103 protein-coding genes and 1 pseudogene (1 of these 104 running past the window's edge) are annotated in these 115,343 nt (G+C 60.8%); 48 read left to right on the top strand and 56 right to left on the bottom strand.

Going from position 1 to position 115,343, the window contains the following annotated elements; genetic code table 11:
• Positions 1–4 carry the end of a carbohydrate kinase family protein gene (locus tag IE091_RS08585; protein ID WP_189463414.1) on the top strand. 962 nt of this gene lie to the left of the window's left edge, so the window shows 4 of its 966 coding nt (coding positions 963–966); the start codon falls outside the window, past its left edge; it ends in the stop codon at positions 2–4.
• Between the two features lie 21 nt (positions 5–25).
• Here IE091_RS08585 and IE091_RS08580 read toward each other — a convergent pair whose 3' ends face one another.
• Complete coding sequence (locus tag IE091_RS08580) at positions 26–1,507, bottom strand: glycoside hydrolase family 32 protein (protein ID WP_189463413.1); 1,482 nt, start codon at positions 1,505–1,507, stop codon at positions 26–28.
• A 165-nt stretch (positions 1,508–1,672) separates the two neighbouring features.
• On the opposite strand from IE091_RS08580, the gene IE091_RS08575 reads away from it, so the two are divergent.
• From IE091_RS08575 to IE091_RS08555, 5 genes are all read left to right on the top strand, one after another.
• Entirely contained in the window at positions 1,673–2,410 is a 738-nt protein-coding gene (locus IE091_RS08575; protein ID WP_096922770.1) for a FadR/GntR family transcriptional regulator, read from the top strand.
• 32 nt (positions 2,411–2,442) lie between these two features.
• A complete protein-coding gene (gene dgoD / locus IE091_RS08570; protein ID WP_189463412.1) occupies positions 2,443–3,591 on the top strand; it encodes a galactonate dehydratase in 1,149 nt (382 codons plus the stop codon).
• Between the two features lie 106 nt (positions 3,592–3,697).
• On the top strand, positions 3,698–4,669 hold the full coding sequence (locus IE091_RS08565; RefSeq protein WP_096922768.1) for a 2-dehydro-3-deoxygalactonokinase: 972 nt from the start codon (positions 3,698–3,700) through the stop codon (positions 4,667–4,669).
• Positions 4,670–4,711: 42 nt separating this feature from the next.
• Positions 4,712–5,317 carry a 2-dehydro-3-deoxy-6-phosphogalactonate aldolase gene (locus IE091_RS08560; protein ID WP_096922767.1) on the top strand — a complete coding sequence of 202 codons (606 nt, stop codon included), beginning with the start codon at positions 4,712–4,714 and terminating at the stop codon, positions 5,315–5,317.
• A complete protein-coding gene (locus tag IE091_RS08555; protein ID WP_229800788.1) occupies positions 5,314–6,213 on the top strand; it encodes an SMP-30/gluconolactonase/LRE family protein in 900 nt (299 codons plus the stop codon). The genes IE091_RS08560 and IE091_RS08555 overlap by 4 nt, the downstream gene beginning before the upstream one ends.
• A 76-nt stretch (positions 6,214–6,289) precedes the next feature.
• Here IE091_RS08555 and IE091_RS08550 read toward each other — a convergent pair whose 3' ends face one another.
• The 4 genes from IE091_RS08550 to zwf all read right to left on the bottom strand — a co-directional run bounded on the left by IE091_RS08550 (position 6,290) and on the right by zwf (position 10,991).
• Positions 6,290–7,885: a solute:sodium symporter family transporter gene (locus IE091_RS08550; protein ID WP_096922766.1), complete on the bottom strand. Its 1,596-nt coding sequence runs from the start codon at positions 7,883–7,885 to the stop codon at positions 6,290–6,292.
• A gap of 240 nt (positions 7,886–8,125) precedes the next feature.
• Entirely contained in the window at positions 8,126–8,788 is a 663-nt protein-coding gene (locus IE091_RS08545; protein WP_039179577.1) for a bifunctional 4-hydroxy-2-oxoglutarate aldolase/2-dehydro-3-deoxy-phosphogluconate aldolase, read from the bottom strand.
• 42 nt (positions 8,789–8,830) lie between these two features.
• The gene (gene pgl, locus IE091_RS08540; protein WP_096922765.1) at positions 8,831–9,496 is read right to left on the bottom strand and encodes a 6-phosphogluconolactonase; all 666 of its coding nucleotides are present in this window, start codon (positions 9,494–9,496) and stop codon (positions 8,831–8,833) included.
• 1 nt (position 9,497) lies between these two features.
• Positions 9,498–10,991, bottom strand: a complete 1,494-nt coding sequence (zwf, locus tag IE091_RS08535) for a glucose-6-phosphate dehydrogenase (protein ID WP_096922764.1) — start codon at positions 10,989–10,991, stop codon at positions 9,498–9,500.
• A gap of 300 nt (positions 10,992–11,291) precedes the next feature.
• Between zwf and malE the strand changes: the two genes are divergently transcribed.
• The 4 genes from malE to IE091_RS08515 all read left to right on the top strand — a co-directional run bounded on the left by malE (position 11,292) and on the right by IE091_RS08515 (position 16,640).
• Positions 11,292–12,479 (top strand): maltose/maltodextrin ABC transporter substrate-binding protein MalE, encoded by a 1,188-nt coding sequence (gene malE / locus IE091_RS08530; protein WP_422822521.1) that lies wholly within the window; start codon positions 11,292–11,294, stop codon positions 12,477–12,479.
• Between the two features lie 60 nt (positions 12,480–12,539).
• Entirely contained in the window at positions 12,540–14,096 is a 1,557-nt protein-coding gene (gene malF, locus IE091_RS08525) for a maltose ABC transporter permease MalF (protein WP_189463410.1), read from the top strand.
• Between the two features lie 10 nt (positions 14,097–14,106).
• Positions 14,107–14,997: a maltose ABC transporter permease MalG gene (gene malG / locus IE091_RS08520; protein ID WP_189463409.1), complete on the top strand. Its 891-nt coding sequence runs from the start codon at positions 14,107–14,109 to the stop codon at positions 14,995–14,997.
• A gap of 152 nt (positions 14,998–15,149) precedes the next feature.
• Positions 15,150–16,640: a TrkH family potassium uptake protein gene (locus IE091_RS08515; RefSeq protein ID WP_189463408.1), complete on the top strand. Its 1,491-nt coding sequence runs from the start codon at positions 15,150–15,152 to the stop codon at positions 16,638–16,640.
• A gap of 16 nt (positions 16,641–16,656) precedes the next feature.
• On the opposite strand, the gene IE091_RS08510 is transcribed toward IE091_RS08515, so the two are convergent.
• From IE091_RS08510 to kdpF, 6 genes are read right to left on the bottom strand one after another with little or no spacing between them, the layout of a single operon-like run.
• Entirely contained in the window at positions 16,657–17,385 is a 729-nt protein-coding gene (locus tag IE091_RS08510) for a response regulator (protein ID WP_100731537.1), read from the bottom strand.
• On the bottom strand, positions 17,375–20,059 hold the full coding sequence (locus IE091_RS08505) for a sensor histidine kinase (protein ID WP_189463407.1): 2,685 nt from the start codon (positions 20,057–20,059) through the stop codon (positions 17,375–17,377). Before IE091_RS08505 ends, IE091_RS08510 begins: the two co-directional genes overlap by 11 nt.
• Positions 20,060–20,063: 4 nt before the next feature.
• On the bottom strand, positions 20,064–20,729 hold the full coding sequence (kdpC, locus tag IE091_RS08500; RefSeq protein WP_189463406.1) for a potassium-transporting ATPase subunit KdpC: 666 nt from the start codon (positions 20,727–20,729) through the stop codon (positions 20,064–20,066).
• A 10-nt stretch (positions 20,730–20,739) separates the two neighbouring features.
• Positions 20,740–22,776, bottom strand: coding sequence for a potassium-transporting ATPase subunit KdpB (kdpB, locus tag IE091_RS08495; protein WP_189463405.1), 2,037 nt, complete (start codon positions 22,774–22,776; stop codon positions 20,740–20,742).
• 10 nt (positions 22,777–22,786) lie between these two features.
• On the bottom strand, positions 22,787–24,478 hold the full coding sequence (gene kdpA, locus IE091_RS08490; protein ID WP_189463404.1) for a potassium-transporting ATPase subunit KdpA: 1,692 nt from the start codon (positions 24,476–24,478) through the stop codon (positions 22,787–22,789).
• 9 nt (positions 24,479–24,487) lie between these two features.
• Positions 24,488–24,568, bottom strand: a complete 81-nt coding sequence (kdpF, locus tag IE091_RS18650) for a K(+)-transporting ATPase subunit F (RefSeq protein ID WP_100731532.1) — start codon at positions 24,566–24,568, stop codon at positions 24,488–24,490.
• 205 nt (positions 24,569–24,773) lie between these two features.
• Here kdpF and trkA point away from each other — a divergent pair.
• Positions 24,774–26,044: pseudogene (trkA, locus tag IE091_RS08480) on the top strand (Trk system potassium transporter TrkA).
• A gap of 42 nt (positions 26,045–26,086) precedes the next feature.
• Here trkA and IE091_RS08475 read toward each other — a convergent pair.
• The 7 genes from IE091_RS08475 to IE091_RS08445 form a co-directional block, all read right to left on the bottom strand.
• Positions 26,087–26,824: an anti-sigma factor gene (locus IE091_RS08475; protein ID WP_144984396.1), complete on the bottom strand. Its 738-nt coding sequence runs from the start codon at positions 26,822–26,824 to the stop codon at positions 26,087–26,089.
• Positions 26,821–27,399, bottom strand: coding sequence for a sigma-70 family RNA polymerase sigma factor (locus IE091_RS08470; protein WP_096922757.1), 579 nt, complete (start codon positions 27,397–27,399; stop codon positions 26,821–26,823). The genes IE091_RS08475 and IE091_RS08470 overlap by 4 nt, the downstream gene beginning before the upstream one ends.
• Before the next feature lie 115 nt (positions 27,400–27,514).
• Positions 27,515–28,036, bottom strand: a complete 522-nt coding sequence (locus IE091_RS08465; RefSeq protein WP_039179550.1) for a DUF3455 domain-containing protein — start codon at positions 28,034–28,036, stop codon at positions 27,515–27,517.
• Between the two features lie 107 nt (positions 28,037–28,143).
• The gene (gene ugpC, locus IE091_RS08460; RefSeq protein ID WP_039179547.1) at positions 28,144–29,259 is read right to left on the bottom strand and encodes a sn-glycerol-3-phosphate ABC transporter ATP-binding protein UgpC; all 1,116 of its coding nucleotides are present in this window, start codon (positions 29,257–29,259) and stop codon (positions 28,144–28,146) included.
• Positions 29,247–30,926 carry an alpha-glucosidase gene (locus tag IE091_RS08455; RefSeq protein ID WP_039179542.1) on the bottom strand — a complete coding sequence of 560 codons (1,680 nt, stop codon included), beginning with the start codon at positions 30,924–30,926 and terminating at the stop codon, positions 29,247–29,249. The genes ugpC and IE091_RS08455 overlap by 13 nt, the downstream gene beginning before the upstream one ends.
• 140 nt (positions 30,927–31,066) lie before the next feature.
• Positions 31,067–33,769, bottom strand: coding sequence for an HTH-type transcriptional regulator MalT (malT, locus tag IE091_RS08450; RefSeq protein ID WP_189463403.1), 2,703 nt, complete (start codon positions 33,767–33,769; stop codon positions 31,067–31,069).
• A 107-nt stretch (positions 33,770–33,876) separates the two neighbouring features.
• Complete coding sequence (locus IE091_RS08445; protein ID WP_144984405.1) at positions 33,877–35,412, bottom strand: carbohydrate porin; 1,536 nt, start codon at positions 35,410–35,412, stop codon at positions 33,877–33,879.
• A gap of 352 nt (positions 35,413–35,764) precedes the next feature.
• Here IE091_RS08445 and IE091_RS08440 point away from each other — a divergent pair, with 352 nt between their 5' ends.
• From IE091_RS08440 to IE091_RS08415, 6 genes are all read left to right on the top strand, one after another.
• Positions 35,765–37,036, top strand: coding sequence for an ABC transporter substrate-binding protein (locus IE091_RS08440; protein WP_144984408.1), 1,272 nt, complete (start codon positions 35,765–35,767; stop codon positions 37,034–37,036).
• 14 nt (positions 37,037–37,050) lie between these two features.
• A complete protein-coding gene (locus tag IE091_RS08435; RefSeq protein ID WP_096922752.1) occupies positions 37,051–38,034 on the top strand; it encodes a carbohydrate ABC transporter permease in 984 nt (327 codons plus the stop codon).
• Positions 38,034–38,876, top strand: a complete 843-nt coding sequence (locus tag IE091_RS08430; RefSeq protein WP_189463402.1) for a carbohydrate ABC transporter permease — start codon at positions 38,034–38,036, stop codon at positions 38,874–38,876. Before IE091_RS08435 ends, IE091_RS08430 begins: the two co-directional genes overlap by 1 nt.
• Before the next feature lie 64 nt (positions 38,877–38,940).
• Positions 38,941–40,557 (top strand): alpha-glucosidase family protein, encoded by a 1,617-nt coding sequence (locus tag IE091_RS08425; protein WP_189463401.1) that lies wholly within the window; start codon positions 38,941–38,943, stop codon positions 40,555–40,557.
• Positions 40,558–40,623: 66 nt separating this feature from the next.
• Complete coding sequence (locus IE091_RS08420; RefSeq protein ID WP_039179523.1) at positions 40,624–41,730, top strand: ABC transporter ATP-binding protein; 1,107 nt, start codon at positions 40,624–40,626, stop codon at positions 41,728–41,730.
• A 152-nt stretch (positions 41,731–41,882) separates the two neighbouring features.
• Positions 41,883–42,914, top strand: coding sequence for a LacI family DNA-binding transcriptional regulator (locus IE091_RS08415; RefSeq protein WP_039179520.1), 1,032 nt, complete (start codon positions 41,883–41,885; stop codon positions 42,912–42,914).
• A 9-nt stretch (positions 42,915–42,923) separates the two neighbouring features.
• On the opposite strand, the gene gap is transcribed toward IE091_RS08415, so the two are convergent.
• Complete coding sequence (gene gap, locus IE091_RS08410; protein WP_026001738.1) at positions 42,924–43,925, bottom strand: type I glyceraldehyde-3-phosphate dehydrogenase; 1,002 nt, start codon at positions 43,923–43,925, stop codon at positions 42,924–42,926.
• A gap of 260 nt (positions 43,926–44,185) precedes the next feature.
• Between gap and pyk the strand changes: the two genes are divergently transcribed.
• Together pyk and IE091_RS08400 are read left to right on the top strand one after the other, a co-directional pair.
• Positions 44,186–45,652, top strand: coding sequence for a pyruvate kinase (gene pyk, locus IE091_RS08405; protein ID WP_189463400.1), 1,467 nt, complete (start codon positions 44,186–44,188; stop codon positions 45,650–45,652).
• A gap of 22 nt (positions 45,653–45,674) precedes the next feature.
• A complete protein-coding gene (locus IE091_RS08400; RefSeq protein WP_039179513.1) occupies positions 45,675–46,151 on the top strand; it encodes a methylglyoxal synthase in 477 nt (158 codons plus the stop codon).
• Between the two features lie 34 nt (positions 46,152–46,185).
• Here IE091_RS08400 and cra read toward each other — a convergent pair whose 3' ends face one another.
• Positions 46,186–47,160, bottom strand: coding sequence for a catabolite repressor/activator (gene cra / locus IE091_RS08395; protein WP_039179511.1), 975 nt, complete (start codon positions 47,158–47,160; stop codon positions 46,186–46,188).
• A gap of 236 nt (positions 47,161–47,396) precedes the next feature.
• Here cra and ptsP point away from each other — a divergent pair, with 236 nt between their 5' ends.
• The 5 genes from ptsP (at position 47,397) to IE091_RS08370 (ending at position 55,320) form a co-directional block, all read left to right on the top strand.
• The gene (gene ptsP / locus IE091_RS08390; protein WP_189463399.1) at positions 47,397–50,264 is read left to right on the top strand and encodes a phosphoenolpyruvate--protein phosphotransferase; all 2,868 of its coding nucleotides are present in this window, start codon (positions 47,397–47,399) and stop codon (positions 50,262–50,264) included.
• Positions 50,264–51,232, top strand: coding sequence for a 1-phosphofructokinase (pfkB, locus tag IE091_RS08385; RefSeq protein WP_189463398.1), 969 nt, complete (start codon positions 50,264–50,266; stop codon positions 51,230–51,232). The genes ptsP and pfkB overlap by 1 nt, the downstream gene beginning before the upstream one ends.
• A complete protein-coding gene (locus IE091_RS08380; protein ID WP_189463397.1) occupies positions 51,229–52,965 on the top strand; it encodes a PTS fructose-like transporter subunit IIB in 1,737 nt (578 codons plus the stop codon). The genes pfkB and IE091_RS08380 overlap by 4 nt, the downstream gene beginning before the upstream one ends.
• A 227-nt stretch (positions 52,966–53,192) precedes the next feature.
• A complete protein-coding gene (pgi, locus tag IE091_RS08375; RefSeq protein WP_189463396.1) occupies positions 53,193–54,851 on the top strand; it encodes a glucose-6-phosphate isomerase in 1,659 nt (552 codons plus the stop codon).
• Between the two features lie 88 nt (positions 54,852–54,939).
• The gene (locus IE091_RS08370; protein ID WP_189463395.1) at positions 54,940–55,320 is read left to right on the top strand and encodes a gamma-glutamylcyclotransferase family protein; all 381 of its coding nucleotides are present in this window, start codon (positions 54,940–54,942) and stop codon (positions 55,318–55,320) included.
• Here IE091_RS08370 and IE091_RS08365 read toward each other — a convergent pair.
• The gene (locus tag IE091_RS08365; protein ID WP_229800787.1) at positions 55,298–55,462 is read right to left on the bottom strand and encodes an isochorismatase; all 165 of its coding nucleotides are present in this window, start codon (positions 55,460–55,462) and stop codon (positions 55,298–55,300) included. The two genes, IE091_RS08370 and IE091_RS08365, sit on opposite strands and share 23 nt — an antisense overlap.
• A 139-nt stretch (positions 55,463–55,601) precedes the next feature.
• On the opposite strand from IE091_RS08365, the gene IE091_RS08360 reads away from it, so the two are divergent.
• Both IE091_RS08360 and IE091_RS08355 read left to right on the top strand, forming a co-directional pair.
• A complete protein-coding gene (locus tag IE091_RS08360) occupies positions 55,602–56,681 on the top strand; it encodes a PA0069 family radical SAM protein (RefSeq protein ID WP_189463393.1) in 1,080 nt (359 codons plus the stop codon).
• Between the two features lie 38 nt (positions 56,682–56,719).
• Complete coding sequence (locus IE091_RS08355; RefSeq protein ID WP_081135084.1) at positions 56,720–57,016, top strand: winged helix-turn-helix domain-containing protein; 297 nt, start codon at positions 56,720–56,722, stop codon at positions 57,014–57,016.
• Here IE091_RS08355 and IE091_RS08350 read toward each other — a convergent pair.
• The 4 genes from IE091_RS08350 to coxB form a co-directional block, all read right to left on the bottom strand.
• Complete coding sequence (locus tag IE091_RS08350; protein ID WP_229800791.1) at positions 56,934–59,159, bottom strand: heavy metal translocating P-type ATPase; 2,226 nt, start codon at positions 59,157–59,159, stop codon at positions 56,934–56,936. The genes IE091_RS08355 and IE091_RS08350 overlap by 83 nt on opposite strands.
• 79 nt (positions 59,160–59,238) lie before the next feature.
• Positions 59,239–59,595: a hypothetical protein gene (locus IE091_RS08345; protein ID WP_189463391.1), complete on the bottom strand. Its 357-nt coding sequence runs from the start codon at positions 59,593–59,595 to the stop codon at positions 59,239–59,241.
• A 4-nt stretch (positions 59,596–59,599) separates the two neighbouring features.
• Positions 59,600–62,125, bottom strand: coding sequence for a cytochrome c oxidase subunit I (gene ctaD / locus IE091_RS08340; RefSeq protein ID WP_039179483.1), 2,526 nt, complete (start codon positions 62,123–62,125; stop codon positions 59,600–59,602).
• Positions 62,122–63,183 carry a cytochrome c oxidase subunit II gene (gene coxB / locus IE091_RS08335; RefSeq protein WP_189463390.1) on the bottom strand — a complete coding sequence of 354 codons (1,062 nt, stop codon included), beginning with the start codon at positions 63,181–63,183 and terminating at the stop codon, positions 62,122–62,124. Before coxB ends, ctaD begins: the two co-directional genes overlap by 4 nt.
• Before the next feature lie 37 nt (positions 63,184–63,220).
• Between coxB and IE091_RS08330 the strand changes: the two genes are divergently transcribed.
• Positions 63,221–63,679 carry a DUF2231 domain-containing protein gene (locus tag IE091_RS08330; protein ID WP_016914243.1) on the top strand — a complete coding sequence of 153 codons (459 nt, stop codon included), beginning with the start codon at positions 63,221–63,223 and terminating at the stop codon, positions 63,677–63,679.
• Positions 63,680–63,700: 21 nt separating this feature from the next.
• Here IE091_RS08330 and IE091_RS08325 read toward each other — a convergent pair whose 3' ends face one another.
• From IE091_RS08325 to IE091_RS08290, 8 genes are all read right to left on the bottom strand, one after another.
• A complete protein-coding gene (locus tag IE091_RS08325) occupies positions 63,701–64,126 on the bottom strand; it encodes a CopD family protein (RefSeq protein WP_039179477.1) in 426 nt (141 codons plus the stop codon).
• 82 nt (positions 64,127–64,208) lie between these two features.
• The gene (locus IE091_RS08320) at positions 64,209–65,075 is read right to left on the bottom strand and encodes a DUF2797 domain-containing protein (RefSeq protein ID WP_189463389.1); all 867 of its coding nucleotides are present in this window, start codon (positions 65,073–65,075) and stop codon (positions 64,209–64,211) included.
• Positions 65,059–65,343 (bottom strand): YeaC family protein, encoded by a 285-nt coding sequence (locus tag IE091_RS08315; protein ID WP_026001740.1) that lies wholly within the window; start codon positions 65,341–65,343, stop codon positions 65,059–65,061. Before IE091_RS08315 ends, IE091_RS08320 begins: the two co-directional genes overlap by 17 nt.
• 25 nt (positions 65,344–65,368) lie before the next feature.
• Complete coding sequence (locus IE091_RS08310; RefSeq protein ID WP_189463388.1) at positions 65,369–66,220, bottom strand: rhomboid family intramembrane serine protease; 852 nt, start codon at positions 66,218–66,220, stop codon at positions 65,369–65,371.
• Between the two features lie 199 nt (positions 66,221–66,419).
• The gene (locus IE091_RS08305) at positions 66,420–67,406 is read right to left on the bottom strand and encodes a metallophosphoesterase (protein ID WP_189463387.1); all 987 of its coding nucleotides are present in this window, start codon (positions 67,404–67,406) and stop codon (positions 66,420–66,422) included.
• Position 67,407: 1 nt separating this feature from the next.
• Positions 67,408–68,340 carry an NAD(+) kinase gene (locus tag IE091_RS08300; RefSeq protein WP_039179466.1) on the bottom strand — a complete coding sequence of 311 codons (933 nt, stop codon included), beginning with the start codon at positions 68,338–68,340 and terminating at the stop codon, positions 67,408–67,410.
• A gap of 108 nt (positions 68,341–68,448) precedes the next feature.
• A complete protein-coding gene (locus IE091_RS08295) occupies positions 68,449–69,318 on the bottom strand; it encodes a carboxylate/amino acid/amine transporter (protein WP_189463386.1) in 870 nt (289 codons plus the stop codon).
• Between the two features lie 79 nt (positions 69,319–69,397).
• Complete coding sequence (locus tag IE091_RS08290; RefSeq protein WP_189463385.1) at positions 69,398–69,985, bottom strand: YqaE/Pmp3 family membrane protein; 588 nt, start codon at positions 69,983–69,985, stop codon at positions 69,398–69,400.
• A gap of 150 nt (positions 69,986–70,135) precedes the next feature.
• Here IE091_RS08290 and IE091_RS08285 point away from each other — a divergent pair, with 150 nt between their 5' ends.
• The 6 genes from IE091_RS08285 to IE091_RS08260 all read left to right on the top strand — a co-directional run bounded on the left by IE091_RS08285 (position 70,136) and on the right by IE091_RS08260 (position 78,202).
• Positions 70,136–70,543: a CBS domain-containing protein gene (locus IE091_RS08285; protein WP_096922730.1), complete on the top strand. Its 408-nt coding sequence runs from the start codon at positions 70,136–70,138 to the stop codon at positions 70,541–70,543.
• 230 nt (positions 70,544–70,773) lie between these two features.
• Complete coding sequence (locus IE091_RS08280) at positions 70,774–71,133, top strand: hypothetical protein (RefSeq protein WP_189463384.1); 360 nt, start codon at positions 70,774–70,776, stop codon at positions 71,131–71,133.
• Between the two features lie 24 nt (positions 71,134–71,157).
• Positions 71,158–71,988, top strand: a complete 831-nt coding sequence (locus IE091_RS08275) for an AraC family transcriptional regulator (RefSeq protein ID WP_039179452.1) — start codon at positions 71,158–71,160, stop codon at positions 71,986–71,988.
• A gap of 280 nt (positions 71,989–72,268) precedes the next feature.
• A complete protein-coding gene (gene putA / locus IE091_RS08270) occupies positions 72,269–75,460 on the top strand; it encodes a bifunctional proline dehydrogenase/L-glutamate gamma-semialdehyde dehydrogenase PutA (RefSeq protein ID WP_189463383.1) in 3,192 nt (1,063 codons plus the stop codon).
• Positions 75,461–75,814: 354 nt separating this feature from the next.
• Positions 75,815–77,305 carry a sodium/proline symporter PutP gene (gene putP / locus IE091_RS08265; protein WP_039179446.1) on the top strand — a complete coding sequence of 497 codons (1,491 nt, stop codon included), beginning with the start codon at positions 75,815–75,817 and terminating at the stop codon, positions 77,303–77,305.
• A gap of 270 nt (positions 77,306–77,575) precedes the next feature.
• On the top strand, positions 77,576–78,202 hold the full coding sequence (locus tag IE091_RS08260) for an OmpW/AlkL family protein (protein ID WP_189463382.1): 627 nt from the start codon (positions 77,576–77,578) through the stop codon (positions 78,200–78,202).
• A gap of 99 nt (positions 78,203–78,301) precedes the next feature.
• Here the strand turns inward: IE091_RS08260 and IE091_RS08255 are convergent, their stop codons facing one another.
• On the bottom strand, positions 78,302–78,634 hold the full coding sequence (locus IE091_RS08255) for a YqcC family protein (RefSeq protein WP_096922727.1): 333 nt from the start codon (positions 78,632–78,634) through the stop codon (positions 78,302–78,304).
• Positions 78,635–78,918: 284 nt separating this feature from the next.
• On the opposite strand from IE091_RS08255, the gene IE091_RS08250 reads away from it, so the two are divergent.
• The 4 genes from IE091_RS08250 to IE091_RS08235 all read left to right on the top strand — a co-directional run bounded on the left by IE091_RS08250 (position 78,919) and on the right by IE091_RS08235 (position 81,950).
• Positions 78,919–79,965, top strand: coding sequence for a DUF3549 family protein (locus IE091_RS08250; RefSeq protein WP_189463381.1), 1,047 nt, complete (start codon positions 78,919–78,921; stop codon positions 79,963–79,965).
• A 58-nt stretch (positions 79,966–80,023) separates the two neighbouring features.
• Positions 80,024–80,464 carry an ATP-dependent zinc protease family protein gene (locus tag IE091_RS08245; RefSeq protein ID WP_016914260.1) on the top strand — a complete coding sequence of 147 codons (441 nt, stop codon included), beginning with the start codon at positions 80,024–80,026 and terminating at the stop codon, positions 80,462–80,464.
• A gap of 42 nt (positions 80,465–80,506) precedes the next feature.
• Positions 80,507–81,415 carry a 30S ribosomal protein S6--L-glutamate ligase gene (gene rimK / locus IE091_RS08240; protein WP_016914261.1) on the top strand — a complete coding sequence of 303 codons (909 nt, stop codon included), beginning with the start codon at positions 80,507–80,509 and terminating at the stop codon, positions 81,413–81,415.
• Positions 81,416–81,503: 88 nt separating this feature from the next.
• Positions 81,504–81,950, top strand: a complete 447-nt coding sequence (locus tag IE091_RS08235; RefSeq protein ID WP_039179432.1) for a hypothetical protein — start codon at positions 81,504–81,506, stop codon at positions 81,948–81,950.
• A gap of 19 nt (positions 81,951–81,969) precedes the next feature.
• On the opposite strand, the gene IE091_RS08230 is transcribed toward IE091_RS08235, so the two are convergent.
• From IE091_RS08230 to IE091_RS08185, 10 genes are all read right to left on the bottom strand, one after another.
• Positions 81,970–82,770: a SanA/YdcF family protein gene (locus IE091_RS08230; RefSeq protein WP_189463380.1), complete on the bottom strand. Its 801-nt coding sequence runs from the start codon at positions 82,768–82,770 to the stop codon at positions 81,970–81,972.
• An 18-nt stretch (positions 82,771–82,788) separates the two neighbouring features.
• The gene (sufT, locus tag IE091_RS08225; RefSeq protein WP_039179426.1) at positions 82,789–83,358 is read right to left on the bottom strand and encodes a putative Fe-S cluster assembly protein SufT; all 570 of its coding nucleotides are present in this window, start codon (positions 83,356–83,358) and stop codon (positions 82,789–82,791) included.
• Positions 83,359–83,366: 8 nt separating this feature from the next.
• Positions 83,367–84,632, bottom strand: a complete 1,266-nt coding sequence (locus tag IE091_RS08220) for an aminotransferase class V-fold PLP-dependent enzyme (protein WP_189463379.1) — start codon at positions 84,630–84,632, stop codon at positions 83,367–83,369.
• Positions 84,633–84,646: 14 nt separating this feature from the next.
• Positions 84,647–85,987 carry a Fe-S cluster assembly protein SufD gene (sufD, locus tag IE091_RS08215; RefSeq protein WP_016914266.1) on the bottom strand — a complete coding sequence of 447 codons (1,341 nt, stop codon included), beginning with the start codon at positions 85,985–85,987 and terminating at the stop codon, positions 84,647–84,649.
• Entirely contained in the window at positions 85,984–86,733 is a 750-nt protein-coding gene (gene sufC, locus IE091_RS08210) for a Fe-S cluster assembly ATPase SufC (protein WP_016914267.1), read from the bottom strand. Before sufC ends, sufD begins: the two co-directional genes overlap by 4 nt.
• Before the next feature lie 39 nt (positions 86,734–86,772).
• A complete protein-coding gene (sufB, locus tag IE091_RS08205; RefSeq protein WP_016914268.1) occupies positions 86,773–88,215 on the bottom strand; it encodes a Fe-S cluster assembly protein SufB in 1,443 nt (480 codons plus the stop codon).
• Positions 88,216–88,284: 69 nt separating this feature from the next.
• The gene (locus IE091_RS08200) at positions 88,285–88,749 is read right to left on the bottom strand and encodes an SUF system Fe-S cluster assembly regulator (RefSeq protein WP_016914269.1); all 465 of its coding nucleotides are present in this window, start codon (positions 88,747–88,749) and stop codon (positions 88,285–88,287) included.
• Positions 88,750–88,982: 233 nt separating this feature from the next.
• Positions 88,983–89,324: a zinc ribbon domain-containing protein YjdM gene (locus IE091_RS08195; RefSeq protein WP_081135120.1), complete on the bottom strand. Its 342-nt coding sequence runs from the start codon at positions 89,322–89,324 to the stop codon at positions 88,983–88,985.
• A 94-nt stretch (positions 89,325–89,418) separates the two neighbouring features.
• On the bottom strand, positions 89,419–89,895 hold the full coding sequence (locus IE091_RS08190) for a YbhB/YbcL family Raf kinase inhibitor-like protein (protein WP_026001743.1): 477 nt from the start codon (positions 89,893–89,895) through the stop codon (positions 89,419–89,421).
• A gap of 53 nt (positions 89,896–89,948) precedes the next feature.
• Positions 89,949–90,545 (bottom strand): hypothetical protein, encoded by a 597-nt coding sequence (locus IE091_RS08185; protein WP_229800786.1) that lies wholly within the window; start codon positions 90,543–90,545, stop codon positions 89,949–89,951.
• 170 nt (positions 90,546–90,715) lie between these two features.
• Between IE091_RS08185 and IE091_RS08180 the strand changes: the two genes are divergently transcribed.
• Positions 90,716–91,177: a flavodoxin family protein gene (locus tag IE091_RS08180; RefSeq protein ID WP_189463378.1), complete on the top strand. Its 462-nt coding sequence runs from the start codon at positions 90,716–90,718 to the stop codon at positions 91,175–91,177.
• Between the two features lie 78 nt (positions 91,178–91,255).
• On the opposite strand, the gene fadA is transcribed toward IE091_RS08180, so the two are convergent.
• The gene (gene fadA / locus IE091_RS08175; protein ID WP_268246865.1) at positions 91,256–92,434 is read right to left on the bottom strand and encodes an acetyl-CoA C-acyltransferase FadA; all 1,179 of its coding nucleotides are present in this window, start codon (positions 92,432–92,434) and stop codon (positions 91,256–91,258) included.
• 24 nt (positions 92,435–92,458) lie between these two features.
• Entirely contained in the window at positions 92,459–94,645 is a 2,187-nt protein-coding gene (fadB, locus tag IE091_RS08170) for a fatty acid oxidation complex subunit alpha FadB (RefSeq protein ID WP_189463376.1), read from the bottom strand.
• 292 nt (positions 94,646–94,937) lie between these two features.
• Here fadB and IE091_RS08165 point away from each other — a divergent pair, with 292 nt between their 5' ends.
• Both IE091_RS08165 and slyA read left to right on the top strand, forming a co-directional pair.
• Positions 94,938–96,095 (top strand): DUF5924 family protein, encoded by a 1,158-nt coding sequence (locus IE091_RS08165; protein ID WP_189463375.1) that lies wholly within the window; start codon positions 94,938–94,940, stop codon positions 96,093–96,095.
• Between the two features lie 71 nt (positions 96,096–96,166).
• On the top strand, positions 96,167–96,619 hold the full coding sequence (gene slyA / locus IE091_RS08160) for a transcriptional regulator SlyA (RefSeq protein WP_081191923.1): 453 nt from the start codon (positions 96,167–96,169) through the stop codon (positions 96,617–96,619).
• Positions 96,620–96,665: 46 nt separating this feature from the next.
• On the opposite strand, the gene IE091_RS08155 is transcribed toward slyA, so the two are convergent.
• Complete coding sequence (locus tag IE091_RS08155; RefSeq protein WP_081135137.1) at positions 96,666–97,199, bottom strand: preprotein translocase subunit YajC; 534 nt, start codon at positions 97,197–97,199, stop codon at positions 96,666–96,668.
• A 141-nt stretch (positions 97,200–97,340) separates the two neighbouring features.
• On the opposite strand from IE091_RS08155, the gene IE091_RS08150 reads away from it, so the two are divergent.
• Positions 97,341–97,793: a universal stress protein gene (locus IE091_RS08150; RefSeq protein WP_016914281.1), complete on the top strand. Its 453-nt coding sequence runs from the start codon at positions 97,341–97,343 to the stop codon at positions 97,791–97,793.
• Positions 97,794–97,857: 64 nt separating this feature from the next.
• On the opposite strand, the gene IE091_RS08145 is transcribed toward IE091_RS08150, so the two are convergent.
• Positions 97,858–99,777 carry an ATP-binding cassette domain-containing protein gene (locus IE091_RS08145; RefSeq protein ID WP_189463374.1) on the bottom strand — a complete coding sequence of 640 codons (1,920 nt, stop codon included), beginning with the start codon at positions 99,775–99,777 and terminating at the stop codon, positions 97,858–97,860.
• 153 nt (positions 99,778–99,930) lie between these two features.
• Between IE091_RS08145 and IE091_RS08140 the strand changes: the two genes are divergently transcribed.
• Positions 99,931–100,944 carry an AraC family transcriptional regulator gene (locus IE091_RS08140; protein ID WP_189463373.1) on the top strand — a complete coding sequence of 338 codons (1,014 nt, stop codon included), beginning with the start codon at positions 99,931–99,933 and terminating at the stop codon, positions 100,942–100,944.
• A gap of 4 nt (positions 100,945–100,948) precedes the next feature.
• Here IE091_RS08140 and IE091_RS08135 read toward each other — a convergent pair whose 3' ends face one another.
• Genes IE091_RS08135 through IE091_RS08115 form a run of 5 tightly spaced genes read right to left on the bottom strand, consistent with a single transcriptional unit; the run spans position 100,949 to position 107,824 of the window.
• A complete protein-coding gene (locus tag IE091_RS08135) occupies positions 100,949–102,610 on the bottom strand; it encodes a fatty acid--CoA ligase (RefSeq protein ID WP_189463372.1) in 1,662 nt (553 codons plus the stop codon).
• A gap of 39 nt (positions 102,611–102,649) precedes the next feature.
• Positions 102,650–103,834: a beta-ketothiolase BktB gene (gene bktB / locus IE091_RS08130; RefSeq protein WP_100731701.1), complete on the bottom strand. Its 1,185-nt coding sequence runs from the start codon at positions 103,832–103,834 to the stop codon at positions 102,650–102,652.
• 37 nt (positions 103,835–103,871) lie between these two features.
• Positions 103,872–105,014, bottom strand: coding sequence for an acyl-CoA dehydrogenase family protein (locus tag IE091_RS08125; RefSeq protein ID WP_189463445.1), 1,143 nt, complete (start codon positions 105,012–105,014; stop codon positions 103,872–103,874).
• Complete coding sequence (locus tag IE091_RS08120; RefSeq protein WP_189463371.1) at positions 105,014–106,588, bottom strand: fatty acyl-CoA synthetase; 1,575 nt, start codon at positions 106,586–106,588, stop codon at positions 105,014–105,016. The genes IE091_RS08125 and IE091_RS08120 overlap by 1 nt, the downstream gene beginning before the upstream one ends.
• Positions 106,589–106,594: 6 nt before the next feature.
• The gene (locus IE091_RS08115; RefSeq protein ID WP_096922712.1) at positions 106,595–107,824 is read right to left on the bottom strand and encodes an ABC transporter substrate-binding protein; all 1,230 of its coding nucleotides are present in this window, start codon (positions 107,822–107,824) and stop codon (positions 106,595–106,597) included.
• A gap of 255 nt (positions 107,825–108,079) precedes the next feature.
• Here IE091_RS08115 and IE091_RS08110 point away from each other — a divergent pair, with 255 nt between their 5' ends.
• Together IE091_RS08110 and IE091_RS08105 are read left to right on the top strand one after the other, a co-directional pair.
• Complete coding sequence (locus tag IE091_RS08110) at positions 108,080–108,940, top strand: TatD family hydrolase (RefSeq protein WP_189463370.1); 861 nt, start codon at positions 108,080–108,082, stop codon at positions 108,938–108,940.
• A gap of 14 nt (positions 108,941–108,954) precedes the next feature.
• Positions 108,955–109,434 (top strand): hypothetical protein, encoded by a 480-nt coding sequence (locus tag IE091_RS08105; protein WP_016914304.1) that lies wholly within the window; start codon positions 108,955–108,957, stop codon positions 109,432–109,434.
• Here the strand turns inward: IE091_RS08105 and IE091_RS08100 are convergent.
• Positions 109,431–110,012, bottom strand: coding sequence for an elongation factor P hydroxylase (locus IE091_RS08100; RefSeq protein ID WP_189463369.1), 582 nt, complete (start codon positions 110,010–110,012; stop codon positions 109,431–109,433). The two genes, IE091_RS08105 and IE091_RS08100, sit on opposite strands and share 4 nt — an antisense overlap.
• 137 nt (positions 110,013–110,149) lie before the next feature.
• Between IE091_RS08100 and IE091_RS08095 the strand changes: the two genes are divergently transcribed.
• The 3 genes from IE091_RS08095 (at position 110,150) to IE091_RS08085 (ending at position 113,406) form a co-directional block, all read left to right on the top strand.
• Positions 110,150–111,568 (top strand): MATE family efflux transporter, encoded by a 1,419-nt coding sequence (locus tag IE091_RS08095; protein ID WP_189463368.1) that lies wholly within the window; start codon positions 110,150–110,152, stop codon positions 111,566–111,568.
• Between the two features lie 4 nt (positions 111,569–111,572).
• A complete protein-coding gene (locus IE091_RS08090) occupies positions 111,573–112,586 on the top strand; it encodes a DUF3080 family protein (protein ID WP_189463367.1) in 1,014 nt (337 codons plus the stop codon).
• 112 nt (positions 112,587–112,698) lie between these two features.
• Complete coding sequence (locus tag IE091_RS08085) at positions 112,699–113,406, top strand: hypothetical protein (protein ID WP_039179348.1); 708 nt, start codon at positions 112,699–112,701, stop codon at positions 113,404–113,406.
• Between the two features lie 60 nt (positions 113,407–113,466).
• On the opposite strand, the gene tusA is transcribed toward IE091_RS08085, so the two are convergent.
• Positions 113,467–113,718, bottom strand: a complete 252-nt coding sequence (gene tusA / locus IE091_RS08080; protein WP_039179343.1) for a sulfurtransferase TusA — start codon at positions 113,716–113,718, stop codon at positions 113,467–113,469.
• A gap of 28 nt (positions 113,719–113,746) precedes the next feature.
• Here tusA and IE091_RS08075 point away from each other — a divergent pair, with 28 nt between their 5' ends.
• On the top strand, positions 113,747–114,034 hold the full coding sequence (locus tag IE091_RS08075; protein ID WP_016914310.1) for an antibiotic biosynthesis monooxygenase family protein: 288 nt from the start codon (positions 113,747–113,749) through the stop codon (positions 114,032–114,034).
• A 30-nt stretch (positions 114,035–114,064) separates the two neighbouring features.
• Here IE091_RS08075 and rlmM read toward each other — a convergent pair whose 3' ends face one another.
• On the bottom strand, positions 114,065–115,132 hold the full coding sequence (gene rlmM / locus IE091_RS08070) for a 23S rRNA (cytidine(2498)-2'-O)-methyltransferase RlmM (protein WP_189463366.1): 1,068 nt from the start codon (positions 115,130–115,132) through the stop codon (positions 114,065–114,067).
• Between the last annotated feature and the right edge of the window lie 211 nt (positions 115,133–115,343).

Genomic DNA, 115,343 nt, shown 5'->3' with positions numbered 1-115,343 from the left:
CTAGCCCTCAGCGTCGCCGAGCAGTCTACTCGGCGACGCTCTGAGTGAGGCCTTCCATGATCGCCACCCGACCGCTGACCAGATTCAGCGTGGTCGGCTGACGGCGATGATCCACCAGGCTCACCTGGCTGATGCTGCGCTGCTCGGTGGCGCCCTCGATCAACATTTCCAGCGTTCCGTGATCGCACCACCAGAGGATCTTGACGGTCAATCCATCGACGCTGCCCGCCGCATGGTCGCAGGCGAAGTGCTCATCGAAAGCGGCCTGGCCGTTACTGCCCTGGCGCGCATAGTGCAGCGCCGTCTGCGTTTCACCCGCCGATAGCCATAACTGCTGCTGGTAGCCCTGCTGCAGCGAGAGTGCCAGCCGCGTCCCCGGCTGCAGCGTCAGGGTCATCTGCCCCCGCACGGCCGTGCCTTCCGGTAGGGCGATGCAGTGCTCCCCCACCGTTTGCAGCGAGCGAGGCGAGAGGTGACGGGACGCGCCGAGCGCTCGAACCGCCTCACGGGTGAAGCGCTGGTATAAGCGCACGCCGCGATGCGTTGCGCGCAGCGCAAGCTCCCTGGGCAGACTCATGGTGCCCCGCCAGCCCGCTTCAGGGGCATGGTTGGCGTACTGCCAATTGTTCAGCCATGCCAGTGCCAGCTGCCGCCCGGGGGTATTCGACCAGCTCTGTACCGCGTAGAAGTCCCGCCCTTCGTCCATCATCAGCACGGTGTCGGCAGCGTTGTCATTGGTGAAACGCTGGCCGTCGAAATCACCCACGAAGTACTGGGTAAACGAGCCAAACGGGTTATCCGACGTAGCACCAATGCCCACCACCAGCACCCAACGCCATGCGGGCTCATGGGGCTCGGCGCCTTCCACCGGTAGCTCGAACAGGTCCGGGCACTCCCAGGGGTGCTGGGTGTGTGCGCCCTCGCCCGCCCCAAAAGCGCTGGCAAACTGCCACGCCAGCAGGTTGGTCGAGGTATAGAAGTGAATCTCCTGCCCGCAGGCCAACGCCATCACCCAGCGCTGGCTGGGGGCATGCCACACCACCTTGGGGTCGCGGAAATCCTTGAAACCGGGCGGCGGCAGAACGGGATTCCCCGCATAGCGCTGCCAGGTCCGCCCCTTGTCGCGGCTGTACGCCAAGCACTGGGACTGCTGGTAATCCTGCGGGTCATCGGAGAGCACCTTGTGGCAGGTATAGAACGCCAACAGCCCAGGCTTGTCATCGAACAGCCCCGTGACATCGTGCTCATCCACCACGGCGCTGCCGGAAAAGCAGGCCCCTTCTTCATCGGGCGCCAGCGCAATGGGCAAATGCTGCCACCGGCACAGGTCACGGCTGACCGCATGCCCCCAGTGCATCGGCCCCCATTCGGTCCCCAGGGGGTGGAACTGATAAAACAGATGGTACTCGCCTTCGAAAAACACCAGCCCATTGGGGTCGTTCATCCATCCCATCGGAGGGGTGAAATGCACCACAGGCCGCTGGGGCTCAAAATCCGCTAACGTCATGCTTAAAACCTTAACTTAATCGGTCAACTTAATCGTTTAAGTTAGCGTATCACGATGCTTTCTCTTAATCTTTCATCCAATAGCCTTACTGGCTACTATTGGCTGACTTGTTAAAATGTCAGACATTTAATAGACTTTTTCAAACTATTTCAAAGAGAGTTATCCATGTCGCTGAATGCTTTACCGCCTCACTCCGGCGGAGCCATCAATTTAGCGCGCCTGCTAGCCAGAGCGTTGCTGGCGGGAACATGGCAACCAGGCGAGCTGTTCCCCAAAGAGATGGATATCAGCAACCACTTTGGCGTCAGCCGCAATCAAGTACGCAACGCCTTAGCCAGCTTAACGGCTGCCGGGCTTTTAGAGCGCACAGCAGGTAGAGGAACGCAAATCAGACAAATGAGCGATTGGCACTTACTCGACCCGCTGATGAGCGAATGGATGACTGGGCTTACCAACCTAGATCCCGAGCTGATCCGCGCCATTTACGCCTTTCGTTTTTCGGCAGAACCGATCGTGGCCAGTTTAGCGGCCCAAGCCGCTAATGAAGAAGACCTCGACCGTTTGCGAGCCGCTTTTGAAGGCATGAAGCGAACGGCAACGGACCCGGCGGGTCGCCATCAGCACGCGGAATACGACGTGATGTTCCACGATGCCACCTACAGCGCTAGCCACAACCTTGTATGGCGGCAAATGGGGCACTTATTACGCCCCTCTATAATGGCGTTGGTGCACGGCTCCCAACACCAAACCAGCACGCTTGATGACAGCTTAACGAGGCACCAGGCCGTTTTAAAGGGCATCGTCCATCGCGACCCGGAAGCCGCAGCGGCGGCTGCCAAAGAAGTCCTGCGCCGTACGGCAGTCGATTTGGGCATTGTCGACGAGCCCTCCTTCACTCATTAATCACTTATCTCGCTAGCAAAGGTAGAAGATCGATGAAAATCACCCGTTTAAAAACCTGGCAAGTGCCGCCCCGCTGGCTTTTCCTCAAAATCGAAACCGATGAAGGGTGCTACGGCTGGGGCGAACCGGTCATTGAAGGGCGTGCCGCCACGGTAGAAACCGCCGTGCACGAGCTGGCCGACTACTTGATTGGTCAAGACCCTCACCGGATCGAGCACCTATGGAACACCATGTATCGCGCGGGGTTCTACCGAGGCGGCCCGATTCTGATGAGCGCCATTGCAGGGATCGACCAAGCGCTATGGGATTTAAAAGGGCGCGATCTGGGTGTGCCCGTCCATCAACTCTTAGGCGGGGCCGTTCGCGATAAGATGCGGATGTATGCCTGGACTGGCGGCGACCGCCCAAGCGATGTGGGCGCGGGTGCTAAAGCCCTGGTAGAGAAAGGGTTCACCGCTTTCAAAATGAACGGCACGCCCGAGTTGCAGATCGTCGACTCCCATCGCAAAGTGGATGAGGCGGTCGCCCGAGTAGCAGAAGCGCGGGACGCGGTAGGGCCTGACGTGGGTATTGGCATCGACTTTCATGGCCGCGTACATCGGCCAATGGCGAAAGCGCTGCTACGCGAACTGGAGCCGTTTCATCCCATGTTTGTCGAAGAGCCAGTGGCTCCCGAACACCTGGCCTGCTTAAAAAATATCGCTGGAGGCCTTGGCTACCCTCTAGCTACCGGCGAGCGCTTGCACACCCGCTTTCAGTTCCGCGACCTCTTGGCAGACGGCATGATCGATATCGTGCAGCCGGACATTTCCCACTGCGGCGGTATTAGTGAAGGGCTAAAAATTGCGGCGCTCGCCTCTTCCTACGACGTTGCTCTAGCGCCCCACTGCCCGCTGGGCCCTCTTACCCTGGCCGCCTCTCTGCAGTTGGATGCGGTGAGCCATAACGCCTTTATCCAAGAACAAAGCATGGGGATCCACTACAACCAGGGTAACGATGTGCTGGACTACCTAGTGGATAAAACGGCGTTAGCCATTGAAGACGGCTTTTGTGCCATCCCTCGAGGCCCAGGGTTAGGAGTGGAAATCGATGAAGCCTTTGTCAAAGAGCGGGCCAAAACCGGGCACCGCTGGCGCAACCCTTTGTGGACCCATGAAGATGGCTCAATCGCCGAGTGGTAACCTTGAGCTAGCCAATGGAGAGCGGCATGACAGATCCAATCAATAAAGTGGAGTTTAATAATTTAGCTGGTCAAAGCGTATTCATCGCCGTGGATGGAGAGCGCACATGAAGAGCGCCCTTGAACAACACCTAGCATGGGTTGCCGCAGACTGGGGCTCCAGTAATCTTCGCGTCTGGGGACTGGACCAGCACGATCAAGTCATTGCCCAAGCCAGTAGCAGTAAGGGAATGCTCGCGTTAACCCCAGTTCAGTATGAAGCTGAGTTACTGCGCTTGATCGCCGACTGGCTGCCCGCGAACCGCCAGGTGGACGTGGTGGTGTGCGGTATGGCAGGGGCACGCCAAGGCTGGTTGGAAGCCGCCTACCTACCAGTGCCCACGCCCCTTCATCAACTAGGCATGGGAGCAGTGACGCCTCAACTGGCTAACCAGCAGCTGCGAGTTTATTTACTCCCCGGCTTGAGCCAAACCCGCGCTAACGCTACCCATTTCGATGTTATGCGCGGCGAAGAGACCCAACTGGCGGGCTTGCTGGCTGATCACCCCCACTTTTCAGGTCTCGCCTGTCTGCCGGGCACTCACTCTAAATGGGCCCAGCTGGAAGCGGGAACGGTGGGTAGCTTTAGTACCTATTTAACAGGGGAGCTTTACCATTTGCTGGCGCGTCAATCGGTGTTACGGCACTCCATCGGCAGCGACGACCTGGATGACGAGATAGGGCGTGACATCTTCCTGGCAGCGGTGCGTGAAAGCTATGAGGCTCCAGACGCCTTTAGCAGCCGCCTGTTTGGCCTACGCGCACAGGACTTGCTGGACACCAAACCGCCCAGCGATGTCCTACGACACAATCTCCTGGCGGCGAGGCTCTCGGGCTTGGTGATTGGATTAGAACTATCCAGTGCATCCCGCCAGTACGCGTCAAATGAGCCCATTACGCTGATTGGCAATCAAGCCCTTTGCCAGCGCTACACCTTGGCATTAAATACCATCGGCCACCCTACTCAGCATCTGGACGGCAACACCGCCGTACTGGCAGGCCTAAGCCTCGCCCACCATGCACTCAAGGAAACGGCTTAACGCTGCCCTTGCTTGCCGAACCGATATATGGAGAAATCGCCTATGTCACTGCCCTTAATCGGTATTCTACGTGGAGTCACCCCCACCGACGTTGTTGAGATTGCAGGCGCGGTGCTTGCCGCTGGGATTACTCAGATTGAAGTGCCGCTGAACTCACCCGAACCGTTAGACAGCATCCGTCTCCTAGTGGATGCCTTTGGCGAACGCGCCGTGATTGGTGCTGGAACGGTCTTAACCACCGCGCAAGTGCGGGATGTTCACGCCGCTGGGGGCCGTTTGATCGTATCCCCCAACTGCCGCCCGGCTGTCATCGAAGAAACTTATCGGCTTAGCATGGCCAGTTGGCCGGGCATCGTCACCCCCTCTGAAGCGTTCGATGCATTAGACGCCGGCGCTACCGGCTTAAAACTATTTCCAGCGGCCCAGGTGGGTCTAGAAGGCATGACGGCAGTCCGCGCGGTACTGCCCAAAGGGACGCTGCTATATGCCGTGGGCGGCGTAGGAGTAGAGAACTTTGCCGAGTGGCGCACTGCTGGCGTGGACGGAGCGGGCCTTGGCAGCGCGCTGTATAAACCCGGCCAAAGCGCCGCTCAAGTTGGACAACAGGCACAGGCGCTGGTCGACGCTTGGCAGGCAGCTAGGCAATGATGAGTCCAAACGAGCATACCTCAACCTGGCAAGCGGAATTGGCCCTTGATTGCCGTTGCACGCTAGGAGAAGGCCCACAGTGGGACGCAGCGAACGAGCGGCTCTATTGGTGCGACATTCTTGAGCAGCGGCTGCACTGGCTAGCCCCTGCCAGCCAGAATAGCGGTCAATATGCGCTCGATCACAAAATCTCGTTGGCTACTCCGCTCGACACCGGCGGCCTGCTGCTGGTGGGTGAAGACCGCTTGAGCCTCTTCGACCCGCACGTTAGAACCGTCAAGCGATGGGGAAGTTTTGAAACCGATAACCCGCTTACTCGCAGCAATGACGCCCGCGTGGACCGCCACGGCAGTCTGTGGCTTTCCAGTATGGGTAAGGCTGCCGAACCGGGGGCCGGAGCACTGTATCGCTTGCATCGAGGCGAACTCACACGCTTACGCACCGGGCTAACCATTCCCAATGCCCTCTGTTTCTCGGCAGACGGCCACTTGGCTTGGTTTACCGATACGGCCACAAGCGTCGTGATGCGCTGGACGCTAGACAGGGAAGGCTGGCCCCAGGGCAACCCAGAGCCTTGGGCAGACTTCTCCTCTACCGCTGGCAATCCCGATGGCGCAGTCGTCGATAGCGAAGGCTGCCTATGGCTAGCCCTGTGGGGGGCAGGACAGGTCGTGCGCTTAAACCCTGATGGCGACATTATTGGTCGCGTTGAGTTACCAGTGAGCCAACCTTCTTGCCCAGCATTTGCTGGCCCCGGCCTTACGAAGCTCTATATCACCACAGCACAAGAAGGATTTAGCGCTGAGCAGTTAGCTCAGGAGCCGACCGCAGGCTCGCTTTACGTGGTAGAAACCGGTATTGCAGGCCTAGCAGAATTACCTCTGCGACTGACCTGACCAGCCAATAGCCTTAAAGCACAAGGCCTCGATAACCATAGCGGGGCCTTGTTCACTGCGTTATGAATGCCAGGCCTTAAGCCGCAAAGCTGATGTACATCACGATGACCAGCACCACCAATACGATTCCGGCAGGCACAGCGCCTTTCCAAGGCGTCAAATCCACATCACCGCTGTGCTCTTGAACCCAGTCGGTCTCGCGGGGACGCATTTTACCAATCACCAGCATCACCGCCACCAGCAGCACGAACACCAGCGCGACAAAGTGGAACTCGTGCATCACCTGCGGCAATAGCGTGAACGGCGGAACGAAGTAGCCTGCGGCAATCAGCAAACAGCCACCGATCAGCGCCACCTTGGCGGCCATCGGCGGTACTCGCTTGGTCAGCAATCCCACCAGCACGACCGCCAGAATGGGGATGAAGTAGATCGCGTTCATCTTCTGTAAATAGCCGAACAGGCTCTCCTGGCCCGCCAACAGCGGCGCGATGATCATGGTGGTCACAGCCATGATCCAACCAAACACCTTGCCGGACTTCACCACCTGCGCTTCGGTCGCGTCTTTATTCAGCACACCCTTATAAATACCCATGCTGAAAATCGTCGTGGTGCTGTTCAGCGCAGAGTTGAACGACGACAGAATGGCCCCGACCATCACGGCGGCAAAGAAACCGGTGAGGTAAGGGGGCAGCACGTTAAATACCAGATGGCCATAAGCTTCGTCGGCACGTACGCCCTGATCGGCATACAAGTGATAAGCGATGATACCCGGCAGCACCAGATACAGAGGCCCCAGAAGTTTGAAGAGACCGGTCAGCAGTACGCCCTTCTGCCCTTCGGCCAGGTTCTTCGCGGCAAAAGTGCGCTGGATGATCTGCTGGTTGGTGCTCCAATAGAAGAGATTAATCAGGAAGACGCCGGTAAACAGGGTGAAGAACGGCACCTGCTGTTCAGGGCCACCAATCGAATTCAGCTTATCCGGATCGCTCTCTTTGAGAATATTCCAACCTTCCATCACGCCGCTGCCGTCACTGACCGCCTGCAGGCCGAAATAGACGATGACGAAACCGCCAATCAAAAGCCCGACGCCATTCAGCGTATCGGATACAGCAACCGTGCGCAGCCCGCCAAACAGGGCATAGATGGCCCCAATGATGCCAACGATCCATACCGTCAGCCAAAGCAGCGTATTGGTCGACTCAATGCCCGTCAGCCCTTGAAGATCGAGCATTCCCTGCAAACCAATGGCGCCCGAGTAGAGAATGATCGGCAGCAGAATGACCGCGTAGGCAATAAGAAAAATGACGTTGGTGATCAGCTGCGTTGTTTTATCGAAACGAATTTCGAGTAGTTGAGGCAGCGTGGCAATACCACTTTTCAGAAAGCGCGGAAGGAAAAATAACGCCAGAGCGACCAGAGCAATCACTGCCACAACTTCCCAAGCCATGACGCTTAACCCATCAGCAAACGCCGCACCGTTGAGGCCTACCATCTGCTCCGTAGAGAGGTTGGTCATTAACAGCGAGCCTGCGATTAGCGGAAAGGTAAGCGTGCGCCCTGCTAGAAAATAGCCGCTAGTGCTGGAGTGATCGTCGCGCCGAGTGATGCGCCACGTAATGAAGGCGACAAGCCCTGTGAAAAACAGGAACGACGCCAGGGTCAACATATGCATGCTCGCTTTCCTCTTTATATAAAGAACGCGCCATACATCGAGACGCGCGCCAAATGTCTGACATATCGAAGCCTCATCTTAGTTGACGCGAATATATCGACGTTATCCGTCTTTAGTCCTAGTCAAGTCCAACAAAAAAGCCCGAGCATGGCAACATGCTCGGGCAAGCGTCCTGCTCACATGACCCGACATCAGTGAAGCAAGTGACGAGAGTGCTCGGTACGGTATTACGGTGTTACATCAGTGATGGAAGCGCTCGGCGGCCTGACGGGCCAGTTCGCGGATGCCGTCCCAATCTTCGGCGTCGACCATGGCTTTCGGGGTCAGCCAGGAGCCGCCGACGCACATCACGTTGGGCAGCGAGAGGTAGGATTCGGCATTGTCCACGGTGATGCCGCCCGTGGGGCAGAAACGCGCTTCCGGGATCGGCGCGCCGAACGCCTTGATTGCCTTGGCACCGCCGCTGGACTCCGCGGGGAAGAATTTGAAGCGGCGGTAGCCGTACTGCCAGCCGGTCATCAGCTCGGAAATGGTAGAAACGCCCGGCAGCATGGGTACCGGGCTCTCGACGCCGTAGCGGTACAGCGCCTCGGTGGCCCCCGGCGTCACCACGAAATCGGCGCCGACCTGTTCGGCCTGGCGGTACTGGGCAGGCGTGAGCACCGTGCCGACACCAATGCTGGCCCCCGGCAGGGCTTCTTTCATGCGCTTGATGGCTTCCAGCGCGCAGTCGGTGCGCAGCGTCACTTCCAGAACGCTCAGGCCGCCCTCTACCAGCGCACGGCCCAGCGGCACGGCATCCTCGATGCGTTCGATGGTAATGACCGGAATGACTTCGGCCTTCAGGCAAATACTGTCCAGCTCGGCGGTGCGCGTTGAGGGTAACTGTTTATCGATGGTCATCAGTGAATCTCCAAGCAAATTGTTATTGGCGAAGGCCTGCCGTCAGGGCGCCCAGTAGATCGCCAGCGGGCAAGATAAAAAGGCGCGAATCGGCAGTGTCCGAACGTCGTCACCACTCATGGCGTTGGCCAATACGGCACGTTTGTCATCGCCGGTAATGTGCAGAATGTGGCGTTTTGCCTGATGCAGGCGGTCCGCCGAGAAAGTAATACGCGGCTGCGGCTGGCTGGGGGTGCGCACGGCAACCAGCGGCTCGTCGGTGGAGAGCGCCAGCCCCAGCTCCTGGCTATCCGGGAACAGTGAGGCCGTGTGGCCGTCTCCGCCCATGCCCAGAATCACCACGCTGGCGGGCCAGGCAAGGCCTGCCGTGGCCTCGGCCACGGCAGCCACGCCCTCTTCCGGCGTGCCGTGTGCCGAGGTCAACGGTACGAACGTAGCCGCTGCTGCCGGGCCTTGCAGCAGGTTGTCGCGCACCAGTTTGGCATTGCTGTCGCTGCTCTGCTCATCCACCCAGCGTTCATCGGCCAGGGTGATGTCCACCCGCGCCCAGGCCAGCGGCTTTTGCGCCAGCGCTTTGAAAAACGGCACCGGCGTCGAACCGCCCGATACCACCAGCAGGGCACGCTCCTGGTGCGCAAGGTCTGCCGCCAGGGCTTGATAAACGGCTTCGGCCAGCTGCTCGGCCAGCGCTTGTCGTGTAGTGCTCATTTCAATAATCCTCGTACCAGCTGCGGCCATCCTGGGTGATCATGGCAATCGAGGCCACCGGCCCCCAGGAGCCTGCGGGGTAGCGGCGCGGCGGAGTTTCGCGTGATTTCCAGCCATTGATCAGCTGGTCGCACCAGCGCCAGGCGTGCTCCACTTCGTCACGCCGCACGAACAGGTACTGCTGGCCTTTCATGACTTCCAGCAGCAGACGCTCGTAGGCATCCGGAATACGCGATTTCGGGAAGGCGCTGTTGAAATCCAGGTGCAGCGGGCCGGGGCGCAGGCGCATGCCCTTGTCCAGGCCGCTATCCTTGGTGAGCACCTGAAGGGCGATGCCCTCTTCCGGCTGCAGGCGAATGATCAGCTTGTTGGAAGCGATGCCACGCTGGTCCGGGTCGAAGATGTAGTGCGGCTGCTGACGGAAGTGAATGACGATTTGCGACAGCTTTTCCGGCATACGCTTGCCGGTACGCAGATAGAACGGCACGCCTGCCCAGCGCCAGTTGGACACTTCGGTCTTCATGGCCACGAAGGTTTCGGTCTGGCTCTGGGTGTTGGCGCCCTCTTCTTCCAGGTAGCCCGGCACGGCCTGGCCATCGCTGGTACCGGCAATGTACTGGCCACGCACCACGTCGCGGCCCAGCGCTTCGCCGGTAAACGGCTTCAGCGCCTTGAGCACTTTTACCTTCTCATCACGGATGGCATCGGCATCCAGATTGGAAGGCGGGTCCATGGCAATCAGGCAGAGCAGTTGCAGCAGGTGATTCTGCACCATATCGCGCAGCTGGCCCGCGTCGTCGAAGTAGCCCCAGCGCCCTTCGATGCCGACCTTTTCAGCCACGGTGATCTCGACGTGAGAGATGTGGTTCTGGTTCCACTGGGTGCCGAAGAGCGGGTTGGCAAAGCGCAGGGCAATCAGGTTCTGAACCGTCTCTTTACCTAGATAGTGGTCGATACGATAGATGCGGGACTCGGGGAACACGGCACCAATGGCGTCGTTGATCTCTTCCGACGACGCCAGGTCATAGCCAATCGGCTTCTCGACGATCACTCGGGTGTCGTCATCCAGGCTATTGCTGGCCTGGAGGTTGTGGCAGATATCGCCATAGATCCGCGCCGCCACGGAAAGGTAGACCACCATGGGGCGCCGTGCGCCTTCACGCCATTGGCGAAGCGCGTCGTAGCCGTCCACCGTGGTGAAGTCGAGCTTCAGGTACTCCAGCCGTTGCAGGAAGCGCTCCATGCTGGCCTTGTCCTGCTCGTCCTTTTTCAGGCGCTTCTGCAACGCGGCGCTGACCAGCTGACGAAACTCGGCCGTGTCATGCTCCTGACGCGCCAGCCCCATGATCCGCGTGCTTTCAGGCATCAGCCCTTCGCGGTCAAGATGATACAGCGCAGGGAACAGCTTGCGCATGGCAAGATCACCAAGCGCCCCGAACAGCGCGAGATCAATCGCATGATTGGGGTCGCCTAGCGGTGCATGTGACTGGCTCATCTCAGCTCCTGTTTATAATTAGGTGATCCAACTTATGTAGTTAGATTACCTAAAATCTATCTGATAACGGGCATTATACGCAATATTTCGTGTAATTTTACTACAAAAAAATCACCATGGCTGCTTTTCCTGTCAGGCGGTGCCTGCAGCGCTCGGCCCTACGCCCCCGACATACGCCATCCTACTCCCCCGCAGGGAGGAGGCGGCACAACACCAGATTGGCGAGGCTGGCACGACAAGGCACGCGCTGACGGCATCGTGCACGACAATAACAATGGCCTTACACGAGGTATGCACATCATGACAATGAAACGCAGCTTTTTCACGCCGCTATTCGCCACGGCATTGGTCACCGGCATCGCTACCCCCGCCTTGGCCTTCGAGGAGGACCGCCTGACGATCTGGATGGGCGACAACAAGGGGCAGGAAGGCATTCGCGCGGTGGCCGCGCAGTTTCTGGAAGAGACCGGCATCCGGGTAGAGGTGGTGTTTCCGGACAACCTCACCGACCGCTTTCAGCAGGCGGCGGGGAGCGGCCAGGGGCCGGACATCGTCATCTGGGCCCACGACCGCATGGGGGAATGGGCGCAAAGCGGCCTGCTCCGGCAGGTATCCCCCAGCAGCGCGTTCCGTGAAGGGTTTTTCGATTTCACCTGGGAAGCCGCGCTGTGGAACGGCGATACCTATGGCTACCCGATTTCCGTGGAGTCCCTTGGCCTGATTTATAACAAGGCGTTAGTGGATACCCCACCCGACAGCTTCGCGGAACTGATCGAACTGGACGCCACCCTGGCCCCCGAGGGTAAAAAGGCCATCCTGTTCGACTACAGCGAGCCCTATTATGGCTGGACCCTGCTGGCCGCCAACGGCGGTTACCCGTTCAAGCAAACCGATAGCGGCTATGATGTCAGCGACATTGGGGTCAACAATGCCGGTGCCTTGCAGGGGGCCGAGCTGCTGGTGGAGCTGATCGATAGCGGCGTAGTGCCCCGGGGCACCGACTACAACCTGATGGATACTCGCTTCAACCGGGGCGAAGTCGCCACCATGATCAGTGGCCCCTGGGCATGGCCCAACCTGGAGCGCAGCGGCATCGATTATGGCGTGGCGCTGCTGCCCCGGGTAGGCGACGAGCGCGCCCGACCAATGTTTGGCGTGATGACCGCGATGATCAACTCCGCCACGCCCAACGACTTTCTGGCGGTGGAGTTTTTGGAGAACTACCTGCTGAGCGAAGCGGGCATGCGCACCTTCAACAGCGACGGTTCGCTGGGCGCAGTGGCGCATATCGATTACCAGGCAGCGCTGGCGGACAACCCCAACATTGCCGCCACGCTCGACAACGCCGAAGTGGGCATGCCGATGCCCAACATTCCTGAAATGGGAGCCTTCTGGGCGGCCATGGAGCCCGCGCTGCAGAACATCGGCAGCGGGCGCCAATCGCCCCAGGAAGCGCTGGATGCCGCTGCTCGCCGGATGCGCCAGTAGCCACTCTTTTGCCCTTGCTGCCCGGCGGTGTAAGCGCCGGGCAGCCTTCAGGAAGCCATCATGTATATCACCAATGCGTCTCGTGGCCTGCCCCGCCACCGCCCTCGTCATCTTGCCGAACGCTACACCCGCTGGGCCCTGCGCGGCGTGATAGCGGCCCTGGTCATCGCTCTGCTCTGGCTGGTACTGGCCTTTCATTTGAACGGGCAGTGGATGTTCGCACTGCTGTTTCTGCTTCTCGGCGGCTCGCTGGGCGTGGTCTTCACCAAGCGTTCGCTGATGAGCCACCGCTATATTTTCCCAGCCGTGGCAGGGCTGGGGGTGTTCGTCATTTTTCCACTGATCTACACCTTCGGGATCAGCTTCAGCAACTACAGCTCCACCAATCTGCTCTCGGAAGAGCGGGTGCGCAGCCAGTTGATGAGCCAGACCTATCAGGAGGACGATGACGCTTTCGATCTTACGCTTTATGCCGAAGGCGACCTGGTGCGTTTGCGGCTGGAAAACGAGCGCCAGCGCTGGATGTCGACACCGCTGAATCTGACCAATGTGGAGTCTCGCCAGCTAGGCCTGCAGGCGGCCAGTGACGCCCCCACCGCAGACCCGCTGCCCATGCGCGACATCATTCAAGCGCGCGGTGCCCTGCAGGGGCTACGCCTGATCACTCCCGAAGGCACCGAGCTGCGCATGGCCGGTATTCGCCAGTTTGCGCCCATGCTCGACCGCTACGAGGCCCGGGAGGATGGCACGCTATACGACCGCCGAGACGATCGCGTGCTGACACCGGATCACACCCTCGGCTTTTTCGTCGCCGACGATGGCCAGCGCATCACTCCGGGCTGGCCGGTCAACGTGGGCTTCTCGAACTACACGCAAATCTTCACCGATCCGGACATTCGCGGCCCGTTCATGCAAATTTTCGTATGGACCTTCGTGTTTGCCAGCCTCACCGTGGTGTTCACCCTGGCCGTAGGCTTCGTGCTGGCCTCCCTGCTGCAGTGGGATCAGCTGCGCGGCAAAGCGATATACCGCACGCTGCTGATTCTGCCCTACGCCGTCCCGGCGTTCATTTCGATTCTGATTTTCAAAGGCATGTTCAACCAGCACTTCGGTGAAGTGAACATGATTCTGGATGCCCTGTTCGGCGTGCGGCCCGAGTGGTTCACCGACCCGTGGCTGGCCCGCAGCATGCTGCTCATCGTCAATACGTGGCTAGGCTACCCCTACATGCTGCTGCTCTGCATGGGGCTGATTCAGGCGATCCCTCGGGATTTGTACGAAGCCTCGGCGGTGGATGGCGGCGGCCCGATCAGCAACCTGTTCCACATCACCCTGCCGCTGATCATCAAGCCCCTGACGCCGCTGTTGATTGCTGCCTTTGCGTTCAACTTCAACAATTTCGTGCTGATTGCGCTGCTCACGGGTGGCAATCCGGACATTCTGGGGGCCAGTACCCCGGCGGGCACCACGGACCTGCTGGTGAGCTACACCTACCGCATTGCCTTCCAAGATGCCGGACAGAACTTCGGCCTGGCGGCCGCCATTGCCACGCTGATTTTCCTGCTGGTGGCCGGTATGTCGTTGCTCAATTTGCGCCTTTCCAAAGTGAAGGTCTAGGAGGTTACTGATGGCAATGGTTCAACCACGCTCCGTGGGCGTACGCCGCCTGGGAGCACATCTGGCACTGATCTGTTTCGTCTCGCTGATCGTGTTTCCGCTGCTACTGGTGATCTCGATCTCGTTTCGAGAGGGCAACTTTGCCAGCGGCAGCCTGATCCCCGACAACGTCTCGTTGGAGCACTGGTCACTGGCGCTGGGTATCACTTGGGAGCGCGCCGATGGCACCGTCGTGCAGCCGCCCTTCCCGGTACTGCTGTGGCTGTGGAACTCCATCAAGGTGGCGGTGGTGTCGTCGGTGCTGATCCTGATGCTGGCTACCACCAGCGCCTACGCCTTTGCGCGCATGCGCTTCAAGGGCAAGGAGCCGCTGCTCAAAGGCATGCTGATTTTTCAGATGTTCCCGGCGGTGCTCTCGCTGGTGGCGCTGTATGCGCTGTTCGACCGGCTGGGGCAGTTCGTGGGCTGGCTGGGCATCAACACCCACGGCGCACTGATCGTGGCGTCGCTTGGAGCGGTGGCGCTGCATATCTGGACGATCAAGGGCTACTTCGAATCCATCGACGGCTCGCTGGAAGAGGCCGCCATGGTGGATGGCGCCAGCACCTGGCAGGCGTTTCGCTACATCCTGCTGCCGCTCTCGCTGCCGATCCTGATGGTGGTGTTCATTCTGGCGTTCGTGATGAGCATCATGGAGTACCCCATGGCGTCGGTACTGCTGGTGGACGAGCACAAGCTGACCCTGGCCGTGGGCGCCCAGCAGTACCTGGCCGACCACAACCAGCGCTGGGGTAACTTTGCCGCCGCGGCGGTGCTATCTGGCCTGCCGATTACCGTGGCCTTCCTGATCTGCCAGCGCTGGATCATCGGCGGCCTGACCGCTGGGGGTGTGAAAGGTTGATGCGTACTTGACGCGCTGTTTCCTCGCTTGAGCGGCTTGCTCATCCCCGGCGTCTGAGAAATCTGCGCCGGGATTTTATTTTTTACGGACTTTTTATGCAGGTGCATGATGTTATAGGCCATGCTTAAGCAAAATGAACGATGAGCAAGGCAATGCATACGACAAACGCAAGGTTCTATCGCAGCAATGAGCTTTACCGACACTGGGCACCGGTGTTCAAGATTTTATCGGTACTATGGCTTATCCTCGCACTGTTCATGATGGTGCCTTGGGCGGTGCTGCTCATTGAACGCGACCCGGACGCCCGGGCGTTCGGCCTCTCTATCATGCTCGTGCTCGCCTGTGTGGCTACCACACTGCTGCTCACTTATCGTGCGTCGTTAGAACTCAAACCGTGGCAGATGTTTATCCTTACGGCGGGCAGTTGGGTAAGCATTAGCGGCTTTGCCAGCCTGCCGTTGATTCTTGGCGCACCGCAGCTAACGTTTGCCAATGCCGTCTTTGAATCCGTGTCGGCCATCACCACCACGGGCTCTACCGTGCTGGTGGGCATCGAGAATCTCTCAGACGGCTTGAAGCTCTGGCGCGGCTTGATGCAGTGGCTGGGGGGGATCGGCATTATCGTCATGGGCATCGCCATTCTGCCGTTTTTGAAAGTGGGCGGTATGCGCCTGTTTCATACCGAATCTTCGGACTGGTCGGATAAAGTCATGCCCCGCACCGGCGGCATTGCCAAAGCCACGCTGTCGATCTATGTGATGTTGTCGCTAACGGCCATGGTCAGTTACTGGCTAGGCGGTATGCAGCCACTGGATGCCATCGTGCATGGCATGTCTTCGCTCTCCACCGGCGGCTTTGCCAACTCTGATGCCTCGTTTGGCGCCTATGCAGAACAGCCCTGGCTGCTGTGGATGGGCAGCTTCTTCATGCTCTGCGGTGCGCTACCGTTCGTACTGTACATCCGTTTCATCCGCTCTTCGCGCAGCGCCTTATGGCAAGACCAACAGGTGCGTGGGCTGCTCAAACTGCTGTTGGCAGCCATCGTCATCCTGACCGCCTGGCGCGTCTTGCAAGGCGACGACTGGTTTGTCTCCCTGACTCACGTCACCTTCAACGTCATGTCCGTGGTCACCACTACCGGCTATGCGTCGGATGACTATACGCTGTGGGGCACACTGCCGATTGCAGCTTTCTTTTACCTGACGTTCATTGGCGGCTGTAGCGGCTCCACCAGCGGCGGTATGAAGATCTTCCGCTTCCAGATCGCCATGTTGATGCTGCGCAATCAGCTACGCTACCTGATTCATGCCAACGGCATCTTTACCACCCGCTACAACCAGCAGCCAGTCACCAGCGATATCTCGCGCAGCGTCGTGGCCTTCTCGTTCTTTTTCTTTATCACTATTGCCGTATTGGCATTAGGGCTTGCCGCGCTGGGGCTGGACCTGGTCACAGCGCTTTCGGGCGCAGCGACAGCCGTCGCCAACGTCGGCCCTGGCCTGGGCGATACCATTGGCCCGGCAGGCAACTTCGCCACCCTGCCCGATGCGGCCAAGTGGCTTTTATGTGTGGGCATGCTGATGGGCCGCCTGGAGATATTGACGGTCGTGGTACTGATGACCCCCATGTTCTGGCGGCGTTGACCGCGGTTTGGGGGCGTCAGGATGCCTTTGTAGGCCGAGCGCAGGCTTCCACTAGCAATCGATAGCCGACGCCAGCTTCTGTTTGCAGCAGAGTCGGCGTTTGTGGATCGTCGGCTAGTTTTTGTCGCAAGCGGCTCACCACAATACGCAGGTAGTGAGTATCTTCGGTATGTGTCGGGCCCCATACCTCTTTCAGCAGTTGTGTTTGCGTCACCACCCGACCGGCGTAGCGACAAAGCTTCGCCAGGACTGCAAACTCTTTACGGGTTAAACGAACCTCCTGCTGGTGCACCATGACGTGCCTCAGCTCCACATCGATGGTGACATTAGCGCTTGCGAAGTAGCTGGCACTCTCTTCTCCTTTGACTTTTTGAGCAATGCGCAGCACTGCCCGAATACGCGCCAGCAGTTCCTGAATACCGAAAGGTTTGGTGACATAGTCATTGGCACCGTTATCCAACGAACGTACTTTCTCTTCCTCCCTGTCGCGTACCGATACTACAATAATCGGCACGCTACTCTGCTCACGAATACCACGTAGCACGTCATGACCATCTATATCAGGCAGGCCTAAATCGAGCAGTACGACATCTGGCGCTTGGGTATAAGCGGCTGCCAATGCTTGCTCACCGTTTGCTGCCTCAATCACGCCGTAACCCTGGGACGCGAGGCTGATGCGCAAAAAGCGGCGAATCTGCTGTTCATCATCAACGACCAGAATGCGCCCGTTCCCTTCACTCTTCATTCATCCTCCTGATATCTGCACCTAGCAGTGGCAGCTTGATAATGATCGCAGTTCCCTTGCCATTCGTACCCACACCAGCGGTGATCGTGCCACCATGTGCCCCAACCATGCCGCGGCAAATCGCCAATCCCAATCCACTACCATGGGCACTGCGATCACCGTCACCGCCACTGTAGAACATATCGAATACCTGCTCACGTAACGCTGGTGAGATACCCGGGCCTTCGTCTTCAACGCTAACCACCAACGCGCTGGGGTCCTCGTCGCTTACGTATGCGTTAATCAATAGCTCTCCATTAGGAGGCGAAAAGCGCTGGGCATTGTCCAGAACGTTCACCAGCGCTTGCTCTACCAGCGCAGGGTGCACGTAAAGTAGCGGCAAGTTGCCAGACCACTGCTTGCGAACCACCACGTGCCTGAGTGATTGGCCTAGTCGCTTGAGCGCCGCATTAATCAAATCATCAAACGAGACCCAGTCACGTTCAATTTTGAGTGTGCCATGCCCCAAACGAGTCATGTCTAACAGATTTTGGATGTAGCGATTGAGCCGTTCGCTTTCAGACAAAATACCGTCCAGCAGCTCACGCTGATCACTATCACTGAGCTGTGGCTTCAACTCAATTAATGAACTAGTGGAACCTATAATCGAGGCAAGCGGGGTGCGTAGATCGTGGGACACGGAGGAAAGCAACGCAGAACGCAGACGCTCGTTCTCCTCTGAAACCCGCGTAGCGTTAAGCTCTGCTACCAGACGCGTCCGCTCCAGCGCCATGCTAAGCTGGCGCGCCAACGTATCGATTAATGCTTCACTTTCATGAGTCAAGGCCTTCGGGCTTGCAGAGAGCTTGAGTGCCAGCATCCCCACTTTTTCTCCTTGTACCGCGAGCGGTAGTAAGCGCCACGCCTGTTGGCTTAATGTTTGAGTGCCATGACCGCTGGGTTTTTGGTGTTGCCAACTCCATACCGCTGCCTGCTTGGCGGCCATGTCCAGATGCTCGTCATCCGACAGTGCGTAGACCACACGCACCTCGCTAGCGCTTTCCGCTGTTTCAATAAAAATAACGGGGACGCCAAAACACTGCACCAGGGTATCGACACCCACTTTGGCGGCACTGGCACTGTCGGTGGCGATTGAGAGCTGCTCGGCGTAGCAGAGCAGAAGTTGTGTCTGATCGCGGCTAGACCGCAGTGCAACTAAGCGCTGGCGCCCACGACCCGCTAATTGCCCCACCACTAGCGCTACCAAAAAGAAGAACACCACCGTCAACAGTTGCCCTCGTTCCACCATGGCAAAGGTCAAACGTGGTTCTGTAAAGAAGAAATTAAAGATCAAAAAACCCGCAACGGCACTGAACATCGCCATTGCGGTGCCCGCCGAGGCAGCGCTGAAAAGCACGGCGGCTAAAAATACCAGTGAAAGATTGGCAAGCTCCAGCCAGGGCTCTAGCACGTGAGCAATTCCGAGAGATACCATCACCGCCAAGCTGGTGGCGAGTAGTTGAGGTGGTCGCACCCTCCAGCCTGGCTGCCGTTTGTGCCTACCTTGCTTCACGCTGCTCTGAGCCACTACCACGATATCGAAGACGTCGGCATGCGCAATCAAGCGTTGGGCGAGCGGCCTTGACCAAGGCCACCAGCGGCGTTTTGCGTCGCGTCCCACCATAATCGTAGTGGCATTAATCGAGCGGGCGTAGTTGAGCATCTCACCTAGCTGGCTATGCCCCTGCAAGCGAAGTGAATCGCCTCCCAGCCGGGTCACCAGACTAAATATCTTCTCAATCGTAAGCTGCTGCTCCGGCGAGGCGACACCTTTATCCACATAGACCGCCCGCCATACGGCCAAACGCCTCTCGGCCATTCGATGGGCTGCACGCACAAGGGTCATATCGTCTTCATTACCGGTAACAATCACCAACAGGTGGGGCCTTACCGGCCAAGGGCCTGCCCTACCGCTGGCGTCCATAGCCACTTTTACATCGGCATCCACCCGCTCGGCCATGGTTTGAATCGCCAGCTCGCGCAGCGCGTTAAGGTTTGACTCGTTAAAGTAGCCCTCCATGGCGGCGCGTGCCTGCTCGGGGATATACACCTTGCCGCGTCTTAAGCGCTCGAGCAGCTCCTCCGGGGTTAAGTCCACCAGCGATACATCCCGAGCGCGCTCTAACAGTGCATCGGGGACGGTTTCGCGCATGCGAATGCCGGTGATCCGAGCAACATCGTCGTTAAGGCTTTCCAAATGCTGGACGTTCACTGTTGTCCAGACATCGATCCCTGCATCCAGCAACTCTTCAATATCCTGATAACGCCGTGGATGTCGGCTGCCGGGGATATTGCGATGGGCTAACTCGTCTACCAGCAGAATAGTGGGCTTCCGCTTCAGGGCCGCATCGATATCGAATTCGTAAAACGTTCGTCCATGGTGCTGTAAAGGCGCTAGTGGAATACGTGACAGCCCCTCACAGAGCGCTTCGGTGTCGGCGCGCCCGTGGGACTCCACCACGCCAATCACGATATCATCACCCTCCTCTGCCCGCTCCCGGGCCGTGCGAAGCATGGTGTAGGTTTTGCCAACGCCAGGGGCGGCTCCCAAAAATACACGCAAACAGCCGCGCGCCTCTCGGCGCGCGGCTTTTAGCAATGCATTGGGATCGGGTCGCTGATCCGCTGAATACATTTAGCTACTCCACAGGGATGACAGACGACGTGGTGGTGGCGACGGGAAAACGCTCATCCAAACTCACATTCAACCGCAATACGTTGACCACTGGCGACCCCAGCCAGCCCGTGTTTTCAAGCGCTTGGTCGATCAGTTCAGTGACGCTAGCTTCGTCGATTTCACGCGCCTGCGCTACCCTTGCGACCTGTAATTCCGCGGCTGGTAACGAGATATGTGGGTCAACCCCAGAGCCCGAAGCGGTGATCAGATCAACCGGGATTTGATCGACGCTGACACCTTCCCGCTGGGCAATCGCCTGGGCATCGGCTTGGGCACGCTCACGAAGCGCTTCATTGCTTGGAGCCAGATTAGAACCCGAAACCTCGCCTGCATCATTACCCGCTGCTGACGGGCGACCGATAAAGTATTCATCGCTGACAAAGGTTTGTGACACCAGGCTTGAACCCACTACCCGACCATCGGCGTCGCGAACCAAGCTGCCTTGCGACTGCTCAGGAAACAGCCAACCGCCAACCGCTGTAGTGGCCAAGGGGTACACCAGCCCAAGCAGAACGGCCATCACCACCATAAAACGCAGCGCACTGCCCCAAGTGGCTTTAGTCTCCAACGTTGGTGCCTGCTGTTCTTCATCATTAATCGCCGCGGGATCTTTAATACCTATATTCATGACGCTTCTCCTAGATAAACAGCGCAATCAGCATGTCGAGCAGCTTGATGGCAGGGAACGGTAGTAGCAGACCACCAAGACCGTAGATCAGCAGGTTGCGGCGCAATAATACCGTCGCCGATGCGGCCTTTACGGACACGCCACGCAGTGCAAAGGGAATCAGCGCGGGGATAATCAACGCATTGAACAGCACGGCTGCCAGCACCGCGGTGGTGGGTGAATGCAGGTTCATTACATCCAGCACGCCCAGCGCCGGGAAACTCGCCGTGAAGAGCGCCGGTAGAATCACGAAGTACTTGGCGACATCATTCGCCAATGAGAACGTGGTCAATGCGCCTCGGGTCACCAGCAACTGCTTACCAATTTCCACCGCGCTAATGAGCTTGCCGGGGTCGGAGTCCAGATCGACCATATTGGCCGCTTCGCGGGCGGCTTGGGTGCCGGAATTCATGGCCAGACCAAGGTCAGCCTGGGCCAGCGCCGGAGCGTCATTGGTACCATCACCCACCATGGCCACAAGTCGGCCACTGGCCTGCTCTTCGCGAATCAGCGCCAGCTTACGCTCAGGCGTGGCTTCGGCGATGTAGTCGTCGACACCGGCCGTGGCGGCTATCGCCGAGGCGGTAACCGGGTTGTCACCGGTGATCATCACGGTTTTGATACCCATAGCGCGCAGCTCGGCAAACTTCTCCGCGATACCGCTTTTAATCACGTCAGACAGCGCTACCACACCCAGAATCTGATGGTTTTCCGCAACTGCAATGGGGGTGGCACCATCGCGGGATATACGCTCAATGACCTGGTGATAGTCGCTGGGAATAACGCCGCCCTGCGCCTTTACCCACTCGGCGATGGCATTGGGGGCACCTTTACGTAGCTTTTTACCGCTGGTTAGATCCACCCCTGAAAGCCGGGTTTCAGCACTGAAGGCTTCAAAAGTTGCGCCATCCGCTTCTTCGCTAAGCTGCACATCCACACCCTGCTCAGTGGCCAGCGTCACAATCGAACGGCCTTCCGGCGTAGGGTCTTCCAGAGAGGTTAAAAACGCTACATCGCGTACCCGTTGACGCGGCACCTGCTGGCAGGGGGCAAACTCCGTCGCGCGGCGGTCGCCCAAGGTAATGGTGCCGGTTTTATCCAGCAACAGCGTGTCGATGCTACCGGCGATCTCTACTGCCTTGCCTGATTTGGCGACCAGATTGGCACGCATCGCGCGCTCCATACCGGCAATGCCGATGGCAGGCAAAAGACCGCCAATAGTGGTGGGAATCAAGCACACCAGTAGCGCTACCAGCATGACCGTTGAGGTTTCTACCCCAACGAAAGCGGCCATGGGTACCAACGTCACCACCACAATCAGAAATACCAGGGTCAGCATTGCAAGCAGCACCGAAAGCGCCAGCTCGGAAGGTGTTTTCTGACGGCTAGCCCCCTCTACCAAGGCAATCATACGATCCAGCAGGGATTCACCGGGGTTGGCACTGACTTCAATGACAAGCTGATCCGAGAGCACTTTGGTGCCCGCGCTGACGCCGCTGTTATCGGTGCCCGCTTCACGCAGCACCGGCGCGGATTCACCGGTGACCGCTGACTCGTTGATAGACGCCGCGCCCTCGACGATATCGCCATCTGCCGGAATCAGCTCACCCGCCACCACCTTCACTCGGTCACCTTTACGCAGCGAGTCGGCGGTCACGGCGCTGGTGGTGCCGTCAGCGTTTAGCTTGGTCGCCTTGAGCTCTCCTTTGGTTTTGCGCAGCGCGCCAGCATGGGCCTTACCCCGGGATTCCGCCAGCGACTCCGCACCGGTGGCAAACAGCACGGTAGCAAGCAGCAGTAGCGCAATGGCGAGCGCAAAGCCGCCGTTCTCGCCATGTGCGAAAGCAATCGGCGTTAGCCCAAAGCACACCGCAGTACCAATGGCGACCACTGCCATGACCGGGTTGCGCGCCAGCAAATGAGGCGCAAGCCCTTTCACAGCCCCAGCAACAACCTGGCCAATGGGCAGCGAACGACGCGGCTGTTTAGTAAGCTCTGTATGTGACATCTATTTTCTCCTAGAAGCCTTGCACGACGGATTCTGCAATCGGGCCAAGCACTAACGCCGGTAAGAAGCCAAGCAGGTTGACGATTACAATCACCCCTGCCGTTAAGCCCATAAAAGCAGGGCTATCCATGGGCAAAGTGCCGCGGCCCGCCGGTGCCGTGCGCTTGGCAGCCAACCAACCGGCGACGGCTAATGGCACTAGCATGGGTAAGAAGCGACCAATCAGCAGGGCGAACACGCAGGCAATATTCCACCAGGTTGTGTCATCGCCCAGCCCTTCAAAACCAGAGCCGTTATTGGCAAATGCAGAGGTAAACTCGTAAAGCACTTGGGATAAACCGTGAAACCCTGGGTTTGAATTGGCGGCCGCGTTTGGCATCGCCACGGTCAGCGCGCTCAACCCCAGGATGACCAACGGCTGAGCCAGAATCGCCAGTGAAATCCAGCGCATTTCACGGGTCTCTAAGGGTTTTCCAAATAACTCTGGTGATCTGCCCACCATTAACGAGCCCACAAAGGCCGCCAACATCAAATAGAGGAAGAAGCCAATTAGCCCGACGCCCACTCCACCAAACGTTACGTTCACAAACATGTCCATCAGCAGCATCATGCCGCCCATGGGATTGAAGCTATCGTGCATGGCATTGACCGAGCCGTTGGAGGTTTGTGTCGTCCAGCTACCCCACAAGGCGGAAAGGTCAGTGCCAAAACGCAGCTCCTTGCCTTCTAAATTGGCCCCCGGCTGGGAGAGTTCGAGCAAAGCCGCATTGGGCATGCGTTCTGAATAGACCACCACAGAAGTGGAAATCAGTGAGAACGCGATCATCACGGCGCCAATGCCCATCATTAGTCGGCGTCGACCGCTGATCAGAGCAATCGCAATTAGCAGCGCCACGGGAATAAGCATAATTGAGGCAGTTTCGATAACATTCGCCAGCGGCGTGGGGTTCTCAAGCGGCACACTTGAGTTGGGCCCGTACCAGCCTCCCCCATTGGTACCCAACTGCTTGATCGCCACCATGGACGCCACTGGGCCCAAGGGAATCGTCTGCACCTCTTCCACCTGAGGATCCAGCATGTTTACCTGATGAGCGGCCTGATAACTGGCAGGTACGCCTTGCCATGTGAGCAACAATGCGACTACCGCTGCCAATAGCACCATAACGCGCACCACGCTGCGGGTAAGGTCGTGGTAGTAGTTGCCGACGCCGTTTAAAACCTTGGCAGGTTTGGCGACTAATAAAGTGCGGACAATGGCGAGCAACACTGCGAGCCCCGTGGCGGGCGTCAAGAACTGTAGCGTGACAATGGCGAAGGTTTGGCTTAAGTGCGAAAGCTGCGCTTGGCCAGAGTAGTGCTGCTGGTTAGTGTTGGTAGCAAACGACACCGCTGTATGCAGCGCCGTGTCCCATGTCATGCCTGGGATGCCGTCCGGGTTGAGTGGCAGCAGTCCCTGACACATAAATACTAGCCATGCCAGCAGTATCAGGCCCACATGCAGCTTAAGAATGGCTAGCGCGTACACTTGCCACGTCATGGCATGTTGACTGTTAACGCCCGCCAACCGGTAGATTGGCTTTTCGATTACGCCAAAGAGCGTATCAAGCCGGTTCGGCTGGTCACCTAGTGCATGGGCAATGTAGATACCCAGTGGTACGCTGAGCAAAGCCACCAAAGCGTAAATAGCGATCATATCGTTCATGGTGATCTCCTAAAAACGCTCGGGGCAGATGAGCGCGTAAAATAGATACGCCGCTGTGCCGGCCGCGATGATTAGCAATGCAATATTCATGAAAGTGCCTCCTGTGATTGGCACCTTGAGCTTAGAGATTACCCGCGTAAAAATTCGATGGCGTTTAAGGCGTTAGCCGTCAAAAAGGCGTAAAAAAAGCCCTTTTTGTAGACCAAAAGTAGATCTCAAGCTCCCTATCCTCGACAGCCTCCTTTAGATAGGTGAGTATCTGCATTAACATGTCGCTGGAGTGACCTAACTACCTATGAAGATCATCATTCTTGGCGCCGGCCAAGTGGGCGGCACCCTGGCGGAGCACCTTGCCCGCGAGGAAAACGACATCACCGTCGTCGACACCGACGGCGCCAAGCTACGCGAGCTGCACACCAAGCTGGATATCCGCACGGTGACCGGTGCGGGTTCCTACCCCATCGTGCTGCGCCAGGCGGGCTGCNGGTTCGCTCCACGGCTTACCTCACCCGCAAGGGCCTGTTTGCCCACGAAGCCATTCCCATCGACGTCTTGATCAGCCCGGAACAGGTGGTGACCGACCACGTGCGCCGTTTGATCGAGCATCCCGGCGCCCTGCAGGTGCTGGAGTTTGCCGGGGGGCTGGTGCAGCTGGTGGCGGTGAAAGCCTTCTACGGCGGCCCGCTGGTGGGCCAGAATCTCGCCTTCCTGGGCAAGCACATGCCCAACGTGGAAACCCGCGTCGCCGCCATCTACCGGCGCAATCGGCCGATCATCCCCCAGGGCGACACGGTCATCGAAGCCGACGACGAAGTGTTCTTCCTGGCGGCAAGGCGGGATATCCGCGCGGTGATGAGCGAGCTGCGCAAGGTGGAGCGCGACTTCCGCCGGGTGGTGATTGCCGGGGGTGGCAACATCGGCGAACGCCTGGCGGAGCATCTGGAGCATAGCCATCAGGTCAAGATCATCGAGCACAGCCTGGAGCGCTGCACCACGCTCTCGGAGCGGCTGGATCGCACCGTGGTGCTGCACGGCAGCGCCACCAGCAAGCGCCTGCTGGAAGAAGAGAACATCGAGGATTGCGACATCTTCTGCGCCCTGACCAACGACGACGAGGTGAACATCATGTCGTCGCTGCTGGCCAAGCGGCTGGGGGCCAAGAAGGTGCTCACGCTGATCAACAACGCCGCCTACGTGGACCTGGTCCAGGGTGGCGATATCGACATCGCCATCTCCCCGCAGCAGGCCACCATCGGCAGCCTGCTGACCCACGTGCGCCGGGGCGATATCGTCAACGTGCACTCCCTGCGCCGGGGCGCGGCGGAAGCCATCGAGGCCATTGCCCACGGCGACAAGCAGTCTTCCAAGGTGGTGGGCCGCACCATCGATGAGATCGAGCTTCCCGAAGGCACTACCATCGGTGCCGTAGTGCGCGGCAAGGAAGTGATGATTGCCCACGGCGACGTGCGCGTGGAGAGCGGTGATCACCTGATTCTGTTCGTGATCGACAAACGGCGTATCCGCGACGTCGAGCGGCTGTTTCAGGTCGGCTTGACCTTCTTTTGACAGACGCGCTCGGCTAACGCCGCGAATAGGCTGAAGGCAAACTCAGATCTCCACCGCGCGGCCAATGAACTCGATGGGGCCGGTGGGCAAGCCGGTGGGCGAGCCGGTCTCTTCTTCCAGGGTCAGCTCGAAGAGCTGGTTGTCTTCCAGCGGTGGGAGCTGGTCCAGGCGCAGGCGCAGCGGCTGGCCCGGCTCCACCAGCCCCAAGGAAACGGGTGCCTGCCAGTCATCGGCCTTGGTCCAGAACTCCAGCGCCTTGCCCTCCGGCACTTCGAAGGTGCCCAGCGGGATCAGCTGAATCTCCTGGCGGTTGGCCGCTTGCACGACCCAGCCTGCCGACTGCGTCTGTGGTGCCAGTAGCACCACCATGTACTCGGGTACGGCGGGCTGTGTGGTGACGTTGCTCAGCATGACGCCCATCGCCAACGCTGCCGCCAGGCCCGCCCCGGTGGCGGCCCGCCAGAACGGTAAGCTGTGCATCAATCGGCGGCGCGGTGCAGCCGGCGCGCGCGCGGGTGTCACTACCGGCGCAGTAGGCCGTACCGCGGATGCTTTCATGCTCCGCTCGATGCGCGGCCATAGGTAATCGGAGGGGGTGACGGGGTCGACGATGGCGGTATAGGGGAAAAATCGCTCTTCCCAGGCGGCGACCGCCTTTTGCAGCGCAGGCTCGTTGGCGAGACGCGCCTCGAACGCTTCACGCTCGGCTATCGGCAGCGTGCCCAGCACGTACTCCCCTGCCAAGGCATGCAGATCATCGGATTCATGAGCTCGTGTCATGCCATACACTCCCGTAAACGCAGCAGGCTACGCTTGATCCAGGCTTTTACCGTCCCCAGCGGGGTGCTGGTGTGTGCCGCAATCTCGGCGTGGCTGAGCCCATCTACATAGGCGTGCAGAACGCAGTTGCGACGCTCGGCTTCCAACTGCTGCAAGCACTCGTCCATGCGCTCGCCGGTTTGCCAATCGAACGCTTCCTCGACCTGGAAAGCGTGCTGAAAGGTATCGTCGTCGGCAAACTCATGGGGGTCGTTCAGGTCGGTATAGACATGGCGCTCACGCCCACGAATGGCATTGAGTGCGAGGTGGCGAGCGATACTGAATACCCAGGTGCGGGCAGCCCCCTTTTGCGGATCGAAGCTGGCGGCACGCTGCCATATGTTCAAGCAGGCATCGTGAACGATGTCTTCGGCCATGCCTCGGTCCTTGACGATGCGGTACACCACCCCGAGCAACTTGGCGCCTTCCTGCTGATACAGCAGGTGAAGCGCCGCCTGATCGCCACGGGCAATGCGAGCGAGCGCATCGACATGATCGAATTCGGTTACTTCCGTTGACCCAACTTCATCAGACACATCATCACTCCCTGGTAACGCGCCGGTCGCTGTCGCCGCAGTTCAGTGAGGATAATAGTTGGGGGCTCTCGATGCGAGCCCCCACAGTCAACGCACGATAGAAGCGTTGCCGAGATCAGTTAGCGGTCCAGAAGATGTAATCGGCCTGATAGGTGACCACGGCGGTGGCGCCTTCGTTATCGCTACCACAAGCCACGTCGGGTGCCACGCCACCTTGGGTGTCCAGGCGCTGAATGTAAGTGACACCGTTCATGGCACCTTCACCTTCGGCCGGGTTGGCTTCTACCAGCTGCAGCGGAATGTTGCCGTCACCGTTGGGAGATACGGCCAGCTGCGTTGCGGTCAGCTTGGAGCCGTCCAGTGATTCCCAAGTAGCGGGCGGGCCGTAGTAGCTGCCGACCTGATTGCCTTCGCGGTCATTCAGCGCCGCATGGGGGCCCTTGAAAACCCAACCCAGGCTACCGTCGTCCTTGGCTTCACACATGTAAGTAATCGCGCCTACGCCCACCGTTTCCAGAGCGACGCTATGGCCATCCGGCACTTGGATGTCGGCAGGCACATCGGCCAGCGCCGCTTGACTGAAGGATGCAATCAGGGTCGCAGCGAGGGTGGCACGCGTTAGATGTTGAATGGTCATGTCAGTCTCCTTGGGTTGTGTATCAGCCACTTTTGCCGTGGCTGTATAGGGGATACACACGAGGAGACCGATTGGATGCACTCTTTTTGAAAAAAATCTAAAAAACGTTATTGGCTCACCCCGTCCACCGTCACTTGGCGAGGGCAGGCATCCCCTTGGGCATCGAACAAATGGCAGCGCTTGCCGTTGATGCCCAGCCGAGACGCCTGCCCTTCTGCCAGCCGTGCCAGTCCGTCCAGGCGTTGGGTCAAGGGGGTTTCCAGCCCCGCCACTTGCCAATGGGCCAGGGTCTCGTAGCCCAGCTTTTCGGCCACCATGAGCGTGGCATCCAGGGTTGCATCCGCCTGTTCTGGGGCGACGAAATCTTCGGCGCGCAGCCCTAATGTGGCCTGATCACCCGCCTTGAGCTGCTGCCCATTCACGGCCACCGCCAGGCTGTCGCCGGTGTGCAGGCGTACCAGCGTGCGGTGCTGGCCGGGGTCGACCACCGTCACCGGCAGGGTATTGATGCGCGGGGAGCCGATGAACTCCGCCACTTCCAGCGTGTTGGGAAAGTGGTACAGCGACAGCGGTGCGCCTACCTGGGCGATACGCCCTTTTGAGAGCAGCACGATACGGTCTGCCAGGGTCATCGCCTCGACCTGATCGTGGGTGACGTAAATCATGGTGGCGTTCAAGCGCTTGTGCAGCCCCGCAATCTGGATACGCATGTCCACGCGCAGCGCGGCATCGAGGTTCGACAGCGGCTCGTCGAACAGAAACACCGCCGGCTCTTTCACCAGCGTACGACCAATGGCCACCCGCTGGCGCTGGCCGCCAGAGAGATCCTTGGGCTTGCGCTCCAGAAGCTCGGTGAGGTGCAGCATTTCTGCGGCGTGCTGCACCCGACGGCGAATCTCGGCCTTGTCGGTACGCGCCAGCTTGAGCCCGAACGCCATGTTCTCGGCCACGCTCATGTGCGGGTAGAGGGCGTAGGACTGGAACACCATGCCGATGTCCCGCTCCTGGGGTGGAATCTCGTTGATCCGCTGGCCATCCAGCTGCATGTCCCCGGTGGTGATGTCCTCCAGACCCGCAATCATGCGCAGCAGCGTGGATTTACCACAGCCGGAGGGGCCCACGAACACCACGAACTCGCCGTCTTCGATGGTGAGGTCGATATCCCGGGAGATTTCGACGCCGTCAAACGATTTGCCGATGCCGCCAAGGGTCAAACGTCCCATGATGCATCCTCCTGAGCCTGTGGGCAGCGGGCAATTGCCACGCCAAACGGCGGCAGCGTCAGCGTACCTGCCTGCCACTCGCCCTTGAGCCAATGGGGGGCGCCTTCCAGTGCTTCAGCATGCTCGGGCGCCGAGCGGGTAATGGTCTGATCGCTGAAGTTCAGCGCCACCAACAGGCGGGTTTGCTGATAGGTGCGCTCCAGGCAGAGCACCTCGTCACGCACCGGGTGGTAGCGTACCTCCCCCTTGACCAGCGCGAGCTGGGTGCGGCGAAACGCCAGGAACTCTCGGTAAGCGTTGAGCAGCGAATCGGCATTCTGCTCTTGCTGATCGACTGCCAGCGCTGCATGGGCCTCGGGCACCGGCAGCCAGGGCGTGGCAAGACTGAAGCCAGCATGGCGGCTATCTGCCTGCCAGGGATGCGGCGTACGGCAGCCATCACGGCCTTTATAGGCAGGCCAGAAGGTAATGCCTGCCGGGTCCACCAGCTGCTCGAAGGTCAGCTGCGCTTCGGGCAGCCCCAACTCCTCGCCTTGATAGAGGCACACGCTGCCCCGCTGGCTGAGCAAGAACACCATGTACAGACGCAGCTTATCGAGCTGCCCCTGGGCCTGCCAGCGAGTCGCCAGCCGCGTGACGTCATGGTTGCCCAGCGCCCAGCAGGGCCAGCCATCGCCAATCCGCGCTTCCATCTCGGTCAGCGTTTCGTGCAGGTACGTCGGGTCGGCCTTGTCGGTCAGCAGGTTGAACGAGTAGCACATGTGCAGCCGCTGCCCTCCCTGGGAGTAGGCCGCCATGACGCCGAGGGCGTCGTCATCCCCCACTTCACCGACGCTGGTGGCGCCGGGGTACTCATCGAGCAGCGCCCGAAGCCGCTCCAGAAATACCAGGTTTTCCGGCTGGGTCTTGTCGTACTGGTGGAGCTGATAGCCATAGGGGTTGTCGGGGCGCACACCCAGAAAGCTTTCGGTGATCTCCTGACGCGGCGGATTATCCTTCAACTCGCCGTGGGTACAGAAATTGACCGCATCGAGGCGAAAGCCATCGACCCCACGCTCCAGCCAGAACCGCGCTTCTTCGAGAATGGCCTCGACCACGGCAGGGGTGCGGAAATTGAGGTCTGGCTGGCTGGCCAGAAAGTTGTGCAGGTAATACTGACAGCGTCGGGTATCCCACTGCCAGGCGCTGCCGCCAAACACGGATTGCCAGTTGGTCGGCGGCGCGCCATCGGGTTTGGGGTCGGCCCATACGTACCAATCGGCTTTCGGGTTATCGCGGCTTTGGCGACTCTCCTCGAACCAGACGTGCTGGTCGGAGGTGTGCGACATGACCTGATCGATGGTGACTTTCAGCCCGCGGGCATGGGCCGCCTCGACCAGTCGGTCGAAGTCTTCCAGACTGCCGAACATTGGATCGACATCGCGGTAGTTGCTGATGTCGTAACCAAAATCCTTCATGGGCGACGTAAAAAAGGGCGAAAGCCAAATGGCGTCGACATTCAGAGAGGCAATGTAGTCGAGCTTCTCGATCACTCCTCTCAGGTCGCCAATGCCGTCGCCGCGACTATCCATAAAGCTGCGCGGGTAGATTTGATAAATCACTGCGCCGCGCCACCAGTCGGCCCCCTGGCTGCCAACGTAGTGTGAAGTGGAAGGTGTCTGCATCATGGCGAATCCTTATGGTTGTTATCAGTGATAAGGGCATGATGCAGGCTGCGCGGCGGGATCGAATCCTCCCCCGCAGGGAGTACCGGGCGTAGTCGAGAGGAGGAGGCGAACCGAGGGCGCTGGGCAGCCTCCCCACCGGGTCAATCCCCGTGAATATGGGCCAGCAGTTGCCCCGCCAGGTGTATGGCCTCCTCCCGGCGACGAATGTTCTGCTTCTGGTAAAGGCTGCGGATATGGGTCTTGATGGTGGTCTGGGCCACCGAGAGCTGCTCGGCAATCTGCTCGTTGGATAGCCCCGCATGAATCAACCCGAGGATCTGCCACTCACGGCGGGTCAGCGGTGAGGTGCGAATCAGTTCCGGCACATCCGGGCGAGCCACGATATCGGCAATCACCGTCTCGTCGAGGATCAAACGCCGGGCGCTGCCAAAATCCTTTTGACGCCCTGCCAGCGCCATCAATCGCTCGGCCCTCGCTTTTTCGAGGGCCCCTAGCGAGTCGCTTTCGAGCAGGCCAGCCAGCAGCTCCCCCAACGGCTTGCCCAACCGCAAAAAGCTGCCCACCAGGCCGGTGCGCGACGCCAGGCTCAGAGCCTGCTGCATATGCTCGCGAGCGCGCTCTTTTCTTCCTGCATGCCAGGCGGCTGCGGCCAGGCAAAGCTGGTTACGGTTGGCGTCGGTCACCAACCCTGACTGCCGAGCGTGCGCTTCGAGGGCCTCCAGCAGCGTGCGGGCTTCCTCGCACTGGCCCAGCAGCGTGAGCGCCCGGGCGTGGTTGCGCACGTTGCACTGGGCGAAATGGTTGGTGGCCCTGTCGGTGATGGGCGGCGGCGCTTCCTGGCGCCAGCGCTCCACTGCCTCCAGGTCCTGGCTCGACTGCCACCAGCTAAGCAGCGTCGCGTGGGCGTTGGCGACCCAGTCGATATGGTAATCGCCTTCTGCAAGAATTTTGCGCAGTCGCCGAATATGGTCGGCACACTGGGCCTGATCGCCACGACTCTGGGCAATCTTGGCCAGCTGAATATGGCACTGCAGAGTCCAGCGCTCACCCTGGCTGTCCAGCACGGCAATGCCCTTGAGCGCCGCCTGCTCGGCTTCGTCCAGCCGATGCCACTCCCAGAGCAGCTGACTGCGGATACGATAGAGAAACTCGGCCACCGGCAGATGCTCGAGCTCTGCGCGCTCGAGATGCACGAAGGCGCGCTCCTGAATATCGTAGGCAGCCTGCAAACGCCCTTGGGCCACCAGCGTTTCCGACTGGTGGCAAAAGGCCCATATCAGGCGCTGGTGATCATCGTGGTGATGGGCCTGGCGCGCTACTTCACGCACGTTCAGCAGCGACTCCTCCAGGTGCCCCTGAACGAAACGCGCTTCACTGAGGATCGCGGTGGCCGTCAGGGGCGTCGATGCCAGGTAACGCGCCGGAACCCCCAGCGCCTGCTCGGCCAGCGGCGCGGCGCGCTCGGCGTTCCCCTGATTGATCGCCAGCTGGGCACGCAAGGTGGCAAATTCGGCGCCCAGCGCTTGCCACTCCGGCAGGTACAGCTGAGCTTCGATCCAGCCAATCACGCGGGCCGTGATATCGAACTGGAACTGGGCATGAGACACCCAGCCATAAAGCAGCGCCAGCTCGGGACACTGGCCGAGCTGCGGCTCGCCCAGCCGCTCCAACCCTCTGGCCAGCAGTGCGTAGGCGCCTTGGGAGAGCAATGCCGGCCCTTGCGCGATGAGCAATGGGCTGATCAGGTCCGGCGCGTCGGCCAGAATGGCCTGGCGCAGCGCCATGACCGGGTCATCGAGCGCCAGCCAGGCCTGACTGGCCCGCTGATGCAGCGTGCGCTGGGTGGCCAGGCTCAGCTCATGGCGGCGGTGATGCAGGTAGTCGCCAAACAGGCGATGAAAGCGATACCACTGGGCATGCGGATCGGGCCGCTCGATGAACAGCCCGGCCTGCTCGAAGGCCTCCAGCCGCTGCGTCAACCGCTCCCCTTCCAATAGCCGCGCCATCAGTTCGGGAGAGAACCGCTCCAGCACTCCCAGTTGAAGCAGCAGTTCACGCTCCTCACTCGGCAAGGTAGTGGCCAGCAGTTCGTCGAACCAGGCGACGAAATCGGGATGCGCGCCGCTCAGCCGTTCCAGCAAGGCATCGAATCCCGCCCGGGTAGTGGTGCGCTCGACCAGCCAGTTGAGCGCCATGGGCCACCCACCGCTCAAGCGTAGCGCGCGCTCCAGGCTCACCCGGGTAGGCGGAAAGCTCAGCTGTTCGGCACACAGGGTATGCGCCTCTTCACTGTCGAATGCCAGGCGGTGCAGGTCGATCTCTTCCAGCTCACCGCGCAGGCGCAGGCTGGCCAGCCCCAGTGCCGGGCGTGACCGGCTGGCCAGCGTCAAGGTGAGCCAGGGCGGCTGATGGCGCAGCCAGTGGGCCAGCGCGGCAAGAATCTCGGGGTTGGCAAGATGCTCGAAGCCATCCACGACCAGTCGGCAAGGAGCGTGCTGTTCGGGTAACTCCGTCAACCAGCGCTCCATGTGGGCAATGCATTCGCTGTCATCCCCCGGCGTCAGCGTGACCAGAGGGGCCAACAGTGTGTCCATGGCCGCCTGCCAGTAGGTCAGAAAGCGGTGCGTCTGATTGTCCTGATCGTCCAGTCGCAGCCAGCTTGCCTGCTGCTCCAGGGCGGGCAGCCGCTCGGCCAGCAGCGTGGTCTTGCCATAGCCCGGTGGCGCTTGAACCACCAGCAGGCGCACCTGCTCGTTCAACGCGAAGTGGTCGTTCAAACGCGGGCGCGCCACCGTACAGGGAGGTAGCGGCGGCGCCTTCAGTTTTTCCTTGAGCAGCAGCATCGGTGCCTCCCTGGGTCGAATCTGACGAGCAAAAAGCCCGCGACGGAGCGCGGGCAATCGGCATTGGTGAAACAGGCAAGGAAACCTGCCAGGCATGGTGCGATGGGTCAGAACCAGATTTCGCTCTGCACGCCAAAGCTCCACTGGCCACCGGTAAAGCCATCGTTGCCGAACGAGTCTTCCAGGGTATAGCCGTTCAGCTCGGCATCCCAATCAGTATAGGAGGCGAACAGGCGAATTTCAGGACGCTTCCAGAAGCCACCGACATCGGGCTTGAAAGTGGGCGCAATGGTCAGTTTGCCGAAATTGCCGCTGACGGCATTGCGATCGCTGAAACCGTTGGGGTCCAGGTCCATGTACTGGTAGCTACCCTCGTACTGCATCTCGAAGTTCTGGGTAATTTCGTTGGCCAGGCGCACGTTCAGCGTGGCCCAGGAGTAGCTGTCGCCATCGGCAAACCGGTCGTCGCTGACCTCTGCCAGAATCGAGGGTGCAATGCGCCACTGCGGGGCAATGTAAGTGGTTCCGTAGACCGCCAGGCGGGTCGCCGTGGCGTCGTCGGTCAGGTCGCCATTGCTCCCCAGCCCTTTCACTTCCGCACCCAGCCCTTGGCCGTGCAGCAACGCCGCCTTGAAGTTACCCTCGCCCAGGCCAAAGAAGCTGTCGCCGTGGTACGCCACCATGGTATGCCAGCCGCTGTCGGCGGCGGTCTGGCCTACGCCGATGTCGCGCTCGTCGTTATCGGCGGCCGACATCACGTTCGCCATGACCTGCCAGTTACCGAAGTAGTTGTTGGAGGTCAGAATCAGGTTGTCGGTGTTGCTGCCTTCACCGTCCAGGCCGGGGTTTTCGCGGTTGATGACGTCAAAGTCACTGAAGCTACGGCCATACAGCGAGAAGTTGGACTTCCAGTTATCGGCCAGTTGAATATCGTAGATACCGCCACCGGTACCGGCCAGGAACACGACGTCGCTGTCCAGCCAGTGGATATCGAAGTTATCCCGGTCGAAGCGCTTACCCGCCCAGATGGAGGCATTTTCGAAGGCCCCGGTGAAGCTGGGCAGGTCGCTGAACTCGGCATAGGCCTGACGGACGTTGAGGTTGGTATCGTCGCCAACCCAATCGTTGCTGGAGTTGGTGCCAGCGGCCAGCATGGTGGTGTAACGGGCGCGGGCGCCGTTATCGAACTGCATGCGGTAGTTGAGAATGGCTTCGGTGTAGGTATCGGGCTCGTTGCCCAGACGACCCACGGCACCGCCCAGGTTACCGGCTGGAGTCACATAGGGGCCGCCATCGATGCTCTTGCGATCTTCACCCAGCAGCAGGCCAGAGCGGGCGTAGACGTTGAACGAAAAGCCTTCATCACCGCTGGCCTGTCGCTCTACTCGCGCCAAGCGCTCTTCGATGTCGGCATCGGTAGTGGCGGCCGCCGGGGCGCTGGATGGGGGTGGCGTTGCACCCTGCTCCGCCAGCTCGGCACGACGCTCGGCAGCGTCTGCACGCTGCTCGGCCGCCGCGATGCGTGCCTCAAGCTCGGCAAAACGTTCTTCGAGGGACAGGTTGGCGCTGGCCAAACCGCTCATGCCCAGGCTTGCGGCTGCCACCGCAATGGCCAGCGGCGTCTTGAATGCTGTCTTGTGCATTGTTTTAAATCCTATTGTTTTTAAACCGCTATTGTTCTGATCGTGACGCTGGCTCCAGGCACCGCTTTCCCTTGAATGTTGCAAAGCAACTTCTGTTTTGAGCCGGAGAGCGACAGCCACTAAAACTTAATCGATTAAGTGTTAGTAAACCAACAAGCTTTTACTAATTATCGACCAATGTCTAACTGCCTATTTCACTTGGCAAAAACACTATCCGCCACGTTAGACAAAAGTCGCTATTGAACTTCATGCCGACAGACGGCTAACTGGCACTCAACTTAATCGTTTAAGTTGGCGCCGTCAGCGCTTTGTCACTTCACTCCCACAACAATAAACGTCGAGGAACGCCGTTATGAAAAAGACTCTTCTTTCGTCTGCGATTACCTTAGCCAGCCTTGCCAGCATCAGCGGTGCCGCTCAGGCCGCCGACCTGACCATCTCCTGTGGAGCCGTGGGTGCAGAGCTGACCCTCTGCCAGGAGGGCGTTCGGGCCTGGGAAGAAAAAACTGGCCACCAGGTCGACGTGGTCTCCACACCCAACTCCTCTACCGAGCGTTTGTCGCTTTACCAGCAGATTCTCTCGGCCAACTCCAGCGATATCGACGTCATGCAGATCGACGTGGTGTGGCCCGGCCTGTTGGCCAATCACCTGCTCGATCTTCGCGAGGTATTGGGTGACGACGCAGCCGCGGGCCATTTCGAGACGATCGTGGTCAACAACACCATCGATGATCGTCTGGTCGCCATGCCCTGGTTTACCGATGCGGGCGTGCTGTACTACCGGGAAGACCTGCTGGAAAAGCACGGTCATGACGTTCCGACCACCTGGCAGGCACTCACCGAGACGGCCCGCGAGATTCAAGCGGCCGAACGTGACGAAGGCAACAGCCGCATGCAGGGCTTCGTATTCCAAGGGCGCGCCTATGAAGGGCTGACCGTCAACGCCTTGGAATGGGTCGCCAGCTTTGGCGGCGGTACCGTGGTCGATAACGACGGCGAAGTGACCATCAACAACGAGCGCGCCGCACAGGCCCTTGACCTGGCGGCTTCCTGGGTAGGCGATATCGCCCCGGAAGGCGTGTTGAACTACACCGAAGAGGAAGCCCGCGGGGTCTTCCAGGGCGGCAACGCGGTGTTCATGCGCAACTGGCCTTACGCCTGGGCGCTGGCCCAAAGCGATGACAGCGACGTACGCGGCAAGGTGGGCGTGGTCCAGCTGCCGGCCGGTGGTGATGACGGGCAAAGCGCTGCGGGCCTGGGCGGCTGGAACCTGGCGGTTTCTCGCTATAGCGACAACCCCGAACTGGCGGCCGACCTGGTGGCTTACCTGACGGGCGAGGAAGAGCAGAAACGTCGCGCCATTCAGGCGTCCTACAACCCCACCATCGATGCGCTCTACCAGGACCAGGAAGTACTGGAAGCGGTGCCCTTCTTCGGCACGCTCTACGACACGTTCACCAATGCCGTCGCGCGTCCGTCTGCACCTACCGGCGATGCCTATGGCCGGGTCAGCAACGCCTTTTTCAGCACCACCCATGACGTACTTTCCGGCAACAAGGATGGCGCCCAGGGAGTTGCCGACCTGGAAGGCGAACTGCTGCGCCTGAAGCGTCGTAACTGGTAATTGCGGAGACTCCCATGCCGAGCACTTCTCACCACGACGCGCCCTCCGGGGCGCGTTCCATAGCGCCCCCAAGGCGCCAGCGCGGCACCAAGGTGCGCCGCCAACGGGTCAAGGCGGCCTGGCTGTTTCTGGCCCCCATGCTGATCGCCCTGACTCTGGTGGCTGGCTGGCCGCTGCTGCGGACGTTCTTTCTGAGCTTTACCGACGCATCGCTATCGGACCTGGGCGCGGCCAACCTGATCGGTTTCGAAAACTATCTGGTGTATGACGATGGTCGCTGGTTTGGCGTACTGGCCGACCCCATCTGGTGGCGCTCGGTCTGGAACACGGTCTACTTCTCGGTGGTGTCCGTCTCACTGGAAGTCATCTTCGGTGTCATCGTGGCGCTGATTCTGAATGCCGAATTCAAGGGCCGGGTGATCGTTCGGGCCGCGGTACTGATCCCCTGGGCCATCCCGACCATCGTCTCTGCCCAGATGTGGGCATGGATGCTCAACGACCAGTTCGGCATCATCAATCATATGCTGATGGCCGTCGGCATCATCGACAACCCGATTGCCTGGACCGCCAGCGCCACCTACTCCATGTGGGCGGTCATCATGGTGGACGTGTGGAAAACCATTCCCTTTGTCGCGCTGCTGGTACTGGCCGCGCTGCAGATGCTGCCCAAGGATTGCTACGAAGCCGCCGAAGTCGACGGCATTCATCCGGTTCGTGTGTTCTTCAAGGTCACGCTGCCACTGATCACACCCGCGCTGATGGTGGCGGTGATCTTCCGCCTGCTGGATGCGCTGCGCGTATTCGACGTGATTTACGTACTGACCTCCAACTCCACCAGCACGATGTCGATGTCGGTCTACGCCCGCCAGCAGCTGGTCGAGTTTCAGGATGTCGGTTACGGCAGCGCGGCCTCCACGCTGCTGTTCCTGATCATTGCGCTGGCCACCATTGCCTACCTCTATCTGGGCCGCAACAAGATCCAACTGGGAGGTGACTGATGACCACTCGTCAGCTAGCCAAAATAGCCAAACGCGTCGGCTTCTGGGCGCTGATTGCGCTCATCATGGTGTACGCGGTCTTCCCGTTCTACTACGCGGTGATCACCTCGCTCAAACCCTCCAGCGACCTGTTTCGCGTGGAACTGTGGCCCTCCAACTGGAACCTGAACAACTACGTTCAAATCTTCAGCCAGACCAGCTTCCTGCGCGCCATCTTCAACTCGATCATCGTCGCGTTCAGCGTGGTGTTCATTGCGCTGCTGCTGGGCATCACCGCGTCCTATGCGCTTGGGCGGGTACGTTTTCGCGGTCGCTCCACGGTGCTGCTGGTGATCCTCGGGGTATCCATGTTCCCCCAGGTGGCGGTGTTGTCGGGGCTATTCGAGGTCATTCGCGCGCTGAACCTTTACAACAACCCGGCGGGCCTGATTCTCAGCTACACCATCTTCACCCTGCCGTTCACCGTCTGGGTACTGACCACGTTCATGAAGCAGCTGCCCATGGAGCTGGAAGAGGCCGCGATCATGGATGGTGCCACCCCCTGGATCACCATCACCAAAGTGTTTTTACCGTTGATGTGGCCCGCCATGGCCACCACCGGACTGCTGGCCTTCATTGCCGCCTGGAACGAGTTCCTGTTCGCGCTGACCTTCACGCTCACCGATGCCCAGCGCACGGTGCCGGTGGCCATCGCCCTGCTCTCGGGCGGCAGTGCTTATGAATTGCCCTGGGGGCCGATCATGGCCGCGTCCGTCGTGGTGACCGTGCCGCTAGTGATTTTGGTGATCATCTTCCAGCGCCGCATTGTGTCTGGCCTGACGGCTGGCGCGGTGAAAGGCTGACCCGATAGACGCTCTCAATGAATTCGCTGATGACTCTCAGCAACCGTTTTTAAGGAACGATGGTATGCAAGACAATACGATGTGGTGGCGCGGCGGCGTTATTTATCAAATCTACCCGCGCAGCTTTCTGGACAGCCGTGGCGACGGCGTGGGTGACCTGAACGGCATCACCGAGAAGCTGGACTACGTGGCATCGCTCAACGTGGACGGCATCTGGCTCTCGCCCTTCTTTACCTCGCCGATGCTCGACTTTGGCTACGATGTCAGCGACTACCGCGACGTGGACTCGATGTTCGGCACCCTGGACGACTTCAAGGCGCTGCTGGCCAAGGCCCACTCGCTGGGCTTGAAGGTGATGATAGATCAGGTGATCAGCCACACCTCGGACCAGCACCCCTGGTTCAAGGAGAGCCGCCAGGATCGCACCAATCCCAAGGCGGACTGGTTCGTCTGGGCGGACCCCAAGCCCGATGGCACGCCACCCAACAACTGGCTGTCGATTTTTGGCGGCCCGGCCTGGACCTTCGACTCCCGCCGCCAGCAGTACTACCTGCACAACTTCCTGACCAGCCAGCCGGACGTCAACTTCCACAATCCGGAAGCGCGTCAGGCGCAGCTGGACAACATGCGCTTCTGGCTCGATCTGGGCGTCGATGGGTTCCGTCTGGACACGGTCAACTTCTACTTCCACGATGCCGAGCTGCGGGACAACCCGCCGGTGCCCAAAGGCGAAGCCAAAACCCTGGGCGCCCCGGAAGCCAACCCCTACACCTGGCAGCGCCACGTCTACGACCTCAGCCGCCCGGAGAACCTGGGCTTCCTGCAGGACCTGCGCGCGCTGATGGATGAGTACCCCGGCACCACGACGGTGGGCGAAATCGGCGACGACAATCCGCTGGAACGCATGGCCGAGTACACCGCCGGGGGTGACAAGCTGCACATGGCTTACACCTTCGACCTGCTCAACATGCCCCATTCGGCGCGCTACCTGCGCGAAGTCATCGAGCGCTTCCAGCGTTTGGCGGGAGACGCCTGGCCCTGCTGGGCCACTTCCAACCACGACGTAGTGCGCAGCGCCACCCGCTGGGGCTCCGAAGAAGACCCGCATGCCTACCCCAAAGTCATGCTGGCCATGCTGTTTTCGCTACGCGGCAGCGTGTGCCTTTACCAGGGTGAAGAGCTGGGCCTGCCGGAAGCCGACGTGCCCTTCGAGCGCATTCAAGACCCCTATGGCAAAGTGCTGTGGCCCGAGTTCAAGGGCCGCGACGGCTGCCGCACGCCGATGCCCTGGAACGATGGCGAACAGGGCGGCTTCTCGGCAGTCGAGCCGTGGCTGCCCATGGAGCCCCGCCATCTGGCCTTATCGGTAAGCCGCCAGCAGGATGACCCCAACGCCACGCTCAATAGCGTACGCGCCCTGCTGGCCTTCCGGCGCCAGCACCCCGCGCTGTTCGATGGTGACCTGAACCTCGTGGACGTCGGCGACGACCTGCTGGGCTTTACCCGGCAAAAAGGCGATGAAACGCTGCTGTGTGTCTTCAACCTGACCGGCCAGACCCAGCGAGCTTCACTGCCCGTCGAAGTGACCAATGACCTGGCCGTGGCCAACTTCACCGCCACCCGGGACGGCAGCGCGCTGACGCTACCGGCGTACCAGGCTGCCTTCATGCAGGTTGCCTGACCGCCACCGTTACCTTCAATAATGATAGCCGACCCGATCGCGGGTCGAGGTCGGCAAGGAGTTACCATGGCAAGTGTTACGCTTGAAAAGGTCAACAAGGTCTTTGGACGTGACCACATCATCAAGGATGTGGATCTGGCGATTGGTGACGGTGAATTCGTCGTGTTCGTTGGCCCCTCCGGCTGTGGCAAGTCCACCCTGCTGCGCCTGATCGCCGGGCTCGAGTCGATCACCGACGGCGACCTGAACATTGGCGGCACGGTGGTCAACGACCTGCCCCCACGGGAGCGCGGGGTGGGCATGGTGTTTCAGTCCTACGCCCTTTACCCCCACATGACCGTCTACGACAACATGGCGTTTGGCCTGAAGTTGGCCAAGACTGCCAAGGAGACGGTACACGAGCGGGTCATGACCACCGCCAAAATCCTTCAGCTCGAAGAGCTGCTGCACCGCAAGCCCAAGGCGCTTTCGGGAGGCCAGCGCCAGCGGGTGGCCATGGGCCGCGCCATGGCCCGTGAGCCGCGCATACTGCTGTTCGACGAGCCGCTCTCCAACCTGGATGCCTCGTTGCGGGTGCAGATGCGCAACGAAATCGCCCGCCTGCACAACCGGCTGGGCTCCACCATGATCTACGTCACCCACGACCAGGTGGAAGCCATGACCCTGGCCGACAAGATCGTGGTCCTCAACCGTGGCCATGTGGAGCAAGTGGGCAGCCCCCACGAACTCTACCAGCGCCCGGCCACCAAATTCGTGGCAGGCTTCATTGGCTCGCCCACCATGAACTTCCTGCCGGCCCAGTTGACCAGCGGCTCCACCGACGGCTGCCGAGTCAAGGCCACGGGCATTGGCGAACTGGCGCTGCCACAATCGGCAGAAAGCTACTCGCCCGGCACGGGCCTGACCCTGGGAGTACGCCCCGAACACCTGCGCCTGGAAGCCCCGCAAGGCGACAACTGCTTCGACATCGTCAATGTCGAGTATCTGGGTAACGAGGTGTATGTCTACCTGGAGCCCAAGGAAGGCAGTACGCTGCTGATTCATCGCAGCGAGGCCCCCAGCCAATGGCAGGAGGGTCAGCAAGTGTCGCTGGTGCCCGACCAGGCGCATGTACACCTGTTCGATGAAAGCGGCAGCGCACTGACGCTGTCGGCCAGACGTTCGGCGGCCTGAACCCCAGATCGCCCTCTTCGGCCCTGACCCAAGCGCCCTTCAATGAAGGGTAGTCTTGGCCCCCTCAGGGCCGCTATCCTGTGCAACACTCGAATAATTAGCCTGCGTCCTACTTAACCTGCTCAGGAAGCACCGTGACCGTTTCCCGTCGAATGACCCTAAAAGACCTGGCGCTGGAACTTGGCGTTTCCACCGCGACGATTTCCAATGCCTTCAATCGCCCGGACCAGCTCTCCCCCTTGCTGCGCGAACGCATCCTGCGCGAAGCCAAGCGGCTGGGTTACAACGGCCCCGATGCCAAGGCACGCAGCCTGCGCACCGGCCGCTCCAGCATCGTGGCGGTCATCCTGGCCGAGAGCCTGACCTACAGCCTCAACGATGCCGTGGCCAGCGAGTTTCTCTCCGGCGTGGCAGAGGTGCTCGATGCCCACGGGCATACCCTGCTGCTGCTGCCGGGGCGCGGACACGCGTCACAGCTACCCAATTCCGCCAACATTGCCGATGGCTTCATCGTCTACGGGCTGATGCCCAATGGCAAGATGATCGATGAGTTGCCCACCCAGCGGCCGCTGGTTTCAGTGGATTTCGACATCGACGGCTGCCCGACGGTGCATATCGACGACCGTGACGCCAGCTACGCCATGGCCATGCACGCCCTGCAGCAACGGCCCGAACGCCCTGCCATCATCAATTTGCGGCTGACCAAAGAGCACTGCAATGGACGGGTGACCGCTGCGCATACGCTGCTGCCCGACAGCAGCACCATCAGCCGCGCGCGGCTGGCAGGCTTTCACGCAGCGCTTGCCGAACATGGCTTCGATACCGAAAAGATTCCGTTATGGAATATCGAGGAAAATGTCTTCGATGTGTGCGCCCCGGTACTCACCGAGATACTCGATCAGCCCGCCAGCCAACGCCCCGACCTGCTGCTGTGCATGTCTGATCGCATCGCGCTGACAGCGCTGACAATGGCCGAGCAACGCGGTATCGGCGTGCCCGACACGCTGCGCATTACCGGGTTCGACGGGATTGCCGAAGGGCAGTACCGGGCACCGCGACTGACCACGGTGCGCCAGGACAGTGCTGGCAAAGGGCGTACGGCGGCCAAGATGATTCTGGGTCGCATCCCCAAGGCCCAGCAGCTGCTCAAGACCGAGCTGCTGCTGGGCGACACCTGCCCTTGAAACGCCTGATCAGGCGGTTTTCTGCATGGCGATGGCGGTATCCAGCATACGGTTGGAGAAGCCCCACTCGTTGTCGTACCAGGCCATGATCTTCACCAGCCGACCGTTCACACGGGTGTGATTGGCATCGAAAATCGACGAGTGGGCGTTGTGGTTGAAGTCAATCGACACCAGCGGCTGAGCATTGACATCCAGCACTGCAGAGCCTGCAGCGGCTTTCTCGACGATGGCGTTGATCTCTTCCTTGGTCGTGTCACGCCCGGCGGTGAATGTCAGGTCGACCAGTGACACGTTGATCACGGGCACTCGCACGGCCAGGCCATCGAATTTGCCCGCCAGCTCCGGCAGCACCAGACCAACCGCCTGAGCCGCACCGGTCTTGGTGGGAATCATCGAGTGCGTGGCACTGCGTGCCCGGTACGGGTCCGAGTGATAGACGTCCGACAGGTTCTGGTCGTTGGTGTACGCGTGCACGGTGGTCATCAGACCGTTCTCGATGCCCACGGCATCGTTCAACGCTTTCGCCACGGGGGCCAGGCAGTTGGTGGTGCACGAAGCGTTGGAAACGACCTTGTGCTCGGCAGTGAGCACGTCGTCGTTGACGCCGTAGACCACGGTGGCATCGGCATCCGGGCTGGGCGCCGAGATCAGCACCCGCTGGGCACCGGCGGCAAGGTGTTTGGCCGCCGCGTCACGCTTGGTGAACAGGCCAGTACACTCCATCACCAGGTCCACGTTCAGGGCTGACCAGGGCAGATTGGCCGGGTCGCGCTCGGAGGAAATGGCGATTCGGTCACCGTCCACGGTGATGCTCTCGGCGTCGTGCTCTACCGTGAAGGGAAAGTGGCCGTGCACCGTGTCGTGGCGCAGCAGGTGGGAATTCAATGAAGGGTCACCCAAGTCGTTGATGGCAACCACCTGAACGCGGTCACGGTAGCCGTTTTCATACAGTGCGCGCAGCACGTTGCGGCCGATCCGTCCAAAACCGTTAATGGCAACTCTTATTGTCATGGTAGCACCTCTATCAAGCAGTGGTCGTCGATGGCGTATTCAGTAAAAAAATTACTAAAAATACGTCTTTAATCACCTGAAGGCCGATTAAAACCTGCCATAACCGCCCCAAAAGGCTAATAACTATCCAATATGTAGTAAAATTACTATATAAAGGCTATCGTAGTCCAATACTTAATGACCGATTCATCGGCCTGCGCGGCAACGCACCGCAGCTGCCTGTTTCGAGCGTTGCCCCTACCTATTCAGGAGTCTGCCCCATGACCACCCCAGCGCCCTCTTCGCCGCTTCGTCGTACTAAAATCGTGGCCACGCTAGGCCCGGCCAGTGACCGCCCCGGCGTGCTGGAGGCCATGCTCAAGGCGGGCGTGGACGTAGTGCGCCTCAACTTCTCCCACGGCTCGGCAGATGACCATCGTCGTCGGCTCAACGACGTGCGCGAGATTGCCCAACGCCTGGGCCGCAGCGTGGCAGCGCTGGGCGACCTGCAAGGGCCCAAGATTCGCATCTCGCGCTTTATCGAAGGGTCCGTGCAGCTGGAGGTCGGCCAGCCCTTCGTGCTCGACATGACGCTGGATGCCCAGCAAGGCACCACCGAGCGAGTTGGCTGCGACTACAAGGCGCTGATCGAGGACGTGCGCCCGGGCGACAGGCTGCTGCTCGACGACGGCCGCGTGGTGCTGGACGTCACCTCGATTAGCGGGCAGGAAGTGCACACCCGGGTACACGTGGGTGGCAAGCTTTCCAACAACAAGGGCATCAACAAGCAGGGTGGCGGTCTTTCCGCCCCGGCGCTGACCGACAAGGACAAGCAGGACCTGCAGACCGCCATCGAGATTGGCGTCGATTACCTGGCCGTGTCGTTTCCCCGCAGCGCGGCCGACATGCAGGAAGCCCGCGCCCTGCTGGGGGAAGCAGGCAAGGAGATCGGCCTGGTGGCCAAGCTGGAGCGGGCCGAAGCCGTGGCGGACGACGCAACCCTGGACGCCATCATCGTGGCCTCCGAGGCGGTCATGGTTGCCCGGGGGGACCTGGGCGTGGAAATTGGCGACGAAGCGCTGATTGGCACCCAAAAACGCATCATCAAGCACGCCCGCACGCTGAATCGCGCCGTGATCACCGCCACCCAGATGATGGAGTCGATGATCGAGTCGCCGCTGCCCACCCGCGCCGAAGTATTCGACGTGGCCAATGCCGTGCTGGATGCCACCGATGCGGTGATGCTGTCGGCGGAGACCGCCGCAGGCGACTACCCGGTCGAAACCATTGAAGCCATGAACCGCGTCTGCCTGGGGGCCGAGCGGGAGCGGGTGGCCCAGGCGTCCGGGCACCGGATTCACGAGGGCTTCGAGCGCATCGATGAAACCATCGCCCTGTCGGCCATGTACGCCGCCAACCACCTGACGGGCGTGCGCGCCATCGCCTGCATGACCTCCACCGGCTACACCCCGCTGATTGCGTCACGCATCCGCTCCGGCTTGCCGATCGTCGGCCTGGCCCATAGCCCGATTGCCCAGCGCCGCATGGCGCTCTATCGCGGCGTGGTCTCGCTGCCGTTCGATACCAGCCAGATGGCGGCAGACCAGGTCAATGCAGAAGCCATCAAACTGCTCAAGACCCACGGATTGGCACGCCCGGGCGAGCATGTCATTCTTACCCGAGGCGACCACATGAACGCCCATGGCGGCACTAACACAATGAAAGTGCTGGCCGTTGACGCCGACTAATCCTAGCTCTGGAGAGCCTGACATGACCGATGCCCGCCCACCCCGCCAAGCCGTACGTACGCTGCCCGCGCGCAAGCGCATCGCGCTGATTGCCCACGACGGCAAGAAAACGGAGATGCTGGCGTGGGCGGAGCGCTGGAAGGATACGCTCAGCCAGCACACCTTGGTGGGCACCGGCACGACCTCGGGTCGGCTGACCACCTCGCTGGGCCTGCAGGTGGAAGGGCTGATGAGCGGGCCATTGGGCGGCGACCAGCAAATTGGCGCTCGGATTGCCGAGCAGCAGCTCGATATTCTGATCTTCTTCTGGGACCCCTTCGCCCCCCAACCCCACGACCCGGACGTCAAGGCCCTGCTGCGCCTGGCCGCCCTGTGGAACGTACCGGTGGCCTGCAACGCCGCCAGCGCCGATTTCCTGCTCTCCTCCCCTTACCTGGGGGAGCACTACGACATGGCCATTCCCGATGCCAACGCCTGGGCCCAGGCGCGCTCGGTGTGAGCGCCACCCGGGCATTCGCCTCACATCTGAGTATTCAGCGGGAACGCAGGTGGCGCTCGACCACCTGCTGGCCAGGCTGGTAACGCCCGTTCATGGCATCCAGTGCACATTGCAGCGTCAGCTCGGCAATGCGGTCGTAATCCTGCAGTGCCGAATTGACCGGCTGAGGCAGGAAATCCAGCAGCCGATGATCGCCAAACGTGGCCAGCCGCAGCGACGCGGACAATCCGCCCCTGGCCAGCAGCTCGTCGAAGACACCCTCCATCAAGGCATAGGACGCGGTGACCAGCGCATCCACCGAGCCGTTCTCGAACGCCTGACGTGCCAACGCGACCCCGACATCGCGTTCGTAGCGCTCGCCGCTGAACGTCAGCGCCTGGATATTCCGACCGGCCAGCGCCTGCTGAAATCCGGCCCGCCGTTCCCGGCTCACCGACAGCTCGGGCATCGCATCCAGCCATGCCACCGTGCGCGTGGTGGGGCGGATGACCGAACGGGTCAACGCATACGCCGCTTGCTGGTCATTGCTGACCACGCTGGCAAAGCGGTGCGGTGCAAGCCCACGGTCCATGCCCACCACGCTCCAACCCTCTTCCGCCAGGTCGGCATAAAAGGGGTCGTTTTCCGGCAGGCAACTGGCGGTGATCAGCACTTCACAACGCTGGGCCCGTAGCGCCAGCGCCAGCGCTCGCTCGCTCTCGGCACAATCATCGGAGCTGACCAGCAAAAGCTGATAGCCCCGCTCACGAGCGCCCCGCTCCAGCCGCTTGGCCAGCCGGGCATAGCTGATGTTTTCAAGATCTGGAACGATCAAGCCAATCAAACGGCTTGCGCCACGGCGCAGGGCAGCGGCCTGTGGGTCGATGTGGTAGCGATACTGGCGCACCACCGCCATGACTTTTTCGATGGTGGCGGCACTGATTCGCCGCTGTTCGGCCTGGCCGTTGATTACATAGCTTGCCGTGGTGCGCGAGACCCCGGCCAGCCGGGCAATATCGGCAAGTGTCATGCTGGTTTCCCCCCTAATAAAGACGGCAGTTTAGCAGCCGTTTCACCCTCTTCAGACCAAAGTCTAAAAAGACAACCCTTGTGTCTAAAAGTGAATCGATTCAGCATAGCCACTATACACAGGTGACACGATTCATCCAGCTAACCTCAACGCTCTACGACTAACGTTTTATGCGCGCACATTCGCCGCCAATCGCAGACGTTGCCGTTACCTGACCGCGTTTACAGGAGAACCCTATGCTGACCCTCGGCCCTGATGACATCTTGCTCGACCGCCATGCGCAGGATTGGCAAGCTGCACTCGATAGCGCCGCCAAGGCATTGGCCGAGGCTGGCCTGGTGGAGGCCGAGTACCGCGATGGCCTGCATGCCCGTGAGGCGCAGTCCTCTACTTATCTGGGCAACGCCATTGCCATCCCCCACGGCACCCCGGAAAGCCGCCATCTGGTGAAGCGTACCGGCGTACGCGTGCTGCAGTTCCCCCAAGGGGTTCAGTGGCATGACGGCAACACCGTGCATGTACTGGTCACCATTGCTGCACAAAATGACGAGCACCTGGACATTCTGCGCCAACTGACCCACGTGCTGGACCGAGACGGCGTGGCCAGCGAATTGGCCAACGCCAGTTCAGCCGCCGACGTGGCCCGGCTGCTTTCCCGCCCCGCCGTGGCTCCCAAGCTGGACGCCGACACCCTGTGTGTCAACTTCCCTGCCCGAGACCCGCAGGAGCTGGCCTTGGCCGCCGCGGCCCGGCTGCGCCAAAGCGGCTGCGTCGACAATGCTTTCATCAGCGCCGTGGCCAGCTCTGCGCCACAGTGGTTGGGCAAAGGCCTCTGGCTCGCCAGCCAGGCAACGGGGGTACGCCAGCCCGCGCTGGGCGTGGCCACGCCCGCTGATGCCATCGAACACGACGGGCGCGCCGTTCACGCCCTCTTCTGCCTGGCGGCCAGCGGCGACAGCCACCGCCCGCTGCTCGAACAGCTGCTGGCACTGGTGGAGAGTGGCCAAAGTGAAAGCCTGATGGGCAAGAGCAGTGCCCAGCTGTTGGCGCTGCTGGCGGGAGAAACCGCCCAAACGCAAACACGCCGTGTGCGCGTTCTCAACCCCCACGGCCTGCACGCCCGCCCGGCCAAACAGCTGGTGCAAATCGCCCGCGCCCAGACCATGCCCATCAACGTTCGGCTGGAAGAGGGCAGCGCCACCACCGTCTCGGCGGCCAGTTTGACCAAGGTCATCGGCCTTGGCGCACGTCGTGGCCAGTGGCTGATCTTCTCTGCGGAAGGCGAGCAAGCCAGCCACGCCCTGGATGCCCTCGCCGCCGCCGTGGAAGAGGGCCTGGGCGAGAAAGTCACGCCCTTCGATGGCGGCCGCGAGACCCGCCCCTCCACTGACACCCGCCAGCCCGATATCACGCCGCTGGCGGCCGATACCCCGCATACCGGCGTGGCGGCGTCTCCGGGGCTGGCCATTGCACCTGTGTTCGTCATTCGTCCGCTGGCGTTCGACTATCCCGAGCACGCCAACGACCCCGAGGCCGAAGCGCGCCGCCTGAGTGCAGCGCTGCAGGAAGGCGCCGCCCAGCTGCAGGCGCTGGTGCATAACGCGCCCGGCGGTGAAGTCGCCGACATCCTCTCCATGCATGAAGAGATGCTGGACGACCCCGAGCTGCGTCAGGCGGCGCTGGACGCCATCGGCGAAGGGCGCTCGGCGGAGGCTGGCTGGTGGGAAGCCATCGACACCGCCGCCCGTGCTCAGGAGATGCTGGCCGACCGGCTGCTGGCAGAGCGGGCCGCCGACCTGCGCGACGTCGGCCGCCGAGTGCTGGGTGTGCTGTGCGACGTGACTCTGCCCGAGCCACCCGACCACCCTTACATTCTGGTGATGGACGACATTGGCCCTTCCGATGTGGCGCGCCTGGATACCTCTCGGGTGCGAGGCCTGCTCACCGTTCGCGGCGGCGCCACCGCGCACAGCGCCATTCTGGCCCGTGCGCTGGGCATTCCCGCGCTGGTGGGCGCAGGCGAGTCGGTCATGGCGCTGGCCAACGGCGGCATGATGATTCTGGATGGCGAGCGCGGCCGCGTGATCTCGCAACCTTCCGAAGAGCGCCTGCGGCGCGCCGAACAGCAGCTGCTCGACCAGCAGCAGCGTGAAGCCGACGCCTGGGAGCTGCGCTTCGAGCAGGCCCAGACCCGCGACGGCCACCGGGTAGAGGTCGCTGCCAACCTGGGCAATACGGCCCACGCCGCCGATGCCGTCGAGCGTGGCGCCGAGGGCGTTGGTCTGCTGCGCACCGAGTTTCTGTTCATGGCTTACGCCAGTGCTCCGGATTTGGCGACGCAGATCGCCGAGTACCGTGAAGCCACCGATGCACTCGCTGGCCGACCGCTGGTCGCCCGAACGTTGGACGTGGGCGGCGACAAGCCCCTGCCCTACTGGCCAGTCCCCCAGGAAGACAATCCCTTCCTCGGCCTGCGCGGCATTCGCCTGGCGCTGACCCAGCCGGACGTGCTGGAAACGCAGCTTCGCGCCCTGCTGATGGCCGCCGTAGGCAAACCGCTGCGCATCATGCTGCCGATGGTCAAGGACGTGGCCGAATTCCGCGCCGCCAAAGCCATCTACGACCGACTGCTCAAGGAGATCACGGAGCAGCAGCGCGCCACCGACGTGCAGCTTGGCGTGATGATCGAGGTGCCCTCCAGCGCGTTGCTGGCACCGACGCTGGCCGCCGAAGTGGACTTCTTCTCGGTGGGCACCAACGACTTGACCCAGTACACCCTGGCCATCGACCGGGGCCACCCGGAGCTGTCTGCCCAGGCCGACGGCCTGCACCCGGCCGTACTGCGGCTGATCCAGATGACCGTCGACGCAGCCCACGCCCACGGCAAGTGGGTCGGCGTCTGTGGCGAGCTGGCATCGGATGCCATGGCGGTTCCGGTGCTGGTGGGCCTCGGCGTCGACGAGCTGTCGGTCAGCGCGCGGCAGATCCCGCTGGTCAAGGCCCGCCTGCGGGAGTTCGACCTGGCAGAAGCGCAGGCCACGGCGCAGCTGGCCCTGAGCAAGGCAACCAGCGATGACGTGCGCGATGCGCTGGAGGCTCGCTGATGGCACGAGTGGTCTGCATCACGCTGAACCCGGCCCTGGACCTCGCCTTCGACCTGGAGACGCTGACGCTGGGGCAGGTCAATCGCCCCACTCACGCCCTGCTGGAGGCGGCGGGCAAGGGGGTCAACGTCGCCAGGGTGCTGGCCAGCCTTGGCCATGAGGTGGTCGTCAGCGGCTTTCTGGGCCAGGACAACGACGCCCCCTTTCGTCTGGCCTTTCCGCATTACGGCGTTCAAGACGCCTTCGTGCGGGTACCGGGCAACACCCGTATCAATGCCAAGCTTGCCGAGCAGAGCGGCCGGGTGACCGATATCAACGGCCCCGGCATGCCCATTGAAGCAGCTCATCTCAGCGCTCTGCGTACGACGCTCAACGGCCTGTTCGAGGACACTGCGCCGCAGGCCATCGTCGTGGCAGGCAGTCTGCCGCCGGGCATCGACTCGGCCATCTTCAATGAGCTACTCGATTTCCTGAAAGGCTTTGGCGTGCCGCTGTGGGTGGATACCAGCGGTCCGGCACTGCTGACGGCCATCGCCGCCCAGCCTGCGGCGGTGAAGCCCAATGAAACCGAGCTGGCCGAGTGGGCGGGGCACGCCCTCGATTCCGATGCCCAGCGCCAAGCTGCTGCCCAGCGTCTGCATGCCAGCGGTATCGAACACGCGCTGATTTCCGCCGGTGCCGAAGGCGTCTTGTGGGCCAGCCAGTACGGCACCTGGCACTCGACGCCGCCCAGCGTTCACGCAGTCAACACCGTGTGCGCGGGCGATACCTTCGTGGCGGGCATGCTGCATGGGCTGCTGAGCCAGCACGACCCCGACGCCACGCTGCGCTTCGCCACGGCGCTGTCTGCCGAAGCCGTTCGCCATGTTGGCGTGGGCAACCCCCACGCCGACGATTTCGACTCACTCCAACAACAGACCCGGGTACGGCGTCTTGACGACACCCACACCGAGGGAGCCACGCGATGAACCTGATCCTGATTACCGCCTGCCCCAGCGGCATGGCGACCACCTTCCTGGCCGCCAAGCGCCTGGAACAAGCCGCCACCCGGCTGGGCTGGCACGTCCATGTGGAAATGCATGGTGAAATTGCCCCTCTGCAGGCGGCCACCGCCGAACAGATCGCCAACGCCGACCTGATCGTGGTCGCCGCCGACCAGGTACCGGCCCCGGAGCGTTTCGAAGGTAAGCGGCTGTTCAAGGCGCCGATTGCCAGCGCCCTTCCCGATCCTACGGCGTTTTTGACCCAGGCAAAACGCGACGCCCCCCTGTACAGCGCCCCGGCCACCACCGCAGCGGCCCCCGCTGGCAGCCCAGGCGGCCAACGTATCGTTGCCGTCACCGCCTGCCCCACCGGCGTTGCTCACACCTTCATGGCCGCCGAAGCGCTGGCCGAAGCGGGCAAAGCCATGGGCCACCAGATTCGCGTGGAAACCCAGGGCTCGGTGGGCGCACAAAACAAACTCACCGATGAAGAGATCGCCGCTGCTGACGTGGTCGTGCTGGCCTGCGACATCGAAGTGGACCCCTCTCGCTTTGCGGGCAAGCGCATTTATCGCACCTCCACCAGCAACGCGTTGAAAAAGCCCCGCCCGACGCTGGAAGCCGCGCTGACTGACGCAGCGGTGGAAGATGGCACCAGCGCCGCTGGCGGTGCCTCGGCCAAAAAGGGTATCAAGGAAAAAGGCGTCTACAAGCACCTGCTGACCGGCGTTTCCTTCATGCTGCCCATGGTCGTGGCGGGCGGTCTGTTGATTGCCCTGTCGTTCGTGTTTGGTATCGAAGCGTTTCAGGAAGAGGGCACCCTGGCGGCAGCATTGATGCAGATCGGTGGCGGCACCGCCTTTGCACTGATGATTCCCGTGCTGGCAGGCTACATTGCCTACTCGATTGCCGACCGCCCCGGCATCGCCCCCGGCATGATCGGCGGCATGCTGGCCGCCAATATCGATGCCGGTTTCATCGGCGGCATTCTGGCCGGTTTCCTGGCCGGCTATGTGGCACTGGCCGTGACGCGGTACGTCAAGCTGCCTGCCAGCGTGGAATCCCTCAAGCCGATTCTGATCATCCCGTTCGTGGCCAGCCTGGTCACCGGCCTGACCATGATCTACGTGATCGGCGAACCCGTGGCCGCCATCATGGCCGCCCTGACCGGTTTCCTCTCCTCCATGGGCTCTACCAACGCCGTACTGCTGGGCATTCTGTTGGGCGCCATGATGTGCTTCGACCTGGGTGGGCCCGTCAACAAAGCCGCCTACACCTTCGGCGTGGGCCTGCTGGCATCGCAAACCTACGCGCCCATGGCGGCCATCATGGCAGCAGGCATGGTGCCTGCCATTGGCATGGGCATCGCCAGCTTTGTGGCGCGCAACAAGTACTCTGCCCCTGAGCGGGAAGCGGGCAAGGCATCGTTCGTGCTGGGCCTGTGCTTCATCAGCGAAGGCGCGATTCCCTTTGCCGCGAAAGACCCGCTGCGGGTGATTCCGGCCTGTATCGCGGGTGGCGCGGTGACCGGCGCGCTCTCCATGCTGATCGGCGCTCAGCTGATGGCGCCCCACGGCGGCATCTTCGTGCTCCTGATCCCCAACGCCATCACCCCGGCGTTCCTCTACCTGGGGGCGATCATTGCGGGCTCCTTGATTACTGGCCTGGGCTATGCGTTCATCAAGCGCGGTGCTGCACAGGTAGCGGTGGCCAGCTAACGGTTGCACACTGGCCTTACCAGGGGCGGGCCCAGGCCCGCCCTTTTTGTAGCCAAGTCCTTCAGCTGGCCCAAACTCTCGTTTTATTACTCATTTTCAAGCGATTCAAGCCGTACAGCGCTTTCATGTCGCTCAATATGTAGTATTTTTACATAAACAAGAATCACGATTGGAGGCACGCCCTCTGATTCGGAACAACGATGTAAAAACAAATAGGACCGCCCGTTATGTTTCAACTCACCCGCAGCGTTACTTGGCAGGCCCTGGAGCGCCTGCGCGATCAAACCGCCAACGATCGCATTCGCGACTATTTTTCCCACGACCCTAAGCGCTTCGAAAAAATGAGCCTGCGTGTCGGAGGCCTTTTTCTGGACTACTCCAAGCACCAGGTGTCTGATGCGGTACTGGCCAAGCTGATCGAACTGGCCGACCACTCGGCCCTGGTACAGCGCCGCGCTCAGATGTTCTCCGGCGACATCATCAACGTCACCGAAAACCGCCCGGTACTGCACACCGCGCTACGCCATTTGGGCGACGAGCCGGTCTACGTGGACGGCGAAGACGTGATGCCCGAAATCACCCGCACCCGCGAGCAGATCAAGGTGTTCTCCGAGGCAGTGCGTAACGGCGAGTGGAAAGGCTATAACGGCCAGCGTATCAAGGACGTGGTCAATATCGGCATTGGCGGCTCGGACCTGGGCCCCAACATGGCGGTGCGGGCGCTGCTGAAATACCGGCATCCGGAGCTGCACTTCCACTTCGTGTCCAACGTGGACGGCACTCACATTCAGAAGGTGCTCTCACGGCTCGACCCCGCCACCACGCTGTTCATCGTTTCTACCAAGACCTTCTCCACTCAGGAGACCCTGCTCAACGCCAAGACTGCGCGGCGCTGGTTCCTGGAGAACGCCGGGGAAGACGCCGACGTGGGGGCGCACTTCATTGCCGCCTCCACCAACCGCAAAGCGGCCATGGAGTTCGGCATTCGTGAAGAGAACGTGTTCGAATTCTGGGCCTGGGTGGGCGGGCGCTACTCCATGTGGTCTTCCATTGGCCTGCCCATTGCGCTCTCGATTGGCTTCGAAGGCTTTATCGAGCTGCTGGAAGGCGCCCACGAGATGGACCGCCACTTCATCGAAGCGCCGTTCGCCCAGAACATGCCCGTATTGATGGCGCTGATCGGCATTTGGTATATCAACTTCATTGGCGCCGAAACCCAGGCCATCGTGCCCTACGACCAGGCGCTGAACCAGCTGCCCTCTTTCCTGCAGCAGCTGGACATGGAGTCCAACGGCAAGTCGGTGGATATTTTCGGCCACCCGGTGAATTACAAGACAGGCCCCATCGTGTGGGGGCAAACCGGCTCCAACGGCCAGCACGCGTTCTTCCAGCTGCTGCACCAGGGCACCCGCTACGTGCCCATCGACTTCATCGCTTCGCTCAAGCCGGAGCCGGGCGTGGAAGACCACCACTTTGCCCTGCTCACCAACATGCTGGCCCAGGCCAACGCCTTCATGGAAGGCAGCCAGGGCGACAGCAAAGAACTGAGCCAACTGGACCCGTACAGCTGCCCCGGCAACCGCCCTTCCAGCACGCTGCTGCTGGACGAGCTGACTCCGAAGAACCTCGGCGCGCTGATTGCGCTGTATGAGCACAAGGTGTTCGTTCAGGGCGTGATCTGGAATATCAACTCCTTCGACCAGTGGGGCGTGCAGCTCGGCAAACGCATTGCCGGTGAGATCAGCGAGCGCATCGACGCCAACGCCGCCGACTTCGACGCCTCCACCCAGGGCCTGCTGGAACTCGTCCGAGCCCACTTCCCGGGCACCTCACACCGCACAGACCCCGAAGCCGGAGACAAAAAGCCCGCTCGCAAGAAGCGGTAGGCTTATGGCTCAGTAAGCAAAGCGCCTCGGCAACCTGCCCAGGCGCTTTCGCAATGGCTCGTCTCATGTTTTACAAGGTGTGAACGTCATGCAGCATCTACAACAGGCAATCCAACGCTGCTCCCGCGTGGCGGTATACGGCACGTTAAAGCACGGTCATCGCAATCATCATTGGCTGGGCGGCGCAGACATGCTGGGCCAGGACTGCTTAACGTCGATTACGCTTTACGACCTGGGCCCCTACCCCGGCGCCAAGCTCATGCCCTCCACAGGCGTTTTGGTGGAAGTGTATGCCATTGATGTCGAGCGGCTAGCCCGGCTCGATGAGCTGGAAGATTACCTGCACCACTCTCCGACAGAGGGGATGTACGACCGGACGGTGCTGGCGACCTCTCATGGCGATGCCTGGTGCTACCTCTACAACCCCGCCGTCGAGGAAGCATCGCTCATTCGCCGCGGCGAGTGGTAAACCGCGCCAGCGCTCCTTGCGTATCCACGATCTGCGCATACTCCCCCGCCAGATTGGCCAGCGACATGGCGTGCACCTCATTGGCAGTACGCTCCGTGCCCGCATAATCGCACTTGGCAAACGTAAACGTCGCGTCGCTCACGACCCAGGTATCGAAACCGAGATTGCCTGCGGTGCGCAAACAGTTGATGGCGCACCGATGTCCCTTGCTTGCAGAGCATGACAAACACCCTATACTGTATGGATACACATACCTCAGGTAGCTCAGCGCGAGGCTCCCGATGACGCCCCATAACCTTCCTCTATCCGCCGTGCATAAAGGTCGCGGTGCCACGTACGACCCCCATAACCGTTTTTCACCGACCCGCAGCGTCATGGAGGACGATGGCTGGTGGCAAGAGGAAGCTCGCCCATCGCTGGCTACCGAAGTGCGCGAAGAGCCCAGCAAAAGCGCGCTTTCCTGGAACCGCTCACCCGATCTGCCCTTTGACCGCTCCCTGAACCCTTATCGTGGCTGCGAACATGGCTGCGTGTATTGCTATGCCCGCCCTTCCCACGCCTATTGGGACCTGTCGCCGGGGCTCGATTTTGAAACCCGACTGATCGCCCGCAGCGGCCTGGTCGAGCACCTAAAACAGGAGCTTTGCCATCCGCAGTATGTCTGCCGCCCTATCAACCTGTCTGGCAACACCGACTGCTACCAGCCGCTGGAAGCCACTTACCAGACGACCCGGCGCCTGCTGGAGCTGCTGCTGGCCTGTCGCCACCCGGTCACCCTGGTGACCAAGAGCACACTGGTTCTTCGCGACCTGGACCTGTTGGCGGAAATGGCGGAGCACCGTTTGGTGCGGGTATTCGTCAGCCTGACCAGCCTGGACGCCAACCTCAAGCGCACGCTGGAGCCTCGGGCGGCATCGCCCCAGGCACGTTTGAGAGCCATTCGCGAGCTGAACACGGCAGGCATACCGGTAGGCACGCTGGTGTCACCGATCATCCCGGGACTCACCGACCATGAAATCGAGCGCATCCTCGAAGCGGCCAGCCGGGCGGGGGCGCGTACCGCGACCTGGATGCTGCTGCGACTGCCCCATGAAGTCGCCCCTCTGTTCGAAGCCTGGCTGAACGCCCATTACCCGGAACGTGCCGCCAAGGTCATGAGCTTGATGCGCCAGTGTCGAGGCGGCCAGAACTACGATGCACGGTTTGGTAAGCGCTTTCGTGGGGAAGGGGTCTTTGCCGACCTGATCGCCCAGCGTTTCCAGCGCGCCAGCCGTCAATGGAACATGCAATCGCGCACCGAGCAGGGCTTGAACACCCGCGACTTTCGACCACCGCGGGCACAGGGGGACTTATTTGATTAGACTGCTGGAGTACACATCACCAAGAAGACGCCCTCGCTATGTCGCTCAGTAAAACAAAATCCAGCTTTTACCGCCGCCTATACGTGGCCCACTTGATCGAACAAGGCATTTCCAGCGTGCCTGCGCTGATGGAAGCCACCGGCATGCCCAGGCGCACGGCTCAGGATACCATCGCCTCGCTGAGCGAACTGGACATCGAGTGCGTGTTCGAAAAAGGCGACGGCGAGCGCCATAACATCGGCCACTACGTCATCAAGCAGTGGGGCGCGATCGATCCGCGCTGGGTGGCGCAACATGCTCAGCGGCTGGGTGAGGCGTTGGGCTACCGTGAGTAGGCCCAAGCGCATCGGGCTCGGCCCAGGTCAGCCTCGCGGCGTTGAGTGTGACGCTGAGGGAACTGGCGGCCATGGCCAGCACGGCGACCAGCGGGGGAATGGCCATGGTGACCACCAACCCCAGCGCCAGAGTGTTATAGAGCGCCGATAACAGCAGGTTTTGGACCATGATGCGACGCGTTCGCTGGGCAACGCTCAACAGCCTGGCGACCCCCGCAATACCAGGATACAGCAGTTGCGCAGCGGCCCCTTCCCGGGCAGCGTCGCTGGCGTGCAGCGGGGCCACGCCCACCGCTGCTGCTGCCAGGCTCAGCGTGTCGTTGACCCCATCTCCCACGTACAGCGTGGGTGATGGCAGCGCCTCCAGCAGGCGTGCCTTGGCCTCCGGGGAGCGCTGGGCATAGCAAGCTTCCCGCGATAGACCAACACGCTGGCCCAGCCACTGCACCGGGCCCTGGCGATCTCCGCTGATCAGCGCCAGCACGTAACCGGCGCTCTGCAGCTGGGCAAGCGTGGCCTGGGCATCCGGCACGGGCTGGTCGGCCAGGTACAGGGTGGCCAGCCATCCTTGCTCATCCGCCACCAGCACCTCGGATGCAAAGCCATATGCCGGGTGCTTTGCATCGGCGGGGATCTCCTTGCCCTGCTGGGCCAGCCACGCGTTACTGCCCAGCCACCAGGTGTGGCCATCGGCGAATGTGATGGTTTGCCCGGCCCCCGGCGTTTCATGAACCTCCACCTGATCCCGCGAGGTGCCGCTTGCCCAGTGGCGCAGTCCGTTCGCCAGCGGGTGTTCACTCTGCCTGACTGCCACGGCCAACTGTAGGCGAAACCCTGCGTCGTCAGCCCCCTCGCGCAGCATCGCGTGCAGCACGCGATGCTGCCCCTGGGTCAAAGTACCGGTCTTGTCGAACGCCACCGAGCGCACCTTGGCCAACACTTCCAGCGCGGCGGGGTCGCGCAGCGCAATACCCTGCTGGGTGGCCTGGCTGCTGCCCGCCAGGCTTGCCAGCGGCACAGCCAGACCCACGGCGCAGGGGCAGGCCACCACCAGCACCGAGAGCGCGCGCACGCTCGCCTCGTCCCACCCCACGCCCATCAGCCAGGCAATGGGCAGAGTCACTGCCGCCAACACCAGCGCGGCGGGGCTCAGCCAGGCGGCAAACCGTTCGGCCAGGGTGTGCAGCTCGCCTTTTTGCGTTTGAAAGCGACGCATCTGGTCACACAGTTTGTCCATTCGCCGCTGGCCCGCCGTGGCGGTCACGGTCAGTTCCAGCGAGCCGCCCTGCCCACCGCGGCCCATAAAACGACAGCCTGCATACACTGGCTGCCCGGCACCCACGAAGCGCGGCTGGCTTTCACCGGACAGCGTGGCGGTGTCCAGCCAGCCGTCGGTCTCCAGGGTGCCATCCAGCGGCACCACGTCGCCTGGGGCAACGGCAATGCGCTGGCCCAGCGTGACCTCCTCGATGGCGGTTTCCTGAACCTGCCCTTGATGCAGCACCTGCACCGACGTATCGGGCAGCGCCAGCGCATCGAAGGCTTTCAAGCCCCGCTGACGACACAGCGTTTCGACCAGTCGCCCCACCAATAGCAGGACGATCAGCATCACCGCCGTATCGAAATAGACCTCTACCGAGCCACGCCACAAAAGGCCCAGCGATACCACCACGGCGCCCAGGACGCCCAGGCTCACCAGCACGTCCATGCCGGGCCGCCTTGCCCGCAGTGTGCGCCAGCCCGCCCGGTAGAAAGGCAGCCCGGCATAGCTCACCACGGGAATCGCAAAGGCACCCGACACCCAGGCCAGCACGCTCTCCAGCGCGGCCGTGGGCATGGCCCCGGCGTAGATCAGCAGCGAGGCCAGCATGGTCCACATGCCGAAAACCGAGCCGACGATCAAGCGCAGGGTCAAGTAACGGCTTTCCTGCTCCAGCCGGGCATGGGCGTCCTGCAGGTCTTCCAACGGCGCCAGCCGATAGCCCAGCCGCGCCACGTTGGGCGCCAGTGCGTCCAGCGCCGTGGCATCGGGCTCACCCTTCACCCACACGGTGGCGGTCGGGTAGTGAACGCTGGCGTCGAGCACGCCCGGCTGCTGTTTGAGCGCTCCTTCCACCGCCAGCGCACAGCTGGTGCACCACATGCCGTGCAGCGTATACAGCGGTGCTTCCAGGCCGTCGAGTTGGGCCGCGTGCGTGGCCGATGCGTCGCTCAAGGCCACGTTACACGCAAGGCGGAATGCCTATGATCGGCAGCGCCACGAACACCACGCTAAGCGCGGAGAACAGATACAGCCCCGCCGAGACCACGGCATTGAACCGAGCACGCCCCTGGTGGTGCTGACCTGCTTGCCAGCACCACCAGGTAAGCGCCGTCAGCAGCGCGGTCGTGACGAGACTCAGCAGCAGCATCCAGCCATTGAGCAGCGTGAACACGCCACGCTCCGTGGCGGGGGCCGCCACCTCGCAGGCCACGGCGTGGCCTCCATAAACGGCGATGAACCAGATGCACCATACGGTCAGGCCCACCACGAAGTGGATGGGATGCGTCAACCTCAAGCGCTCGAGTAAAGGTGACATGGCCTCAACCTCCAATGACGCGGGGCAACACAGCGAGTGAGCCCACCAGGATCCAGAACACCACGGCGTTGTAGCGCCACAGCTGTACCACCACGGCAGGTTCGAACGGCGCGTGGGCACCCACGTAGCCGTAGCGCACCCGCAGCGCCTGCATGACCGTCAGCACGACCGCCAGTCCACCGTGGAACAGGGCATAAATCAGGCCCAACAGCAGCACGGCATCGTGGGTGGTCTCGGTGGGAGCCAAATCGGCGGCCAGCATCACCCAGGTGGTCACGGCCACCTGAACGGCTCCCAGCGCACCGGCCAGATAGAAACCGCTGGCAAGCCCGGCATCCTGCTGGCGGCGCAGCCCGCGAATCATTTTGACCATCACGATGTAGCCCGCCGTCATGGCCAGAGCCGCTACCACCAGCCCCACCAACGACAGTGGCGATGTGTCGGGCATGCTCCACTCCGGGGAGACGGTCCACAGATAGAACCAGCCAAACAGGTACGAGAGGAAGAACGAGCCGTTGGCAATCAGGAAGGTGCCCATGGCCCACACACCCGGGCCATCCATGGTGCGAGAGTGCAGCGGCGGGTCACCGGGTGACACATCGGCATCCGGCGAGGCCTTGGGATGCGCGCCGTTCTCCCAGGACCAGCGCAGCAGGAACACCCCGGCAATCAGCACGAAGACACCGGCCAGCGCATAGACCCGCACCAGCAGGCTGATACACACCACCGCCAACGCCATGGCAGCAAACAGCGGCCACCAGGAGTTACCCGGCAGGTGAATGATTTCACGCACCTTGCCGGAGATAGGGTCAGTGCCCCACATCTCACGCCGCCCGTGGGTGGCCACCGCCAGCGAGTGCTTCCCTTCTGCCATGGTGACAGGCAGGTTGGGGTCATCCCACAGGGGGTGACGGGTTTCGATCTTGGGCAGGCTGACGAAGTTGTAGGCACTGGGCGGCATGGTGTTGGCCCACTCCAGCGTATCGGCGTTCCAGGGGTTCTGCTTGGCGGGTTTGCCAAAGCGGAAGTGCAGCGCAATATCCAGCAGCACCATGGCAATACCGGCAGACATGACGAAGCTGCTGACCGACGAAAGCAGGTTGTAGATATCCCAGCCCATGCCGGTATCGTAGGTGTAGACCCGGCGCGGCATCCCCAGAAGCCCAGTCCAGTGCATGATCAGGAAAGTGCCGTTGAAGCCCAGGAACGTCAGCCAGAAACCCCAGCGGCCCAGGTTCTCAGAGGGCATGCGCCCAGAAAACAGCGGCAGCCAGTAGTAGAGCCCGGCAATCAGCGGGAAGAACATGCCCCCCACCAGCACGTAGTGCATGTGCGCCACCACGAAGTGGGTATCGTGCACCTGCCAGTTGAACGGCACCAGCGCCAGCATGACCCCAGTCAAGCCACCGCAGACAAAGATGATCAGAAAGCCCAGCACCCACAGCATGGGCAGCTTCATTTTGGGCTTGCCCAGCCATAGCGTGGCCAGCCACACGAACACCTGAATGGCCGTGGGCACTGCCACCAGCATGCTGGCCGCCGAGAAGAAGGCTTGCGCCAGCTGGGGAATGCCCACGGTGAACATGTGGTGAACCCACAGGCCGAAGCTGATGAACCCCGTGACGATAATGGCAAAGACCACCCAGCCGTAGCCGACGATGGGCCTGCCGGCGAAGACTGGAATCAGGGTCGAGATGATCCCCGCCGCCGGGAGGAAGATAATATAGACCTCAGGATGTCCGAACAGCCAGAACAAGTGCTGCCACAGAATCGGATCGCCACCACTGGCCACCTCGAAAAACGGCATGCCGACGGCGCGCTCCAGTTCCAGCATGACACTGGCCAGAATCAGCGGCGGAAAGCCCACCACGATCATCAGCGCCATGGCGAGGATGTACCAGGCAAACAGCGGCATTTTATGCAGCGCCATGCCCTGGGTACGTGTGCGCAAGATGGAGACGACGATTTCCACCCCGGCAGAAAGCGCCGAGATTTCCACGAAGGTAATCCCCAACAGCCAGAAATCAGGGCCGAGGTCAGGGGAAAACTCGCTGCTGCTGAGCGGGGTATACATGAACCAGCCGCTGGAAGGAGCGATTTCCAGAATCAGGCTGGAGGTCAGAATGATGCCGCCGAACAGGTAACACCAGTAGCCCAGCGAGGTCAGCCGTGGGCATACCAGGTCTCGCGCGCCGATCATCTTGGGGATCATGTAGATCGCCAAGCCCTCCAGCATGGGGATGGCGAACAGGAACATCATGACCGTGCCATGCATGGTCGTGACCTGATTGTAGATATCCGGCGACATGAAATCCTGATCGGGCATGGCCAGCTGGGTACGCACCAGCATGGCCAGGATGCCGCCGATCAGGAAAAACACCATCCCGGTGATCATGAAACGCAGGCCCAGCGTCGTATGGTTGACGATGGTCAGTGCCTTCAACCCCTTGGGGTTGCCCCAGATATCGTGCAGGTCTTCGTGGAGCTGCTTCGGGTCCTGCTCAACGGCTTTTTGACTAACGCTACTCATGGGTTCAAGGTCTCCAACCAAGCACCCAGGCTGTCCAGGGTGTCCGTGTCGATATCATCGTGGGACGGCATCAGGTTACCGGGCTTCAGCGTCTGATGATGCTGCAGCCACTGGCTGATGGCGCCATCGTCCATGGCCATCACGCCAGCGCCCAGCGTCGCTCGGCTGCCCACGTCGGAAAGGTCGGGCCCCAGCGTGCCACCACTGACCCCGGCCACCGTATGGCAGCTGGCACAGTGGGTCATGAACGCGCTGCGCGCCTCGTCGTCGGCGGCATTGGCCGTAGCCGCTGCTGCCAGCGCGTCCTGCTGGCGCTCGGCCAGCCAGGCGTCGTACTCTTCCCGGGGCAGGGCTTCGACGAACAGGTGCATATGGGCATGCCCGATGCCACACAGCTCGGCGCATTGGGCACCGAAGACGGCAGGAATGTCTGCCTGCAGGCGAATGCGGTTTTCCCGGCCGGGAATCATGTCGACCTTGCCGCCCAGACGCGGGATCCAGAAACCATGGATGACGTCGGCGCCGGTCACGTGGAAGTCCACCGGCTCGCCGACCGGCATCACCAGATGGTTGGCGGTGACCACCTCGCCGCCTTCGGCATTGGGGTAGCGCACTTCGAACCACCACTGGTGGCCGATGACTTCGATCACCTCGCCGGGTTCGCCAATGGCCAGCATGCGCTGACCGGCGGGCACGCCAAAGGCGAGCAGCGCCACGATGCTGGCCACGGGCAGCAGGATACCGCCGCCCAGAATCCAGTGGCGAGCCACCTTGCGCTCCTGGGAAGGCGTGCGGGTGACGTCCCTAGGCTTGAAGGCAAACAGCCACAGCCCCGTGATGACCGCCAGCACCACGGTGCTGAAGGTCAACATGATCCACCAAATCAGGGCAACATCTCGTGCAGCCTGCCCAGCGGGGTCTAGAATGGACTTATCGCCCGCACAGCCAGCGGTCAACAGGGCCAGTCCGAGAACCGCCAAAATGGCTATCCGGTTGACCCGCCGACCCGTAACGCGTTGAATGTTGGGCGAGGCTATATTGCTGTTGCGTTCCCTCATATGCTGTTTCCCTTTAGTCTGCCCACAGGAAGTGACCATGGCGCCAACTCCCCAACGTTCGATCAAAAGCCGAGCCTCTTTGGCTGGCCACCCGCTGCACCCCGTAATGATTCACTTCCCCGTTGCAGCCCTGATGGCCCTGGTGGCAAGCGACCTGGCCTACTGGTATACCGAAGACCCCTTCTGGATGCGCAGCGGCCTGTGGCTGGCGGGCGTCGGCGCCTTTGGCGGCTGGGTCGCCTCGATAGCCGGTATCATCGATCTGGTCACGGTGTCGCGCATTCGGCGTCTGATTACCGGCTGGAGCCACGCCATCGTGGCGGTGGTGATGCTCTCGCTGGCGTCGTTCAACTGGCTGCTGCGCTTCAACGAGCCCGACGCGATCCTGCCCTGGGGGCTGGCGGTATCGCTGCTGACCGGAGGACTGATTGCGCTGGCCGGCTGGCTGGGCGGCCAACTGGTTTATGAACACGCCGTGGGCGTGGATGTCGACTGACCACCTGCTCATGGGCATCGGCTAACTCCAATCAAGTGGTTTGGCCAGCACGAAGCCCAGTACGGCCAGAATACCCGCCACTGCCAGCAACAGCGCCAGCAGGTTGGCGGGTTTCACACCGCGATAGATGCCCATTTCCAGACGTAGAATCAGCCAGCCAAAACAGCCATGGGCAGCCACCATGGCGACCACCGCAGCCAGCTTGAAGATCAGCCACCCACCCATTAGCCCGTGAAGCAGGAACAGCAGCGTGCCCGACGCAATGGCCAGCAGCGCCGCAGGGGTGGCAACGGAGTTGTAGAAGTAGCGCGGCATGGGCGGTGAGCCCTGCGCAAATCCAGCGTCCTTGCGCAGCTGAAGGGCGTGACTCAGCAGCGCAGGTAAGTAAAGCAGCGAACCGCACCAGATAACCAGTGCGGCAATGTGAAGCAATTTTAGCCAGGGCATTGCGGCTTCCTTGCGTTGCATTGGGCAGGGGGAGAAATAACTCCGTTAACCTTAGACAACACTGGCCACTCTGGCTAGGCGTTTAGCTAACGATAATCTCGTAACCCGTGAATTTACGAAGATTTATCACGCCGGTATCGAGTATCAGATACTGCCCTTTCACGCCCTGCAAGACACCCTCTACCTGTGGCTGCTTATCGAAATTGTGCGACACCACCTTGCGTGGAAAAGCCTCCACCGGGTAGTGGAAGTGGTAAGGCGTTTCATCCAGTTCACGAATGGCATCCTCACCGTGCACCTGGCGCAGTTGCGCCAGCCCATCGGCCAATACGCTCAACAGACGGTCTCGCTCTGCACACAGGTCCAGCGTGGCCACCTCGCCTTTCAGCATCGCCCGCCAGTTGGTGCGGTCGGCGACCTGCCCCTTGAACAGCATTTCGACCATGCCGGACTGCTGCCGCGTATCGACCTCCAGAATGGGCAGCGCCTGAATGGCCCCTTGATCCAACCAGCGGGTGGGCATCTGGGTTTTGCGGGTGATGCCCACCTTCAGCCCCGAGGAGTTGGCAAGATAAACGATATGGGGCTGGAAACAGTGGGCCTCGCCCCACTCGGGTTCGCGGCAGGTGCCCTGGTAGTAGTGGCAGGTTTCCGGCTTCATGATGCAGGTATCGCACTGGGCCAAGCGCTTGAAACACGGGTAGCAATACCCCTGAGCAAAGCTCTTGTTGGTGGCGCGCCCGCAGTGAGTGCAGGCAATGGCCCCGCTCCAGTGCAGGCGTATGAACGACCCCACCCGCTCGTTCAGGCCAACCCGATGCTCCCCGGCACGCAGGTGGTACACCACCTCGGCATCCTTGCGGCCTGGCACACTGGCCGCCATTTTCTGCAGACACCCCTGCACCGGCGTAGCATCGGTGGCAAACAAATCATCAGTCACGGGTGGCATCCCGAGCCAGGCCTGCCATTTCCGGGCTGACGCCCGCCCCCGTGGCACCCGCCCCACAGGTGCGGCGCTCCAGGTAACCCACCCGATTGGCTTCGGGCACGTTGTTTTCCATTTCATAGCGCATCACCGCCTCCAGGCAGAGCTCGGTCTGCTCGGCAGTCAGGCGACGTCCATCCGGCCACTTGCGCAGGGCAACCGCCTGCTTGAGGCTTTCATAGATGGTGGGCGTCATTTGATGAATCATCTTGTCGAACGTCATGTCACTCACGGTCAGCACCTCTTTTGCGGGTTGCTCAAAGCTTTTTGAAGCGGGAAGAATAATACCAGCCGGTTGCCAGCCCCACGAGCAGGCCACCCAAATGCGCCTCGTTGGCAACGTTGCCAAAGCCCACGGTGCCTGCAATGCCGGTCATGGTAAAGACCATCCAGCCCAGCATGAAGACCACCAGCATTTGCGGCACGAAAAAACCGCTGCCTGGGGCACGCCGGGACATCAGCCACACATGCGCCAAAAGCGCATAGACGACCCCGGACATGCCACCAAACAGCACCGTGCCGGTCATGTACTGGGCAAGGTTAGCTCCGATGCCCGCCAGCAACAGCAATAGCAGCATCGTTTTGCTGCCCTGGCGCCGTTCGATCTGCTGGCCGAAATACCACACCCACATCAGGTTGAAGATCAGGTGCATCCAGCCAAAGTGGAGAAAAGCCGGTGACAGCAGGCGCCACACCTGACCACTGAGCAAGGTATCGGGCAGCGAACCGTAGACCAGTTGCCCCCCAGAGACACCCACCGGCACGATGGTCAAAGAGACGATCAACAGGTCGCCCCAGATCCCGGTCAATGCAAATACGGCCAGACTGATCAGAATCATCAGCGCCGTCACCGGTACTTGTCGCAGAGTCGCGACCAGCCCTTGGGTGGGCAGCGAGCGCTTGGGTGGCGCAGCGTCGCTGATCAGCTCGTCGCCTCGCTCCCAGCGAGCCACCAGGGCACGGAGCTCATCGTATTGGCGCGGGTCAGCCACCCAGAGGAGCTGGCCGTCTTCTTCATCGGTGATGCGATGGCCTATCCGGTAATGCCATAGGGCCTTGCGCAGCGCTTGAGTGTCTGCATCGGGGGGCAAGAGCATGACGGGGTGCATGACATCTTCCTTTTAACCAGTGGTCATGACGCTTACGCGCACGTTTGCCATCGGATACGCAAAAAAATCCGGCGGAGGGGGCCGCCGGATAAAAGCAAGGGATCATTCAAGGGAACACTTACTCTGATAGCCGGCAGCAGGGTTAGTTCAGCAGTTTTGCAAAAATTATGTAACCAATTGTAATGATTGCTCAAAAGGGTCAATCAAAATCGATCTCCCAGGGCTTGGGCAATGCCCGCTCTTCTCTAGGCACTTGAATCCAGACGAAATGATCGGCATTCAACTGGCGTTCACCGCTCCAGCGATAGGCCACCAGTCGGCCAAATTTTACCGCACTGTAGTCCAGGCAAGCGATATTGGCGGCGGGCAAGGCGGGAATGCCCTCGCACCAGTAGTGGCCGATGAACAGCGGCGGCTGCTCCGGGCCGTAATAGCTGAGCCGCTCGCGCTCCTGCAGCGTCAATGGCCGCGTCTCCAGGTCGCCCGGCAGGTTATCCGGCTGGAATACCACATCACCCCACTGCTGCGGGTTGGCCGACCAGAAGTGCGCGCGAAAGGTCTGCCGGGTAAAGCCGTCGCCCGAGTGGATGGCCACGCCCTCCGGTAGCCGAATGTGCGGACCACGGGTCAGGCGGTCGAGAATTCGGAACGCCTGGGTCGAGGGGTCGGTGGACTCCACCAGAAAGCGGTCGTCCAGTTGGGCAGACGGTGAACGCTGACGGAGCTGGCGAATCAGCTCGTCGTCCCAACAGGCGTGCACCACCCGGATACCGTCCAGTTCCAGGCACAGCGGAATGGTCTTGAACCAGGCCAGGGTATCTTCCCATTCGTTGGTATGGTCACGATACTGGTCGAGGGTATCCTGAATGATGCGATTATGGCGCGGCGTATGCTCGCGCAGCCAGCGCTTGGCGCTGCCTGGCGGGGCCGGGTGCATATAGGCCAGGGCGTTGTATTCATGGTTGCCCATGACGATATGCGCCTCGCCCTCCTCGACCATGCGCCGCGCGATGGACACCGCCAGCCGAATGCGTGGGCCGCGATCGATCAGATCCCCCAGGAAGATCACCTTGCGGCGCGGGTGGCGATACACGCCCTTGCGCTGATGGTAGCCAAGCTTCTCCAGCAGCGCGGCCAGGGTGGCACCGCAGCCGTGAACATCACCAATGAGATCGTACCCCTCCATGTCAATCTCCTAGCCGATGGCTCCAACCGAGTTTGCTGCGCAGCACTTCATAGAAGTTATGCCCCAAGGGGTGTACCAGTTGAACGCGCTCCGGTTTGCGGGTAATCACCAGCACATCGTCGGGCTTGGCCACCGCGCGGGTTTGCCCGTCGCAACTGATATGCGGGTAGGTCTGGTTGGTTTCGCCGATGTGTATACGAATCTCGCTGGCGGCATCGATCACGATCGGACGGCTGGAGAGGGTATGCGGGAACATGGGCACCAGCGTGACCACATCCAGCTTGGGGTGCATGATTGGCCCCCCACCGGAAAGCGCATAGGCCGTCGAGCCAGTCGGCGTAGCGACGATCAATCCATCGCTGCGCTGGCTGTAGACGAACTGGCCATCGATGAACAGCTCGAATTCGATCATGCGAACCGCTTTGCCAGGGTGCACGACGACTTCGTTGAGCGCTTCGCCGTTACCCACCGCCACGCCATTGCGGTACAGCACGGCATCCAGCAGAAAGCGCTCTTCTATTTCGAACTCGCCTGCCAGCACCTCCCCCACGCGCTGCTCCAGCTCGTCGGGGGAGATATCGGTCAGGAAGCCGAGCCGCCCGCGGTTGACGCCCAGAATCAGCGTGCCACTGCGGCACAGGGTACGGGCGGCGCCCAGCAAGCTACCGTCGCCGCCCACCACGATGACCAGATCGCACAGCTCGCCCAGCATGCGACGACTGGCTTCCGGCTGGCCATGATGCGGCAGCGCGGTGGCGGTACGGTCCTCGATCAGCACCTTGTAGCCATGGCCAACCAGGTAATCCACCAAGCGCTGGAGCGAGTCCAGCACCTTGTCGCTGCCCAGGCGGCCAATCAGGCCAATGGTCTTGAACGGCGGCGTGGCTGGACGCTGGCGCCCGGCGGCGGTTTGTGAGGTTGAGGTATGAGACATGGGCGACTCTCGCTGGCATCAGCCCACATTATGGGGAGTCACGGGGTATCGGGCAAATCCGACGGCGTGGCGATACCCCCTGCCACGCCGTAAAATCAGCAGCTTGGGTCAGGCCAGGGCAACCTTGCGGCGCTGCAGCCACCAGTGGTTGAGCCACAGAGACGCCCCCATGATGGCAGCGCCCAGCAACAGCTTGCCCAGGTCTGCATCGCGGTTCCAGATGACCAGGTTGACCACCAGCCCGGCAGGCACCAGCGCGTTGTTCATGATGGCCAGGGTGCCCGCATCCACCCGGGTGGCGCCCTGGTTCCAGGCGAAGTAGCCCACCCCGGAAGCCACCAGGCCCAACCACGCCAGTACGCCCCACTGCATCGGAGTGCTGGGTAGCGCTGACACGTTGCCGAACAGCAGGAAGGCCGGCAGCGCCACAAGCATGGCGCCGATGAAGAACCAGCCAAACACGTTGTGCCAGGCCAGGGTGGGCGGCAGGTCTGCCGCTAGACGCCGATAGCCCACCTGACCAATAGCAAAGCACAGGTTGGCCCCTTGAACGACCAGAAAGCCCAGCCAGAAGCCGCTGTCGATGCCGTCGTAGCGGATCACCCCGGCACCCAGCACCGCCAGCAGCGCAGTGACCAGATAAATGGGCGTGAATCGCTTGAACATCAGGTCATCCAGCAGGGCGATATACACGGGGGTGAAAATGGTGAACAGCAGGACTTCCGGCACCGACAGCAGCAGGAAGGATTGGTAGAAGAAGGTGTACATGACGCCCAGCTGAATGGCGCCCAGCGCCATCAGTGCCAGCCGCTGCTTACCCTGCAGCAGGCCCGGCCGTAGAAACGGCAGGAACACCAATGTAGCAAGTGCCACCCTGATCAGAACGGCAAAGTAGCTATCCACCTGCCCCGCCAGGTAGACGCCAATCAAGGAGAAAGAGAAAGCCCAAAGCGCCGTGACACCGACCAGATAGCTCATCAGTAAACCCCGAAAAACATAAAAGTTGACGGAGATTATACGCAGTTATCGTTGGCTGCCAATGGCCACGGCGAGGAAATCAGCGCTCAGCGTGATGTTTGCCAAGCCAGCGCCAGGCGTAGATCACCCCAGGTACCCAGCCCAACAGGGTCAGGAGCGTCGCCGTGGCCACCCGCTGCCCGCCTCCATCGGTCAGCCCCACCGCCAAAGGCGGCAGCAATATGGCCAGCGCGCGATAGGCCAGGCGCAAGGCAGCTGGTTCCTGCACGGTGGGCTGCCCAGGTGATGCCTGCGATGCGTTCAATGACGCAGGCTGCGCCACCGCTGGCGGCGTGTAGTGCCCTACCGGGTCCGGGGCATGGGCTGGCGTGTTTGTGACCTGCGTATTTGGGGCCTTCGCCTCTGACGCTTCGGCCTTCTCCTGAGCGCGGGCCAGCGCTTTGCGGTGCGCTTCCTTGTTGATTTTCTGCTCCAGGGTCTCGACGCCTTCGGTCAGGTCATCGTGAAAACGCTCCCAGTCTTCCCAGTCATGGGGCGTACCCGCCTTGGGGCGCTGGTTACCGGAGCCGCGCGCCCGCTCCCAGGCCTTCTCTTCCAGGGTATTGGGGCGCTCCGGCTCTCGCTCCAGACCGACTCCCTTGCGGTTGAGGTATTCACGTGCGTCCATAAAAGCTCCTGACTACGTCGCTGACGATTCGACCATGGTCAACCGTTGAATGTCTGAAGTATGGGGGCAAGGCAGGGCAAGTTAAATCTCCTACAGTAAAAGAGTTGGCCGTGCCTGGCGGCCACTGCGTCACGCTCGAGGAGACTGCCCATGAACAACAAGATTCCGGATACCGTACGCGATATCATGTCCCGCGATTGCTACCGCGTCTCGGGGGAGACGTCCATCACCAACCTGGCGCAAGGCCTGGCGCTGCATCGCCTGCCCGGCGCACCGGTCGTCGATGCAGCCGACCGGCTGATCGGCTTCATTTCCGAACAGGACGTGCTTGGCCGCGTACTGGACAGCATATACCATGACGACGAAGCCCCACTGGTCAAAGAGCTGATGCGCCAGGATGTGCTGACCGCGTCGCCCAACCAGAGCATCACCGACCTGGCTCAGGAGATGCTGGGCAAAAAGCCCAAGATCTATCCGGTGGTCGAACAACAGCGGTTGATCGGCATCGTTACCCGTCGCGACATCCTGATCGCCCTGTTGACCATTCGACGTCATTGAGCCGACATTTTCTTCATCGCAAAAAAAACCGCTGCTTGAAAAAGCAGCGGAAGCAAGGGATCGAAAACAATAGCCAGAACAACACTATTAGCGACTGCCATCGCGATGTTGCCTGTACACTATCAGACACTGCCCAGAGGAAAAGTTCGCACAAAGGTCAAAATTTTCGTCTTCCCCAAGGGACGCGTATACTAGCCACTCCTCTCTCACCGCGACACAGGGAGCGTGACATGGCACTTTATTTACTGGTCTTTGGCGTTTGCGTCGTGGTGATTGGCGGCGTGCTGTTGGCGCTGATGACCGCCAGCACACCGCGCTACCGCACCGAGCCTCAGGATCTGATCGCCCTTTTCGACAAGGCCCTGGCCAGTCAGGTGAGCGAAACCGAGTGGAACACCATCATTGGTTACCCCATTCGTCATGACGAATATCTGGATAACATACGCCGTCGCGCCTCGCACTTGATGGATAGCCACGGCAGACGCTGGCAGATCGCCCAAGGCAAACCGCTGCTCAACGCCACCGGGCAGGAAGAGCTTCAGGCCCTGCGCGATCATCTGGTGGCCCATACCGCGCTACGCCAGCGTTAGCCTTGCATCGTCGAGGAGACCTTCATGCCCAGCACCATTCGCCAAATCCCGCTGGAGAGCGCTACCCGCCACCACGCCCATGACTTTCATCAGATCGTCATTACCCTGTGCGGCTCGTCCGAGTTCGAGATCGAGGGACTGGGCGGACGCGTCAATGCGTTTTCAGGCTGTATCGTGCCCGCCAATCACGAGCATTACTACTCCGGCAGCGGCCATAACCGCCAGCTGATTCTGGACCTGCCGGAAGACGCCCCCGCACTGACGGGAGAGCATCGCGAGCTGGTGGCGCTGTTCGATGCGCCGCGTTTTTTTGCGCTGGACAGCGCATTACGCCACTACCTGACCTTCGTCGAAAGCGAGCTGGCCCGAGGATTCGACAACTCGGCCACCTCCTTTCAACAGGACCGTCTGGCCGCGACGCTGCTGGGGTCGTTGAAAGCCCGCCTGGGGGCAGAGCCATCCGCTGCCCAACGGCGCATCGACCTGCACCAGATCGACCGTTTCATTCGTCGCCATCTGGCCGATGAGCTGCGCGTTGCCGACCTGGCCAAGCTGGCCTGCCTGAGCGAGGCCCACTTCTCGGAACGCTTCCGTGCCCAGACAGGCTTGTCGCCTTGGCAATACGTGCGTCGACAGCGCCTGCACGCCGCTCGGCAGCTGATTCTGCAAAGCCGCCTGCCTTTGACCGACATTGCCATCCAGACCGGCTTTGCCAATCAGAGCGCGCTCTCTCATGCCTTTCGGAGCAGTTACGGCGCGTCGCCTCGCCAGTTGCGCCAGGGCACTGCCAGCGCCACCCTCCCCACGACCAATGGAACGCCGAGCACTGCCTCTGCTGCTGCTCCCTCACGCTAGGCTCGGTTCGGCTGGCACAGGCCGGCATTCCCCTATGACGGCCCGGCAGCGTTGAGAGCGGTGCTGGCAAGTCGTCAACCGCTCTACTAAAGTCGTAACCAGGCGCTTCTTGCCGAGAATTTGACACGTTTTGCCATGAAAACGACATACAACTGACGGGCGCGCGCTCTACATTCGACAACATACTGGGCACCTGCCCTGCTATCACTGTTTTTAAACGCTGGTGAATCCAGCCATTCGCTTCAGCAGCCTGTTTCAGACCTGTCTTACGGGGGCCTCAATGCTTAATGCCAAGAAAATGCGTGACCCAGCCATCTGGCAAACCGACCTTGATACGCTGATGGCGCGTATTAGCGACCACTACATCGTGGATGAGGATGCCTACGTCAGCGAGCTGATCAAGGTACTGAACGCCGACTCGGACGACTTCTCCCGCATCGAAGCCAACACGGCCGCGCTGGTGCGAGAAGTACGCAACATGGATACCGCCGTCGATACCATCGACGAGCTGCTTCAGCAGTACAGCCTGGACACCCATGAAGGCCTGATGCTGATGTGCCTGGCCGAAGCCATGCTGCGCATCCCGGACACCGCCACCGCCGACGCCTTGATCGAAGACAAGCTGGGCCCGGCCGACTGGCAGTCCCACGTGGGCAAGAGCGAGTCCTGGATGGTCAACGCCTCGACCTGGGGCCTGCTGATGACCGGCAAGGTACTGAAGCTGGACCACCCCAAAGAGGGCCAGCCTGCTCACTTCATCAATCGCATGGTCAACCGTATGGGTGAGCCGGTGATTCGCCGGGCGATGATGGAAGCCATGAAAATCATGGGCAAGCAGTTCGTGCTGGGCCGCGATATCAACGAAGCGCTCAAGCGCTCGAAGCCGCTGTTCAACAAGGGCTACACCTACTCCTATGACATGCTGGGGGAAGCCGCCCGCACCCGCGCCGATGCCAAGCGCTACTTCGACGACTACGCCCGTGCCATCGAGCAGGTGGGCAAAGCCTGCAAGACCCTGGGCGACAAGACCCCTGCACCTTCGGTGTCCATCAAGCTGTCGGCCCTGCATCCGCGCTATGAGTTTGGCCGTCGCGAGCAGGTGCTGGCCGAGCTGGTGGACACCGTGATCAAGCTGGTCACCAAGGCGCGCGAGCTGGACGTGGCCGTCACCATCGACGCCGAAGAGGTAGACCGCCTGGAGCTCTCGCTGGAGGTCTTCCGCGCCATTTACCAAAGCAGTGCTGCCAAGGGTTGGGGCCACTTCGGCCTGGTGGTGCAAGCCTACTCGAAGCGTGCGCTGCCCGTGCTGCACTACCTGAACCGACTGGCCGACCAGCAAGGCGACGAAATTCCGCTGCGCCTGGTGAAGGGCGCCTACTGGGACAGCGAGATCAAGGAGTCGCAGCAGCTGGGGGTCGATGGCTACCCGGTCTACACGCGCAAAGCGTGTACCGATGTGGCCTACCTGGCTTGCGCCCAGTTCCTGCTCTCCGACGACACCCGCGGGCGCATCTTCCCGCAGTTCGCCACCCACAACGCGCATACCGTGACCACGATTCTGGAGCTGGCCAACCAGGACAGCCGCCCGTTCGAGTTCCAGCGCCTGCACGGCATGGGCGAAGCGCTGTATGACGCCGCCCTGGCCCGTGCCCCCAAAGGCACCTACTGCCGCATTTACGCCCCGGTGGGCGCCCACAAGGACTTGCTGCCCTACCTGGTGCGTCGCCTGCTGGAAAACGGCGCCAACTCCTCGTTCGTGCACCAGATCGTCGATCCCGAAGTGCCGGTGGAGTCGCTCTGCAAGCACCCCATCGAAACCCTGCGCCAGCAGAAGAGCTTCTACAACAAGCGGATTCCGCTGCCCAAGGACATCTACGGTGCGAAACGCCGCAACTCTCGTGGCGTCAACCTCAATATCCGCAGCCAGTACTATCCGCTGATGGAGAAAATGGCCACGTTCATGGACAAGCAGTACCCCACCCGGCCACTGCTGGCGTTCGACGTGGCCGAAGATGCGGGCAATACCCATCGCGTGACATCGCCCTTTGACCGTCGCCAGACCGTGGGCAGCGTGCAGTGGACCAGCAAGGAGCAGGCGGCCAAGGCACTGGACGCTGCCTGGGAAGCGTTCCCGCGCTGGGATGCCACGCCGGTTGCCGAGCGCGCGGCCATCATTCGCCGCCTGGGCGACCTGATGGAAGAGCACATGGCCGAGCTGATGACGCTCTGCTCCCGGGAGGGTGGCAAGCTGCTCACCGACGGCGTGGACGAGATCAAGGAGGCCGTGGATTTCTGCCGCTATTACGCCATGCGCGCCGAAGAGTCGTTCGGCGAGCCCATCGAGCTGCCTGGCCCCACCGGTGAATCGAACCGGCTATCCATGGGCGGCAAGGGCGTGTTTGCCGCCATCAGCCCCTGGAACTTCCCGGTAGCCATTTTCTGCGGTCAGATCGTCGCAGCCGCCGTGGCAGGCAACACCGTGCTGGCCAAGCCCGCCGAGCAGACCTCCATCGTCGCGCATCGCGTCATCGAGCTGCTTTACGAAGCGGGCATGCCCCGCGATGTAGTGCAGCTGCTGCCGGGCGACGGCCCCACCGTGGGTAGCGTGCTGACCTCCGACCCGCGCATCACCGGCGTGGTGTTCACCGGCGGCACCGATACGGCTCAGATCATCAATCGCGCCCTGGCCGCCCGCGAAAACGCGCCGCTGCCAACCCTGATCGCGGAAACCGGCGGCATGAACGCCATGATCGTGGATTCCACCGCCCTGCCCGAGCAGGTGGTCATGGACTCGATCCAGTCAGCGTTCCAGAGCGCCGGGCAGCGCTGTTCTGCCCTGCGTGTGCTTTACCTGCAGGATGACGTGGCCGACCGCGTCATCGAGATCCTCAAGGGCGCCATGAGCGAACTGCGGATCGGTGATCCGCGCGATTTGGGCACCGACGTGGGCCCGGTCATCGATGAAGACGCGCGCAAAGGGCTGCTGGCGCATATCGACAAGCTCAAGGGCGAGAACCGGCTGGTCGCCGAAACCCCGATGACCGCCGAGCACACCCAGCACGGCACTTTCGTGGCTCCGGTCGCCTTTACCATCGACAGCATCGATGCGCTGACCCGCGAGCAGTTTGGCCCCGTGCTGCACATCGTGCGCTACAAGGCCCGCGAGATCGACAAGGTGATCAACGACATCAACGGCCGGGGGTATGGCCTGACGTTTGGCGTGCATAGCCGTAACGAATCCTTTGCCGCTGAAATAGCGCAGAAAATTCGAGTAGGCAATGTGTACATCAACCGTAATATCATCGGCGCAGTGGTCGGCGTGCAGCCATTCGGCGGTCAGGGACTTTCGGGCACCGGCCCCAAAGCGGGTGGCCCGCATTACCTGCAGCGCTTCGTGACTGAAAAGACGATCACCAACAACACCGCCGCCCTGGGTGGCAACGCGTCGCTATTGGCGCTAGGGGATGAGTAGAACGCTCATCGACATAAACTAACCTGAACTCCTGAAAAGGATCCGTCTCATGGTTGACAATAATAGCGTGACTGCCTGCGCTGCCACGGCCCCCCCAGGCCGTGCACCAGGCACAGGGAACTCGATATCGATACACCTCCATACCCTTTCCGGCGCCCTGCTTGACGGTTCGAGCCGTGGCCAGCCACTGGCCACGACGAACCGGCAGGGGAATTAACAACAAGATCAACGCGCTTTGGCCACCTATCGCCAAAGCGCTGACGCTGTCGGAGTCAGGAATGTACGAAAGAGCGGCCAGCACGCGCGGGCTTTCGTAGGTGACCTGACTCCGTTCTGACGAACTGGAGAAGTGTTATGGCTACTGGTGTTTGGATTAGCTTGTTTGGATATTTTGCGCTCATGATCGCCATCGGCATCTATGCCATGCGCAAAGCGACCTCTTCCTCGGAAGATTACATGCTGGGGGGCCGTACCCTCAGCCCACAGGTCGCGGCACTCTCGGCAGGGGCCTCCGACATGAGCGGCTGGCTGCTGCTGGGCTTGCCCGGAGCCATGTTCGTGTCTGGACTGGGCTCTGCCTGGATCGGCATTGGCCTGCTGGTGGGCGCACTGCTCAACTGGATACTGGTCGCGCCTCGCCTGCGCGAGCAGACCATTCATTACGGCAACGCGATTACCATTCCGGCGTTTCTGGCCAACCGATTCCCGACCCGTGCGCTGGCACTGCGCACCGTGTCGGCCATCGTGATCGTGATCTTCTTTGCCGTGTATACCGCCTCGGGCCTGGTAGCCGGTGGCAAGCTGTTCGAAACGGCCTTCACCGGAGTGTACAACTTTGGCGACATGAGCAATTACGCCATGGGCGTCATCATTACCCTCGGCGTGGTGCTGATCTATACCGTGGTAGGCGGCTTCCTGGCCGTGAGCATGACCGACTTCGTGCAGGGCTGCATCATGATGCTGGCCTTGATCATCATGCCTGCGGTGGTGCTGTTCGGTGACGGCGGCGGTGGTTTCTCACAGGCGTCGGAGACGCTCAACAGTGTCGATCCCACGCTGCTCTCCTGGACCACGGGGCTGACGTTCGTAGGCTGGCTGTCGGCGGTGACCTGGGGCCTGGGCTATTTTGGTCAGCCGCATATCATCGTTCGCTTCATGGCCATTCGCTCACAAGAAGACGTGCCTGTAGCGCGTAACATCGGTATGGGCTGGATGCTGGTCTCGCTGATCGGTGCCGTGTCGCTGGGCTTGGCGGGTCGCGCCTTCGCAGTGCGTAACGGCATGGACATCCAGGATCCTGAAACCATCTTCATCGTGCTGGCCAACCTGCTCTTCCATCCGCTGATCACCGGCTTCCTGTACGCGGCGCTGCTGGCAGCGATCATGAGCACCATCTCCAGCCAGCTGCTGGTGTCCTCCTCTTCGCTGACGGAAGACTTCTACCGCCTGTTCCTGCACAAGAATGCCACCGAGCAGCAGTGCGTCGCGGTGGGCCGTGTGTGCGTCGTGCTGGTGGGTATCGTGGCCGCCATCATTGCTTCCAATGAAGACTCGCAGGTGCTGGGGCTGGTCAGTAACGCCTGGGCAGGCTTTGGCGCCGCCTTTGGTCCGCTGATCATCCTCGCGCTGATGTGGCCGCGCACCAACGGTGCCGGCGCGCTAGCGGGCATGATCGTCGGTGCCGCCACCGTGATGATCTGGATTTCGCTGGGCTGGAGCGGCTCCTTCATGGGCGGCCCGGGTGTCTACGAAATCATCCCCGGCTTCATCGCCTCCTTCATCGCCATCCTGGTCGTCAGCAACATGACCGCCGATGCCGGTGAGTACCAGCACATCGAACGCTGATCCTGATCATTACGCCTGGCAACGATTTTTAGCCACGGCTCTTGGCCAGCATGCCACCCTCACCGCCTGCTTCGGCAGGCGGTGAGCATCGGCAAGCAGTCATCCGAGACCTCCTCGTCAAGGCCCCGCCGCCTTGCAGGAGGTCTCTTGCATTGTTGGCCGCTTGCGCACCGCTCTTTGCCTCAGGTCAATAACGCACCGCTTCTGGCTGGTTATAGTGGCGCCATGGATCGCGAACCACTCACCCTCATCATGGTCAGGAGCAACATTATGCGCCCGTTCAAACCCTCTCTTCTCATCGCTGCCAGCATGGCCGTTGCAACGCTGGCCACCAGCAGCCAGGCCTTTGCCTACGGCGCAGGTGACTTCTTTACCCGCGTGGGCGTGGCACAAGTGACACCCAAAAGCGACAACGGCGCCTTGGCCAACGGCGCACTGGCGGTGGACGTTCAGGACAAGACCGACTTCGCCTTTACGCTGGGCTATCGCTTTCACGACAAGGTGGGCGTCGAACTGCTGGCCGCACTGCCCTTCAAGCACGACATTGCCCTGAACGGCGAGAACCTTGCCTCGACCAAGCACCTGCCACCCACCCTGACGCTGCAGTATTACCCGCTGGGCGGCACCCAGGCACGGGTTCAGCCCTACATTGGCGCCGGTATCAACTACACGCGCTTCTCGGACGAACAGCTGGCGATTGGTGAGCTGGATCTGGACGACTCCTGGGGTCTGGCAGGCCAATTGGGTATCGACCTGCTGATCGACGACAACTGGGCGCTCAACGCCGCCGCCTGGTACCTGGACATCGATACGGACGCCACGGTGAACGGCGCCGCAGCGGGCACCGTCGAAATCGACCCCATCGTGGTCATGGCGGGTCTCAGCTACCGCTTCTAGAAGATACGGGGCTACCCATCAAACCGAACAGGCCCGGGGCATTAGCTCCGGGCCTGTTCGGTTGAGAAGCACGGCAGCGCCGCGCTGACGGCCACCTGTTCAGTTGTCCGTCACCAGTTGGTCGACTCTTTCCATGGCGCGAATCACCAGCACCTGATCGCTGGCGCGCACTTTTTCCTGCATCAGATAAGCGGCCATGGCGGGCGCCACCTCACACTTGGCGGGCAGGGTCGCCTGGGCTTCTACCAGCGCGGTCAACCGGGCTACGAACACATAGCGCACCCACTGGGGCAGCGACATGGTATCCACACAAAAGGGCTCCTGACTGGCAAACGCACTCGCCTCTGGAAGGGGGGTTCGCCATAGGTTGGCGGCTTTCATCGCGGCTTCAAGCTCGAGAAGCGCGGTTTGAAGCTGTTGATGGACGCTCATAAACAGTCTACTCATAAGGAATGGTCGGCGTGATTATCCCAACTCTGTGGGTAACTTGCCACCGAGAGGCATGGCCAACGCGTTTATGCACAGATTCACAGAAAACCTGCAAGAGACTGTGGATAAACTATGGAAAGGTGTCGCAACGGCTACTCCCACGGGGCCTGGGGAATGTTGTTCACTTTTTGACCACTTCGACGATAAGGTATGGTTTTATCAACGGTTACGGCTGACAGTGACCGAGCATCAAGGTAGAGTGCACGCTTGAAATGCGGAAGGATGTCATGCAACCAATTACTACCCTCGACGAGTTCTTTACCCGCAGCGGTGCCGACGTGACGCTCTACCATATGGGGCGTCGTGTGGTGCCCTGCTCGCGGGATACCCTGCGCGGCTTCGAGCAGGCCGAACACGCCTGGCCCGAGCCCTGGCTGGGTCAGGCGCGTCTGGGCATCGTGTTTCGGCTGGGTGCGATGCCTGAACCGGCCATCTGGTTCCTCGCCCTGCCCTTGGACGAGCAGGGCATGCTCTCGCCTGCACAGCGGGATGGCTTCATCAATCGCTTGCTGGAAACTCTGGGGCGTAATGCCCTGGCGTCAGAGCAGACATTGTCAGCTGACGCCAGCGCTGGCGTAGACGACCTGATGAAGGACAACCCGCTGGCCTTCACGCCCGACGTCACCTTTCAGGCCATGCTCAATGCCCGTGCCACACTGCACCTGGGGCTACCTGCCAGCCAGCACCTGGAACCGGTAGAAGCGTATCTGAGCGGCCAGCAGTCGATCGATTGGCAAGCGCTCGGCGTGCAGGGGCTGGCTGACTTTGCGGTGCGCATGGACGACGATGCCGCCAGAGCGCTGGCCGAACGGCTGTCTGACCTGCCCGCCAGCGTTACGCGTGCGCTATGCTACTGCCTCGAGCACCAGCCTTTGCCAGGCTGCCTGCTGGAAGCGCTTCAGGCGCGTGGCGAGCAGGCGGCCAGCGAGGGAGACGTGGAAACCGTGTGCGCCTGCGTAAGGGCTGTCGGCAGCTCACCAGAACCCACGGTAGGCGATTGGTACACGAGCTTGCTTGAGGATAGCGCTGCCTGCGGCCCTGACCTGATGGCTGCCATGGCCGGGCGCGGCTGGCAACTGCTGGAAGACGAGACGCGCTTGCCGCTGTTCCTGAACCGACTGGCCGAAGACGAACGTGCCGATTTCTCAGCCGTCGTGCGTGATATCGCCCTCGTTCCCAGGCTACGCTTGCCTGTCATGTTGACCCTGCGTGACGCACCTGTCGGTTCACCCATGCACGCACGCCTGGCAGGCCTGATGCCGCGCCGCGCATAAATTCGTAACAGGTGACGGTCATCATGCTGTTCTTCCAACTAGATGTCAGGAGTCAACCGTGAAGGAATTACCCTATCAGGCCAAGGCCGTGATTGGCCGCCGTGAAATGGTCACGCTGACCGACCTTGGCCTTCACCTGTGCTGCAAGGCCGATACCGGCGCGCGCACCTCTGCCCTGCATGCCGAAGAGATCGAGACGGAAGAAGATGCCCATGGGCAGCTGTGGGTCAGTTTCGTCACCCACAGTGGCGGCCCCGAGACGCCGGGGCATCGTTATCGTCTACATTTACATGACAGAAGACGGGTGACCAGCTCGAATGGGCACAGCGAATGGCGCTACGTCATTCGCACACAGATGGAACTGGGCCAGCTCAGCTTTCCCGTCGAACTTACCTTGACCGACCGCAGCAATATGCGCCACCCCATGCTATTGGGCAGGCGCGCCATGCGTCGTCTGTTAGTCGCACCCGGCGCTGCCTTTTTGCACGGCGAGCCTTGAATATACTTAACACGCCTTTCCTGTTTTGGCCCGGAGCCCTGCATGCATATTGCCCTACTTTCGCGTAACCGCAATTTATACTCGACCCGCCGCCTGGTCGAAGCCGCCGAGCAGCGCGGCCATACGGCTCGTGTCGTGGATACGCTGCGCTGTTACATGAGCATCGCCTCTCATCACCCCTCGATTCATTACAAGGGGGCCGAGATCGAGCCCTTCGATGCGGTCATTCCCCGCATTGGCGCCTCGGTGACTTTCTACGGCTGCGCCGTGCTGCGCCAGTTCGAAATGATGGGCACCTACGTGATCAACGACTCGGTCGCCATCACGCGCTCACGCGACAAGCTGCGCTCGCTGCAGCTACTTTCCCGCAAGGGGCTGGGGCTGCCCATCACGGGGTTTGCCCACTCGCCAGACGACATTCCCGACCTGATCACCATGGTCAAAGGGGCGCCGCTGGTCATCAAGCTGCTGGAAGGCACCCAAGGCATTGGCGTGGTACTGGCCGAGACCAACCAGGCTGCCGAGTCGGTGGTGCAGGCGTTCATGGGCATGAAGGCCAACATCATGGTGCAGGAGTACATCAAGGAAGCCAAAGGCGCCGACATTCGCTGCTTCGTGATTGGCGACAAAGTCGTGGCGTCCATGAAGCGTCAAGCGGCCGAAGGCGAATTTCGCTCCAACCTCCACCGTGGCGGCACGGCCAGCGTGATTCGCATTACCCCTGAAGAGCGCTCCACCGCCATCCGGGCAGCCAAGGCCATGGGCCTGCGCGTTGCCGGTGTCGATCTGCTGCGCTCCAACCATGGGCCGGTGATCATGGAGGTCAACTCTTCTCCTGGGCTGCAGGGAATCGAGAGTGCCACAGGCAAGGACATCGCGGGCATGATCATCGAACATATCGAAAAAAACGCAACGCCTGCCCGAAAAGCGCCCCCCAAGCCTAAAGGCTAACGTCCAAAGGTAAAAATAATCCGCATTAGGGGTGGCAAATCAACGCTGCCACCCCCACAATCTGCGTCACCGAAGGAGGTAGACGCTCATGTTTCTCGACAATCGCCAAGTGGCGATGGACAGCGTGCTGGAAGCGCTGGCCGATAGCATTGATTATTTCCAGGACAATATCGAACGCCTGCGCCCCTCGCTGCGCGACGCGCTGAAGCCTCACTACACGGCTCGACTGAAACAGATGCGCAAGCTGCAGGAGCTGGCCCGTGCCCATCTGAAAATGCTTCCCAGGGATGCCGACGTGGAGCGCGATGACTTTCTGTGGCTGTGGAGCCGCCTGAAAAGCTTCGTGGGCAACGATAGTCAGGTTCTGATCAATGAACTGTTGGAACAAGAGCGTGTCTTGATGCAAGCCCTCTCGACCCTGTTTACCCACCCGCTGCCCGACCCCATCGAACCCGTTGTGGAAGAGTGCATGCAGGGCTGCCGTAAATTGATCCGCGAGCTGTATAGCCTGCAAAAGCGCAAAGCTCGCCGCTAAGCGCTCCTTTCGCGCACCTTCAAGGAGCCGCCGACGGCTCTAGCTGCCGCGCTGGCTCTCCGAGCAGAGGGAGTTCCGGATAGAGCAGGCGCACGCCTTCCAGGTCGATCAGCACATCAGTGGTCACGGGTGGCGGCTCCAGAGGCAATCGATCACGGCTCAGCACGATAGGCTCGGCCGGCCCCAGAAAGTGAGGCTCCCTGCCCCACAGGTACAGATCCCCCAGCGTCGCCATACGCGCCAGCCACTCACGCACCTTGAGCCGCCACTCGCCCGCCGAGGGCTGCTCTTCGGCCACACAACCCGTCACGTTCATGCCCAGCGAACGGCCGATAAAAATCGCTCGTGGCAAGTGCCAGCTCTGGGTCACCAACAGCGCCTGCTCCAGCTGAAACACATGCCGCGCTCGCACCATGGTGTCGTAGGTACTGAAGCCCGCGAAATCCATGGTCAACCTGTCGGCCGGCACGCCTCGTCGATAAAGGTCTCGCCACATGGCTCGGGGCTCGTTGTAGGCCTGGGTGCGGTTATCCCCGGAGAGCAGCAGATGCTGCACGCGCTCATCGGCTATCAGGCGCGCAGAGGTGCGCATACGCGCATGAAAATGAGGGTTACGCAGCCCGCTACGCGTCCAGTGAGAGGTGCCAAAAACGATAGCGACATCCGTTGGACGGCACTCTTGCAGCTGCGTATGGATATAGCGTGAGGTGCTCAGCAGTACCCAGGCGTTGCCTGCCGCCAATAGCAAAGCCGCCAGCAGCACCATGGCTACCAGCGACAGCAGACAACGTTTTACCCAACGAAATAACAGGCTGTGCATCCAGCTCCCCAGCAGGGGTTAGAACATGCCGAGCTCAAGCTTGGCTTCATCGCTCATCATGTCACGACTCCAGGCGGGGCTGAAGACGATTTCGGTATGCACCTTGCTGATCTGCGGCGCTCCCAGAATCTTGTTGCGCGCATCGGCAGCGATGACATCGCCCATGCCGCAGCCAGGCGCGGTCAGCGTCATGCGAATGGTGACGATGCGCTCACCGCTGATCAAGCGCTCGATACGACACCCGTACACCAGCCCCAGATCGACGATGTTGACCGGAATTTCCGGATCGAAACAGGTGCGCAGCTGATCCCAGACGAACTGCTCGATCTCGTCATCGCTGGCGGATTCAGGCAGCGTAGGTCGTGGCAATGCTTCAAGCCCCAAGGCATCGAGATTGCGACCCTCGATCAGATACAGCCGCCCTTCGTATCCAACGCTGACAGAGCTGCCTTTCGCCTGCATGACACTGACGATGCTATCTTCTGCCAGCGTATCCGTCTTGCCGAACGGAATGGCAATGGCTTCTACATCACGCTGTAGCGGCAGTTTCTGACCTCGTTCGAGGCTGGCCACTTGCTCGATATCCATAGATGTCCTTAGCGTACCATTTGGATCACACGGTTCAGCGCCGCAACGAACGCATCGACCTCTTGCAGGGTATTATACGCTGCAAACGAGGCTCGGCAGGTAGCCTCGACGCCAAAATGGTGGAGCAGTGGCTGAGCACAGTGATGCCCCGTGCGAATCGCCACGCCCAGCTGGTCGATCAATAGCCCGATATCCTGAGAGTGGGCACCGTCCACCACGAACGACAGCACTCCCGCCTTGTGCGGCGCCGTGCCTAGAATACGCAGTCCGTCGATGTGGCTGACGGCCTGAGTGGCATGGGTCAACAGCACGGCTTCCCAGTCGCCAATGGCCTCGACCCCCACGTCCTCTATCCACTGCAGCGCACGCCCCAGCGCAATCACTTCCGCAATGGCAGGCGTGCCGGCTTCGAACTTGTGGGGAGTGTCCGCGAAGGTCGTGCCCACGTCGAACGAGACGGTCTTGATCATCTCACCGCCACCCTGCCAAGGCGGCATGGCCTCCAGCAACGCTGCCTTGCCATACAGCACGCCCACGCCCGTGGGGCCGTACACCTTGTGGCCGGAGAAGGCGTAGAAGTCGGCGTCGATGTCCTGAACATCCACTTTTTGATGCGGCGTTGCCTGGGCACCGTCGACCAGAATCAGTGCGCCCTGCTGATGGGCCAACGCGGCCATTTCCTTGACTGGGTTGATGGTACCCAGCGCATTGGACACATGATTCACCGCCACCAGCCGGGTCCGCTCGTTGAGCAGGGCTCGATAGGCGTCCATGTCCAGCGCACCATGAGCGTCTACCGGGATCACCTTGATGGTGAAACCACGCTCGGCGGCCAACAGCTGCCAAGGCACGATGTTGGAGTGGTGCTCCAGCATCGAGATGAGCACTTCGTCGCCCGCCTGCAGCTGGCTTCTGCCCCAGCTCTGGGCGACCAGATTGATCGCCTCTGTGGTGCCCCGGGTGAAGATGATCTGGCGAGCATCTTCGGCATTGAGAAAGTCCCTGGCGCGATGACGTGTCGCTTCGAACGCGGCCGTCGCCTCATCCGCCAGGGTGTGCAGCCCACGGTGGATGTTGGCGTTGTAGCGAGCGTAGTAGTCGCCAAACACGTCGATGACCGCCTGGGGAGTCTGGCTGGTAGCAGCATTGTCCAGATAGACCAGCGGCTTGCCGTGCACTTCCCGCTGGAGCACGGGGAATTCGCGGCGCAGGGCCTCGATATCGTAGGCGGCTGTGCTGGCCGTGGTCGCTTTCTCAATCACGCTCTGGGGCATGGGGGACTCCTTGATTAATCGTTCAGCGCAGCCGCTGCTTCCACCAGCCCTGCCAGGTTGAAGCGCTCGGGCAGCTTGCCTGCCACCGCCAGCTCGACTCGCTCGGCAATGGCATCCAGCGTGACCTGTTCCAGCACTTCACCGGCAAAGGCCAGCGTCAGCAGGCCGCGCGCCGTGGCTTCGTCGATACCCCGTGTACGCAGCGCATAGACGGCTTCTTCATCCAGCTGGCCCGTGGTGGTGCCGTGGGAGCACTTGACGTCATCGGCGTAGATTTCCAACTCCGGCTTGGCGTTGATTTGCGCGCGGTCGGAGAGCAGCAGGTTCTGGTTGCTCTGGAAGCCTTCGATTTTCTGGCTGTCGCGCTTGACGTATACCCGGCCGTTGAAGACGCCCTGCGCGCGGTCATCCAGAATGCCCTTGTAGTTCTCGTTGGAGAACGTCAGCGGCGCGTTGTGGTTGACCTTGGTGTGGTTATCCACGTGCTGGCGACCCTGACCGAAGAACAGACCGTACAGGTTGCTTTCGGCGCCCTGGCCGTCCAGCTCGCAAATCAGGTCGTTGCGCACCAGCGCACCGCCCAGATTCAGGTTGTAGGAGGTGTAGCGGCTGTCGCGACTCTGCTCCACGTGGATACTGGCAATGTGCAGATCGCCCAGCGGAGCTTCCTGAAGCTTGTAGTGGTTGAGGATCGCACCACGGTCCAGCATCAGCTCACCGACCACGTTGGTGAAGTTGGCAGCATCGGCTTCCCCCACGTAGTGCTCGATCAGCGTGGCCTCACTGCGCCCAGCCGCTTCGACCAGCACCCGCGGGTGGCTCATGACCGGCGCTCCGGCCCGTGAGAGAAACTGCAGCAGAATCGGCTTTTCCACTACCGTGCCGGGCGCAATACGCACCACGGCACCTTCTTCCACGAACGCGGTGTTGAGCGCCGAGAAGGGCGAGAATTCCACGCCGGTCAAACGACCCAACGGGCCACCCACCGCTTCATGGTTGTCGCTGAGCGCTTTGGAGAGCGGCATGACCTGCACGCTGGAAGGCAGGCCTTCCAGGTCAGACAGCGCCGCCGAAAATACGCCATCGACGAAGGTCAGGCGATAGGCTTCCAGTGGCAGCGTCAGCGCAGCCGCCTGCGCCTGGGAGAACTCGGCGTTATCGGCCAGGGCGAAATTTCCCTGAGCAATGGCGCGTACGTCGGTGTATTTCCACTCTTCATCGCGACGGGTAGGAAAGCCCATCGCCTCGAAGCGTGCAGCCCCCGCCTGACGGCGTGCGGCCATCCAGCTGGGCTCTGCGCCACGCTGTTGGCTGCGCGCCGCCAGCGTATCCAGAAAGGTTTGTGTCTCGCTCATGCCACGGACTCCTCGATGCCTTCGTAACCATTGGCCTCCAGCTCTTTGGCCAACGCCGCATCACCGGTCTTGACGATACGACCATCCATCAGGACGTGGACCTTGTCGGGCACGATGTAGTCCAGCAGGCGCTGGTAGTGCGTGACCAGCAGAATGGCACGCTCTTCGGCGCGCAGGCTGTTGACCCCATCGGCCACCACCTTCATGGCGTCGATGTCCAGGCCGGAGTCGATTTCGTCCAGCATGGCCAGCTTGGGCTGCAGCACCAGCATCTGAAGGATTTCGTTACGCTTCTTTTCACCGCCGGAGAAACCTTCGTTGACCGCGCGCTGCAGGAAGCTGGCATCCATTTTCATGAAGTTCAGCTTCTCTTTGACCAGCTTCATGAACTCTGGGGCGGGCATCTCGCCTTCACCACGGGCAGCGCGCTGCGCGTTCAGCGCCGACTTCAGCAGGTAAATGTTCTTCACCCCCGGAATCTCAACGGGGTACTGGAAACCCAACAGCAGGCCTGCCTGGGCGCGCTCTTCGATTTCCATTTCCAGCACGTCCTGGCCTTCGAAGGTAATGGTGCCTTGGGTGACTTCGTAGCCATCCTTGCCCGCAATGACCGCTGACAAGGTGGATTTACCCGCGCCGTTGGGGCCCATGATGGCGTGCACTTCACCGGCATTGATGGTGAGCGTCAGGCCTTTCAGAATCTCTTTGCCGTCGACGGTGACGTGTAAATCATTCACTTGCAACATAGTAATCGCCTTTTAAAAAATAGGGGGATGCCTGCGCGGTTAGCCCACCGCACCTTCAAGAGTGACGTTCAACAGTGCTTCCGCTTCTACCGCAAACTCCATCGGCAGCTCCTGGAAGACATCCTTGCAGAAGCCGTTCACGATCATGCTCACCGCATCTTCTTCCGAGATGCCGCGGCTCTGGCAGTAGAACAGCTGGTCTTCACCGATTTTCGACGTGGTGGCTTCGTGCTCGATGGTCGCCGTGCTGTTGCCGATTTCCTGGTACGGGAAAGTGTGGGCACCGCACTTGTCGCCAATCAGCAGCGAATCGCACTGGGTAAAGTTACGTGCGCCTTTAGCGCGCGGGCCGATCTTGACCATACCGCGATAGGACTGATCACTCTTGCCCGCCGAGATGCCCTTGGCCACGATGTAGGAGCGTGTGCCCTCACCGATATGGATCATCTTGGTGCCGGTATCCGCCTGCTGGCGCCCGTTGGTCACGGCCACCGAGTAGAACTCACCGATGCTGTCCTTGCCGCGCAGCACGCAAGAGGGGTATTTCCAGGTAATCGCCGAGCCGGTTTCCACCTGTGTCCAACTGATACGCGAGCGCTCACCACGGCAGTCGCCGCGCTTGGTCACGAAGTTGTAGATACCGCCCTTGCCCTCTTCATCCCCGGGGTACCAGTTCTGAACGGTGGAGTACTTGATGTAAGCATCATCCAGCGCCACCAGCTCGACCACCGCCGCGTGCAGCTGGTTTTCGTCGCGCATGGGCGCCGTGCAGCCTTCCAGATAGGAGACCTGGGCACGGCTTTCACAAATGACCAACGTACGCTCGAACTGCCCGGTATTGGCCGCGTTGATACGGAAGTAGGTGGACAGCTCCATCGGGCAAGTGACGCCTTCCGGCACGAAGACGAACGAGCCGTCGGTGAACACCGCAGAGTTCAGCGCAGCGAAGTAGTTGTCGGCGACCGGTACGACGGTGCCCAGATACTGCTTGATCAGCTCCGGGTAGTCGCGGATGGCTTCCGAGATGGAGCAGAAAATGACCCCGGCTTCCGCCAGCTCTTTCTTGAACGTGGTAGCTACCGACACCGAATCGAATACCGCATCGACCGCCACGCCTGCCAGGGCAGCACGCTCGTGCAGCGGGATACCCAGCTTCTCATAGGTTTCCAGCAGCTTGGGGTCTACCTCATCGAGGCTTTGAGGGCGGTCTTCCGGGCGCTTTGGCGCGCTGAAGTAGGAGATCGCCTGATAATCGATGGGCGGATAGTTGAGGTGTGCCCAGGAGGGCTCTTCCATTTTCAGCCACTGACGATAGGCATCCAGACGCCACTCCAGCATCCATTCCGGCTCGCCCTTCTTTTTGGAAATGAAGGCGATGGTGTTTTCATCCAGGCCAGGTGGCAGTGTGTCGCTTTCGATATCGGTGACAAAGCCATCTTTGTACTCGCGACGAACCAACTGTTCCATTTCTTCGCTTGCCATGGTGATACCCTCCGGGCAGTTGGGTGGCGAGTTGAGCTCGCCGTCAATATGAGTGAATGTGGTTGCGACTTACGCGGAAGCCGCCGATAGCGTAATGCTTTGAATGGGTAGCTGAACGGGCAGCTTGATGGGAGCAGTGTCGGCGAGGTGCGCCAGGGTGACGCTCTCCAGCAGCGTACGAATGGCCAGGGATACGCGCTGCCAGTTGTCGGCCACACCGCAGGTAGCCACCAGGTCGCACTCGCCTTCCGCCTGGCTGCACTCGGTCATGGCCACGGGGCCTTCGATGGCGCTGATGATATCGGCGGCGGTAATCCGCGAGGCGGGGCGTGCCAGCCGATACCCGCCCTGAGCACCGCGCTGGGACTCCAGCAACCCGGCCTTGACCAGCATTTTAAGCGTCTTGCTCACAGTCGGGTGCGGCAGCTGAACGGCTTCGGCCAGATCGGCGGCGGCATGGGAAGTGTTCGGATGGCGCGCAATTTGCGCCATCACCACCGCCGCATAGTCGGTCAGCCGAGAAAGCTTGAGCATGGTGACTCCCGTGTGTGATGACCCGTGTGATTTAAAGGCTTACCCGTCAATTGGGGACCATTTTAGTCCTGTATAAAAATGATGTGAAGCCCTTCTGCAAAATCCTTCGCAAAAGTCACCACTTCGTGACACGTTCGCCGCTGATAACATCAAAAAAGCCAATCATTCTCATTCATAAAAGCTATGACAGTCTGTCAAGAAAACGCCCGCGAACTGATCGCAGGCGTTGGGGGTCAGGCTTTCTTGACGAACATGGACTTCAATTTCATCGGGCCAATGCCGTCTATCTTGCAGTCGATGTCGTGATCACCGGACACCAAGCGGATGTTCTTGACCCGCGTTCCCACTTTGACCACCAGCGAGCTGCCCTTCACCTTGAGATCCTTGATCACGGTTACCGTGTCGCCATCGACCAGCGGGTTGCCGTTGGCATCCCGGATACCGGAGCTGGCTGATTCGGTTTCCTCTTCACCACTTTTCGACCACTCATGGCCACACTCCGGGCACACGAATTGCAGGCCGTCGTCATAGGTGAATTCAGAGGCGCAGGCGGGACAGTTGGGAAGGTCACTCATGCAAAGGCTCCATCGCTATCGGGTCATCTACTGGACGCAGAAAGCAGTGGAGCCTACACGGCTTGGGCACAATGCTCCAGCCTGAAGAGAGAGGTCAGTCGCGCTGATAGGTACCGACCAGCCGATTCATGCCCAGCAGGTGCGGCTCGACGGCACGCAGCAGCTCGGGCAGCGTCAGCCCTTCGGGAAGCGTGGTTGCCTGGTCCAGCGCCAGTACCCAGAAATAGTAGAGGTGGCTACCATGGCCTTCCGGGGGCATTGGGCCGCCATAGCCGGGCTTGCCGAAATCGGACATGCCCACGGTTCCTTGGGTGGTATTCTCTTCCAGCGACGTCATATCGCCCGGCAAGTTATACAGCACCCAATGTACGAAACCGTAGCTGCCCTCTTTCACCAACGGGGCATCGGGATCGTGACAGATCACCGCATAGCCCTGGGTTCCTTCAGGTGCACCCTGCCAGGCCAGGTCGGGTGAGATGTCCTCGCCTTCACCGGTGTGTTTGGCGGGAATGGCCTGATGCTGGCCAAAGGCGGTGCTGCTGACCTGCATGGAAGATAGTGCAAATCCCATTGTCATCTCCAAGTCGTCGTTCGTAGGTTCAACTCATCAATGTAGCCAGGCCCTTAACCTAAATCCAACGCCGCCGCATGACGCTGCTGCCACTCTTCGACGAGGCGCCGATTGTCGGCATTCATGCGCTCGTCCAGCACCCCCGGCAGCTGCACGGACTCGCCGCGGGTCTTGAAAGTGATCAGCGGATCTTGCGTGGCCAGGTGCAGGGCATATAGCACCAGCATCAGCTCGTAGGCATCCTGAGTATTGAGCCTGGCCAGCAGAAGTGGCACTGCGGGCGCCCCGATCTCACCCAGCCGCTCAGCGGCGATGTACCAGGGGCGAGGGTTATCCGGACCACCATATTGCGAAACGAAACTGCGGTCTGCCAAGCGGCTGACATAGTAAGCCGCTTCTTCTTCAGGGCTGGCCAGCAGCGGCGGCACCCAATCCGTGACCGGCGAGGTGGACGCACGCGTGGCCGAGGGTGTCACGGGCGATACCGCAGGCTCCATCGTCGAAGGAGACTCCCCTGCGCTACTGGAGGGCGAGGACTGGCCTGCACACCCCACCAACAGCAGCACGGCTGCCCATGCTGCCGCTTTCCCCACGCGCTTCCCCGCCACCTTCCCTACTCTCTTCCCCACGCTCCTGGCCTGCAGATACATGACTCGCTTCCCTTGTTGAGCTTTCAACAGATTGTCCCTTTATCGTGATACTCGTCTGGCTAGTCATGACATCAGCACGACGTTTGAGCAGTGCTTTACCAGCCGTTATGCTGCCTTTAGTGTGGCACCTACGGGGCACATCGCCAATCGCCACTGCGCAGGTCCTTGCCATGAAACAGCTATTAATCGTCGCTCACGCCCCTTCCGTCAATACCCAGGCCTTGAGGGAAGCTGCCAGACGAGGGGCAGAGCACCCCAATCTCGAGCATGTCGTCTGTACGGTGAAAACTCCCTTCGAAGCAGGCCCCGCCGACCTGCTGGCCTGCGATGCCGTTCTGCTCGGCACCACCGAAAACCTCGGCTACATGAGCGGTGCCCTGAAGGATTTTTTCGACCGTAGCTACTACCCAGTACTGGATGAGAAGCAGGGCTTGCCCTGCGCGCTCTACATTCGCGCTGGCCACGATGGCACGGGCACCCAGCGAGCCGTGGAAAGCATCGTGACCGGGCTGCGCTGGCGCTGGGTTCAGCACCCGGTGGTCTTGCGAGGCGAGTGGCAGGAGACATTTGCCACACAGGTCGAGGAGCTGGCCATGACGCTAGCGGCCGGGCTGGATAGCGGCATGTTTTGATGCCGTATTAGCGCCCTCTGCCAAACGGCAAAACGGCACCCGAAGGTGCCGTTTTGCAATCACATGGCTGCCGGGCGGTTATTTCAAGCGTTCGAACACCGTGGCAACGCCCTGGCCCATACCGATACACATGGTCGCCAGGCCCAGGGTGGTATCGCGCTGCTGCATCACGTTGAGCAGCGTGGTACAGATGCGCGAACCGGAGCAGCCCAGCGGGTGGCCCAGGGCAATGGCACCGCCGTTCAGGTTGACCTTTTCGTCCATGGCATCAAGGAAGCCCAGGTCCTTGAGCACCGGCAGCCCTTGGGCAGCAAACGCCTCGTTGAGCTCGACGGTTTGAATATCCGCTGCCGACAGGCCAGCGGCCTTCAAGGCCTTTTTGGACGCGGGCACCGGGCCGTAGCCCATGATGGAGGCATCACAGCCTGCCACACCGGTCGACAGCACGCGGGCAAGCGGCTCCAGCCCCAGCGCCTGGGCACGCTCGTAGCTCATCACCGCCATGGCAGAGGCCCCCACCGACAGCGCCGATGAAGTACCGGCCGTGACGGTGCCACTGCGGGGGTCGAACACCGGCTTCAGGTTGGCCATGGACTCCAGGCTGGCATCGGCACGGATCACTTCATCGTTCTTCATCAGTATCTTGAAGCCGCGCTGGTCGTGGCCTTCGACACCGATGATCTCGTTATCGAAGTAGCCCTTCTCCATGGCTGCCTGGGCGCGCTGATGCGAGCGTACGCCGAACTTGTCCTGGTCTTCGCGGGAGATGCCGTGCATCTTGCCCAGCAGTTCGGCGGTCAGGCCCATCATCATGGCCGCCTTGGCAGCGTACTTGCTGGCTGCCGGGTTCACGTCCACACCGTGGGCCATGGGCACGTGCTCCATGTGCTCCACGCCACCAATCACATAGAAGTCGCCCATGCCGGCCTTGATGTTGGCCGCCGCAATGTGCAGCGCGGTCATCGAGGAGCCACACAGACGGTTCACCGTTTGCGCAGGCACGCTACGGGGAATGCCGGTCATGATCGCCGCGTTGCGGGCGATGTTCATGGACTGCTCGAGGGTCTGGTTGACGCAGCCCCAGATCACATCGTCCACTTCCGACGGGTCCAGGTTGGGGTTCCGGCTGAACAGCGCCTGCATCACGGCAGCGGAAAGGTTCTCGGCACGTACGTGACGGAAAGCGCCGTTCTTTGCTTTTGCCATGGCGGTACGAACACCGTCCACCACCACGATATCTCTCGGATTCAAACTCATCATATTTCTCCTGTGGGTGGTGACTTAGGCCTGAGCGCTAGCAGTAGAACCGGCATAGAACTGCTCGTTGTTCTTGGCCATGGCGCGCAGTTTCTCGGTAGGTGCGTAGAGCGGTCCCAACTCTTCGGCCAAACGGTCGGCCAGAGCGACGAATTCGGCCACGCCCAGCGCATCAATGTAGCGCAGCGCGCCACCGCGGAAGGGCGGGAAGCCAATGCCGTAAATCAGTGCCATATCGGCTTCTGCGGGCGTCTCGACGATGCCGTCTTCCAGACAACGTACGGTCTCCAGGCACAGCGGCACCATCATGCGCGCCACGATGTCTTCGTCGGAAAACTCTTTCTGCTCTTTCACGACGTCTTTCACAAGGGCATGGGCCTGCTCATCGCTGACCTTCTTCGGCTTGCCCTTCTTGTCCTCTTCGTAGGCGTAGAAGCCCTTGTCGTTCTTCTGGCCCAGGCGCTGGTTGTCATACATCACCTGTATGGCGGTTTTGCCTTCACGCGCCATGCGGTCAGGGAAGCCTTCGGCCATTACCTCGTTGGCGTGCACGGCGGTATCCATGCCGACCACGTCCAGCAGGTAGGCCGGGCCCATGGGCCAGCCAAACTTCTCCATGACCTTATCGACACGCTGGAAGTCGGCCCCTTGCTCTACCAGGAAGCTGAAGCCGCCGAAGTAAGGGAACAGCACGCGGTTGACCAGAAAGCCCGGGCAGTCGTTGACCACGATGGGCGTCTTGCCCATGGCGCGGGCGTAAGCCACGGTGGCGGCCACGGCGGCGTCGGAGGTTTTCTCGCCACGAATGACTTCCACCAGCGGCATGCGGTGCACGGGGTTGAAGAAGTGCATACCGCAGAAGTTTTCCGGGCGCTTGAGGTTCTTCGCCAGACGGTTGATCGAAATGGTGGACGTGTTGGAGGTAAGAATCGTGTTCTCACCCACCATGCCCTCTACTTCGGTCAGCACCGCATCCTTGACGTTGGGGTTTTCCACCACCGCTTCGACCACCAGATCGACATTGCCGAAATCACCGTAAGAGAGCGTCGGGCGGATGTTGGAGAGTTTCTCGGCCATCTGCTCAGTGGTGAGCTTCTTGCGCTCCACCTGCTTGGAAAACAGTTTGCGAGCCTCTTTCAGGCCAAGCTCGATGGCATCGTCCTTGATGTCTTTCATCAGGATCGGGGTGCCTTTGCTGGCACTCTGGTAGGCGATACCGCCCCCCATGATGCCAGCGCCCAGCACGGCAGTCTGCTTGACCGGCTGAGACTGCTTCTCGTACTTGCTGCCTTTCTTCTTGACCACTTGATCGTTGAGGAACAGCCCCACCAGGTTGAAGGCAACGCTGCTCAGCGCCAGCTTGGCGAAGGACTTGGCTTCGATGGCCTGGGCACGCGCACGGGTTTCTCCGGCCCCTTTCTGAATGACCTTGATGGCTTCCACGGGTGCCGGGTAGTGCGGGCCTGCTTTACCGGCCACATAGCCTTTGGCGGTTTCGAAGGCCATCATCTGCTCGATGGCGTTGAGCTTCAGCGGAGAGGTTTTCTCTTCGCGGCGGGCCTGGTAATCCAGCTCACCGGCATTGGCGCGGTCGAGGATGTCCAGCGCTGCCTCTTCCAGCAGCTCGTGGGCAACGGCAGCGTCAACGGCGCCTACTTTCAAGGCGGCATCGGCACGATTTTCGGTGCCACCGGCAATCCACTCCACGGCGTTGTCTGCCCCGATCAGACGCGGCAGGCGCACGCAGCCACCCCAGCCTGGCAGAATGCCCAGCTTGGTTTCCGGCAGGCCAATCTTGGCTTTCTCGCTCATCACGCGATAGTCGGTGGTCAACAGCACTTCACAGCCGCCGCCCAGCGCCAGACCATTGATCGCCGTCACGGTGGGATACGGCAGATCTTCGATGGCGTTGAAGATGTCGTGAACCTTGAGGTTCATCTCCACCAGGTACGCTTCGCCCTTGTCGAACAGGCTATGGAATTCAGTAATGTCGGCACCGACGATAAACACGTCCTTGGCACTGCGGATCATCAGACCTTGCACACCACTTTCGGCCTGCAGCGCCTTGACCGCGTCTCCCAGCTCCGCCACCACGGCACTGGAAAGCTTGTTGACGGACTCATCTTTCAGGTCGAAAGTGAGCACTGCGACATCATTGCCACCCTGGGTGTCACGACGCTCCACCGTGATGGCATTGCCTTGATAGATCATTCGCGCTCTCTCCACATAGTGTCGGGCAGGTTAGCTTCGGCGAACCCGCCGCGCATTCATACGGTCGTTTGATTGCCTTAGCTTGGTGGAGTTGCTCGAGTACGTCAACCCCTGACTTTTGGCTAATCCAGCCCTCAGCATAGTCCTTGTGGGGACCTTACATGAATCTCGGCAGCGCATGAGTGGCTGCCATCATTTTTGCGTTTTTGTCCTGCAGACTGCGACGGATGCGGAAATGAGTGCGTATGCTAAGGAATCATCACACTTCACGATTGAATCGAGCGATCACACGATGGGCACTTTATTGAATCCCGCCCGGACACGGGCCGTACAGGCTTGGGTCGAGCGTCTTGTAGAGCGCCTGAAACCATGGAGTTGGCTGTGGCCGCCCATGGCATTTGCAGCAGGCCTGGGCAGTTTTTTTCTGGTGGATCGTCAGCAGTGGCTGGGAGTGGCCTTGGCGGTGGGGCTGCTGGTGGCTTGGCTTCTGCTGCTGTCGGAAAGCCTGATCGGGCGGCTGCTGGCCAGCCGCGGCCACCCTACCCTGCCCAAGGGCATTGCCTCTTTCATTGCCCAGATGATTCACCAGGAGACGCTGTTTTTCACCCTGCCGTTCATCCTGATCACCACGGTGTGGAATAGCGGGCAGGCGCTGTTTGCCCTGCTGGTCATGGCCATGGCCGTGCTATCGATCATCGACCCACTGTATTACAAGCTGGCTGGGCGATGGCGCAGCCTGTACTTCATGTTTCATGCGCAGTGCGTCTTTCTGGTGCTGCTGGTGATCTTGCCGATCATGCTGCATCTGACCACCCGGCAAAGCCTGCTGCTGGCGCTGGTGCTCACCGTCCTGGTGGCCCTGCCCAGCTTCTGGCATCTGCTGAAGCAACGCAGCCTGGCGCGCTGGTGTGGTTTTCTTGCCTTGACCATGGTGCTGGCCTACGGCGCCTGGCTTGGCCGCGTCTGGGTGCCCCCCGCCAGCCTGTGGATGACGGGCAGCGCGCTATCGCCTGCTTTCGATACCCAGCAGCGCGTGCCCCAGGGTGCCACTCCGCTGACTCCTGAGGCCCTGCGCACCCATGGGCTCTATGTATATACCGCCATTCGCGCACCACGCGGCTTGAGCGAAACCATTTATCATGCCTGGCATCATAATGGCACGCCCATGGACCGTATTGCCCTGACTATCAACGGCGGCCGTGAACAGGGGTATCGCGCCTGGAGCCATAAACGCAACTTCCCTGAAAACCCCGCAGGGGATTGGCGAGTCGACATCATGACCGAAGGAGGACAACGATTGGGGCTGATCCGCTTCACGGTCTCGGATGACGAGCAGCAGGCCTCCATGGCCGACAGCACCATTCAGCGCAGCGGATTAAGCGCGCTCAATTTACGGCGATTCGTCGCAGGCAGCCGTTCTGACCAGCAGGCCCCAGACGCCGCCGATTAGCATAACGCCTTGCATTCAGCGGCGCAGCTTATGACAATTCGCCCACTCACATTTTCTGGTAGCTAGCGACTATGGCTTCAACTATTGGTTTTCGTATTGCCCGATTGCCCCATTTATGGCGCTCCATCATCGACCGCAGGCTAGCACCGCTGGGGCTGACCCAAACGCGCTGGGTCACGCTTTATCACTTGTGGAAGCTCGGCGAAGGCAACCCGCAGTGCTATCTGGCGCGGGCCATTGGCGTCGAGGCACCTTCGCTGGTGCGCACGCTGGGGCAGCTGGAAGAGCAGGGGCTGGTGGAGCGGCGCGCCTGTGACACTGACCGTCGCAGCAAGCGCATTTATCTCACCCCGGCGGCGATGCCGCTGCTGGAACAGATCGACAGCGTAGTGCTCGCCGCCCGCAAGGAGATCTTCGCCGGGTTGAGCGACAGCGACCTGATCCAGTTGGACCAGTGGCTGGCGCAAATCGAATCCAATGGCCTGGCCATGCAGGCCAGAGACCAGGACAAGCCGTCGGTATGATCCCCCGGCGGCCGCGAACAGCTATCTCGTCAGGACAGCTATCTCGTCAGGAGGGTCGACCGCCTGACGACAGCGCCTTGCCTGGGGGGCGGTCTGACAGGCCGCCCAGCGACACTTTCAAGGTCATGATATCGCCCAGGTAGCTGGTAAAGCGTTCGGCGGTTTGTGATTCCCACCACCATAGCGTCAAGGCGTACGAGTTGCACTCCAGCACCAGCGCATCCTGGGGCAAACGCTCCAGCAAGGTGCGCAGCGTGGCGTCGGCGCTCTCCGGTAGCGGTCGCAGCGGCGCAATACGCCACCGCCAGCCAGCATGAAAGGCTTCCAGTGCCGCGCTGGCATGGCTATCGCGCACCAGAACGAAATCCGGCCCCGGCGTCTCCTGGCCAAACCGCCACCGATAGGCTGGCATGGTGCCTTTGAAATGATGCAGCGGCGGCACGGCCATCTTGATGGTCACCCCCTGCTGCCGCGCACTGTCGCGTAGCGCCATCTGGCGCTTCTGGCGGGGGCTGGGCTTGAGCCACATCACCGGCGCCATCACGAACAGCAGAATCAGAACAATCACCAACCATTCCATTTAGCCACCTCTTGCATTGCCGTGCAGGGCAACGATTGCAAAAAACCATGATCCAGGTCGTTGTGCAGCGCCACTACCCGGCCTAAAGTAAGGTTATCTAACGAAGCTTCTCTTTGTTAAATACCACCAAGGAGATACGCCATGAGCTATCACCACATTCTGGTCGCCGTCGACCTCACCAAGGACTCGCACAAGATCCTTGAACGCGCCGTGGCGATTGCCGAACGCAATAACGGCGCCAAGCTCTCGATCATGCACACGCTGGAGCCGCTGGGCTTCGCCTACGGTGGCGACATACCCATGGATCTGACCAGCATTCAGGACCAGCTGGACGACCACGCGAAAAAGCGTCTGGCCGACATTGCCGCTCCGCACGTCGAGCCCGCCGACCAGCACGTGGTGGTGGGCATGCCCGATACCGAGATCCATCGCTTTGCCGATGAGCACAATGTGGATCTCATCGTGGTGGGTTCCCACGGCCGCCACGGCTTTGCCCTGCTACTGGGCTCTACGTCCACCGGCGTGCTACATGGCGCCCAGTGCGACGTGCTGGCCGTGCGCGTCGGCAAGAAAGGCGAAAAAAGCGACGAGTGATCGGCCATGACCGACCCTAACGCCAAAGGCCCCTTACGGGGCCTTTTTTGTAGCGCATTGAAGGCTATTCGCCGTTCGCCATCGCCTCCAGCTCCATCCAGCGCTCCATTGCCGTTTCTAGCGACTGCTGCACTTTTTCCAGGGCTTGCAGCCTGGCAGTCACGGCGGTAGCTTCCTGCTGGTAAAACCCCGGATCGCCCACTTCCTGCTCAAGCGTCTCGACTGCCTGCTCCAACCGCTCTATTTCGGCAGGCAGCGCATCCAGCTCTCGCTGCAGCTTGTAGGAGAGCTTCACGGACTTCCTGGCAGGCTCGTTGACAGGTTTTTCGACCACTTCTGGTGCAGGTGCCGATGTCGGCTCCGTCTGCTGGCGGGCAGCACCCTCCCAAGGGGCCGGGGGCAGCTTGCCACCTTGTCGAATCCAGTCGGTGTAGCCACCCACGTACTCGCGCACGCGCCCTTCCCCTTCGAAGGCCAGCATGCTGGTCACCACGTTATCCATGAAGGTACGGTCGTGGGAGACCAGCAGCAGCGTGCCATCGAAGTCGAGCAGCAGCTCTTCGAGCAGCTCCAGGGTTTCCATGTCCAGGTCGTTGGTGGGCTCATCGAGCACCAGCACGTTGGCAGGCTGGGTGAACAGCTTGGCCAGCAGCAGGCGGTTGGACTCGCCCCCCGACAGCGCCTTGACCGGCTGACGCACACGATCCGGCGTGAACAGGAAATCCTGCAAGTAGCTCATCACATGGCGGTCCTTGCCGCCGACAGAGACCCGATCACTGCCCTGCGCCACGTTGTCGTAAACGGTTTTCTCCAGCTCCAGCCCCGCCCGAAGCTGGTCAAAGTAGGCCACCTTCAGGTTGGTGCCCAGCTGCACGCTGCCTTCGCTTGGAGCAAGCTCTCCCAGCAGGATTTTCAACAGCGTGGTCTTGCCCGCGCCATTGCGACCCAGGAAACCGATACGGTCGCCGCGCATGACTTCCAGATTGACGTTGCGCAAGATGGTGCCGTCGCCAAAATACTGGCTAACGCCCTTGAGCTCGACCACCCGCTTGCCCGTGCGCTCGCCGCTGTCCACGGTCAGGTTGGCCGTGCCCTGGCGCTCACGGCGCTGGCTGCGCTCATTGCGCATCGCTTCCAGAGCCCGCACGCGCCCTTCGTTACGGGTTCGGCGCGCCTTGATTCCTTGACGGATCCAGGTCTCCTCCTGGGCCAGCTTCTTGTCGAACAGCGCATTTTCACGCGATTCGATTTCCAGCTCGTGCTGCTTGCGCTCTTGATACTCCGCGTACACGCCGGGGTAGCGGCCCAGCTTGCCACGGTCCAGTTCCAGAATATGGGTGGCCAACTTCGACAGAAAGGCACGGTCGTGGGTGATCAGCAGCACGGCGCCATTGAACGCCAGCAGTTGCTCTTCCAGCCACGCAATCGTATCCAGATCCAGGTGGTTGGTGGGCTCATCCAGCAGCAGCAAGTCCGGTTCCGACACCAGCGCCCTGGCCAGCGCCACGCGACGACGCCAGCCACCGGAAAGCGCGCTCATCTCCGCTTCGGGCGGCAGGCCCAGGCGCGTCAGCACCACGTCGATACGCTGATGGAACGACCAGCCATCAATCGCTTCCAGCCGCGTTTGCAGCGTGGCCATGCGGTTCATGTCCGGGTCGGGGTCGTTGATCAGATGCTGGTATTCCGACAGCAGCTCGCCCGCTTCGGGCAGCCCCTGGGCCACCATGTCAAAAATCGTCATGCCCGATGATTCGGGCAGCTCCTGGGCCAGCACGCCGATTTTCAGCCCCGGCGCGCGCCAGATGGTGCCGTCGTCCGCTTGGATGTCGCCTGCCACGAGTTTCAACAGGGTGGATTTACCGGTGCCGTTGCGCCCGACCAGCGCCAACCGCTCGCCCTTTTCAACCGTGAGGTCGGCGCGATTCAATAGTACCTGGGTGCCGTAAGCGAGTTGCAGCTGTTCGAGTCGTAACAGGGTCACGCAGTGTCCTCCTTCGTCGTGAGGCGCACAGTGTAACGCATGGATCCCTGTAACGGTGCACTCATATAGAGCCCGACGGTACAACGTGCTAACGTCCAGCGTAAAAGGGGCAACGCCTACGGCTGTCTTGTGGCACTTACAGGGTGGAAAAGCGTGACCGTTACCGTCTCCATGCACTTTGTCAACGAGCTGTTTCGTGGCCTGGCTCCCACCGGGCAAGCGGCCACGCGTTATTTGATGCTGTCTGGCATTTCCCCGTTCTTGCTCGAGGCTCCCAATGGCCGTGTAACGGTGGAACAGTTTGCCCAGCTTTACCGGCTTCTGGCGGTGGAGCTCGACGATGAGACGCCCGGTTTTTTCTCTCGGCCGCTGCGCTGCGGCACCCTCAAGCTGCTGTGCCTCAGCATGCTGGATGCTCCCACGCTGCGTATCGCACTACATCGCTGCACCCAGTTTTTTCGTATTGTGCTGGATGACTTTGGCTATTGTTTTTCCGTGGAGGGCGACTTGGCTCGTATGGCCCTCGAGGAGCACAAACCGCTTCAGGGTAGCCACATTCTGGTGCATGAGCTGATGTTGAAGCTCTTTCACGGCATTGCTTCCTGGCTGATCGCGCGAAAAATCCCGCCCATATTGATGGAGTGCAGCTATCCGCAACCCGCCCATCGAGCTGACTATCTCTATTTTTATCCAGGCAAGGTGACCTTCAACCAGCCGAAAACGGCGGTCTATTTCGATACGGCTTTTCTGGAACATCCCGTCCGACAACGCAAGCAGCACCTCGGGGCTTTTTTGCAGCGTGCGCCAGCAGACTGGTTTTATGTCTCTTTCGAAGACCGTATCGCCACCCATCGCGTGCGGGAGTATCTGCACCGCCACCGACTCTCTTCCAGCACCATTCACGACGTGGCCAATGCGCTGCACGTGTCCGTCCGTACTCTGTCACGCCACTTGCAGGCAGAGGGCACCCACTTTCAGGCGGTAAAGGACGAGTATCGGCGGGACGTGGCCATTCAGGTATTGACCCGCAGCAGGGAGCCGCTCTCCACACTGGCCGAAACCCTCGGCTTCGAGGACCAGGCCTGCTTCAGCCGAGCCTTCAAGCAATGGACCGGCAATTCGCCTGCCGCCTACCGCAAAGCGCAGACAGCAGGCACCGCGCTCTGAGCCGCTAGATCTCTGTACGGATACGTTTTTTATCCAGTTTGCCTACGCTGGTCTTGGGTATTTCATCGACGAAACGTATCAATGAAGGCACTCCCCAACGGTTGAGCTTGCCCTGCGCCACGAACTGCTCCATGAAACCCTGAATCGCCTCGACGGTAGGCGGCCGATTGAGGTCGCTGGGTACGACGAGCGCTGCGGGACGCTCCCCCCACTTGTCATCCGCCACGCCGATGACCGCCACTTCAGCGACGCCGGGGCATTGACTGATATAGCTTTCCAGCTCCAGGGAGGACAGCCACTCGCCACCGGTCTTGATGACGTCCTTGATGCGATCACTAATGGCCAAAAAGCCATGCGCATCCAGCGACCCCACATCCCCGGTGTGTAACCACCCATCTCGCCATAGCTCTTCGCTACGCGTCTCTTCCTTGTAGTAAGCCTGGGTGAGCCAGGGCGCTTGTACGCGTACTTCCCCCACACTCTGGCCATCATGAGGAAGCGGTTGACCGTCCACATCGACCACCTGCAGCCGCACGAACGGCACCGGAAGACCGGCCTTGCAGCGCCAGGGAAGCTGGCTTTCGAAGTCAGCCTCCGCGACCTCCTTCGGCAAGATATCGGCAGTGAGCAGAGGACACGTTTCCGACATGCCGTAAGCGCTGCGGGTGTCGATCCCCAGCGCCCAGGCACGGCTTGCCAACGCCTGGGTCAAGGCGCTGCCTCCGACCAGCACTTTCCAGCCAGTCAAATCGACTTTTTTCGTCGCGATGGCCTCCGCGCTCACCACCATGTTGAGCAGTGTCGGTACGCAGTGGGAAAAATCGACCTTTTCACTGACCAGCAGCTTCACCAGCATCTCCGGCTCGTATTTGCCCGGGTACACTTGCGTCGCGCCCAGCAGCGTGGCGGTGTAAGGGACGCCCCAGGCATGCACGTGAAACATCGGCGTAATGGGCATATACACCTTGTCTCGGTTCAACAGCTCGAAGCCAGGCGCCTGGAACGTGCTGGCCTCGCCCAGCGTGTGCAACACCAGCTGACGGTGAGTAAAGAACACCCCTTTCGGGTTGCCGGTCGTGCCGGTCGTGCCGGTCGTGTAGAACAGCGTGGCCACGCCATTTTCATCGAACGTGGGGAAATCATAATGGCTGGGCTGGTCAGCCAGCAGGGCTTCGAACTCCCCCACCAATCGCAGCGACGTCGAGACGTCACGGCGCTCTTCCTGACAAAGCACGTAGCCACGAATATCGGGCAGTTGCTGCGCCAGCGGTTCCAGCAGAGGCACGAAGTCCTCATGCACCAGCACGAAGACGTCTTCCGCATGCTGCATGGTGTAGAGAATCTGTTCGGGTGCCAGGCGGACGTTCACCGTGTGCAGCACCGCGCCTATCATGGGAATGGCGAAAAAGCATTCCAGATAGCGGTGGCTATCCCAATCCATCACCGCCACCACATCTCCTGCCTGCACTCCCTGCGCCGTCAACAGATGAGCCAGTTGATGGACACGCTCTTGAAAACGGCGGTAGTCGTGACGGCCTTGATCGCGGTACACGATCTGATTATTGCCCGCCATGCGAACGCCAGACTCCAACAGATCCTTGATCAGCATGGGAGGGTTGGTGGCGGAGGATGTCGAAGGGAGCAGTTTTGGCGTTATCGTCGGCATAAAACGTACCTTTGATTGTTGTTGGATGTCTGGGGCAACTTAACGCTCGATCAGTAGCGCGATACCTTGCCCGCCACCAATGCAGAGCGTAATCAGTCCAAAGCGCCCCTGAATGCGCTCCAGCTCATGCAGCGCTTTAAGGATCAAAATGGCGCCGGTGGCCCCCACCGGATGCCCAAGAGCGACCGCACCGCCATTGGGGTTGAGCTTTTCCAGCGGAAAATCGAGCGTGCTGGCCACCGCCATGGCCTGGGCCGCAAAGGCTTCATTGGATTCGATCACATCGATATCGTGGATGGTCAATCCAGCCTGCTGCAAGCAACGCTTGACGGCAGGAATGGGGCCCAACCCCATCAGTGATGGTTCCACGCCCGCCGTGGTGGCCACCCGCAACCGCGCACGCACGGTGAGCCCTCGTTTCCGGGCCTCTTCAGCATGGGCCAGTACGAGGGTGGCGGCGCCATCGTTGATCCCTGAGGCATTGCCTGCGGTCACGACCCCTTCACGCTTGAAAGCCGGTTTCAGCCGGGCCAGATCACTGAGCACCACGTCTTCCCGAACATGCTCATCACGGGCAAAGGTTAGCGTCTGCTTGCCCCGGGTCACCTCTACCGGCACGATCTGCTCATCGAAGCGGCCTTCCGATAGTGCCCGCGCTGCTTTTTGATGGCTCTCGAGGGCGAATTGATCCAACTGCTCGCGGCTGAAACCGTACTGCTGCGCGATATTTTCAGCGGTGATTCCCATGTGACCACTGCCGAACGGGTCACTCAACACGCCAAGCGTCAAATCCTCGATGCGGGTATCCCCCATGCGAATACCGTGGCGCGCCTGCGGGGCCAACACGTAGGCTCCGCGAGACATGCTTTCGGCACCGCCCGCCAAAGCGAGGCGACTGTCGCCCAAGACAATCTGCTGAGCCGCAGACACCACCGCCTGGACGCCAGAGCCGCACAGGCGATTAACGTTGAAGGCACCGGCCTCTTTGGGAACGCCTGCACTGAGTGCGATGTGGCGGGCCAGATAGGCATCCTGCGGGCCAGTAGTGATGATATGGCCGTAAACCGAATGATCGATGTCGGCGCCCTCCACCCCGGCCCGGCGCAGGGCTTCCACGGCAGTGATGGTGCCCAACTCATGGGGGGCGAAGGCGGATAGCGAACCGCCAAACCCTCCGATGGCGGTGCGCGCGCCCCCTACAATCACCACGCTATCCAACTGCATATAGACTCCTTGTCGACCGTTTTTTTGGACCTCTTGCTCAAGAGGCTTTGCCCAGCAGCGAGCGCGCAATCACTTCTTTCATGATCTCGGAGCTGCCGGCATAAATGGTTTGTACCCGAGCATCGAGATAGAAGCGCGAAATGGGGTACTCATGAGTGTAGCCATAGCCACCAAACAGCTGCAGACAGCGATCCACCGCATGACACTGCAGTTCGCTCAGCTGTAATTTAAGAATCGCCGCCTCGGTGCTGCTCATGCTGCCTTGCCGATACCGCTCCATGCACTGCTCGAAGTAAGCCCGGGCCATGTCAAGCTGGGCTTTGAGCTGCGCCAGCGTAAAGCGAGTGTTTTGAAAATCGGCAAGCCGCTGGCCGAAGGCTTCCCGCTGGGTGACGTATTCGAGGGTTAGCGCTAGCGCCCCTTCTATCGCCCCCAGGGCCTGGGCGCCCACCCCCAAACGCTCACGAGGCAGCTCTTGCATGAGGTAAAGAAACCCTTCGCCCTCGTTGCCCAATAGCGCGTCTGCGGGCAACTTCAACTGATCAAAGGCCAGCTCCGCAGTGTCGCTGGCATGCTGGCCTATTTTCTTGATCGGTTTACCTCGGGAAAAGCCGGGCAGCGACGTTTCCACTAAAAATAGCGAGACCCCTTTGGCGCCGGCACTGGGATCGGTTTTTGCGCACACGATCACCAGATCGGCCACCTGACCATTGGTGATGAACAGCTTGCCACCGTTGAGCAACCAGCCATCCTCTACCCGCGTGGCGCGGGTTTTCATCGCGGCCAAATCACTCCCGGCGTGGGGTTCGCTCATGGCAATGGCCCCCAGGCATTCCCCCAAGGCCATGCGCGGCAGCCACTTTTCCTTCTGCTCAGGTGTCCCCAGTTTCTGGACATACGGCATGACGATATTAGCGTGGATGTTGTAAGCACTGGCGAGGCCACCAAAGCCCTGACGAGACATCTCTTCGAGCACCCTTTGCGGGATGGCGATATCGGCCTCTGAGCCACCGTACGCTTCTGCCAGGTCAATACCCAACAGCCCTGCCGCCCCCAGCGCCAGCCACAGGGAGCGTGGTATTTCTCCTGCCTCCTCCCACTGCTGGTAAAAAGGCGCTACTTCCTGTGCTAAACAGCGGGTAATCATGGGCTGAAAGAGCCCCAGCTCCTGGTCGTCCATCATGACTCTCCCAGCGCCTGGCGCAGATGGCGCTTGAGAATTTTACCTGCCGTGCTCTTGGGCAGTGCGTCGGCAAACATCACCCGCTTGGGTACCTTGTAAGGGGCGATCAGGTCCTTGGCGTGTCGAATCAGCTCCGCTTCACTGGCGTTTTGCCCCTCCTTGAGCACCACCACCGCGGTAATCGCCTCGATCCATTTGTCATCGGGTAGCCCCACGACCGCCACCTCTGAAACCGCCGTGTGCTTGAACAGCACCTCTTCCACTTCTCGACTGGCGACCAGCACACCGCCGGTATTGATCACGTCCTTGATACGGTCGACGATGTACAAATAGCCCGCTTCATCGACATACCCCACGTCTCCAGAGTGGAACCAGCCTCCCTGAAATGCCTCCGCGGTCATCTCGGGTTTGTCCCAGTAGCCCAGCATGAGCTGCGGAGAACGATGGACGATTTCCCCATGCTCTCCAGGTGGAACATCGTTGCCCTCCAGATCGACGATGCGCGTTTCGACCGTGAGAATCGGTCGTCCAGCAGAGGCCGGCCGTTCGGCATGCTCTTCTGGTCGCAAAACAGTCGCCAGGGGCGCTATTTCGCTCTGTCCGTAGCAGTTGTAAAGGCCCACACTCTGAAAGCGCTGCTGCATCTCTTCGAGTACCGGCACCGGCATGATGGAGGCACCGTAATAGGCTTTTCTGAGGCTCGAGAGATCGTACTGATCGAAGTGAGGGTGCCGTAACAAACTGATCCACACGGTAGGAGGGGCAAAAAAAGAGCTGATTTGGTGCTGTGAAATGGCAGCCAGGCAGCTTTCCGGCAGGGGGGCCTCCAGCAGAATGACGGGCGCTCCCAGCAGTAGCGCAGGCATCAGAAACACGTGCATTTGCGCCGAGTGGTACAAGGGCAGCGCTGCCAGCACGGCGTCATCTGCCTGGATATCCAACGCCACCATGCACGCCATGTACTCGGCCATGAGCGCTTGATGACTCATGATGGCAGCCTTGGGCGCTGCCGTGGTACCAGAGGTATATAACAACTGGGCAACGCTGGCCCCCTCCAGCGCGACGTCTGGCCCATGGGCAGCATGAGCCTGAGAAGCATGAACCCCGTGGGTACACGCCAGTACGTCGAAGGCGTCTTCTTGAAGCGATGCCCCTTCCGCCTGCAGGGTACCGTTGACGACCAGCGACAGCCCCGCGACGGCAGCGCGAACCTTGTCTCCTAGCACCGCGTCGCTCAGTACCCCTTTTGCGCCCGACTGCTCCAGAATGTAGCGAAGCTCGTCACTGCTCAGCGCAAAATTGACAGGGACGTGAATCAGGCCCGCCTTGCTACAGGCCAGCCACGCGATCACATAGGCATCCGAGTTTTTACCGTATACCGCCAGGCGGTCGCCCGGCGCCAGCCCTGCTTCCAGCAGCGCATTTGCCACCTGGTTGGCCGCGTTATTGAGCGCTTGATAACTCCACGTACGCTCGCCGAACGTCAAAGCCCGCTTCTGGGCATGCTTGCGCGCGCTGCGGTCAAGCGCAGCGCCAATCGTATTGCGATGAATGTTATCTACAGACGTCATGGCTGTTTAACCCTTTACGAGTGGGCAGACGCTTTCAGACAGTGGCCGGAACGCTTCCTCGGCAGGAATGGTGCGGACCACCCGGAACAAGTCGTCTTCATCTGCTGACTCTGCCGGGGTTTTGACTTCCACCAGGTACATGTCGTGGACCATACGGCCGTCTTCGCGGATATAGCCGTTCTGGGCAAAGATATCGTTGATAGGCGTGTCGGCCATCTGCTGACGCACCGTCTGGGTATCGTCTGTCCCGGTGGCAGCGATGGCGTCCAGGTAGTGGCGAGTGCTGGAGTAGAGGCCAGCGTGAACCATGGTAGGCATGCTGCCCGTACGCTCCCGGAAGCGTTCTGCCCAGGCGCGGGTTTCCTCGTTCAAGTCGTAATACCAGGCTTTGGTGAACTGCAGCCCTTGGGCATTTTCCAGCCCGATACTGCGCACATCGGTACTGAACAGCACCATTCCCGCCAGGATTTGCCCGGCCTGGGTAATACCAAACTCCCCCGCCGTCTGAACCGCGTTGATGGTGTCCCCGCCCGCGTTATTCAACGCAATGACGTCAGCACCGGAGGCCTGCGCCTGTAACATGAACGATGAAAAGTCGTTATTGGGGAATGGATGACGCGCACGCCCTACGATGGTGCCACCGTTTTCAGTGACCACACGCTCGACGTCGGCTTCCAACGCATGACCAAAAGAGTAATCGGCACTCAACAAGTACCAGTTTTTGTAGCCTTCTTCGGTAATGGCTTTGGCGGTGCCGTTCGACATTGCCCAAGTGTCATATACCCAGTGAATATGATTCGTAGAGCAGTGTTCGTTGGTCACGCCAGAGGAGACGGCACCATTCACCAGCCCCAGCTTGTCGGCCTCCTGCAGCAGACTGACGGCTGCCAACGTGACCGATGATGCCACCAGGCCCGTGACCATATCGACGTTGCGCTCATCGATCCATTCACGCACCACGCTGGAGCCCACGTCAGGGCTGTTACGATCATCGGCACTGAACACCACGATATCCGCCCCGTTGACACTGCCGCCAATATCCTCGATCGCCATCTGAATGGCATCGAGCCCCAGAGGACCGATAGGATCGCGGTAAACGCCTGACATATCGGCCAGATAGCCAATGCGGATTTCGTTATCAGAAATCCCTTCATGGGCGGCAACGAACGGAACGAAGCCTGCAGCAACCACCGCAGAAGCTAACGCAGACAGGGTGAAACGACGTGATAACGGCATGAGGGTACCTCGCTATTGTTGTTATTGAGGTGAAAATCACAACGCTGGCGTTGCGCCTTCACTCATTGAATCACGGGCATGGCGGTGACTCATTTTCATGGTAAGAGCAAACAGGCCTGCACTGTTTACCTATTGAGCCAGTTTTTTTGCAATTCATGCCATTTGCAGTGTGATTACTTGCCACGTTCATGGCGGCTTGCGTTGGCGAGCCAAGCGGCTCCAGCGTTACAATGGGGCCACTGGCCCACAGGAGAGATGACCACATTGGCGACTCAGCAAGCACACGACGCGTTACCTGAAGCGCTACAGTTTCGCCCCAGCACACCGCTGGTCGACATTGGCGCCAACCTGACCCATGAGAGCTTTCAGCGCGACTTGAGCGACGTGATTGCCAGGGCCCGAGCTGCCAACGTGACCACAATGATCGTCACGGGAACGGATGTCGCCCACGCCAGGCAGGCCGTCGAGATGGCTCGGCAGTTTGCGGGGCTGTATGCCACTGCGGGGGTGCATCCCCATGATGCCAGCGGCTGGAGCGAAGACGTGGCCCAGGCGCTGGGCAATCTCTATACACTGCCCGAGGTGGTCGCGGTCGGTGAGTGCGGGCTCGACTTCAACCGCAACTTTTCCACCCCGCAGGAGCAGGAGCGCGCCTTTGAAGCGCAGTTGGCCCTGGCGGCGGCATCCGGGCTACCGCTGTTTCTTCATGAGCGTGATGCAGGCCAGCGCATGCGTGAGATCCTGCACCACTGGCGCGACGATATCAGCCACGCGGTGATCCACTGCTTCACCGCAGACCGTGAAACGCTGCGGGGCTATCTGGAGCTGGACCTGCACATCGGCTTGACGGGATGGATCTGTGACGAGCGGCGCGGGCATCACCTGCGTGACCTGGTGCGCGAGATCCCGCTGGATCGATTGATGGTCGAAACCGACTGCCCTTACTTGCTGCCCCGTAATTTGCCCGCCAAGCTGAAAGGCAGACGCCATGAGCCTGCCCTGCTGCCCTGGATCGTGCAGGAGATTGCTCGTTGGCATCAGGTGAGTGACACTGAACTCGCGGCGGCGACCACCCGGACCGCCCTGCAATTTTTCCGTATCGACACGGATACCTAGAAGGAACGACAACCATGGCCGACTACCCCGGTTTTATTGCCATAGAGATAGGTGAAGACAATGGCTTGCCGCTGTCGATTGCATGGTCACTGCCCGATGGCCGCATCAAGCAGACCCTGATCCAGCCGGATGACAGCTGGATTACCGAAGACAGCAATGTCATGGGGGCTTACAGCATCGAAGAGCTGGAGAGCCTGGGGGTCAGCCCGCTGGATGTGATCCGCGAGCTGGAGAACGACCATTTCTCGGCCACGCTGTACACCAGCGACAACGGCGAAGATGAGGCCGCCCTGGCCCGCTTGTTCGACACCTACGGGCTGGATCCTTTTGTGGAGCTGGCACCCGCACAAGTGCTGTATGAAACCCTCAGCTCAAGCGAATGGCACCGCCTGCGCAGTGATACCTTCAACGATCTGGGCCTAGAACCCATGCGCCCCGAGCACGAAATCGAGGTCATGCTGACCCTGCATCAGCAGTTGTCCGAGGCTGACTAACCCACTTTCATCAGAGCATCGTCCAGCAGGCGGTGCCCCTGCCGAATCGCCTGCTCCAGCGTGTCCTGGTGCTGATAGTAGCGCGCCAATGCCGTCCGAAACGCATTGGCGCGCAGGGGCAGTCCCTCTTGCCGATAGCGCTCGGCCCTCGCTGCCACGCGTCTTGCGAAAGCCTCCCGGTCCACCTCGCCCGCGCCGCCCAGATTGTCCACACTGACATGGAACGTACGGCCACACGCCTGGGTAAACAGTTGCTCCAACGCCTGAGGGGCCACTTCGGCCTGTTCGAATGCCTGTTGCTGTTCCTCCGTGCGCCCGTCCGGGTAATACCAGTAGCCATAATCTTCCCACTGGCGGCGTTTTGCGCCTGCGATGCACCAGTGGCTGATCTCATGTAACGCACTGGCAAAATAGCCTCGTGCAAAGATCACCTGATGGTAAGGCGTTTGCTCACTCATCGGGCGGTAAAGCGGCTCATCGCCACCGCGAATCAGTCGAGTCTGATAGTGGTCTGCAAACACCCCATCAAACAGCGCAGTAATATCGTCGAGCGTCCAGCGCTCTTGCGGGTCAGTCACACCGTTATCTCATTCATGAACGTTGCACTAGTATAACGAGGGACCCATCCTTGGCTAAAGAGGAGAGCGCAAGGTATAGCGACTCCTGCTACTCTATCGCCTTTTCCTGGGTCTCTTTGCTAAATAGGAACCATACCTTGGGCGGCTTCACTAGCGATATCAAGAAAACTTACTGGCCTGAAACACGCACACTCATGGCCCTGGCGCTGCCTATCTGTGGTGCACAGCTTGCTCAGGCAGGCATGAGCGTCGTCGATGTGATGATGACCGGGCGACATGACGCCACGTCGCTGGCGGCGGTGTCGGTAGGCTCCAGCCTGTGGATGCCTCTGATGCTGTTCATGACCGGCACGCTGATGGGGCTGACGCCCATCGTGGCTCAACTGCTGGGAGGGCAACGCAACGGCGCCATTCGTCCCGCCGTACATCAGGCGCTCTGGGTGGCCCTGGCGCTGGGCTTGTTGGCCGCCCTGCTGCTGCGTACGGCCGTCATGCCGATCTTCGAGCTGATGAACGTGCCACCCGCAGTGGCCAGCGAGTCGGCTGCTTACCTGAGCGCGGTGGCCTTCGGCATGCCAGGCATCGCGCTATTTCAGGCATTGAGAGCGTTTTCGGATGGCATGAACCATACCCGGCCAGCCTTGTGGATCAGCCTGATTGGCCTGGCCGTCAATATTCCCAGCAACTATGTACTGATCTACGGGGGTGATGGGCTGGTCAGCCTGTTCGGCGCCGCGCTGCCGGATACGCTGCAGCAGCTACCCGCGCTGGGCGCCTTTGGCTGTGGCATTGCCACGGCCTTCTCCATGTGGACCATGACCATTGCAATGGCTCTCTACACGCGTCGTGGCACGGTATACCGCAGCGTTTCCTTGTGGCATGGCGCCACCTGGCCACAGTGGTCAGGCGTGCGTGAGCTGCTCGTGGTCGGGGTGCCCATCGGCGTCGCGATTTTTGTCGAAGTGACGCTGTTCACGCTGATCGCCCTGTTCATCGCCAGCCTTGGTGAAGTGACCGTGGGGGCTCACCAGATCGCGCTGAGCTATACCTCGATCCTGTTCATGTTGCCCATGTCACTGAGCATGGCACTGACGGTGCGTGTCGGTAATACGCTGGGGCAGCAGCGCCTTTCCCTGGCCCGTAAGGTTGCCTGGAACGGTGTCGTGATCAGCGTGATCGTCGCCGCGTTCAACAGCACGCTGCTCTGGTTCACTGCCGCACCGGTCATCAGCCTGTATACCTCCAATAGCGACATTCAGGCCCTGGCGCTCACGATCATCGCTCTGGCGGTCATCTTTCAGCTGTCGGACTCGCTGCAAGTGAATCTGGCCGGCGCGCTGCGAGGCTACAAGGATACCCGCATCGTCATGGTGATCACCGTACTTTCCTACTGGATCGTCGGACTGGGGGGCGGTCATTGGCTGGGAACCTATGGCATGGGCGGCGAGTCACAGCCGCTGGGGGTACACGGCTACTGGATCGGCCTGATTGCAGGGCTCACGACAGCGGCCATCTTGCTGGCTTGGCGATTACATCGAATCAGTCAACGGGAGTGACCCCATGCGGCCTTCAAGTTTCTACCGCTCATGCCTCGTGATGCCCGTCGTCATGTCGGCCAGCCTGGTGCTGGCTGGCTGCGGCGACAACAGCGCGGACGAGGCCTGGGTGGCCTACCAGCGTTCGACTGCCGAGGAGCTCGGCATTTCCGCTCCTGATCGCCAGCAGCCCCGTAACATAGGCGCCTTTCCCGACCGACGCCAGCGCGTGATCGAGCTGCCGGAGATACGCGAAGGCATGCTCAATATCTATGCGTTACGCGAGTGTCAGATCACTTCCCTGATTGCTGCCAGAAACAATCAGCTAGGCCGTGTCGCACCGCCCAGCCAGCAATGGATCTACGAGCGCACGCTGTGGCAACGCCTGGATCACTGCTGGAACAGCGATATTCCTGAACGGCTGGGTGACGATGACGCCCATCGCCTGGCACAGTTGACCCAGCTCAAAACCGAGCAGCTGCCCTTTGCGACCTGGAACGCCATCTTTGCCTCGGAAGAGTGGGAGAAGAGTTTCGCCCGCGCCAGTCACCCTCTGTACACACTCCCCGATCAAGACTGGGCAGCACAGCGGGCAGCACTGGATTATCTTGAGCAGATGATTACCCAGCAGTTCAATCAAGCTTGGCAACACGACTCCTCGACCCTGGAAAACCATCTCAAAACGCTCCAGCAGCGTCCGCTGACTGCCGAAGTGCTGCGCGCCTTGCTGCTGGCTGAGCAGCGCCTGAACGAGCTAAACGCGGCTATCGCGCAGGCCGAACCAGACGCAGGGAGCACCTGCTGGTCAGAAGCCCTGCCTGACTGGGTAGACCAGCTGGAGCAACGCGCAGAGCAGTGGCTGGTGTCGGTGAATAGCCTTTTCGATACCCATGCCGTCAGCCCACCGCCAGCGGTGTCTGACTACCAGCAGGCCTGGCTCGACATGCAGAACCCGGAGGCCCCCTGGCAGCAGTTTCAACGGGCTCTGGCGCATCATCGTCAGTTGGCGCTTACCCTGGCGCCCTGCACACAGCATTAAATATGCTCGTCATGCTTAACCTTCCAGAAAAGGTGTGCTATTGGTGAAGGTAGCGGCAGATGAAAATCACTGTCTGCCAATGTCGTGACCACGCAGTACAAGGAGGGACACCATGGGCTCACCCCTGTCAACTCGCTCTGCCCAGGTCATCGACCTGGATACCGTGCGTCAGCGTCAGCAGGCGCGAAAATGTCTCGTTCGTCTGGCTCCGGAGCTGGACGGACTGGAAATGGTTTACCAGCTCGCTGCGAGTCCCGACACCTACTATGGTCTCCCCATTCTGGCCTGGGGCTTGAGAGAAGATGGCAGCATTACCGGGCTGGTACCCTGGATGGAGTCTCTGGCGGCCTGCCATGAGCTGGACAGCGAGGAAAGCGGTTGCTTCGTCGGTTACCGTGACCCCGAAACCGATGAAATCTTCGATGTCCCCCCCGACCACAAGTACGACGAACTGGTCGCGGCTGCAGGCTATTTCGAGTATGAGGCATCCGGTGAAGTGACGCTGATCCAGCAGCTTCCCGATACCCTGGGAACCCATGCCTTGTGCATGAACCGGCCCAATGCCCCCTGGCATATGAAGCCGGTCTACGGGTGGCGCCTGTACAGCGACGGCAGCGTGGACGCACTGCTGGCTGACGAGCAAAAAGCCACTCTGATGCCGATCTTGCTGGGTGATAACTGCCTGTATGACGCCCACTCGCGCCATCACACCGTCTATTTTTTCCAACGCCACATCGCTAATCGCATCCTCGAAGAGGACCCGGCTACGCTTGAGGCCCTGGCCATGATGGTGGTCTCCGACAGCAACGAGCGCTCTTGAAGCCATCCCGGCAAGGCATTGCACCATGGTCGATGCATGCCTTGCCAGGACTCCCCAGTATCACGCCAAACGGATAAAGTAGACGTAGTGGTCGTCAGAGCCCTGCTGCTCGATAAGCTCGTGCCCCAGGAATTGACAAAACTTGGGGACATCGCGCGTCGTCGCAGGGTCCGTCGCCACGACCTTCAGCACCTGGCCCGACGCCATGTCACGCACCTTGTTGTGCATCAGCATGATGGGCTCTGGGCAGTACAGCCCGGTGGTGTCCAATTCGGCATCGAAAGCACTGGGGGCTTGTGTAGGATCAGTCATCGACTCTCTCGGTTAGGAAACAGACACTATGATAAAAGTCATCATTGAACGACGCATCATGCCCGGCCTGGAAGATGAATACGAGCAGGCCGCACGCGAAGCCATGCGCGTATCATTGGGCATTCGTGGCTTCGTTGGTGGTGAAACGCTGGTAGAGCGCGGCCACACCGACCGTCGGCTGATGATCACCAAATGGCGTGACCTGCGCGCTTGGAAAGAGTGGCACGCAAGCGAGGCTCGCGCCATGGCCATGCAGCGCATTCTGCCTCTTCTCACCGAAGATGAAGCCATTCGTATCTATGAGCCGGGGTACTAGGCGAGCGTTCAGCCAGTCAAGCACACCTTCTCAGTGTAGCAACCTGACATGCACCGTCACCTCTTCCCGATCATGGTAGAGATGACGGCAGCTTATTTTAGCGCTTACCCCGGCTGACGCCAACGCGGCTTCCAGCGTCGTCAGGCAACGCGTCACTTCGTCCCAGCGTTTTTTCATGGGCAGCTTCAAGTTGAAGATAGCTTCACGACACCATTTACGCGTCAACCAACGCTCTACCATGGCCAATACCCGTACAGGCTTGTCCACGATGTCACACACCAGCCAATCCAGACGCTGAGGGGGCTCCCAGGTAAAGCCATCTTCACGCAGGTGGTCGATCTGACCCGTCGCCATCAGGGCTTTGTCCATCGGCCCATTATCGATGGCATAGACGTACATGCCGCGCTGCACCAGCTGCCATGTCCAGCCTCCTGGCGCCGCCCCCAGGTCCGCTGCCTGCATGTGCTCCGCCAGGCGAGTATCCCACTGATCGCGTGGAATGAATTCGTGCCAGGCCTCTTCCAGTTTCAGCGTCGAGCGGCTTGGCGCACGGGAAGGAAAGCGTAGCCGCCGGATTCCGTTCAACAGTTCGCTACGATTGTCAGGGAAGCTCATGCCCAGCTGCACACGGTCTCCGTCCGTCCAGAAAATATGCAGCCGTCTTCCGCCAGCCTTGCCTCGCAGCGCCCCACGCTTTTTCAGCGTGTTTTGCAGCGGGCGAGTGAGCGCCTTGATCAACCCCGACAGTGCTTTGCCATCGTTGGTATCCGGTGTTTCGTGCCAAATCTCTTCAAAGCTCCAACGGCTGGCTTTGACCTGATCGAGAATGGCGGTCAGACGATCCTCACGGGACAGCACCAAGGGCGGCAGGGCTGCCAGACTCTGCCTGGCAAAGATGAGATGCTGGAAAGCTGCCTGGCGGTGCAGGTCATTGATCGCCTCACCATCCTGTCGCGTCAAGCTGACCCATCCGGCCCCATGGGCTGGTTCGCAGTTCACCCCCTGCTGTTTGGCATGATGCTGCATTTCCGCCAACGTATCGCCCTCGAAACCGGGTCGACAATAGACCAGCCACGCCGTGGGTATCGTGTCACTCACCTTTCACCTCTCTGTAAACATGGAGCCGTCACTGCCCTCTCGAAAACACATGATAACATCGCAGCGAAGCAACAACGGCTCCCCAAGGCAGCCTATCAACGCATATCACCCCCACAGCCCGAGCCATGAGGGTTTTGCGCAAGTGCCAAACGCAAAAAGCCCCGAACACAATGTGCTCGGGGCTTTCTACTTAATAAGTGCCTGACGATGA

It is taken from the genome of Vreelandella hamiltonii (assembly GCF_014651775.1).
Taxonomy (GTDB): Bacteria; Pseudomonadota; Gammaproteobacteria; order Pseudomonadales; family Halomonadaceae; genus Vreelandella; species Vreelandella hamiltonii.
This window is presented reverse-complemented; position numbering and strand designations above follow the sequence as displayed.

Excerpts from the sequence above, each read along its gene's own strand:
- IE091_RS08445 (WP_144984405.1), bottom strand. The coding sequence starts at position 35,412 with ATGCACAAGACAGCATTCAAGACGCCGCTGGCCATTGCGGTGGCAGCC.
- IE091_RS08320 (WP_189463389.1), bottom strand. The coding sequence starts at position 65,075 with ATGCCACCCGTGACTGATGATTTGTTTGCCACCGATGCTACGCCGGTG.
- malG (WP_189463409.1), top strand. The coding sequence starts at position 14,107 with ATGGCAATGGTTCAACCACGCTCCGTGGGCGTACGCCGCCTGGGAGCA.
- IE091_RS08325 (WP_039179477.1), bottom strand. The coding sequence starts at position 64,126 with ATGCCCTGGCTAAAATTGCTTCACATTGCCGCACTGGTTATCTGGTGC.
- pfkB (WP_189463398.1), top strand. The coding sequence starts at position 50,264 with ATGGCACGAGTGGTCTGCATCACGCTGAACCCGGCCCTGGACCTCGCC.
- sufT (WP_039179426.1), bottom strand. The coding sequence starts at position 83,358 with ATGGATATCGAGCAAGTGGCCAGCCTCGAACGAGGTCAGAAACTGCCG.
- ctaD (WP_039179483.1), bottom strand. The coding sequence starts at position 62,125 with ATGAGTAGCGTTAGTCAAAAAGCCGTTGAGCAGGACCCGAAGCAGCTC.
- malF (WP_189463410.1), top strand. The coding sequence starts at position 12,540 with ATGTATATCACCAATGCGTCTCGTGGCCTGCCCCGCCACCGCCCTCGT.
- zwf (WP_096922764.1), bottom strand. The coding sequence starts at position 10,991 with ATGAGCCAGTCACATGCACCGCTAGGCGACCCCAATCATGCGATTGAT.
- fadB (WP_189463376.1), bottom strand. The coding sequence starts at position 94,645 with ATGATCTATCAAGGCAATGCCATCACGGTGGAGCGTCGTGACACCCAG.
- IE091_RS08440 (WP_144984408.1), top strand. The coding sequence starts at position 35,765 with ATGAAAAAGACTCTTCTTTCGTCTGCGATTACCTTAGCCAGCCTTGCC.
- IE091_RS08420 (WP_039179523.1), top strand. The coding sequence starts at position 40,624 with ATGGCAAGTGTTACGCTTGAAAAGGTCAACAAGGTCTTTGGACGTGAC.
- kdpA (WP_189463404.1), bottom strand. The coding sequence starts at position 24,478 with ATGAACGATATGATCGCTATTTACGCTTTGGTGGCTTTGCTCAGCGTA.
- IE091_RS08085 (WP_039179348.1), top strand. The coding sequence starts at position 112,699 with ATGGGCTCACCCCTGTCAACTCGCTCTGCCCAGGTCATCGACCTGGAT.
- tusA (WP_039179343.1), bottom strand. The coding sequence starts at position 113,718 with ATGACTGATCCTACACAAGCCCCCAGTGCTTTCGATGCCGAATTGGAC.
- IE091_RS08345 (WP_189463391.1), bottom strand. The coding sequence starts at position 59,595 with ATGTCACCTTTACTCGAGCGCTTGAGGTTGACGCATCCCATCCACTTC.
- IE091_RS08370 (WP_189463395.1), top strand. The coding sequence starts at position 54,940 with ATGCAGCATCTACAACAGGCAATCCAACGCTGCTCCCGCGTGGCGGTA.
- IE091_RS08330 (WP_016914243.1), top strand. The coding sequence starts at position 63,221 with ATGGCGCCAACTCCCCAACGTTCGATCAAAAGCCGAGCCTCTTTGGCT.
- IE091_RS08300 (WP_039179466.1), bottom strand. The coding sequence starts at position 68,340 with ATGTCTCATACCTCAACCTCACAAACCGCCGCCGGGCGCCAGCGTCCA.
- IE091_RS08285 (WP_096922730.1), top strand. The coding sequence starts at position 70,136 with ATGAACAACAAGATTCCGGATACCGTACGCGATATCATGTCCCGCGAT.
- IE091_RS08150 (WP_016914281.1), top strand. The coding sequence starts at position 97,341 with ATGAGCTATCACCACATTCTGGTCGCCGTCGACCTCACCAAGGACTCG.
- IE091_RS08250 (WP_189463381.1), top strand. The coding sequence starts at position 78,919 with ATGCAACCAATTACTACCCTCGACGAGTTCTTTACCCGCAGCGGTGCC.
- IE091_RS08430 (WP_189463402.1), top strand. The coding sequence starts at position 38,034 with ATGACCACTCGTCAGCTAGCCAAAATAGCCAAACGCGTCGGCTTCTGG.
- IE091_RS08510 (WP_100731537.1), bottom strand. The coding sequence starts at position 17,385 with ATGAAGAGTGAAGGGAACGGGCGCATTCTGGTCGTTGATGATGAACAG.
- IE091_RS08075 (WP_016914310.1), top strand. The coding sequence starts at position 113,747 with ATGATAAAAGTCATCATTGAACGACGCATCATGCCCGGCCTGGAAGAT.
- sufD (WP_016914266.1), bottom strand. The coding sequence starts at position 85,987 with ATGAGCGAGACACAAACCTTTCTGGATACGCTGGCGGCGCGCAGCCAA.
- kdpF (WP_100731532.1), bottom strand. The coding sequence starts at position 24,568 with ATGAATATTGCATTGCTAATCATCGCGGCCGGCACAGCGGCGTATCTA.
- kdpC (WP_189463406.1), bottom strand. The coding sequence starts at position 20,729 with ATGAATATAGGTATTAAAGATCCCGCGGCGATTAATGATGAAGAACAG.
- IE091_RS08350 (WP_229800791.1), bottom strand. The coding sequence starts at position 59,159 with ATGTGGTGCACCAGCTGTGCGCTGGCGGTGGAAGGAGCGCTCAAACAG.
- IE091_RS08360 (WP_189463393.1), top strand. The coding sequence starts at position 55,602 with ATGACGCCCCATAACCTTCCTCTATCCGCCGTGCATAAAGGTCGCGGT.
- ugpC (WP_039179547.1), bottom strand. The coding sequence starts at position 29,259 with ATGGGACGTTTGACCCTTGGCGGCATCGGCAAATCGTTTGACGGCGTC.
- IE091_RS08400 (WP_039179513.1), top strand. The coding sequence starts at position 45,675 with ATGACCGATGCCCGCCCACCCCGCCAAGCCGTACGTACGCTGCCCGCG.
- IE091_RS08260 (WP_189463382.1), top strand. The coding sequence starts at position 77,576 with ATGCGCCCGTTCAAACCCTCTCTTCTCATCGCTGCCAGCATGGCCGTT.
- IE091_RS08475 (WP_144984396.1), bottom strand. The coding sequence starts at position 26,824 with ATGACACGAGCTCATGAATCCGATGATCTGCATGCCTTGGCAGGGGAG.
- pgl (WP_096922765.1), bottom strand. The coding sequence starts at position 9,496 with ATGAGCACTACACGACAAGCGCTGGCCGAGCAGCTGGCCGAAGCCGTT.
- IE091_RS08115 (WP_096922712.1), bottom strand. The coding sequence starts at position 107,824 with ATGCCGTTATCACGTCGTTTCACCCTGTCTGCGTTAGCTTCTGCGGTG.
- putP (WP_039179446.1), top strand. The coding sequence starts at position 75,815 with ATGGCTACTGGTGTTTGGATTAGCTTGTTTGGATATTTTGCGCTCATG.
- gap (WP_026001738.1), bottom strand. The coding sequence starts at position 43,925 with ATGACAATAAGAGTTGCCATTAACGGTTTTGGACGGATCGGCCGCAAC.
- pgi (WP_189463396.1), top strand. The coding sequence starts at position 53,193 with ATGTTTCAACTCACCCGCAGCGTTACTTGGCAGGCCCTGGAGCGCCTG.
- IE091_RS08235 (WP_039179432.1), top strand. The coding sequence starts at position 81,504 with ATGTTTCTCGACAATCGCCAAGTGGCGATGGACAGCGTGCTGGAAGCG.
- bktB (WP_100731701.1), bottom strand. The coding sequence starts at position 103,834 with ATGCAGTTGGATAGCGTGGTGATTGTAGGGGGCGCGCGCACCGCCATC.
- IE091_RS08155 (WP_081135137.1), bottom strand. The coding sequence starts at position 97,199 with ATGGAATGGTTGGTGATTGTTCTGATTCTGCTGTTCGTGATGGCGCCG.
- rimK (WP_016914261.1), top strand. The coding sequence starts at position 80,507 with ATGCATATTGCCCTACTTTCGCGTAACCGCAATTTATACTCGACCCGC.
- IE091_RS08220 (WP_189463379.1), bottom strand. The coding sequence starts at position 84,632 with ATGCCCCAGAGCGTGATTGAGAAAGCGACCACGGCCAGCACAGCCGCC.
- kdpB (WP_189463405.1), bottom strand. The coding sequence starts at position 22,776 with ATGTCACATACAGAGCTTACTAAACAGCCGCGTCGTTCGCTGCCCATT.
- ptsP (WP_189463399.1), top strand. The coding sequence starts at position 47,397 with ATGCTGACCCTCGGCCCTGATGACATCTTGCTCGACCGCCATGCGCAG.
- IE091_RS08290 (WP_189463385.1), bottom strand. The coding sequence starts at position 69,985 with ATGGACGCACGTGAATACCTCAACCGCAAGGGAGTCGGTCTGGAGCGA.
- IE091_RS08415 (WP_039179520.1), top strand. The coding sequence starts at position 41,883 with ATGACCCTAAAAGACCTGGCGCTGGAACTTGGCGTTTCCACCGCGACG.
- cra (WP_039179511.1), bottom strand. The coding sequence starts at position 47,160 with ATGACACTTGCCGATATTGCCCGGCTGGCCGGGGTCTCGCGCACCACG.
- IE091_RS08125 (WP_189463445.1), bottom strand. The coding sequence starts at position 105,014 with ATGGACGACCAGGAGCTGGGGCTCTTTCAGCCCATGATTACCCGCTGT.
- IE091_RS08465 (WP_039179550.1), bottom strand. The coding sequence starts at position 28,036 with ATGACCATTCAACATCTAACGCGTGCCACCCTCGCTGCGACCCTGATT.
- sufC (WP_016914267.1), bottom strand. The coding sequence starts at position 86,733 with ATGTTGCAAGTGAATGATTTACACGTCACCGTCGACGGCAAAGAGATT.
- putA (WP_189463383.1), top strand. The coding sequence starts at position 72,269 with ATGCTTAATGCCAAGAAAATGCGTGACCCAGCCATCTGGCAAACCGAC.
- IE091_RS08185 (WP_229800786.1), bottom strand. The coding sequence starts at position 90,545 with ATGTATCTGCAGGCCAGGAGCGTGGGGAAGAGAGTAGGGAAGGTGGCG.
- IE091_RS08580 (WP_189463413.1), bottom strand. The coding sequence starts at position 1,507 with ATGACGTTAGCGGATTTTGAGCCCCAGCGGCCTGTGGTGCATTTCACC.
- IE091_RS08275 (WP_039179452.1), top strand. The coding sequence starts at position 71,158 with ATGCCCAGCACCATTCGCCAAATCCCGCTGGAGAGCGCTACCCGCCAC.
- IE091_RS08455 (WP_039179542.1), bottom strand. The coding sequence starts at position 30,926 with ATGATGCAGACACCTTCCACTTCACACTACGTTGGCAGCCAGGGGGCC.
- IE091_RS08200 (WP_016914269.1), bottom strand. The coding sequence starts at position 88,749 with ATGCTCAAGCTTTCTCGGCTGACCGACTATGCGGCGGTGGTGATGGCG.
- IE091_RS08165 (WP_189463375.1), top strand. The coding sequence starts at position 94,938 with ATGGGCACTTTATTGAATCCCGCCCGGACACGGGCCGTACAGGCTTGG.
- malE (WP_422822521.1), top strand. The coding sequence starts at position 11,292 with ATGACAATGAAACGCAGCTTTTTCACGCCGCTATTCGCCACGGCATTG.
- IE091_RS08310 (WP_189463388.1), bottom strand. The coding sequence starts at position 66,220 with ATGCACCCCGTCATGCTCTTGCCCCCCGATGCAGACACTCAAGCGCTG.
- IE091_RS08180 (WP_189463378.1), top strand. The coding sequence starts at position 90,716 with ATGAAACAGCTATTAATCGTCGCTCACGCCCCTTCCGTCAATACCCAG.
- IE091_RS08230 (WP_189463380.1), bottom strand. The coding sequence starts at position 82,770 with ATGCACAGCCTGTTATTTCGTTGGGTAAAACGTTGTCTGCTGTCGCTG.
- IE091_RS08120 (WP_189463371.1), bottom strand. The coding sequence starts at position 106,588 with ATGACGTCTGTAGATAACATTCATCGCAATACGATTGGCGCTGCGCTT.
- IE091_RS08550 (WP_096922766.1), bottom strand. The coding sequence starts at position 7,885 with ATGCATATGTTGACCCTGGCGTCGTTCCTGTTTTTCACAGGGCTTGTC.
- IE091_RS08565 (WP_096922768.1), top strand. The coding sequence starts at position 3,698 with ATGAAGAGCGCCCTTGAACAACACCTAGCATGGGTTGCCGCAGACTGG.
- IE091_RS08255 (WP_096922727.1), bottom strand. The coding sequence starts at position 78,634 with ATGAGCGTCCATCAACAGCTTCAAACCGCGCTTCTCGAGCTTGAAGCC.
- IE091_RS08505 (WP_189463407.1), bottom strand. The coding sequence starts at position 20,059 with ATGTATTCAGCGGATCAGCGACCCGATCCCAATGCATTGCTAAAAGCC.
- IE091_RS08560 (WP_096922767.1), top strand. The coding sequence starts at position 4,712 with ATGTCACTGCCCTTAATCGGTATTCTACGTGGAGTCACCCCCACCGAC.
- dgoD (WP_189463412.1), top strand. The coding sequence starts at position 2,443 with ATGAAAATCACCCGTTTAAAAACCTGGCAAGTGCCGCCCCGCTGGCTT.
- pyk (WP_189463400.1), top strand. The coding sequence starts at position 44,186 with ATGACCACCCCAGCGCCCTCTTCGCCGCTTCGTCGTACTAAAATCGTG.
- IE091_RS08295 (WP_189463386.1), bottom strand. The coding sequence starts at position 69,318 with ATGAGCTATCTGGTCGGTGTCACGGCGCTTTGGGCTTTCTCTTTCTCC.
- IE091_RS08555 (WP_229800788.1), top strand. The coding sequence starts at position 5,314 with ATGATGAGTCCAAACGAGCATACCTCAACCTGGCAAGCGGAATTGGCC.
- IE091_RS08575 (WP_096922770.1), top strand. The coding sequence starts at position 1,673 with ATGTCGCTGAATGCTTTACCGCCTCACTCCGGCGGAGCCATCAATTTA.
- IE091_RS08105 (WP_016914304.1), top strand. The coding sequence starts at position 108,955 with ATGGCCGACTACCCCGGTTTTATTGCCATAGAGATAGGTGAAGACAAT.
- slyA (WP_081191923.1), top strand. The coding sequence starts at position 96,167 with ATGGCTTCAACTATTGGTTTTCGTATTGCCCGATTGCCCCATTTATGG.
- IE091_RS08425 (WP_189463401.1), top strand. The coding sequence starts at position 38,941 with ATGCAAGACAATACGATGTGGTGGCGCGGCGGCGTTATTTATCAAATC.
- IE091_RS08195 (WP_081135120.1), bottom strand. The coding sequence starts at position 89,324 with ATGAGTGACCTTCCCAACTGTCCCGCCTGCGCCTCTGAATTCACCTAT.
- IE091_RS08280 (WP_189463384.1), top strand. The coding sequence starts at position 70,774 with ATGGCACTTTATTTACTGGTCTTTGGCGTTTGCGTCGTGGTGATTGGC.
- sufB (WP_016914268.1), bottom strand. The coding sequence starts at position 88,215 with ATGGCAAGCGAAGAAATGGAACAGTTGGTTCGTCGCGAGTACAAAGAT.
- IE091_RS08090 (WP_189463367.1), top strand. The coding sequence starts at position 111,573 with ATGCGGCCTTCAAGTTTCTACCGCTCATGCCTCGTGATGCCCGTCGTC.
- IE091_RS08190 (WP_026001743.1), bottom strand. The coding sequence starts at position 89,895 with ATGGGATTTGCACTATCTTCCATGCAGGTCAGCAGCACCGCCTTTGGC.
- coxB (WP_189463390.1), bottom strand. The coding sequence starts at position 63,183 with ATGAGGGAACGCAACAGCAATATAGCCTCGCCCAACATTCAACGCGTT.
- fadA (WP_268246865.1), bottom strand. The coding sequence starts at position 92,434 with ATGAGTTTGAATCCGAGAGATATCGTGGTGGTGGACGGTGTTCGTACC.
- malT (WP_189463403.1), bottom strand. The coding sequence starts at position 33,769 with ATGCTGCTGCTCAAGGAAAAACTGAAGGCGCCGCCGCTACCTCCCTGT.
- IE091_RS08305 (WP_189463387.1), bottom strand. The coding sequence starts at position 67,406 with ATGGAGGGGTACGATCTCATTGGTGATGTTCACGGCTGCGGTGCCACC.
- IE091_RS08435 (WP_096922752.1), top strand. The coding sequence starts at position 37,051 with ATGCCGAGCACTTCTCACCACGACGCGCCCTCCGGGGCGCGTTCCATA.
- IE091_RS08545 (WP_039179577.1), bottom strand. The coding sequence starts at position 8,788 with ATGACCATCGATAAACAGTTACCCTCAACGCGCACCGCCGAGCTGGAC.
- IE091_RS08380 (WP_189463397.1), top strand. The coding sequence starts at position 51,229 with ATGAACCTGATCCTGATTACCGCCTGCCCCAGCGGCATGGCGACCACC.
- IE091_RS08515 (WP_189463408.1), top strand. The coding sequence starts at position 15,150 with ATGCATACGACAAACGCAAGGTTCTATCGCAGCAATGAGCTTTACCGA.
- IE091_RS08135 (WP_189463372.1), bottom strand. The coding sequence starts at position 102,610 with ATGCCGACGATAACGCCAAAACTGCTCCCTTCGACATCCTCCGCCACC.
- IE091_RS08110 (WP_189463370.1), top strand. The coding sequence starts at position 108,080 with ATGACCACATTGGCGACTCAGCAAGCACACGACGCGTTACCTGAAGCG.
- IE091_RS08355 (WP_081135084.1), top strand. The coding sequence starts at position 56,720 with ATGTCGCTCAGTAAAACAAAATCCAGCTTTTACCGCCGCCTATACGTG.